Consider the following 114882-nt stretch of genomic DNA (forward strand, 5'->3'; position numbering starts at 1 on the left):
CGCCGCGCTCGACCTCACGCTCACCGAGGACGAGATCGCCGCACTGGAAGCCCCCTACACCCCACGCCTGCCCACCTACTTCTGATCGGCCGACCACCACCACCACGGCGGCGGCCGCCGCCGCCGCTGAGAGCCGACGCTGAAAATGAGAGTTGACAAGGCTTCTGACCTGCGCACTATCAGTTCGAGAAACATCGTACTAGCGCGATTCTGGGACATTGGAAATGAGAGTGGCGCTGACCTGCGCTTATCGAGAGACGCGGCAGTGATCTTTGTGTGGGGCCTCCGGCGGGCACCCGCCGTCGGTTCATCGCGTTCAGGGCGTCGCTGTCGGTGGGATACGTGAGACTGTCGGCGTGTTGATCGGCTTTCTCATCGTGGGTATCGAGCTGGTGGTCGGGGTCGCGATCGCTCTGCTCCTCATTCCTGGACCGGTTCAGCGCTGGTCGTCGCGGTCTGCGGAGCGCTTCGAGCGACTGCGCGCTGTCTCGGGGGTGCGTCGGGCTGCTCCGCTTCTGACGCAGATGCTGCTGCCGCCTCGAATACGAGATCGGGTCGACGGCCATGGATTGGCGCCTCTGTATGTCGTGCGGTGGTGGCGTGCTTTGCCCCTGGCCATGCCAATCAAGACACTCCGGTTTGTCCTGCTGCTACTTGTCTTGATGAACGTCCACGACATGGCCGACTGGCAGCATCTGCAGTTGAGCGCGGATCCGGGACCGCAGCCTGGCGTGGTGCAAGCACTACTCAGCAGCATCGTGGCTGTGCCGATGTCGGTGCGTCTCTGGGACTTTTCCGCGATCAGCAAAGTCCCGCCCTTCCTGTTCTGGGCCCTGATCTTGGTCGCCGAAGTGCGGCTCCTCAAGCGCACAAACCTGACCAGCTCCGGCAGCGGCGCGACGTATGCCGCCTACGACTTGGAGTCCCTCGCTGGGTACCCGGACAAGGAGAGTGCGCGAATGGAGTACCGGCGCTGTTGGCCTGCCGTTGCACTGCTGACGGTCGCAGCCCAGTGCGCCACAGTCCTCCGTCGTTGGGAAGAAACCCAGCCGGACTGCCAGATCCCGCGAGTTTCCGTGCAACCGGTTGAGCAAGCCATCTGGAGGGCCCATCGCACCCGCCGCGCCAGAGCGAGACGGCACAGCGAGCGACAGTTCAAGGCGCATGCCGCACTGGTGGTGGGCGCGCTACGAAAGGCTGAAGCGCGGCAGGACTCCGAGCCGGGTCGCGCCCTTGAAGACCTCATCGTGATGCTGCTGACAATCGCCGAACGCTACGCCGAGGGCCGCATCGACGACCTTCTCGACGCAGATCAACTCGCCGGTGTAGATCCGGCCGCGCCGAGGGAGCGATTACGGATGGCCATGGTAGGGCTCATGATCGTGTTGGTCATGGCTTGTGCGGCAGTCCTCGGGTTGCCCGAGGCTGCGCTCGTCCCTTTGCTGCCGGTGGTGGTGCTGTTTGTCGCCGTTGTCTTCAACCGCGGTCGACTGCCAACTGCGGGGCAGCTCACCGATTTGATCATCCCTCGGTGAGGTTGAACAGCCCATGTTGAAGCCCCACCCGCCTCACCACGTAGGACACGGTCCTGGTCGGCGCGGCAGACGGTCACGTCACCTCCTGCTGCTTGAGCCGTCCGGAGAAGGACGGTCTACCCGAGGCATGAGGGTCATGCCATAGCCGGTGTGACGGGGTACGTGTCGATCCACGACAGGCCGCCGAGGTCGAGTTGGTGACGGGCGCGGGTGACGGCGACGTAGGCCAGGCGGGCGTCGGTGTCGTTGACCGGTTCCGGGATCGGGCGGCCCTGGGCGTCGTGTTGGTCGGTGTCCTTGGGCGGGGGAAAGTCGTCGGCGATTTTGACAGCGGACCATTCGCGGCCTTTGGCCTTATGGGCGGTGGAGACGGTGACGTCGGCGTGCTCTTCGTCGGTGAGTTCGTCGACCGCGGCGAGGATGGCGTCTGGCCCGTGTGTGTCGACGAGGTCGACGAAGGGCTGGAGGTCGCCGCCGGCGGGGTCGTAGGCCGCGTAGTCCTGCAGTTCGCCCCAGGAAGCGAAGAGGACCAGCTCAGGGTGGCTGGTGCGGCGGCCTTCCTTGAGGTGGCGGGCTGCGAGCGCCAGCGCCTGCAATGTGTGTCCTCCGCGGGTCAGAGCGACGCGGTGACCCTCGGCGAGCAGGTTCATGACCTCGGTCATGGCGCCGATGTTCGTGCGGCAGAGGACCGCGTCCGGGTGGGCGATGTCGCCGACCTTGGTGGGGATGCTCTGGCTGCCGGTCAGGCGGATGGGGGCATCCGCGAGTTCGAGCCAGCGGTTGGCCTGCTCGGCGAGGAGGGGGCCGAAGCGGAACGACTGGGTCAGCGTGAGGTGCGTGGCGTCGAAACCGGTCATCACGTCGCGAGCGCCGCGCCAGCCGTAGATGGCCTGGGCGGAGTCGCCGACCATGACGAGCTGGGCATGGTCGCGCTGCGCGGCGAAGACCTGCTCCAGGACCGGGTTCGTGTCCTGGGCTTCGTCGAGGAAGAGGAAGTCCGCGTCGATCCTCGGTTTCATCAGGGCCCACATCTTCAGATAGTGGTCGTGCTCGAAGCGGACGATGCCGTCATCGGGGTTGTGCAGGTCGGCCCAGGCCTTGACGGCGAACGGCAACACCTCCTCGGCGAGTTGGGCATGCTGGGCCGGTGTTCCCAGGCCGCGTAGCGGTGGTACGTGGTGTCGGGCCAGCGTGCGGTCGGCGGAGTGGCAGAAACGGGAGACCGTGCGAAGCGCCGTGTTGGACAGCGTCCTGTGCCCGACTTCGCGGTCGTCGATACGAATGGCCCGGGTGATGCCCAGGGCCTGGCCGATTTTCCAGCCGGGTTGGCGGGGGCTGTTCAGGCGGCGGACGTAGCGGTGGCCGACAGCGGCGTACGCCGTCGCGTGGGCGGTCTTGCACAGCACGGCACGCGGGAAGCGGGTAGAAGCGTCGGAGGCGATGTCCTTGTTGAAGGCGAGGTAGCGGCCCCGCCGCTTGGTTCCTTCGGCGAGCTGGACGAGGGTCGTGGTCTTGCCGGTGCCGGCGCCGGCTTGCAGGACGAGATGGTGCCCTGCGTGGAAAACGTCGGCGGCCTCGGCCTGTTCATCAGTTGGAGTGGGCAACAAGGGCTCCGCAGAAGGGTTGATGAGTGGCTTGGCATTCGCGGTGGCTCCGCGAGGGAGCCTCTGCGGAGGGCTATCGCTTCGGCGGTACGCGGTGGTGGCGGCGGCCGAGCAGGGCGTCGGCCGCGCACGTCAACACATCTTCAGGGGAGTGGTGGGCGAGTAGTCCTTCGAGTTGGGCCGTCAGGCGTCGACGGCGTTGTTGTTCGTGTCGCGCGACGGCCGCGGTCACGCTGTGGCTGAGGAAGTCCTGGGGGCGTTGGCCTCGGGTGGCTGCGGCCCGGCGGATGGCGGTGCGGGTCGTGTTGCTGAGGGTGAGGTTCAGCAGGACCTGACCGTACTGGTCCGGGTAGTGGCTGGTCAGGACGTCGATGGGCAACAGCGCGTCAAGCCGGCGGCGAAGCGCCCGCAGTGCACGGCCTGGACTCTTGGCCCGTTGCAGTGCCAGCAGCCGGGTGCGGTCGGCGTTGGCGGCCAGCCGCGCGGCGCTGTGGGCACGGCGGAGTTCGTCCACGGTGGCAGGTCGGGTCAGGACGATCTCGATCGCGTGGTGCGCTGTCATCTCCAGGCCTCTTTGCGGGATCGAGCGGTGGGACCCGGGCGCCGGACGTGTGTCGGCAGTCGGGTGTGGATGTGTTCGTGGTGAACGAGCGGGTCGAAGGGTTCCCAGTCGGCGATCGCCATGTCTGCAGCCGAAGGCGCGGCAGCGTGCTGCGGGCAGCGCTGGGCCCGCCAGCGCAACTGCTCCGCGTACGGCAGGCCGGAAAGGTCGTACACGGCCATGACCTCGGTGGGCAGGGCGAGTTGGCCGTGCGCCCGAGTGGCGGGCACAAGGGTCCAGGTGCCGCTGGGGGCATCGGGAGTGAGCAGCGGATTGCTGCAGCGATGGCGTCGTCGGGCCTGAGCGACGCACTGGATCTCGTCGACGGGATGGGCGGCGAGGTAGCGGATGTAGAGGAGCTGCACGATGGGGCGGGCAGGGCGGCAGACGGTCGAAGTCGCTGCCTCGGCACCGGAGGGCGCACCGGGCGGGGTGAAGGCGCCGCTGTCGAGCAGACGGCGGGTGTTGAGGGCCAGGGCGCGGCGGAGCGCGACCAGCTCGGGCATTGCTGGTGAGGCGTCGCGGGCAGGGCACACCGCCGCGTGCGGCAGGCGGCACCAGCGTGTTCCGTCGCCTGCCGGATAGGCGACGCCGGAGCTGACGTGCCAGCGACAGGCGGCGGGCACGCGCGCGGTCGGCAGCTCGTGGGGGTGAAGGCGGACGGGCTGACGGTTGGTCCGGTGATACCACTCGATCCGGTTGCCGCAGTCGCGGCATCGTCCGGTCTGGCCGCAGCGCAGCAGCCAGCTGACGCCATCAGGGGCGACGCGCAGGGAGCGCCGTGGACGGACGGCGGTGAGGCTACCGTCCCAGCGGCGTCCGGGGGGTGGGGGTGTGGAGCGCATGTGGGCGAACCTGCCAGCCAACACGCCGTGCCCGGTGCGTCGGCGCCGTGATGTCCCTCGGTCGGCCGCATCGAGGGCGACTGGCGTACGGGCAGGCGCTCACGCGTTCGCATCGCCGTCCCCATTTCGGGTGGTCAACGAAGAGCGTTCCGGCGGGAGGTCAGTCGCCGGTCTGCCCGGGCGGCTCATGTCCACGGCACAGGTTGGCGAAGAGCACGTCGAGTGGGGTCTCCAGCGCATGGGCGAGAGCGTGCCAGGTCTTCAGGGTGCCGACCGTGCGGCCCTGCTCGATCTCGATGAGCGTGCGTCTCGCCAGGCCGGTGCGGGCGGCGAGCTCGTCGTACGTCCAACCCCGTGCTGCCCGCAGGCGCGCGAGCTCCAGGCGCAGCGCGTCGAGGTCCGGGTCGGGCGGCAAGATCGTCACCCCACCATCCGACGGTGCAGACCCCTGCCCTGTCAGTGCAGACCTCTGCCCTATTTCTGCAGGTGGAGGTGGGAGCGGAAGGGCAGACGTCTGCACTACCGTGTGCCGTCGCCCCACCCTTTGGCGGGTGTCGGCGCGAAAACACGCGATGGCGCGATGGGAGGAGTACGGGCCCGATGAGGCTGCGCACAAGGTGTCCCGCGGTGCGGCGCACCTGGATCGTGGAACTGCGTCCGCAGGCCGGCGGGCCGGTACTCGTATGCCGGCACTGCCCCCAGAACGGCAGCCCCCTTGCCGCTGCGTCCGCACGCTCGGCGGCCTTGGCTCACCTTGCCCGGCACGCTCGCTGCGATGTGCTCCCGGTGCACATGCGTACCTGCCAGTGCCACGAACGCGGCTGCTGCTGGCATCCGAGGCATCGGGGCTGTGCCGGTCCCATCCGGCTGCTCCTGGCCCGTGAACGAGGGGGACGGGTCTGGCGGCTCGCCGATTCCTGCACCGCCTGCGCCGCGGCCACGGATCAGTCCGCCGTTGTACCCGACACGATCCTGTCCGCGGCTGCGCCGTGGCCATCCGCAGCTTCGCGCCGTAGGCGCGGACGGCAGCCTCGTGGGCCGGGCGAACAGCCCCGGGTGCGGGAGATGCTCAGCTATCTCGCCGCTGCCTTGCCGGCGGACACGGGAGCCGCCGCCCGGCTCCTCGCGTTGCAGTGCGCATTGCGGATGGACGCCGTAGCGAACGTTCAACTCCCGACAGGGATCCTGCGCGGACTTCGTCTGGGCCACTGCTCAGGTCCGTGGCAGGAACTGGAGCGGGCGCGGTGGCTGAGCAGAATCCCGGCAACGCCGGAGGCCGACACAGCGACAGTGGCTGCCCGGCTGTTCGATGCCGCGCTGCTCACACAGTCCCCGGCCCGCCCCGACCGCAGGCGGGCCGCCGACTGGGCGCTGCGCGCGGCTCGACCGGCCCGCGTCGGCGCAGGCGGACCGCTCCCGCAATTGGCCGCCGTATACCTCGCGGCGTACACACCCCCCGAGGCCGGCAAAGGACTGACCGAGGTGGACCGGATGGCTCGCGACTGCGGTCTGGATTCGTTTGCTCTGCCGGATGTACTCGACCAGCTGGCGACGGCAGGCCTCCTCGCGTCCTGGAACGTGTGTCTGGACTCCGGGGATTTGCGATGGACCCAGGCAGTACAGTGCGTTGGCGGCATTTAGCGGTGCTCGGTGACCAGAACGTGTATCCCTATACGGAGGCCCTGGCGGCCCGGAGTTCGGGGAATGCCTCCTCCCAGACCTCCCTGACAGGACGCCCGATGAGGGGGTACATGGTCGGCCACAGGACTAGGAGCACATCGCGGTTGAGGAAGCGGCACAGGTCGTCGCGCATGCCTTCGGCAAGTACGGTCCGGTACAGGCTCATGCGCTGACGGGGCCGGTCCAGGTCCAGGATGCGTAGCCCTGACCAGGCCACATGTAGGGGCAGCTCGACCAGACCGTGTTCGGGCCCGGTCAGTTCGCTGAGACTGGCGGGCAACCGGCGGGCGAATCTCGCCCGGTACACCGCAGCCGTGTCGGAGCCGGGGCCGATCTCGAACATGGCAACCATCATGCCCGATGACCGTAGGACCGGAGAGCCGGAGCGGATCTGCGAGCTGTTTGACCACCCAGTGGCGGGGCGGACCGAGGGAGTTTCTTCAACCTGCCGGGAGCAGGTGACCATCTTGGTGCCGGGTGGACTGCCGGCGGCGACCGTTGCCGTGGCGCACTGGTGACCTCCCGGCGCCTTGAAGCGGGATGCTCGTCTCCTGCGCCGCCGTCACGGTCCGTCAGGTCACTAGCCGGAGGATTTCGGTCAGGCCGCGGTCACCGGTGCGGTGTTCGGCCGGGAGGATGTAGGTGGGCAGGCCGCAGGCGGTGGCGCCGCCGTCGCGAACGGGGTTGTCGCCGACCATGAGCGTGGCGCGGGGGTTGGCGCCGAGGTCCGCGCAGGCCTTGAGGAACAGGTGGGGGTCGGGTTTCTCCCGGCCCACCTCGCATGAGATGACGCATGCGTCGAACAGGTCATCCAGGCCTTGGCGGGCGAGGTGGATGCGCAGGTCCCAGGCGAAGTCGCTCACGATCCCGATGCGCAGGCCGCGGGCGCGCAGCGCGCGCAGTACGGGTTCGGTGTCGGGGTACGGGAGCCAGGCGTCCGGCGCTGTGAGTTCCCGGTAGGCCGTCTCCTCCACGCCTTGCAGAAAAGCCAACGTGCCCCCACCATGCCCGCATGGCGAGGCGGTGCCGCTCGCAGGAGGGGTCATGGCCCTGTTGAAGGGCGACGACGTCGGGTCCGGGTGACCACCTGTTCGCGAGGCCCGTGAGGCCGAGGACGCAGCCTGCTGGAACTGGAGGACTGTTCCTGGTATCTGGGTCGGTGGATCCGGACGCTGCGGTGGTTGCCGGGTCTGCGCCATGCGAAGTTGGCCCCACCGGCCAACAGCCTCCAAGGTAGGAGGGATGCCCGGGGTGTGGGTGGTCATGGCGTGCCCAGGTTCATCAGGACCTGGCCCGTCTGTTTCGTTCCGGCGTAGACAGGAGCCATGACTTCTACTTCTGCCAACCACACCTCCTCTGCCCGCCTGGCGGGACGCACCGCCGTTGTCACCGGCTCGACCAGCGGGATCGGTGCCGCGATCGCCCGTACGTTCGCCGCCGAGGGCGCCCATGTCGTCGTCAGCGGCCGGGACGCCGCGCGCGGCAAGACCGTCGTCGAGGAGATCCGTGCGGCCGGCGGCAGCGCAGACTTCGTCGAGGCGGACCTGGCAGGCAGCTACGACCAGCTGCGCTCCTTCGCCGCCGAGACGTCCTCCGTCCTCGGCGGACGCGTCGACATCCTGGTCAACAACGCGGGCCTGTACCCGGCCACCTCGACGGCGGACCTGGCCGACGCAGACCTCGACGCCATGCTCGCCGTCAACATCCGGGCCCCGCACGTCCTGGTCGCCGCCCTGGCGCCCGCCATGGCCGAGCGCGGCAGTGGAGCGATCGTCAACCTGGGTTCCTGGACGGCCGGCGTCGGCACTCCCTACGCGGCGATGTACACCGCGACCAAGGCCGCCGACGAGCAGCTCACCCGTGCCTGGGCCGCCGAGTTCGGGCCGCGCGGTGTGCGCGTGAACTCCGTGTCGCCCGGCGTGACGGTCACCCCCGGCACGGAGGCAGGCCTTGAGCAGCTCAAGGCGATCGCCGCCACGACTCCCGCCGGTGTGGCCGTCCAGCCCGAGGACGTCGCTCAGGCAGTCCTCTTCCTCGCCTCCGACGCCGCCACCAAGATCCATGGCGTCACGCTCCTCGTCGACGGAGGACTCGCCACCACCCGCCTCGGCTAGATGTGCCGATCGCGCGGTGTCCGACTTCTTCGTCCCACAGGTCGTGGAAGAAGTACCGCTCGGGCCCGGTGAGGCCGTGTCCATCGGGCTCACCGGACTCGGCCGCTTGATCCTGGGCGACACGGGCGTCATTCTGTGGGCGTGTCCCTGGTCCGGTCGGCAGGTCTTCAGAAGTTCCGCCAGTGTGTCGAGGGGCTCGGCGGGGACGCTGACGCGTACGCGCGGCGGGCGGGGCTGCCCTTGGAGGCGCTGGACGCCGACGAGCTGCTGGTGGAGGACGCTGCCTTGGCCGCGGTGATGGAGATCGCCGCGGCCGGTCTGGGCTGCCCGGATCTGGGGCTGCGGGTCGGTGAGACGCAGGACTTCGCCATGCTGGGCCCGCTGTCGGTGGCGATCCAGCACTCTCCGTCGGTCGCGGACGCGCTCGAGTGCACGTCCCGTTACATGTTCGTGCACGCCCGGGACTTCGGTGTCTCCCTGGTGGACGACCCCGACGGGGAGCACGGTGTGGTCGGGCTGCGGTACTCCTTCGGCGCTGGCGTACGACCGCTGCCGCAGGCCACCGACATGACGATGCTGTTCTTCCACCGCGCGGTGACGTTCCTCCTGGGCGGCCGCTACGGCCTGCGGTCGGTCGATCTGCCCCATCAGCCGGTGGCACCGCGGTCGCGGTACGAGGACGCCTTCGGCGCCCGGGTCCGCTTCAGCCGCGGAAGCGCACTGCTGCGGGTGCCCTCCAGCCTGCTGGCCCGCCCCCTCGACGGCGTCGACGAGACGGTGCGCCGGATCGCGCTGGCCTTCCTGTCCCAGCAGTCGCGCGAGGCCGGGCCGGTGGCGACGGCGAAGGTGCGCGCGGTCCTCGACCAGTCCCTCGGGACCGGTTCCACCGAACTGACCGACGTCGCCCGGATCCTCGCCGTGCACCCGCGGACACTGCAGCGGCAGCTCGCCGCCGAGGGCGAGTCGTACGCCTCGGTCCTCGACGGGGTCCGACGTACCCGGGCCCGTACCTACCTGATGACGACGGACATGCCGTTGGCCCAGGTCAGCGACCTCCTCGGCTTCGCCGAGCAGGCGGTCCTGTCCCGCTGCGCGAAGCGGTGGTGGGGCCGGACGCCGACCGAGCTGCGCCGTGAGGCGGGGGCTAGGCGTTGAGCCCGTCCGGTTGGGCGAGCACGACGACGTCGTCCTCGTGCAGGCTGCCGGCGACCACCGTGCCCTTGTGCTCGGTGACGCTGGTGACGAAGCCGTACGAGACGTCGCCCGCGCGCAGGTCGTGGACGGTACGTCCGTCGAGGTCGAAGGCCATGACCCAGGCAACGGGTGTGGCCTTGGGCCGCACGGCCTCGGGCAGGTTCCACAGGAGGACGCGCGGGAGTCCCGGCAGGGGTAGCAGCTTGTCCAGCAGCGCGTTGCGGGGCGCTGCGATCGACGCCCAGACCAGCCCGTCGCTGCCGAGGCTCATGTTGTCGGGCAGGCCGGCGAGGTTCTCCACGAACGGCTCGTCCGTCCCGGCTTTCGGGCCGGTGAGCCAGTGGCGGCTGATCCGGTATCCGGCGGTCTCGGCCACGAGCAGGTGGGAGGCGTCCGGGGCGAGAACGAGGCCGTTCGCGAACTTGAGCCCGTCGCGCAGCACGGTGACGGTGCCGTCGGGGTCACGGCGGACGAGCAGGCCGGTGCAGGAGTGCTCGACGATGTCGCCGAGGTAGTGCTCCAGGTCCCAGCGGCGGGTGGACACGGTGAACCAGATGGTCCCGTCCGGGCCTTCGACGACGTTGCTGGCGAAGGTGAGCGGCCTGCCCGCGACGGTGTCGACGAGCACCTCGACCGATCCGCCGGCGGACATGCGCAGCAGTCCCCGGTGGTGGTCGCAGATCAGGATGCCGCCGTCGGCGGCCGGCTGGAGCCCGAGCGGACGTCCGCCGGTGCTGCCCACCACCGCGCGGGCTCCGGTGGCCGGGTCGATGCGCACGATGCTGCCGTCGCCGAGACCGGTGAGCAGGCCGCCCTGCCCGTCGAAGATCACGTCCTCGGGACCGTGACCGCCGGTGGCGAGGCGCCGGGCGACGGCGAAGCGGCTCGTGGCGGGTGTGCGTCCCTCGTCGGCGGGGGCGGGGGGCGGGGTCCAGCGGCGGGGCGAGATGAGGCGGCGGGTCAGGGGCACGGCGTTGGGCTCCCTTTTCAAGGGCATGACTATCTCCCTACCTGGGCGTCGGCGATCTCGGGCGCCGTTCGACCGGCGGCGCGGATGATGCTGCGGCACCGCAGCTCCAGCAGGACGACCGCGATGCCGAAGAAGCGGAACTGCTTGTTCGTCGTCTGCTTGGCCAGGTACCGCTGGTACACCTGCTGGGCGATGACGGCGACGCGGAACAGCCCGAAGACCTGGTACCAGGCCCATTCCCGGTTGGTCACGCGAGTGCCGGTGCGCGCGCAGTAGTACGCCACGACCTCCTCGCGCGTCATCATCCCGGGCAGGTGGGTGGGCTGGCGGCGGAAGGCCTGCATGTGCCTGCCGTCGTCGCCCTGGATCCAGTACCCGAGGCCGTTCGCGAGGTCCATGAGAGGGTCGCCCACGGTGGCGAGCTCCCAGTCGAGCAGGCCGACGGGCCGCGTGGGGTCCTCGGGGTCGAGTACGACGTTGTCGAAGCGGAAGTCGTTGTGCACCAGGGTGTGCGTGCGGTCGGCCGGCTGGTTGTCGGCCAGCCATCGCATGACCCGCTCGAAGGAGCCGACGTTCCAGGTACGCGCCCTGCGGTAGCGCTCCGACCAGCCCTCGACCTGCCGGCGTACGTACCCGTCGCCCTTGCCGAGGTCCCCGAGCCCCGTGGTCGCGAGGTCGACCGCGTGCAGGTCCACGAGCAGGTCGACGACGTTGCGGCACAGGGCGAAGGTCTGCTCGCGGTCGAGCACCAACCCGCGCGGCAGGTCCTTGCGCGGGATCGGACCGACGAGCCGCTGCATCACGTAGAACGGCGTGCCGATGACCGTCGGGTCCTCGCACAGGGCGACCGTACGCGGCACGTACGGCAGGAACTGCCCGAGCTGGGTCTGGATGCGGTATTCGCGCCCCATGTCGTGGGCGCCCTTGCGGTGGGTGCCCTTCGGGGGCCGGCGCAGGATGAGGTCGCCGCCCGGGTAGCGCAGCAGGTAGGTCAGGTTCGACACGCCGCCGGAGAACTGCCGCACCTCCGGGACGGCGGACAGCTCGGCCTCGGTGCTGCCCGGCGTGGCGTTCTCGGCGAGCCAGGCGGCCATGGCCTCGGCGTCGAAAGCGTCCTCGTCGCGGACCGGGCGCGATCCGGTGACGTCGGTACTTCCCTTGTTGGTACGAGCGTTCATGTGAGCCTCCGGACGATCCGCAGCGGCAGTACCTTCATGGCGATCCCGATGGGCACCCACGGCCACGTCGGCACGTAGGCCTTCGGACGACGCTTCTCGATGGCCGCGACCATCGCACGCACTCCGGTCTTGGTATCGACCATGAACCGGGTCTTCTCCTCGACATGGGCGTTCATCTCCGAGCGGATGTACCCCGGGTGGATGACCGAGACATCGAGGCCCCTGATGTTCTCCGAGCGCAGACCTTCAGCGAGCGAGGCCAGCCCGGCCTTGGTCGCCGCATAGGTGGTCATGGACCTGCGCATGCCGCGCAGGGCGGACATGGACGAGACGAGCACGAGGTGACCGCGGCCCTGTCGGCGGAAGATCTCCAGAGCGGCCTCGGTCTGAGCGAGAGCTCCGACGAAATTCGTCATCGCCGTGGCCAGGTTGGCATCGGACCGCCCCGTTCCGAGGGAAGCGCCCTTGCCGATGCCGGCATTGACGACGACCCGGTCGATCGTCCCGTATTTGTTCGCGAACTCGTGAAACACCGGGGCGACCGCGTCGCTGTCGGTGACATCGAGGGCGGCGGTCTCGACCCGTCGGCCCGTGGAGACGCGGATCTCGTCGGCGAGGGCGTCGAGCCGGTCGGTGCGCCGGGCGCACAGGGCGAGGTCGTAACCAAGAGCGGCGAACTGTCGGGCCATTTCCTCACCCAGGCCCGAGCTGGCCCCGGTGATGAGGACGACGCTGTGGTCCGTCTGGCTGCTCATACCGGCTCCTCGCTCACCGTGGGTGTCTTCTCACTCAGTTCGGCCCGGCGGATCTTGGCTCCAGCGGCGAACATCTGGCGGTCGTAGAGGGGACGGACCAGACGCTTCGTCCAGTACGCGACCCGTGCGGACCGATCAGGGAGGACCAGGAAGCGGCGCGCGTCGACACCCCGGAGCACCCGAGCGGCGATCTCCTCGGCCCCCAACGGCGCCCGCGAGATCAGCTTGGCGGCCACCTGGTCCATCAGCGGATCCTCCCCTCCCAGGGAAGCGGCCAGGTTGGTCCGGAAGAACGACGGGCACACCACCGTGACGTCGACGCCCCAGGGGCCGAGCTCATGGCGCAGGCTCTCCGAGAGGGCGACCACGGCCGCTTTGCTCGCGTCGTAGGAACTCATCGCCGCCGGGTGGACCAGCCCCGCGAGTGACGCCACATTGACCACGTGGCCGTGCCCCTGGGCCTTCAGCAGCGGGGCGAAGGCACGGCAGCCGTTCACCGCGCCCAGCACGTTGACCTCCAGTACCCGCCGCCAGTGCGTGTCGTCGATGCGGTCCACGCGACCGCCCGCGGCGATGCCGGCGTTGTTGACCAGCACGTCGAGCCCGCCGAGATCGACGCGGACGCGCTCCAGGGCAGCCGTCCAGTCCGACGGTGAGGTGATGTCCAGGCGCTGGTAGCGCGCGCCCGCTGGTACTTCGGCTTCGGCGGCGAGGTCGGTGACGAGCACGCGGTCCCCGCGCTCGGCGTAGCGGGAGGCGAGTGCCGCACCCAGACCGGAGGCGCCCCCGGTGATGAGCACAGCTCGGCTCTTTCCGGTGCCGGTGGCGCGGCTCATCGGGTGGCTCCGTGCTTGCCGAGTTCCATGCGGGCGACGACGCTCTTGTGCACCTCGTCGGGTCCGTCGGCCAGGCGAACGGCCCGCGCCGCGGTCCAGGCAGCTGCCAATGGGAAGTCGCCGGACAGCCCGCCACCACCGTGGATCTGCATGGCGAAGTCGATGACCTGCTGGGCGACATTGGGCGCCGCGATCTTGATGGCGCTGACCTCGCTCTGCGCGCCCCTGGCCCCGACGGTGTCGAGTTTCCACGCCGCGTCCAGGATGAGCAGCCGGGCGGAGTCGATCGCGATCCGTGCCTCGGCGATGCGCTCGCGGTTGCCGCCGAGGTCGGCCAGCGGCTTGCCGAACGCCGTGCGCGCCAGGCCGCGCTCGCAGGCCAGGTGCAGGGCGCGCTCCGCAAGACCGATCATGCGGATCGCGTGGTGCACCCGGCCGGGACCGAGACGACCTTGAGCGATCTCGAACGCTCGCCCCGGGCCGGCGATGATGTTCGACACCGGGACCCGGACCTCGGCGAAGGAGACCTCGCCGTGGCCGAAGGGTTCGTCGAAGAAGCCCATCGTCTCCAGCATCCGCTCGATCTTCACCCCGGGGGTGTCCCGCGGGACCAGGACCATCGAGTGCTGGGCGTATTTGTGCGCGCCCGGATCGGTGAGCCCCATGACGATGAGGACCTCGCAGTCCGGGTGTCCGATGCCTGTGGTCCACCACTTGCGGCCGTTCAGGACGACCTCGTCGCCCTCGACCTCGGCCGTGAGCTGCATGTTCGTGGCGTCCGAGGAGGCCACGCCCGGCTCGGTCATGGCGAACGCCGAGCGGATCCGTCCGTCCAGCAGAGGATCGAGCCAGCGGTCCTTCTGCTCCTGGGACCCGTAGCGCAGCAGTACTTCGGCGTTGCCGGAGTCCGGCGCGTTGCAGTTGAACACGTACGGGGCCAGGAACGACCACCCGGTCGCCTCGGCGATCGGCGCGTAGTCCACGTTCGTCAGGCCCGTACCGCCGCGGGTCCCGTATCGCTCGGCGTACGGCCCCTCGTGTCCGGCGGGCAGGAACAGGTTCCACAGCCCCTGTGCCCGTGCCTTGTGCTGCAGCTCGCGCAGTTCCTCCGGCACCTGCCACAGGTCCGCCCCACCGCCGGTGCGGCGCACCTCGCCCTGCCGACGGTGCAACTCGTGCTCGACGGGGGCGATCTCGTCCTGGATGAACGACCGCACGGCCTTGGTGAGTTCGGCGGCGCGCGGAGAAGGGCTGAAGTCCATGGCCACCACGTTAGGGAGGACCCAGCGCCCTTTCTTGATCCAGCACGACACATCTTTGATCAGAAGCGACACAGCGGGACGGCATTGCCGTCGCTTACCGCAGCCGACTCGCCAACCAAAGCATGGCGATGCGGACATATCATCGGTTTGTCGGAGTGTGCGAGTCCGGGGCGTCACACGCCGGGGAGTGGCGAAGTCCTCCCCGAGAGAGATGAGCAACCATGGAGGGACGCATGGCCACCGACAAGGTGCCGAGGTCGTCCGAGCACATCTTCGACGAGGCGCTCAGCGCGAACGTCACCATCGACGAGCACGGCATCGTGACCCGGTGGAACGCGGGGGCCGAGAAACTGCTGGGTTACGCGCCCGCGCACATCGTGGGACAGCCCGCGGCCGGACTGCTGGCGGAGGGGATCGACGAACAGGAGCAGCGGTCCCTCGTACAGCTGACCAGGTGGAACGGGGCGGTCGCCCTGCGGCACCGCGAGGGCCACCGCTTGGAGGCCAAGGTCCTGGCGTACAAGGGGGCGCCGGAGGGCGGGCGGCTCGAATGGTTCGTGGTCTCCGCGCTGACGGGGCTGTGGCCCGAGCCCGGCGACGAGACTCTCGTGAGCCGGAACCACGAGCAGGTCGCGGGCTGCCAGCTGGCGGTGTACGACACCGGGCTGCGCCTGCGCCGGGCCAACGAGACCCAGCTTCGTGTCCTCGGCCTCGCCGAGGACGACATGCGCGGGTTGCGGCCCTCGGAGTTCATGCACACTCCGCAGATGGCCAGGGCGGAGCGGGCCATGCAGCAGGCGCTGGAGACCGGTGAGCCTCAGTTCATGGAGGCCTACGGGAAGGCGGCCGACGAGCGCCGCGAGCACGCCTGGTCGCTCGTCGTTACCCCGCTGAAGGACGAAGACGGCCGTGTCCAGGGCATAGGCGTGGCCAGTCATGACATAACCGACCAGTACTGGGCCCGGAAGCGGCTCATGCTGCTCGCGGATGCCAGTACGCGGATCGGCAGCACCCTGGACGTCACGCGTACGGCTCAGGAATTGGCGGACGTGGCCGTCCCGGAATTCGCCGACTTCGTCAGCGTCGACCTGCTCCCCGCCCTCGACGGCGCACACGAACCACCCCCGGGAACGGGCTTGCCGCTCGGCTCCGTCTCCCTGCGGCGCGTCGCCCACCGGTCCGTGAACCCGGGAACCCCCGAGGCGGTCGTCGTTCCGGGCGAGGTGGACAGCTATCCGGAGGGCTCACCGCCGGTGGAGAGCCTCAGGTCGGGACAGGCCAGACTGCACCTGGCGAGCGACCCCGCGATCACCGAATGGACGGCCGGCGATCGGGGCCGGGCCGCCCGGGTCCGCTACTTCGGCATGCACTCGGCGATCACGGTGCCCCTGACTGCCCGCGGCGCCACTCTGGGCGTCGTGGTCTTCGTCCGTCACCGGCATCCCGAGCTGTTCCGCGAGGACGACCTGGTGCTGGCCGAGGAGTTGGCCGCCAGAGCGGCCGTCTGCATCGACAACGCCCGGCGCTACACCCGTGAACGCGCCACCGCGGTCACCCTGCAGCGCAGCCTGCTGCCCCAGGCACTGCCGACGCAGGGCGCGGTGGAGGTCGCCTCCCGCTATCTGCCGGCCGGCGCCCAGACCGGGGTGGGAGGGGACTGGTTCGACGTCATCCCGCTGTCCGGCGCCAGAGTCGCACTGGTCGTCGGCGATGTCGTAGGACACGGCATCCACGCCTCCGCCACCATGGGACGGCTGCGCACCGCCGTGCTCACCCTCGCCGACATCGACCTGCCCCCGGACGAACTGCTCACCCACCTCGACGACCTCGTCGCCCGCCTGTCCACAGAAGGAAAAGACGTCCCGCAGCCGGACCCAGGGGCGGAGACCACCGGTGATGTCGGCGCGACCTGCCTTTACGCCGTGTACGACCCGGTCTCCCGCCACTGCACGATCGCCCTGGCCGGACACCCGGCACCCGTCCTGGTCACCCCCGACGGCACCGCGAAACTACTCGACCTCCCCGTCGGCCCCCCACTCGGACTGGGCGGACTCCCCTTCGAGGCGACCGACATCGAACTGCCCGAGGGCAGCCTCCTGACCCTCTACACCGACGGGCTGATCGAATCCCGCGAGCGGGACATCGACGCCGGAGTGTCCCGGCTCTGCCAGACCCTCGCCCAACCGGCCGCCTCCCTGGACGCCCTGTGCGACGCGGTGCTGGCCGCCCTGCCACCCGGCCGGCCCTCCGACGACATCGCCCTGCTCATCGCCCGCACCAAAGCACTGGACACCGACTCCGTCGCCACCTGGGACGTACCCGCGGACCCGGTCGCCGTCGCCCAGGCCCGGAAGGAGGCCGGCGCCCAACTGGAGGCCTGGGGACTGGGCGACGCCGACTTCGTCACCGAACTGGTCGTCAGCGAACTCGTCACCAACGCCATCCGATACGGCGAACCACCCATACATCTGCGCCTGATCCACGACCGGAACCTGATCTGCGAAGTCTCCGACACCAGCGGCACCGCCCCCCACCTGCGCCGCGCCCGCACCTACGACGAGGGCGGCCGAGGCCTGCTCCTCGTCGCCCAGCTCACAGCAGCCTGGGGCACCCGCCAAACCACCCAGGGCAAAACCATCTGGGCGGAACAGGCCCTCCCCGTCGACCCAGCGGGCAACCTCGACATGTATGGCACCGAATGACTGATGTCGTACATGGTGATCCCGGTCCGGATGCCTGGCATGCAAGTAGGGGATCCGGATGGCTCCGGATCCCCTGTCCGCTGTTCAGTTGCACGTCGCGTACTAGAACACTACGAGTGGTGCGTTCGGTCCGGGGTCATAGTCGAATTTGAAGTTGATGCGGGTCTCACCGCCGCTGCAACTGTCGGTGGTGACGATTTGGCTTCCGTATCCAAAGCTGGGGTCGTCTCCGACACACGTGTTCCGGTCCTTCGGTTTGATCTGGAGTTGGCCGGTGTCCTGCCAGTAGTTCAGATCGAAGAGTTGGTTGCTGTCGCTGTTGCAGTCCCACTGGATGATCATGCCCTGGCTGTCCCTCCAGCACTTTCCGGAAGCGGTGTTGGCGATCCTGTAGAGACCGCTGCCCCGGGGTTGGAAGTTCCAGTGGCCGTACGTTCCGGCAGTCTGATTGCCGACGATCATGAACGTACCGCCGACCGCGGTGGTGAACTGCATGGCACGATTGCCGTCGTGGGCGTTGAGCAGGCTGACGCCTGTATACGCGGACAGACGGCGGAACCCCACGGCCAGATGGTCGGAGCCGAAGCCGCGGGCAATGCCGCCGTATCCGGCGATGCGTTCGTTGGACACCATGTAGTCCAGTTCCCGGTTGGTTCCCGTCCCGCCGATGTGGGTGGGACCGCCGGACGTGTACTTGAATCGGCCGCGTTGAAGTGCGAGGTCGCCCGGTTGGCGGTTCCAGTCGCCCATCGCGGCCCAGATGCGGGTTCCCGCCAGTGCGGAGATGTTCTGCACCAACTGCCGGCCATCGGTGCCGCCGTTCGCCAACGCGTGCACGCTGAAGAACAGCGTGTTCCCGAGTCGGACGCCGAGGGAGGGCCGGGAGGTCGGAAGCCCGTTGTTGCCCCAGAAGGCGGGCCGGGCGATCATCACCGAGTTCGCCAAGAAGGGGGTCAGAATGGCGAGATTCACCCGGTTGCCACCGAAGTCGGTACGCACCCAGTAGATGTACCAGGGAATGTTGAGCCGGTTCGGCCACGGGTCCCACGTGTACCGCTGTATGCGCCAACCCGCCCACTGCTGGTTACCTCCCATGTAGCCGGAGGTCCAGGTCGGGTTTCCTGCGCTTATCGGTGGCCGGGGGCCCGCCTCCTGCAGTGCGATCACGTTGTAGCCGGCGTTTATCAGCTGTGTGATGTCGGTCGTCCACTTGCTGCCGCCGGCACCGCCGCCGCCCTGCATGTTGTACGTCGCGGGCCGGTAGTCGCCCACCGCCGCCGAGGCGCGCTGGGGCGTCGTGAGGGAGACGAGCAGACCCGCCAGCATGGCTACCGCGAGCAACGGCACAAGAAGTCTCATCCGCGTCCGACCGCCATGGCGGTGTCTGTTTCCGCGGAATGCCCCGGGGTGGGGAATTCTCATTGCTTGTCCTTTCTGGCTCACGCCGACGACGGCGCGAAGGGTGATGTGACGGTCGTCGGTTATTCGGCGAGTGCCTCGGAGCCGGCGGTGTCGGCAGGAGTGGGTTCGGGGGCCGTTTCGATCTTGACCTTGTACGGGTAGGCAGCCAGCAACGGATCGGTGACCGATGCCGGGGCGTCGGTTGTCACCACCACCTGGTCGAGCATCGCGTCGTAGTGGATGGACACGCTGTAGGCGGTGGTGTCGCCGTCCGCCGATACCTGGCGGATGGCCGCCTCCTGGACCTCGGCGATCTGGGCGAGCGTGAACTGCTGGCTCAACCCGGCCCTGGGGGTGGGCCAGTCGGCCGGGACTTCCCCGTACTCCGAAGTCCACCCCGGCGGCTTCTGCAGGTCGTAGACGTCGCCGGTGTAGTCCGAGGGGAAGATGATCACCGGTCCGACTTCGGGATCGTCGAACGCCGCGAGCGCGCAGTTGTAGTCGGCGAGGGCCTGGACCTGCTGCCACTGCAGTTTCGTCGCGGCATCCTCGACGCCTGCCGCCGGGCCCGCGGCCTCCGACAGCACCTTGCCCGCGGTCCGCTCCTCCGGAGTGCACTTGCCGGGTGGCGTGTAGTCGAGGGTGTACCCCTCGATGCGGAGCTTGCCGGGATAGTCGGCCAGCAGCGGATCGGTGACCGACGCCGGGGCGTTGGTCTGTGCCATCACCTGGTCGATCATCCCGTCGTAGTAGACGTTCAGTTGGTAGGTGGTGCTGTCGCCGTCGGGCTGTATCTGTGCGGTGACCGCGTCCTGGATGTCGGTGATCTGATCGAGCGTGAACAGCTGGCTGTACCCGGGGGTGACGGCGGGCCAGTCGGCGGGGGTCTGCCCGAACTCGTTGACCCAGTCGGGCGGGTTCTCCAGGTCGTGGATGTCGCCGGTGTAGTCCGAGGGGAAGATGATCACCGGTCCGACTTCGGGATCGTCGAACGCCGCGAGCGCGCCGTTGTAGGAGGCCAGGGCCTGGAGCTGCTCCCACTCCTGTTCCGTCCCGGTGGCGACGGCCTGCACCTCGGAGGAGGAAAGGGCCCGGTTGTAGACGCGGAAGTCCCGCATCCGGCCGTCGAAGTACAGGTCGTAGGCATACAGCGACCGGCCGATGTAGTTCGCGGTGGTCGTTCCGCCGCCGATCGCGCCGGGGGCGATCGTCACGTTGGTCTTGCGGGCCTTCTCCACGCCGTTCTCGTACAGGATGCCGGTGTTGCCGGTCTGCGTGTACGTGACGTGCTTCCACATGCCGCGGTCGAGCTGGTACGGGTCGCCCGAGGGCTGGATGTCCTGTTTGGCGGTGTAGTCGGTCATCGAGATCGACGTCCGGAGGGTGTTCCCGGTGGTGAACAGATAGCCGTTGCCGTTGGTGCCGCTGGTGTTGCCGAGCCCGTAGAAGAAGTACGGCTTGCCCAGACCGGGGTCGATCCAGACGTCGAACGCGACGGTGATCGAGCTGAGCCCGGCCATGATGTTGTTGGGCATCTTGATGTAGGTGTTGGAGCCGTTGAAGGCCAGCCCCTCCTCCCCGTCCCAGGAGGCGGTGCCGTTGACCGTGCCGTGACGGCCGTTGCCTGACGAGTCGTGCGCGACCGTGCCGGACGTCTCGTCCAGCTTGTACCGCAACAGCAGACCGTCGGTGATCTCGGCCTGCGCCGGAGCGGCGGACGTCAGCACCCCCGCGGCCAGTGCGAGGGACAGGACGGTGACGAAAGCGGCGGAGGCCCTCCGGCGCAGAGCGGCGCCCGCACCCGCCATTCGGAAGGCGGCCAGAGCGGCTGGGAGCCGGCTAGGCAGGGCCATGACGCGGGCAGCCGCAAGGCCTGCCCTGGGCACGTTCGTTCTTCGCATGGTCTTCCTTTCAAAGTGGTACGCGGAAACGTCCGATGCCATGGCCGCTGCCAACGGCCGGGCGGTGGGGAAGGAATGGCCGAACCGGGCGCGTGTGAGGTGCCGGGGCCTGGGAGACGGACCGCGGCGCACGCAATGGAGGGACGCCGCCTCTCGGGGCAGGCGGAGACGCAGGCTGGCATCGTCGCGGAGTCACGGCGATGATCGGCTCGGGGCCGGGCCCTGGACCATAGGTATTTTTACGGGGTTCTTTAGGTAGTTCTTATGCCGGATCCTGGGGCGTCCGCCGAACCGTCCAGGGCAAGACCATCCGGGCGGCGATGCCGCGTTTCCGCGGCCAGGCCAGGGTGCTGGCGCCCTGGGAGTAACGCGTCCGAAACTTCCAGGCAGGGCTTGGGAAACACCAATGCCTTTCCATTTGGAAATAGATCGCCCGCTGGACAGCTCAGATGTCCCTCGGGTCCTCCGGACAGCCCGCGCCACGCCATGTCAAAAGCGTCGTGGCGGCACCCCGTCCAGGAACGCCACCGCGTCGCCCTGGACCTCGGACCCATGCCTGAGGCGAACCTCGAATTCGTCCAACTCCGTGGCGGCCTCCCATCTGTGCCCTACGAACCGCTGAGCCTGCTCGCCCTGGGCGGCAGAGCCATAACACCGTTGAACCAAGGAGGCGCCGAACATGGCGGAAGCAACAAGTGAGCTGACGACGGATCAGATATCCGAGCCGACGTCCACGCTGGGCGTGGAGAAGCGGTCCATCGACTGGATCCCCGACGCCGAACGGCACGGCAAGATCTGGCACCAGGGGCCGCTGTGGTTCCTGGGCAACTTCCAGTACTTCACCATCGCGCTCGGCTTCGTCGGCCCGTCCATGGGCCTGCCGCTCGGGCCGACGGTACTGGCCTTGGTGCTGGGTCTCGCGGTGGGCACCCTGTTCATGGCCTTCCACGCTTCGCAGGGGCCGGTGCTCGGCCTGCCGCAGATGATCCAGTCACGGGCCCAGTTCGGCTTCCGGGGCGTGGTGGTCGTCCTGTTCGGCACCCTGCTCACCTACCTCGGTTTCAACATCGCCGACCAGGTGCTGCTCGCCCAGGGGCTCAACGGTGTCTTCGGCTGGAACGCCGACCTGGTGGCCGCGGGCACGGCGGTACTCGCGGTGCTGCTCGCGATCTACGGGCACGACTGGCTGCACCGGGTCTTTCGCTGGCTGCTGTACGTCTCACTGCCGGTGATGCTGGTCGTCACCGGAGGCGTGCTGACCGGTCACGCGGGCGGGCACGACACGGGGCAGCACCTCGCCTTCAGCTGGGTCGCGTTCTTCGCGCAGTTCTCCGCGGCCGCCGCGTACAACATCGCCTACGCGCCGTACGTCTCCGACTACTCGCGCTACCTGCCACGCACCACGTCCGCCCGCTCCCTGATCGCCTCCGTCTTCCTCGGCGCGTCCGGCTCCGCGGTGTGGCTCATGGCTCTCGGCGCCTGGCTCGCGGTCCGGCTCGGCGCGAGCGACGGCCTGGTCGGCCTGCGGGATGCGGGCGACCACGTGCTTCCCGGGCTGGGTGCCGCCGCGGCCGTGCTCTCCGCGCTCAGTCTGATCGCCACCATGGGCATGAACGCGTATGGCGGCGCGCTGACCGTGCTGACCGGCGTCGACTCCTTCCGACGGATCACGCCGACTCGCAAGGCGCGGATCGTCACCATCCTCGGCCTCGCCCTGCTCTGGTACACGGTCGCGTCACTGATCTCGTCGAACGCGGTGGCCACCGTCTTCACGACGATCACCCTGATGCTGTACCTGCTGGTGCCGTGGACCGCGACCAACCTGATCGACTTCTTCGTGGTCCGCCGCGGCCACTACTCCGTGCCCGACCTCTTCACCCCGGACGGCATCTACGGCGCGTGGTCCTGGCGAGGGCTCACCGCGTACGCGGTCGGCTTCGCTGCGGAGATCCCGTTCATGGTCCTCGCCGACCTGGGCGGCTGGCAGTACACCGGCCCGGGAGCCCGCCAGCTGTCCGGCATCGACATCGCCTGGGTCGTCGGCCTGGTCGTCACGTCGCTGACGTACCTCGTCGTCACACGTTCGCTGAGACCGAGTGCGGTGACGGGCAGAACGGAATGGGCCGAGGAGGACCAGCAGGAGGCGACGGGCATCGTCATGCAGACGAAGTAGGAAGGTGACGGCGGGACTTCCCGCCCCTCCCGCTCGACGCCGAGGGCGGCGTCGGGCGGGGCCGGCCCGGGTCGGCCCCGCCTTCGGGTCACGCCGGCAGGTCGAGCCGGACCTTCACGGCGACCTCGAACAGCTGACCTGGAAGCGCCAGCTCGACAACGCCTGACATCGTGCTGGCGGGGCGGTGCGAGCCGAAGTACCCACGGTGCGCATCGAAGACCGCACTGACCTTGTCGCGGAGTCCGACGACCAGGACCGTCGTCTCCGCCACTTGGTTGCGGGTCGCGCCGAGTCCCTGCAGCACCTTGTCCAGGTTGGCGAACGTCGCCTTCGCCTGCGCTGCGAAGTCACCTTCACCGATCAGTCGGCCCTGCTCGTCGTGGGCGAGCTGGCCGGAGACGTAGATCTCGTTCCCGACGCGGAACGCCTGGGTGTAGCCGAGGCCATCCGCCTCCCATGCCAAGCCATGGTCGAACCTGTCTGTGGAAATGGTCATGTGCGTCTCCAAAAGTCGGCCGGAGAATCCGGTACGGCGACGGGTGGTGTGCCGGAGGGCCCCGTGAGTCGTCACGGCGCGGAAGTGGGGCTCGCGGGCGTGACATCACGGAACCGGACCGCCCACCGGAAAGTGGCGATGCCTCCGAGCGCGACCACGACGAGGAAGACGGGCACCGCTGTGCGGAGACCCCAGATGTTTCCGAGGACGCCGACGACGAGTGTTCCGGTGGCGGTGGCGGTGTACGTGACAGCGGCGTACACCGAGGACATCGATCCCTGGCCGGCGGGCGTGAGCCCGAGGGAGGCGTGAACAAGCGCGAGTCGGTAGGCCACGCCGGCGCCGAGGCCGACGAGGGCGAAGCCGACCAGCACCACGGTTTCCGAGCCGACAGCGCTACCCAGCAGTTGCAGTGCCACTCCCACGACGAGTGCTTCGCTTCCCCTGGCCCAGGGAAGTCGCGTACTCAGCCAGACACTGCCGAGCTGGCCTGCCGCACTGGCGGCGAAGAACACGATGGCGCTGACACTGCGCGCGAGACCGAGGCCTATGTCGCCCATGTATGAGGGGACGAGGACGGTCGAGCCGCCGACGGCAAGCCATGCGACGCAACCGACCGCGAACACGGGAACGCCGCGCCGTACCTCGGTCGGCGAGAGGCGCGCGCGGTCCGCCGGGCCGATGAGTTGCGAGCGGTTCTGAGACCGTCTCAGGGCAAGGACGGACACGAGCGCGACCGCGGCGACAAGACACGCGATCGCATGGAACTCGGGCACCCGAGTCATCGCGTCCCCGGCCATGAGTTCGACGCCGAGCTGAGAAAGAGCTGTCCCGATCACGGCGCCGACGAGATTGCCCGTCGCGGTGAGCGCGCGCCCCGCCGAACCGACGGCCGCTACGACGAGTGCCGCTGCCGCGCCGGTCCCGAACCCGCCCGCGACGCCTCCGACAGCGCGGCCGACCAGGATGGATGCCTCGGTTCCGTTGGCGAGCAAGAGGTCGGACACCGCGGCGACGACGAGGCCCCCGCACATGGTGACGGGAGCCCATCGAATGAGGCCGGGCCGGGAGAAGAGCAGCAACACCACGATGAGGACGGCGACATAGGAGACGAATGTCAGAGACAGCAGCAGGGGCCCGAAGCCCAGGTGCTCGCGGTAGAGAGGAAGGAGGGGGTTGACGGCGTTGCTGCCGGCGAGCAGAAGGCTGAAGGCCGCCGCGACGATCACCGCCTGGGCGCGCGCGAGACGGTGCCGAGGCTGTGCTCGACGCGTCAGCCCGCCGGTCTGCAGGGTGGGAGTGGGGAGCACGCGCGGGTGTTCCTTCGCTTGGATATCAGCAACTCGGCCACACCGGATGAATGCCAGGGGCCAGGCCGCAGGGGACCTGGACATCACCGGGTCGGCTGACTGAGCACGGGCTCAGCCGACGCTCACGCGTTCGCTCGCCGATGCTGGATCTGCGGGAAGCCGCACATGGTGCGGGCCCAACTCGCTCACCGAGCGGGCACCGAGCAACTGCAGGGTTCGGGTGAACTCGCTCTGGAAGATCTCCAGTGCCCGGCGTACACCGCTCTGGCCACCGGCCATCAGGCCGTACAGGTAGGCGCGGCCGATCCACACCGCGTTCGCGCCCTGCGCGACCGCCGCGGCGATGTCCAGTCCGCTCATCACCCCGCCGTCGACGAAGATCTCCCTGTCGGGACCCAGGGCGGCCCGGACCTCGGGCAGCAGCCGCAGCGGCGGCCGGGCACGGCCCAGCTGCCGACCGCCGTGATTCGACAGCAGGACGGCGTCCACGCCCGCCTCGACCGCCCGCTCGGCGTCCGCGACGGTCTGCACGCCCTTCAGCACCAGCTTTCCGGGCCACACCTCGCGGATCCATTCGATGTCCGCCCACGTGACGGAGGGGTCGAACATCTTGTTGATCATGTCCTTGATGTTCCCCTCCCAACTCGACAGAGAGGCGAACTCCAGTGGCGCGGTGGTGAGTACGTTGACCCACCAGTTGGGTCGCGTCGCCATGTTCACAAATGTCGAAGGGGTGAGCTTGGGCGGGATGGTCAGCCCGTTGTAGACGTCGCGCAGCCGGTTGCCGCCGACCGGCGTGTCCACGGTCACCACGAGCGCGGTGTACCCGGCGATCCGGGCACGGTCGAGGAGTTCCCTCGATGCCGCTCGATCTCGCCAGAGGTAGAGCTGGAACCAGTGCGGGCTGTCGCCGGCAGCATCCGCGACCGTCTCCAGCGGAGTGGTGCCCATCGTCGAGAGCGTGTAGGGCAGACCTGCCCGCCGCGCCTCGCGGACCACGGCGAGTTCGCCGCCGTGATGGATCATTCTGGTGAAGCCGGTCGGCCCGAGGACCAGCGGTAGCGCGGCCCTCTCCCCGAGCACGGTGGTCGAGGTGTCGACAGTGGCGACGTCGTGCAGGACGGTGCCGCTGAACTCGGCCGCGGCGAAGAGGTCCCGGCACCGTCGCAGTCCGGACTCGTCGTCAGCCGCGCCGTCGGTGAAGTCGAAGATGGACCGAGGTGACCTTCGCTTCGCCATGTCGCGCAGATCGGCGATCGTCGCGGCTCGCTCCACCCTTGCGCGCGTGCCGATCGACGGACGCTGAAAGCCCAGCAGCGGGCGGACCGCGGACCAGGTGGGGAACTGGCGCGACTCGCGCGGCGGGCGGTCGGCGGCGGACGTCATGAGCCGACCCGCCCTGTGGCGGCCCATTGCTTCAGGGCGACGGACACGGCCTGTCCCTGCTGAAAGCCCAGTTCCCGGGCCTTCGCGTTCATGAAGGAAATCCTCCCCGAATCCCAGTGATCCCGCGAATCACCTATTCGGGCCGACGTGTGCGCGATGGTGGCTGCCGCGACTCCGGCCCGCTCCAGCATGTCGAGCGCCGCCACGCCCGCGTCGTCCTTCCCGCAGCCGGCGTCGTTGAACATGACGACGGCTCCCGGGTGCTCCAGGGCGAACTCGCCCGAACTTGCGCCACCGTGTGAGGCGGACACGATGGCCTGCCCGGTGTTCTCGGCAGTGACCTTCGTGATCGAATCCATGATCACGACTGAACGTCCGGAGTCGCTCCAGACCTCGGCCTTCAACATACGGATACCTCCTTCGCCCAGTGATGCTCGGTGATGTCTTGGTGACGTGTCTCGTCAGCGATCGATGTGATCGAGGTGCAGCATCCGCTTGAGGACGCTGTCGAGTTCCGCGTCGTCGAAAATCGACTTCCAGTCGTCCCTGACGACCTTTTCGCGGCCGTACTCCATGGCGATGTGGCAGGCATCGGAGAACTGGTGCTCGCCCCGCAGACCGATGGCCAGCGCGACCTGGATGTGCCCCATGAGCATGGCTTTGGCGGCCGGCTCGGGAACTCCGCCCTTGTCGACGGTTTCCTGCAGGGCCTCCTTCAGGAGGTCCCCGACCATGCAGGCGACGACCTCGACGAGGGTCGGCTCAAGGTAGGCCAGCTGCTTGACCGTCACCCAGTGCACGTCCTGGACCGGCGCGTACATCAGCCGGATTACTTCCTCGGTGATCTTCAGCTGCCGCGCGTCGTCGGATTCGAGCGCGGCGACGACGTCCTGAGGCGCGGCGATGCCGCCGAAGGTGTCGTTCATCTCCGCCTCTGTCCTGCGGTGCAGGAAGACCGAGGGATGGCAGGGGTGAGCGACGGCGTAGGCCACGGTGTCGCGCTTGAAGAGCAGGTTGGCGTACGCCGCTGCCGGGTCCAGCGTCAGAAGAACCGCTCCCGGCTTCATTTCGGGCACGACCTCCGCCGACACCTTCCCGAGTGCGATGTCCGGTACGGCGAGAATGACCACGTCCGCATCGGTGACCGCCTCCGATGTCGGAGTGATCGACCGGCCGGCGTCCTCGGTGCGCTGCCGGCCGGCGGGCGAGACCTCGCTGTAGTACACGTGGTGCCTGCTGTGCTGCAGGTTGTTCGAGACCCGCATGCCCATCTTGCCGCCGGCGCCGATCACGGCAATGGCCAGCTGTTCCTCGACCGTGGTCATAACGGCTCGCTCCCTCAGTCATATGGGGTGTTGCGACGGTCTCGGATCCGGGTGAGCGACGCCGAAGTGCGGCAGCGACAGCTCTTCCCAGCGGGTGGGCCGCACGACTTCGGTGGGCCCTTCGATCAGATGACCCCACCTGCTGTCGACCTTGAACGACTGAATCGCTGGGAGGGACCGGAGACAGCGCCACGGTAAGCAGCCATCCCACCAGACGTCAACCGGTTGACCAATTTCTCGTGCGTTAGCCTGTGCCCATGCCTCCTCGACCGCGTCCATCGGAATCCACCCAGGAAGAACTCAGTGGGGCGTTGGGTGGGACCATCGGGGCAGCCAGCGCCGTCGCAGAGGTGACCCGCCGCTTGCTGGCCTACTTCTCCAGCGACGCCGTCCAGCCGGGTGACAGGCTCCCCCCGGAACGCCAGCTGGCCCTGACGCTCGGGGTGGGGCGTTCCGCCGTACGCGAGGCGTTGGCGGCACTGGAAATCCTGGGCGTGGTGAACGTCCGGCCAGGTTCCGGGACATATCTGCGTGGTCGCGCCTCGGAGCTGCTGCCGCAGACTCTCTCGTGGGGGCTGCTGATCAACACCCCGCAGACCGAGGAGCTGATCGGCGTCCGGCACGGCCTGGAGGTCCAGGCGGCACGACTGGCGGCGCAGTCGGCAACGCCGGAGCTCCTCGACGAGATGGAGCAGCAGCTGCTGACGATGGAAGGGTCCACCGGCGACTACGAGACCTTCGTCGCGGCCGACATGCGCTTTCACCAGGCGGTGGCGTTGGCTTCCCAGAACGCCCTGATCTCGGACCTTCTGCAGACCGTGCGATCGCTCATCCGGGTGTGGGTCGAGCGGTCGATGCACGACTCCGCCCATGCGCAGCTGGCGGTGAAGGACCATAGGGCACTGTTCGAGGCGATCTCCGCCGGAGACGCTGACCAGGCAGCCGCCGCCATGAACATCCACATGGAGAGCGCTTTGCAGCGCCTCTCCAAGTATCTGGACCGCGACTGAACAAGCCGGCGCACCTGGCGGCGAACCGTGCGTGAGTCCGCGGTGCGGCCGCGCCGCCGATGACGGAGGCGCGCATCGGCGCCCGTCCCGCAGGCAAAGAAAATCTGCTCGGGTGAGCGGCTGGAGCGTCGCGGACGGCCCATCGAACAGCCCGTCTCCTGGCCGTCCGGCTACCGCGCGCCCGGCCCCGTCATGAGCGCCACCACGGCAACCACCTGGCCTTTCTCCGTCTGACCGCGACCCCGCGCGGCCATGGACGGCTCCTCAAACCGACCATGCAGGACATGGCCCGAGCCGACACGGGACAGCATTGGTCAACCGGTTGACGGGTGTAGCCATGAGGGCTACGCTCCCCGGAAATTGGTCAACCGGTTGATGTTTTGGTACCGCTGGGCTCGTCGCCCGACTCGGACGCGATGCCTGTCGCGCCCGTCGTACGCCACGAGGGACGGAATCTTCCGCCACCCAAGCGGTTCGCGGGATTCCCCAGTTCCGCTGTTCGCACATCTCTCGCCCGCGAGCGTCGAGCCAGACCCTCCCCAATCGGCCGTCGGAGAAGACAGATGATCACAAATCAGAGTGCGCCGCCGAGGACCGGCACGGTGGCGAGAATCCTCAGCAGGGCCGGACTCCCACCGGCCCTCGCACTGGGCTACGTCGGCCTTCTCCTGTTCATGACGGGAGACGGAGTCGAATCCGCGTTCATCGCGCCGTTCCTCGCGGACAACGGCGCCGGCAGTGAGATCCGTGCTTCCTACGTCATCACTGCCTACGGTTTGACCGTGATGGTGGCATCGTGGCTGGCTGGTGCGTTGTCCCAGTTGTGGGGGCCGAAGCGGGTCATGACGGTCGGCCTCTCGGTCTGGGTCCTCTTCGAGATCCTCTTCCTCGCCGTCGCGGTGCCCAGCGGCGACTACGTCCTCATGCTCGTCTTCTACGGCCTCCGCGGCTTCGGATACCCGCTGTTCGCGTTCTCCTTCCTGGTCTGGGTCACCACGGTTGCCCCGAAGGCACGACTTGGGGCCGCGGTCGGCTGGTTCTACTTCGCCTTCACGGGCGGCTTTCCGTCGCTGGGCTCGCTCGTGGCAAGCTTCGGCACTTCCCGGCTAGGCCATCTCGGCACGCTCTGGCTGTCATTGGGCCTGCTGACCCTGGGCGGACTCGTCACCCTGCTCGGAGTACGGGAGAGGTCCGGGAGCGAGCGGCTCGCGCCACCGGAAGTCCGTCCGATGCAGAGCCTCGTGCAGAGCATCTCGCTCGCCTGGCAGCGGCCTCGCGTCGGCCTGGGTGCTATCGCCCGCCTCATCAACAGCGTTCCGATCTTCGGCATGTTCGCCTTCTTCCCCACGATCTTCTCGGACGACATCGGCTTCGGCGAACAGCGCTGGCTTCTCCTGGTCTCCGTGATGTACGGAAGTTGCATCGTCTTCAACCTGCTGATCGGGAACCTCTCCGATCGCATCGGATGGCGGAACACGGTCTTCTGGATCGGCTGTATCGGCTGCTCCGTCACCATCGCCCTGCTCTACTTCGTGCCGGTCGCCTTCGGAGCCGACTACTACTGGCTGGCCCTCGTGGTCGGCGCTCTGTACGGCCTCACCCTCTCGGGTTGGGTGGCGGTGTCGGCCCTCGTGCCCTCGCTCGCTCCCGACAACAGGGGCGGGGCCATGGCACTGCTCAGCCTGGGTGCCGGCGCGTCGGCGTTCGTCGGTCCCGGGATCGTCAGCCTGCTGCTCGATCCCCTTGGCCCCGGAGGAGTGGTGATCGTGTTCTCGGCCCTCTACCTGGTCGCGGCCGTCCTGGTGTGGTTCTGCAAACTGCCGCCGGAACACGAAAGTGTTGTCGGGGAAGTGGCAACGGAGAACGTGGCCGCACACTCGACTCCGCACAGCACCGCGAAGGGAATCGCATGAGCCGCGATCCACGTCGGATCTCGTGTGTCTACCGCATCGAGTCCGCGGTCGAGTTGTCACGAGCCGCCGCCACCCTCGCCGGAGAACAGTCGAGCGGTACCTTCGTCGCCGTCCCCGGTGAGACCCCCGAACTGCACGAGCGGTTCGGCGCCGAAGTCGTCGAGGTACGCGAATCCCACCGATCCGCACCATCCCTGCCGTCACGAACCGCTCCGAACGAGGTGAGCGTCGGGGACGTGACCGTCGAGTTCCCGATGGAGAGCGTCGGCACCGACCTGGCCACGCTGCTCACCGCCGTCGCCGGCAACCTATTCGAGCTGGGCGAGCTGACCGGCTGCCGCTTGCAGTCCATCCGGCTCCCGGACGACCTGGTCGCCGCGCATCCCGGCCCGGCCCACGGCATCGCCGGCACACGGAAGCTGGTGGGCAACGACGACGAGGTTCTCATCGGCACGATCATCAAGCCGAACATCGGCCTGGGACCTGACGAGTACCGCCGTATCGTCGGCGAACTGGCCCGCGCCGGCATCGACCTCATCAAAGACGACGAACTCATGACCGACCCGTCGTACCTGCCGCTCAGCACGCGGGTACGCCTCGCCCAGGAAGAGATTCGTTCGGCCGCCGACGTCACGGGACGCCACACCATGTACGCCTTCAACATCACCGGCGACCTCGCCGGGCTGCGCCGTCGACACGACGAGGTTGTCGCGGCCGGAGGCAGCTGCGTGATGCTGTCGGTGCCCGTCATGGGTCTGCCGGCGCTCGCGTACCTCCGCAGCTTCGCGGAGGTACCCGTACATGCGCACAGAGCCGGACTGGCCGCCTCGATGCGACACCCCGCGCTCGGCATGGACTACACGGTGTGGCAGCAGCTCGCACGGCTCGCCGGAGCCGACCAGATCCACGTCAGCGGACTGGGCAGCAAGTTCTACGAGACCGACGAACAGGTCGCCGCCAACATCCGCAGTCTTCAGCGGCCCCTCGGCCGGACACTCGCCCCGTTGCCGGTGCTGTCGTCCGGCCAGAACGTCCATACGCCCGGCCTGACACACGCTTCCGTGGGGTCGAGTGACCTGCTGATGCTCGCCGGCGGAGGAATCGCGGCCCACCCCGACGGTCCTGCCGCAGGCGTTCGCAGCCTCCGCCAGTCGTGGCAGGCAGCGGTAGCCGGGGAGTCCGCCGAGGCCTACGCCGCAAGGCTTTCCACCGAGGGCGACAGTGCCCTTTCCCACGCGTTGACCGCGTTCAGGAGGACGTGACCGAGATGGTGATGGTGACCTTTCTGGCCGATGACCTGACCGGCGGCTCCGACGTACTGGCCCAGGCGCACGCCTTTGGGCTGGACGCGGCCATGGTGCTGGACCCGGCCCGGGCGAAGAGCACACAGGCCGACGTGGTCGGGATCGCGGGGCCCGCGCGCTCACTGGGCGGCAGCGCGTTCGACCGAGTGGTGCGCGAGGGACTTCGGGCCCTCGCCCCCTTGAACGCCCAGGTCCTGCTGTACAAGATCTGCTCCACGTTCGACTCGTCGCCGACCCGCGGGAGCATCGGACGAGGCATCGAACTGCTGCGCGAGGCGTTCCCGGACCACGGTCCCTTTCCGGTGGTTCCCGCTCAGCCATTCTTCGGGCGCTACACCGCGTTCGGCCACCACTTCGGCGCCTTCGACGGCGGTGTGTACCGTCTCGACCGCCACCCGGTGATGTCCCGCCACCCCAGCACGCCGATGCACGAGGCGGACCTGCGGCTCGTACTGGCGTCCCAGTTCGCCTCCGGACAACAGCCGGGCTCCATCGACCTGACCCACCATGAGTCGGGCGGGTTCGACCGCGCCTGGGAGCAGCAACTCACCGGCGACCACGAGGCGTTCGTCGTCGACGCGGTGACCGAGGACCACCTCGACCGCGCGGCGGAACAACTGTGGCGGCGGAGCCCGGCGGTGGTCGTCGGATCCGGCGGCATCATGGCGGCTCTGGCACGGACCCGCAGCCGCCGACTGAGACGTCTCACCACCACCGAGACCGCCTCCCGCGGTCCGGTGCTGGTGGTCAGCGCGTCGGCCTCGCGCACCACCGGGGACCAGATCCGTCACGCGGTCACGAACGGCTTCGACGAGGTCGCCATTCCGCCCGAATGTCTGTCAGCCGACCCCTTCGGCTCGGGCGGCTGGGCCGAGCAGGTACTCGAACTGCTCAAGCTGAGGCGGGATGTCGTCGCCCACACGGCGTGCGGGCCGGACGATCCCCGGCTGGGAGTACGTCCGGACCTCGATGCCTCGGTTGTGGGCAGCGCCATCGGCCTGGTCGCCGCAGAGGCGGCACGCCGTGGTCTGACCCGGGACGTCGTCGTCGCGGGGGGCGACACGTCCAGCCACGCGCTCGCCGCCGCGGGTGTCGGGCAGTTGCGGATCAGCGAGCAGTTCGTCACCGCCGGCCCGATCTGCACGACGGACGAGGAATCCGCTCTGGCAGGCTGCCGCCTGCTGCTCAAGGGCGGCCAGGTCGGCCCGGCCGACGTGTTCACCCGATTCGTGGGGCAGAGGAGGAGCCAGTGAGACGCTTCATGACTCAGGACGACTCGGCGTGTCCGGAGGGGGAACGGTGACGACCGCGCCGATCTCGGAAACGCACCTGCGTACAAGCCGTACCCCGACGACCTCGCGCACCGGTCTCCCGGACCTTCCGCTGCCCGCAGGCGTACGGTCCCGTTTCGTCGCGCCGGTCAACGGGCTGAGGATGCATGTTCTGGAGGCCGGGTCGCCCGGCGCCGACCGCCTCGTGCTCCTGCTGCACGGCTTCCCGGAACTGGCGTTCAGCTGGCGCCACGCACTGCCCGCCCTGGCCGACGCCGGCTACTACGTCGTCGCCCCGGACCTTCGCGGGTACGGGCGTACGACCGGCTTCCGCGCCGACGCGTACGCGGATCCGATCAACTGCAGCCTGCCGTGGCTCGTCAACGACCTCGGCGCCCTTGTTGCCGCACTCGGACGCAGCGAGGTGCACGCGGTGGTCGGTCACGACTTCGGGTCCTTCCTGGCGGCCTGGTGCGGACTGCTGCGGCCCGACGTCTTCCGAGCCGTCATGATGATGAGCGCGCCCTTCGCCGGCCCGCCAGCATGGCCGGCGCTTGCGGACGACGGCCCCTCCCGGCTCTCGGCCGCCGTGGCCGGTCTGCCCGCGCTGGGGCGCGAGCACTACCAGTGGTACTACAGCACTCCGCGCGCGGCCCGGGACATGGACAGCCCGCCACAAGGGATGCACGACTTCCTTCGCGCCTATTTCCACGTGAAGAGCGCGGACTGGCAGGCCAACCAGTCGAACCGGCCGCATGACATGGGAAGGACCGACGCGGAAACCCTCGCCAGGCTGCCCCACTACTACGTCCTGCCTCTGGGCGTCGGCATGCCCGCGGCCGTCGGGCCCGAGATGCCGACGCCGAAGGAGGTCGCATCCTGTGAGTGGCTCCCCGACGAAGAACTCGCCGTCTACACCGGCGAGTTCAGCCGTACCGGCTTCCAGGGCGGTCTGCAGTGGTACCGGTGCCTGACCGGAGAGCGGGAGATCGACACCCTCCGTCTCTTCGGCGGCCGGACCATCGACGTCCCGTCCGGCTTCATCGCGGGTGACAGCGACTGGGCCGTGCACCAGGTGTCCGGCGCCTTCGCAGCGATGCAGCAGCGGGCGTGCACCCAGATGCTGGCCTGCGATGTCGTGCCCGGCGCCGGGCACTGGGTGCAGCAGGAGCAGCCGCGTGTGGTCCTGGAGTTACTGCTTCGCTTCCTCGAACGACTCTGACCCGTCTTCAGCCGGCCGCTGACCCGCACTCAGTCAGCCGGGTATCGCTGTACCTCGACACCCTGTCGCCGAAGGAGAACTCGTATGTTCAAGGACGAAGAACTCGCCTACTTGGAGTTGACCGAGGTCGCGGAGCTCATCCGGTCCCGGCAGATCACGTCGGTGGAGACGACCGAGGCGAGCTTGCGCCGTATCCATGCCCTGGAGCCCGCCCTCAAGAGTTTCGTCACGGTGCTCGCCGACCGCGCGTTGGAGACCGCGCGTCAGGCCGATCTCGACATCGCACGCGGACGCTACAAAGGGCCGCTGCACGGAGTTCCGATCGCGGTGAAGGACCTGGCGTACACGACGGACGCCCCCACCGGGTCGGGCGGCACGATCAACGCCGGCTACGTGTCTTCCTACGACGCGACCGTGGTAGCCCGCCTCCGTGCGGCCGGCGCGGTCATCACGGGCAAGCTGGCCATGACCGAGGGCGCCTGGGCGGAGCATCACCCGGACCTTCCGGTCCCGGTGAACCCCTGGGACGCCGAGGTCTGGACCGGCGTGTCCTCCAGCGGATCCGGAGTCGCCACCGCGGCAGGGCTCTGTTACGCCTCACTGGGGTCCGACACCGGCGGCTCGATCAGGCTTCCGGCGAGCCTGAACGGCGTCACGGGGCTGAAGCCGACGTGGGGCCGTGTCAGCCGCTACGGGGTCACGGAACTGGCGGCCAGTCTCGACCACATCGGCCCGATGACCCGCAGCGCGCGAGACGCGGCCGCTGTACTTTCCGTGATCGCCGGAGCGGACAACAACGATCCGACGTCCTCGGTGCACCCGGTGCCGGACTACCTCGCCGGCATCCAGCTCACGCGGCGTCCCTGCGTGGGCGTCGACTGGCAGCTCATGGAGCGCTTCGACGAGCCGACTCGCGAAACGATGCGGAACGTCGTACGGGTTCTCGAAGCCCTGGACTGGGCCGTGGTCGAGGTGAACGCCCCGGATCTCGCCTCAGCAGCCGCGGACTTCGAACCCCTCTGCTCGGTCGAGACCGCGACCGCACACGCGGACACCTACCCGGCCCGGGCGAGCGAATACGGTCCGGGCCTCGCGCACCACATCGAGCAGGGCAGGGCGATGACCGCCATGCAGTACCAGCGCCTCATGCAGAGACGACGCGATTTCACGGGCCGGATGCACCGGCTGCTGCGCGGCATCGATCTCTTCCTTCTGCCAGGGATCGGCCTGTCCGCACCCACCCTCGAAACCGTCCGCACCTTGGGCGACAGCCCCGACCTGCTCGCCACGATGCTCATCCCCACGGCACCCATCAACCTCTGCGAGCTGCCGACGATCACCCTCCCGGGAGGCTTCTCGGAGCGCGGAACGCCGCTTGCCTTCCAGTTCGTCGGCCGGCCCTTCGACGAGCAGTTGCTCCTCCAGGCCGCTCACGCCTATCAGACGGCGACCTCGTTCCATCGGGTGCATCCCGAGGTTTCTGTCTGAGCGGCACGCCCCGGACGAACTCGGCGGGAATTGGCTGCGTCTTCACCATGTTCGCATCTGCGTACTGCGCCCGCAGTAGTCGAAGTGTCTACAGACGTACGACGACGGTACGGGCCCCGCCCCGAGAGGATGCAGGCGACCACCTCGAAGATCGTTTCGAGTTCTCGCGCAAGACGTAAGCGGAGGTAGGGATATGCGACGTTCGGGATTGGCGAAGCGTCAGGTCGCGGCGGTGCTGGTTGCGGGCGGCCTGTCCGTGGGAGCGCTGCTGGGCACGGCCGGAGCCGCCAGTGCGGCGAACTCCAGGTTTCAAGTGACAGGTGACGGACCGACGGCGCAAGCGGCGAAGAACGTAGCGGCGAGCAACGCGCACGACGCGTGTGTCAAGACCAACGGCAGCGGTGCCTACACCGACTACAACCAGACCACCGTCGTGGGGAACTCCGACGGATCATGGTGGGTCGCCACGCTGACTGTCGCGTGCAACTGACCGCTGTAGTACCGACGTTGAGAATTGTGCGTCGAACGGGAGCCTCGATCGGGTGACTCCGCGGTAGTCGGCGCACAACGGCAGGGCCTCTTGGCAGCCCGGGTATCGAACCGATCCGAGCGCAAGGAGGTCCTGTTGTCGTAGTTGTGCGTACTGGTGCGCCGCGGAGTCCAACTTGACTTCTCCCGCGTCTGATTGGCCCGCGTTCGGGAAGGCTCGGGTGTCCCTCTTGTTCTTGGTGGTGCGTGACTGAACATCAAAAACGCGGAGTAGGCCTCCGGGCATGGGAGCACAACGGGCATGTTGCCCTGCGCTCGGTGCCCCAGGTGGCGCTGCCGTTCGACCGCCGGCTGGTGGACGGCGAGCGCGGCAGCAGGGCGCTTGCGAGAGTGGGGGCGATCCTCAAGAACCTCAAGCGGGAACGACTGCTCCGTTAGCGTTCCGAAATCGTCAATCTAGGAGGATCGGTGAACTCTGTGAAAGCCGATGTGCTTGGCGACATCGCCGCGCAAATCGCCGACGAGCGGATCCTGCGTGATCCCGATGTCGTCTCGGGGTTGAGCCATGACGAAGCCGAGTGGGCCCCGGTCGGCGTACCGCTCGCCGTCGTCCGGGCGGAGTCGAGTGCCGATGTCCAGGAGGTCGTGCGTGCCTGCCACCGGCACCGAGTGCCCGTCGTTGCGCGGGGTGCCGGCACCGGGCTCTCCGGCGGGGCCAACGCGGTCGACGGCTGTGTCGTGGTCGCGCTGGACCGGATGGACCGGATCGTCGAGATCGATCCGCTGGAGCGGCTGGCCGTTGTCCAGCCGGGGGTGGTCAACGACGACCTCCGCGCCGCTGTCGCCGAGCACGGTCTGTGGTATCCGCCGGATCCGGCGAGTTCTCCGTGGTCGACGATCGGCGGCAATGTCGCCACCAACGCCGGCGGCCTGTGCTGCGTGAAGTACGGAGTCACTCGCGACTACGTGCTGGCCCTGGAGATGGTGACCGGAACCGGTGAACTCGTCCGGCTCGGGAGGCGAACGGCCAAGGGCGTCGCGGGCTACGACCTGGTCGGCCTGGTGGTGGGGTCGGAAGGCACCCTGGGCGTCGTCACGGAGGTCACCGTCCGGCTGCGTCCGCTACCGCCGCCCGCGATCACCGTGGCCGGGTACTTCTCGTCGATCGTCGACGCCGGCCGGGCGGTGCTCGCCACCGCGGCCGCGGGACTCACCCCGGCCGCGCTCGAACTCGTCGACCGGCACTGCCTGCGCGCCGTGGACGCCTGGAAGAACATGGGTCTGTCCGTCGACGCCGACGTGATCCTGCTGGCCCGGCTCGACGAGCCCGGCGCCGCCGGGCAGACCGCGGCCGACCGGACGCTCGCCTGTTTCGAGGGAGCCGGTGCCACCTGGGCCGCGTGCTCCGCCGACGAGACCGAGGCGGAGGCGCTGTTCGCGGCACGACGGCTCGCCTATCCGGCGCTCGAACGGCTGGGCCCGGTCCTGACCGAGGACGTCTGCGTGCCGAAGGCCCAGGTCCCAACAATGCTGGAGCGCATCGAGCGAACCGCCGAGCGGCACCGCATCACCATCGCCAACATCGCCCACGCCGGCGACGGCAACCTCCATCCACTGCTCATCGCCGAGCCGGGCGACGAGGCGGCGCGCACCCGCGCCCAGGCGGCGTTCGACGACATCATCGCCGACGCCCTCGCACTCGGCGGCACGGTGACCGGCGAGCACGGCGTCGGGCTGCTCAAACGGCCCGGTCTCGCCGCCGAGCTTTCCCCCGCCGTACTCGCCCTGCACCGCGCGGTGAAGAACGCGCTCGACCCGGCCGGGATCCTGAACCCCGGCAAGATCTTCTGACTCGACCGGGGTCGTGCCGCATCGCATGGCGACCTGGTCGTTCGGGCCTCTTCTGCCGGCCTGTGTTGTGGAGGGTCCGAGCGGGCCCTCCACAACCTGACCTGACCTCACGGTTTTGGCGTCGTGTTCAGTCCGCCTGCCGAACCGGGAGGATCACTGCGGAGGGCCGGTCGGGGTCATGGAAGACCTGCTGGTCGGCAGTGCGGAGGGTGGCGGCGGTGGCGCGGGGTTCACCGGTGCCTGCGTTGCGGTTGTAGCGGGGGAAAGCGCCGCTGGAGACCTGGACGCGGATCCGGTGGCCGCGCTTGAAGCGGTACGCCGTGGGCCACAGCCGTACGGTCGCGCAGGTCGTCTCGTCCGCGCCGGTGAGGCTGGTCAGGCCGTCGCACACATTGACTGAGCGACCCTTCTCGTCGACGTTGCACAGCCGGACGAAGACATCGGCGTACGGCAGGCTGGACCGGAAGAAGATCTCGGCGCTGACGTCGCCGATCACTTCGACGTCCTTGTCCAGCAGGGGAGTTGTGTAGGTGAGGACGTCGGGTCGGGCTTCCAGCGCGGCGTTGTCGACGGGGCCGGCCTTCACGCCCGGTGCCAGGCGGACGCCGCCGAGGGCGGGGGTGGGGTCGGCAGGGTCGTAGCGGTAACCGTCGGGGGCCGACGCGGCGGGCACCTCGGCACCGAGGGCTCCATCCGACTGGAGGTGGAAGCGCTGAGGCTCGTATCCCGGCGGTGGCCAGGAGGGGAAGTCGCGCCACTTGTCCTCGCCCATCACCAACAGGCGTACCGGCGCGCGTTCTGCGGGCTGTTCGCCCTGGGTGAGGGCCAGGCCGAAGTCGAGAGCCTCGCGGGTCGTCAGCCCGCCGATCTCGAGGAAGGACGCGTGGGGCCAGGGACCGACGGTGAGGCGTACGGTGCGTCCGGCGTCCTGCAGCACGCGGTAGTCGCGGAGCTGGCCGGGCAGGAAGACGTCGTACCAGCCGCCGATGAGACTCGCCGGCACGGCGACGTCGGCGACCCGGTGGCGGTGGTCGGCCGCCGTCCAGAACGGGTCGTCGGTGTCGTGGGCGAGCATGTTCTGGATGTAGTCGGAGCGGTGGCCCATGGCTATGGTGTCCGCCTGGTTCAACGGCAGTGTGTGCATGGCGCGTCGGACCTTCTTCACCTCCAGCAACTGGCGCGGCATGGCGAACCGGCGTTCCTGGCCGGCGACCTGGACGCCCCAGCCGAACGGGGTCTCCAACGAGAAGCCGTCACTGCGGAGGAACTCCAGACTGAGGGCCGAATCGGTCACCGCCGGAATCATGGCCTTGACCTGAGGCGGTACGGCGTCGGCGACCGCCCACTGGACGACCCCGAGGTAGCTCATCCCTATGAGGATCATCGACTCGCCGAACCAGGGCTGCTTGATCACCCAGTCGAGGGTGTCGAGGCCGTCCTCGCGTTCGTACCGGAAGGGTTCGAAGGGACCGTCGGAGCCGAAGGTGCCGCGCGTGCTCTGGACGAGAACCTGGTAGCCGCGCTCGGCCAGTGGTCTGGCCGTCTGCGAGGCGACGATGCCGGTCCGGCCGTAGGGCACGCGAACCAGGGCGGTGGGCAGGCTGTCACCTGCGGACTTCGGAGCCCATCGGTCGGCCAGCAGGACGGCCCCGTCGCGCATCGGCACCCTCAGATCACGGTCGATGACCACATCCCTGGTGAGTGGAGGGGGAAGGTGCTGCATGCGCTGCGTGAGGTGACTTCTGAGGTTCATCGGATACGGCCTCCGTCAGCTGACAGTGAGGGGTGGAGGGCTGCTCGAGCGGTGGGCACGCGCAGGAGGAGGTCGGCGGGCACGCAACAGTAGTAAATTTAATTCACCTGAGTGATTTAAAATATAGATAGGGAGGGACAGGTGTTCAAGCGGAGACGTCTGAATCAGGAGGGAACACGATGAGACGGGCCGAACAGGTCAGCGCGACGCGCGAGGCACTCCTGACCGCGGCGGAGCGCCTGTTCGCCGAACGCGGGGTGCAGGCGGTGGCCCACCGGCAGATCAGCGTGGCCGCCGGGCAGCGGAACCAGGCTGCGGTCAACTACCACTTCGGCTCACCGCGTTCGAGGTGACCCTGACCCCGGCACAGATCGCAGTCCTCGACGAGGTGTCGGCCCCCGCCCTGATCTACCCTGCCGAGGTGGTCGGGGAGTACGCCCCGATGCTGAAATACGCCGGCACCACCGTCAACGGCCAGCGGACGGCTGTCTACCCGCCCCTGTTGGCGGACCCCACGCGTGACTGAGCCCCACTCACGCGCCTACCGTCCACTTCACTGACGTAGAACCGTCACCAGTCGGTGGGCTTGTACGTGGCGGGGTAGCGACCACGCGCGGAGCCGTGGGGCAGGATTTCGACGATGCGCTGGAGATCGGCCGGAGTGAGGTTCACGTCGGCGGCGTCGGCGTGCTCCACGACCCGGGACGTGCTGCGGGAGACTGTTGAGTCAGCTTCTCACTGGTGGACGATCCGCGCGTACGGCCCATCGTGCCTGGTGGGCAGGTACAGGTTCCACAGCTCCAGCACCCGCGTTTTCTCCCCTTCCTGCCACAGATCCGCCCCGCCGCCGGTCCAGCTCGTTTCGACAGAGGCGATCCAACCCGAGGGGCCGGCGTTCCGCTCAGGTCCGTCCGTCCTCGCCGAGATGGCGGAGTACCTCTGCGTGGGCGGTCGGCACGGGGACGGTGAGGGCGAGCTGCAGTTGCCCGCCCTGGCGGACGACGATGACGACCTCGGGGAGGGCTTCGAGTGCCTTCTCGTCCGCCAGGGTGTCGTCGTGGAGGACGAACCTCAGCCTGGCCATGCAGTGGGTCAGTGCGGCGACGTTGCCCGCGCCGCCGACCAGGCGCAGGACCTGCGGGGCGAAGTCGGGGCCGGGACTGTTCATGACGGACGGGTCCTCGCGGTGAGGCGGCTGATGTGGAGTGCCAGGTAGAGCACCTCGTCCCGGCCGAGGGTCCAGCCGAAGCGCTCTTCGAGGATGCTTGCGACGTGCTTGGCGCAGGCTACCTCGCGCGCGTGGCTGGCCCGGAGGCTGTCGTGGAGGGACGCGAACGTGTCGGAGGCCGCCCCGCCCTTGGCCTGGCGGCTCGCCAGGTAGCGAAGGTGGGTGATGAAGCGGGACGCTTCCAGGGAGTCCGCGTCCACGGCGAGCCCGAGGAAGGCGCTGGTCTCGGCGAGGACCACGGTGAACGTCTCGGTCAGTTTCACCACCTTCGACAGGTCAGGCCCCTCGAACTGGGCGTTCACGAAGTGCAGGGCCAGCGGGATGGCCTCGATGTCGGGCAGGCGTACGCCGAGCCGGTCCGCCACCAGCTGGATGGCACGGCGGCCGACGGCCACCTCGTCCGGGTACAGGTGGAGCACCTCGCCGCGCAGCGGATAGGCGATCTCCAGGCCGTCCTGCGCCCGGCGCAGGGCGAAGGACAGGTGGTCGGCCAGCGGAATGACCACATGTCCCCCGATGTGTTCGCCCAGCTCGGCCCGTCCCATGCGGACGATGTCCTCGGCGACGGCGAGGTGGTCGGGCGGGATCTCGTCCAGGAAGAGCGCGATCCGCTCCGGCGGCTGGGTCGCGGTCGGGACGAAGGTGCGCTCCGCACGCGCGGCATCGACCTCCTGGCCGGGCCTGGTGCTGAAGCCGATTCCGCGTCCCATGAGGACGACGATGTCGTCGGCGCCGCCCTTGGTCGCCAGGACGACGTTGTTGTTGAAAACCTTGACCACTCTCACGCGGGGCTCCTCGATGGCGCGACGGCGCACCTGCGGGCAGGGGTGCCCGTTACGGCAACGGAACTCCGTTGCGGGCGATGACTTCCTGGTACCAGAAGAAGCTGTCCTTCCGTACCCGGCGCAGCTCCTTGAGGTCGAACTCGTCCCGGTCGACATACACGAAGCCGTAGCGTTTGGCGGCGCCCTGGTGGGTCGAGACCAGGTCGATGGCCGACCAGGGGCAGTAGCCGAGGATGTCGACGCCGTCCCCCGCCGCCAGTTGCATCTGCCGGATGTGTTCGGCGAGGTATTCGACGCGGTAGTCGTCGCGCACGACGTCGCCGTCCTCAAGGGTGTCGAAGGCGCCGAGCCCGTTCTCCGTCACGAGCAGCGGAAGCCTGTAGCGATCGTAGATCTCGCGGAACGTGGCGCGGAAGCCCACCGGGTCGACCTCCCAGCCGAAGGCGTTGGTCTTGAGGTGGGGGTTGCGCACGGCGCGGAAGACTCCGACCTCGCCGATGCTGATGCCCGCGTCACCGGTGTGGCCCACGTCCGCACTGCTGCCAGTGGGAGCCGCGACGGTGTGGGTGAAGTAGTAGTTGAAGGCGATGAAGTCGGGGCGGGCGGCGGCCAGGGCTGTCTGGTCGCCCTCGGCGAAGACCGGTGCGATCCCTCGCTTGACCAGGTACGACCAGGCCGTGGGGTTGTACCGGCCGTGCACGGCGACATCGAGGTAGAGCCAGTTGCGGATCGCGGAGAAGTCGGCGGCGGCCAGGACGTCCTCCGGGGCGCTGGACGCCGGGTAGACGCTGACGATGTTCGGTGCGGGGCCGATCTTCGCCTGGGGCAGCAGTTCGTGGCACAGGGCCATCGCCCGTGCCTGCGCCACGAGCATGTGGTGGTTCTGCTGGTACAGGTCCCGCTGGGTGTCCCCGGAGCCTTCTCCCGAGACGCCGATCGTGGCCCCGTGCAGGATCATCATGTTCTGCTCGTTGATGGTCAGCCAGTGGCGGACCTTGCCGCCGTACTCGCGGAAGAGGATGCCGGCGTACCGCACGAACGCGTCGATGGTGGCGCGTGATCCCCACCCGCCCTTGTCCTGCAACGCCTGTGGCAGGTCGAAGTGGTACATGGTGACGATGGGCTCGATGCCGTGGGCGAGCAGTTCGTCGATGAGCCGGTGGTAGAAGGCGATGCCGGCCGCGTTCTCCGGGCCGTCGCCGTCGGGGACGATCCGGGTCCAGGCGATCGAGAAGCGGTACGCCTTCAGGCCGAGTTCCGCGAGGAGTGCGACGTCCTCCGCGTAGCGGTGGAAGTGGTCGCTGGCGACCTTGAAGTCGGTGGTTCCCTCGGGATGGTCGGTCCGCGCGTCCTGGACCGACGGGCCCTTGCCGTCGGCGTCCCACCCGCCTTCCACCTGGTAAGCCGAGGTAGAGGCACCCCAGAGGAAGCCGGGCCGCAGCCGGGGGAGGTCGATGTCGTTCACGTTGTTCGCTCCAAGGGAGGCGGGATGGTTACGGCTGGAGGGTCAGGAGCACGTCGGCCGTGTTCACGTCGCCGGATGTGACGTCCACGTCGGCGTAGCCGGCCAGGGCGGTCACCACGACCACGGTCACCGGGTCGTAGCCGGCGGTGCGGACGGCCTCGGGGTCGAACTCGACCAGCAGGTCGCCGGCCCCGACCCTGGAGCCCCCGGTGACCGCCGGGTGGAAGTGCCGCCCGTTGAGCTTGACCGTGTCGATGCCCACGTGGACCAGGATCTCGACCCCGTCGTCCGTCCGGAGTCCGAAGGCATGGGGCATGACCGTGACGACCGTCGCCTCGACGGGCGACCGTACGGCTCCCGCGGCGGGGACGACGCCCGCGCCCGGCCCGACGGCGCCGGACGCGAACACCTTGTCCGGTACGTCCGCGAGGGCGACCGCGGTGCCACTGACCGGTGAGAGCAGCTCGAGTGACTTCGTGCGGACGGCCGTTGCCGTACCGCCGCCGCCCACACCAGCTCCGGTCGGCGTGTCCACCGGCTCGCCCACTGTGCTCGGGCCCTCCGGGGCGGCCACGGGCCGGTCCTTGAAGGTCACGAAGGTGAGGACGAACGCCAGACCGACGGCCACCGCCACACCGATCAGGAGAAGAGCGTAGTTCCCGACGCCCACGGGTGCGCTCAGGGTGAGACCACCGGGGAGGACGAACGAGGTGGGGGCCGACTTGCTGGCTCCGGCGATGCCGCCGCCGATCGCGCCGGCGATGCACGCGTAGATGAAGGGCGTCTTGTAGCGCAGGGTCACGCCGTAGATCGCGGGCTCGGTGATGCCGGCCAGGAAGGCCGAGACCGTGGCGGGACCGGCAACGGCCTTGACCTGCGGGTCCCTTGTGCGCAGGAAGACCGCGAGGGCGGCGCCTGCCTGGGCCAGGACCGGCGGGAAGAGCGACCCGAGAAGGTAGGAGACACCGTTCGTGGAGAGTTCCTGGAACATGATCGGGACGAAGCTCCAGTGAACACCGAAGATCACGAAAACCTGCCAGAAGGCGCCCATGACGGCACCGCCCGCGATCGGGGACAGCTCCCACAGGTTGTTCACGCCTTCCGACACCCAGTCGCCGACATGGCTGGTCACGGGGCCGATGGCGAGGAAGGTGAGGGGAACGAGGACGGCGATCGTGATCAGGGGCGTGCAGAAGTTGCGCAGCGCCTCGGGCAGGACGCGCTTGAGGAGACGCTCCAGATGCGACTGGGCGTACACGGCGAAGATGATCGGGATCACCGACGACAGGTAGGCGACCACGACGACGGGCATGCCCAGGAACGTCACGTCCCCGCCGCCGTCGTAGAGCGCCTTGAGGGTCAGGCTGGCGCCCTTGGGCCCGGCGACCACACCGATGGTGGCCGAGTAGACCAGGGCTCCCGCGATGGCCAGAGAGGTGAACTGGTCGGCCTTGAAGCGGCGGGAGGCGGTCACCGCGAGGAGGATCGGCAGGAACTGGAAGACCGCGTCACCAGCTGCGAAGAGGATGGCGTACGTGGTCGTCGCGCCGAACGACGAGTCGATCTTGACGCCGACCGCCAGAAGCGCCTTCAGCAGACCCGCGCCGGCGAGCACCCACAGAATCGGTGTGAAGATGCTGGTGACGAGATCGATCACACGGGGGACGAGACCGGCCGGAGTGGCCTTGTCGCCGTCCCTGTCCGGGGCCCGCCGTGTGAGAGAGCCGAGTTGGGCGTACACGTCGCCCACCCGGTTTCCGATGACCACCTGGAAGGTGCCGCCGCCTTCCACCACGGTGATCACTCCGGGTACGGATTCCACCGCGGTCTTGTCCGCCTTGGAGCGGTCGATCAATGTGAAGCGCAGTCTGGTGGCGCAGTGCTCCACTGATTGCACGTTCGCCTCGCCACCGACGCCCCGCAGGACGCCGTCGGCCGTTTCCTGATGTCTCATCGCCGACTCCTCGTCGAATCACCGCGCTGACGGAATTGCCGGTTCCTGACAGCAAAAAACCCGGACTCCCACCTGAACGCCCGAGAATGGACGGACAGGTCGAAGTCCGGGTTTTGCCTGCAAGAGTAACAATCCCGAATTCAAGGACGCGCTGGTCCTTGGGAGCGCAATATAGCCCCGGCAGCAGGACGTGTCCATACCCCGCGTAAAACCGAATGCGGGATGCAGGTGTACGGACTCGCCAACCCGTTTCCCGGCCGCGTGTGACCGTCGCCATAGCCAGTTGGGGGCGCCCGCACGCCTGGCGCTGGGCTACGGTTGGTCTGCGGGATTGTCACTGACCTGATCAGGCAAGACCCGGAACCCCACCTGCCAGCGGGTGGAGGCTCCGGGTCTTTTTTGTTGGCGTGTCGCCACCCGCTCGACACATCGAGGGAAGGACCAGGTATGCCGGAACGCCGAGTCACCATCGGATCCGCGTCGGGACTGCACGCCCGGCCGGCCGTGCTCTTCACCCAGGCGGCAGCGGCCTGCGCGGCAGACGTCAAGCTCACCAAGGGTGATCGCACCGTGAACGCCGCCAGCGTGCTCGGCGTGATGAGCCTGGCGGTCGGACGGGGGGACGAGGTACTGCTGTCGGCCGAGGGGCCGGACGCCGACCGGGCTCTCGACGAGCTGGTCGGGCTGCTGGCGAGCGATCTGGACGCCGCGCCCCAGGGCTGAAAACCCGGGCAGTCGGTGCGCCACGGCCCGGGTGCGGTGTCACCGACAGGCCCGACGGTATGACTCGCCGGGCCTGTCGTTCGGTGTCCCGGACCGACCTGTCCGCCATCCTCAACGCGGTGGCCGCATGTCGTCCAGAGCATCCACGTGGTGCCGTCGCCCTTGCCCAAGCCCACACACACCCCCGAACCAAGCGGGATTCAGGAAGTGGTGCTGTCGGCTCCGGGGTCGACGGACGGGACGGCATCGGCGTCGTCGACGTCCCAGCTGGCCAGGATGGGCAGGAGCCGGGCGGTGGGCGAGTGGGGCTCGGCGGTGTAGACGATGAGCATCTGGTCCGGGTCGTGCGGTGAGACGACGATCTCGATGTCGAAGGAGAGGGCTCCGGCGGTGGGGTGCTGGATGCGCTTGGCGACGGAGGTGTAGTCGCGGACGGTGTGGTCGTCCCACCAGCGGGCGACATCGTCGTCGGTGGTGCGCAGTTCGTCCACGAGGGCCAGCAGGGCGCGGTCGTGCGGTCGGCGTCCGCTTTCCCGGCGCAGCGTGGCGACGGCGGCGGCAGCGACTTCGGGCCAGTTCATGATCCGTTCCCGGGCGACCGGGTCCTGGAACAGGTAGCGCATGAAGGAGGTGCCCGGCTCCAGGGAACGTCCGAGCACGGCGCGCAGCAGCACATTGCTGGCCAGGACGTCTCCACGGTGGCCGAGCAGCAGTGCCGGGACGTGGTCGAGCGTGCGAATCAGGCGCAGCATGCCGGGATCGGGGCGCTGGGCCGCCGGTGCCTGCGCGTGGCGGCGGGGTGCGGGGGCGGCGAGGTCGTGCAGGTGAGCGCGTTCCACGTCGTCCAGGCGCAACGCCCGGGCGAGTGCGTCGAGGACTTCGTTGGAGATGTTCGCCTGGCGGCCCTGTTCCAGCCTGCTGTAGTAGTCCGTGCTCAGGCCGGCCAGGAACGCGAGTTCCTCCCGCCGCAGGCCCGGAACACGCCGGTCGCCGGGGAACGCCTGGATTCCCGCCTGGCCGGGGGTGAGACGGTCACGGCGGGAGCGCAGAAACGCTGCGAGCGCAGCACGGTCACGGGACATGTGTCCAGGTTAGGAGCGATGGCCGGGATGTGGGTGGTCCTGCCGTGCCCAGGTTCATCCTGACCTGGCCCCTCGGCGTCACTCGGCCGTAGACATGGAGGCATGACTTCCACCTCTGTGAACCCCGGCACCCCCCTCGCCCCTGCCGCCCGGCTGGCGGGACGCACCGCCGTTGTCACCGGCGCGACCAGCGGGCTCGGCGCCGCGATCGCCCGGACGCTGGCCGGCGAGGGCGCCCATGTCGTCGTCGGCGGCCGGGACGCCGCGCGCGGCAAGGCCGTCGTCGAGGAGATCCGTGCGGCCGGCGGCAGCGCCGACTTCGTCGAGGCGGACCTGGCAGGTAGCTACGAACAGCTCCGTGCCTTCGCCGCCGACGCCACCTCCGCCCTCGGCGGGCGCGTCGACATCCTGGTCAACAACGCGGGCCTCTACCCGACCACCGCCACCGCCGACCTGCCCGACGCGGACCTCGACGCCGTTCTCGCGGTCAACGTCCGTGCCCCCCACGTCCTGGTCGGCGCCCTGGCGCCCGCCATGGCCGAGCGCGGCAGCGGAGCGATCATCAACCTGGGTTCCTGGATGGCCCAGGTCGGCAACCCCTTCGGGGCGATGTACACCGCGTCCAAGGCCGCCGGCGAGCAGCTCACACGCGCCTGGGCCGCCGAGTTCGGGCCGCGCGGCGTACGCGTGAACGCCGTGGCGCCGGGCGTGACGCTCACCGAGGGTAACGAGGCGCAGCGCGAGCTTATGGACGCGATGACCGCCCCGACCCCTGCCGGTGAGGTCCTTCAGCCGGACGACATCGCCCAGGGAGTCCTGTACCTCGTCTCCGATGCCGCCGCGAGGGTCCACGGCATCACGCTCTACATCGACGGCGGAATCTCCCACACCCGCCTGAATTAGAGCTACCGAAAAGCATCAGAAACCCACGACAGACAAACCTCAGGAGTCCCCATGACAACCGCGACCGCAACACTGTCTCCCCTCGTCAAGAGACTGAGCCTCATATCGGCCGCCATGCTGTTCGGCGCCGGTCTGGGCTGGATCGCGCTGCCGTCCACGCTCGTCGATCTGTTCGGCGTTCCGCTCGCAGACGAGTCGCATGCGTACGCCGCCCTCAAGGGCATGGAGGATATCCTGCCCGCATTGCTGGTCGGGCTGTTCGTCTTCCAGCAGAACCGCCAAGCGCTGCGCACGACCTTGTACGTCATGCTGCTCGTGCCCATTATGGACAGCACGCTTGTCATCATCGAAAAGGGTCTGACGCCCGCCCTTCTGATGCAACTTCCTTATGTACTCGTTCCGCTCGCGGCTGCCTATCTCCTCGGTGATTCCGTTCGCGCCACTTCTATTGCGGCGAAGTCGGCCCAGGCAGCCTGAGAACGTACGGACAAGAATGTTCCAGGTGGAGGGGCGCCCCGACAGGATCGAGGCGCCCCTTGACCGCCGTGGCTCAGGCGGTCCGCGCCGGGGAGACCGCGACCGGCTCCCGGTGCGCCTCATGGTGGTTGGCGTTCTTCGGTGTGGCCAGTACCGTCCTCGTCCGCTCGTCGAGGGCGTCCTCGGACAGTGCCCCCTTGCTCGCGAGGACGGTTTCCAGCGCGGTGAGCCAGTGTTCGTAGTAGCTCCACGAATCGCCGTCCGCCCCGCTTTCCCAGCGTTCGATCGAGGTGATCAGCGACTGCTGGAACTCGTTCCACTCGTAGTGGCCTTCGTGGTACGCGGCCACCGCCATGGCGAAGGCGCGCAGCTCCCACGGCTCGTCGAAGGCCTTGTCTCCGGCCCCCGGCAGGTCGCAGAGGAGGGCTTCGACCCGGCGGCGGGCGTTGTCGAGTTCGGCGGCGTCCGGCCGCATGTCCGTGCTCATGACGCCGGGGCGGCGGCCGGGCCGACCCCGATCATCGAGTCGCGGGTGACGAGCGCCGCCAGCTCTTCCTCGCCGAGTCCTTCGGTGCCCTCGGGACGCGTCGGCAACACCCAGTACCGCAGTTCCGAGCTGGAGTCCCAGACGCGGATCTCCACCGTGTCCGGGATCGTGTAGCCGAAGTCCTCGGCCAGGACCTTGCGCGGCTCACGGACGATCCGGGCCCGGTAGGCGGGCGCCTTGTACCAGTTGGGCGGCAGGCCGAGTACCGGCCACGGGTAACACGAGCACAGCGTGCACACGATCGCGTTGTGCACGGTCTCGGTGTCCTCCACGACGATCATGTCCTCGCCCTGGAGGCCGCTGATCCCCAGCTCGCGGCAGGCGGCGGTCGCGTCGGCGAGGAGCCGTGCCTTGAACTCGGGGTCGGTCCACGCGCGGGCCACGACCTTGGCACCGAGCTGCGGGCCGACCTCGTTCTCGTAGATCTCCGCCAGCCGGTCGACGGCGGCGGTCGTCATGACGCCCTTCTCGATCAGGAGCGCTTCCAGCGCCTTGACCCGGGCGGTGATCTCCTCCTGCGTGTGCAGGGGGGTGTCGGTGGCTGCCATGGTCAGGCCGCTCCTTCGGTCGTGACGAGTGTCATGTAGGGCTCCCAGGTGTCGATGTAGACGGCACCGTTGGGATCGCCGGTGTCCTTGCCCCAGAGTTCTTCGGCGGTGAAGCGGACGGTGTAGACGTGCTCGGGCGCGTCGCCTCCGCCGTTGCCGGCGCTGTCGGGATAGATGTACGTGCCGTGCGCACCGGTGATCACGCCGGTCCGCCCACGGATGTAGCCGGCCCGGCGGGTGTGACCGGTCGGGCTGTCGTGCGCGATCCGCACCACGTCGCCGACCTTGAACGCGGCGACCTTGTCGGACTCCCGCGCGGCCGACGCCCCTTCCCAGACCGCGGTGTTGATGAAGTCGAGGAATTCCTGGTCGTCCCGCTGCGGCAGCGGAGCGTCCGGGTTCTCCAGGTAGTGCTTGGTTCGCTCGGCCAGTTCCGCCGGGTCGATCACCCCGGCCTTCTCGGCGAAGTGTTCGGCGGCGTGCATCCAGTGCTCGTAGTAGTTGGACATCAGGTACTCGGCCGGGTCCATCTGCTCCATGGCGTGCCGGAACTGGTCCACGTTGAACATTCCGGCCCGGAAGCAGGAGATGAACAGGGCGAACGCCGGTTTCTCCCACTCCGCGCGGTAGACCGGCTCGTTCTCCTGCGTCACGACGGGTCCCATCCCGTCGGTGCCGCCGAGGTCGAAGACTCCGTTCATGTGCTGCTCCCTGTGCTGACGGCGACCGGGGGTGCGGGGAACCCGCCGACCGCCTGTTCGTAGGTGTGTGCGACGCGCAGCACGGTGGCGTCGTCGAAACGCCTGCCGGTGATCATCAGGCCGGCGGGCAGGCCGTCGACCTGTTCGGTCGGCACGCTGCACGACGGGTGGCCGGTCACGTCGAAGGGTGCGGTGTTGCCGATCATCGACAGCGCGGTGTGCAGATAGTCCGCCAGCGAGACGTCGGCCGGCGGAATCTCCTTGGCCGTGTACGGCACTGTGGGCATGACCAGCACGTCGTACTGGTTCAGAGCTTCATCGTAGGCCGCGCGGATCTCGGGGACGAGGCGGCGGGCCATGCCGTAGTACTTCCCGCCCCCGGTCTCGAAGGTGTATCGGCCGGAGAGTCCCACGAGCTTCACGGTCTTGGAGAGAGTCGAGCCGTACTCGATCCGTCCGCGGGCGTAGTGGGCGATCAGCTCCGGGTCGTAGAAGTCGTCGGCGTTCAGGCCATAGGCGTTGCCGTCGATCATCTGGTAGGCCGCGCCCTCGGTACCGATCACGTTCCACACGTGCAGGGCGTCCGTGTGCCAGGGGATGGACACCTTCTCCACGGTGAGTCCGGCCGAGCCCAGCACGTCGATGGCGGCGCGGACGGCATCGTCGACGCCCGGATCGGAGAACGGTGTGCCGAACCCCTCGGTGACGACACCGACGCGGAGCCCTGACGCGGGCGCGGCGAGCACCGCCAGGTAGTCGACCGGCGGGATCACGTCCGGCTGGCGCGGGTCGAATCCGTCGGTTCCGGCCAGCACACCCAGCATGGCGGCCGCGTCGGCGACGGTGCGGGTCATCGGGCCGACATGGTCGATGGTCCGCTCGATGGGGAACGCGCCGGTGTAGGGGACCAGGCCGTGGGTGGGTTTGTGCCCCACGATCCCGCAGAACGCGGCCGGCATGCGGATCGAGCCGCCCTGGTCACCGCCGAGGGCGAGATCGACCTCTCCGGCCGCCACGAGCGCGGCACTGCCACTGGACGAACCGCCCGTGGTCCGGCTCTCGTCCCACGGGTTGCGCACCGGCCCCGGCTTCGAGGTGAAGCTGGCGCCCGAGAAACACAGGTCCTCGCACACCGCCTTGCCCGCGATCGTCGCGCCGGCGTCGAGCAGCCGGCGTACGGCAACGGCGTCGACGCGCGGGACGAAGCCCTCGACGGTACGCGAGCCGTTCATCATCGGTACGCCCGCGACCGCGACGTTGTCCTTCACCGCGACCGTACGGCCGGCCAGCGGGCCCTCGGACGACTCGTTGACCGAGGTCTTCACGTACCAGGCGCCCAGCCGGTTCTCCTCCGGGGAGGGCGACGTCCAGGAACGGTCCGGGACAGGAGGAGCCGTCCGCTCGTAGAGCTGCTCGACCGCCGCCGAGGAGGCAAGGGTGCCCGCCACCGCGGGCACGAACTCCTCCAGCTCCTCTGCGGACAGCCCGAACTGAAAATACTTGTCGATTGCCGCGAGACGAGCGGCATCAGGGGTGGGGAGCGATGACAATGGACGACTCCTCTTTCGTATGCCTCGGGTCGGGGGATTCGAGGTCTTGTGTCGTGGGACAGGTCATTCGGATGTGTCACGGACGAGCACGCAGTCCCCGCAGACGGGGCCGCGCTCGCCCGGCGTGACCTGGTGGAGCAGACAGCAACTGAGCCGCTGGAACCGTCCGGCCTCGTCGACCGTGCCGGCATCGCCGAGCGGTGGCCGACGCATCAGCGCCGCCGCGATGTGCCGGGTCTTCGCGCTCTCCTCAGGGCGGATCTCGGTGAGGAGAGACGCCGCGCTGTTGACGACCGAGGCCACGTTGCCCCACAGCACCCGGGGCGACACGCCCAACTCCTCGACCGCCGCGGTCAGTTCCCGCACCGGTCCGTCGATCACTCGCTCGGACATCAGCGCCGCGACGCGGTCATTGCCCGGCTGGGCAGGAGGCGGCGCGGACGGGACGGGAATCGAGAGGGGAACGGGTCCCCCGAGTACGGGCTGCCACCAGGTCGAGGCGAGGTTCAGGTCCAGTACCTGGCCGGTTCGTACGGCCAGGGCCAGCGCCGGTGCGATCAGACGGGCGACAAGGCCGAGATGAGCGAGCGAAGCGGCCGCCTTCGGGTCGACCGAACGCCCGGGTATCCCGCCCAGCGCCGCCAGTTCCCGGCCGACCTGAAGCACCCAGTGCCTCAACGCCGCCCGGTTACCGGCCAGTTCACCAAGCTGATGCCATGGTGGCGCGGCGATCGCGTCGGGTGCGTGGACGTCCGTTCCGAAAAGGGGGCCGAGGCCGCTGAGCGCGTCGGTCACCGTCTTCTCGGCGTACGTCACACACCTACCGGTGTCCGGTCCACCGTGGCGATACGGCCAGGGGTGAGCAGCCGCTCGGCCAGCGGTCCGAACAGCAGCCCGATGGCCGCCCAGAGCAGGATCTGCGCGCCCACCGTGTACATCCGGAACGCGGACAGCACGTCGGCCGGGAACCCGTCGTAGACGATGGTGCCGTCGGTGTCGCGCAGGGCGAACGGGGTTTCCGTCGCGTGCCCGCCGTGTCCGAAGGACGGCAGGATCGCCATGACGACGCCGATCACCAGGATGAACGTGCCCCCCGCGACCAGGCTGGCATTCCAGTTCCCCAGCCGCGGCGCCAGCTGCCGGCCCAGCCGGACGGCGACCAGCAGGATGGCCACTGAGCCAGCGACCATGATCAGGTACATGCTGCCGCGGTTCACGATCGTGTCGTGGTCCCCGACCGCCGGCGGGTTGGCCGGATACTTCAGGAAGGGCACCAGGTAGATGCCCAGCAGCCCGGCCCCCGCCAGAAGCAGCGCGAGCGTACGAGGCCGGAGCTTGCCCACCCGGCCCACTGACACCGTGAAGACCACGGCGAACAGCGCGCCCATCGCCACCCCGAACAGGATCATCCCGACGCCCATGCCCAGGTCGGCCTGGATCGTACGGCTGAACAGTTCGGCTTCATGCTCGTGCGTCGACAGGCCGGCCGCAGCGTCCAGAGCGGACTGTGCGGCGTCGCGGCCGCTCTCGTAGTTGATCGCCGCCTCGACCTGCGGCTCCACGAAGATCCGGGTGAACACGGCAGCCAGCAGTCCGGCCAGGGCACCGATCAGCATGCCGCGCAGGATCAGTCGTCTCTCCATGCTCCCCCTCCTTCCTTTCGATTCCGCTCGCGCGGTCAGTGACAGGGGAAGCCGAGGGAGTGGCGGGCGTCGTGCACGAACTCGTGAATGTGCATGTCGTTTCCGAACACGGAGACCATGCCCTGGTCGACACCGATGAAGTAGTAGAGCGCCAGCGCCATGAACATCGTGCCGGTGAGCAGCAGGGCCGACTTGGAGGCCGACAGCACGGACGGGGACGCGGCCGATGGCGCGTGGTCAGCAGGAAGGGCAGTCACCAGAGGCCTCCTCGCGGGGATCGTGATCCCGGCTGGAACGTGTGGACAGGCCTCAACCTAGGCTCGCTTGAGCCAATAGGTCAATATGTGTTGACGTAACGCCTAAGTTAAAGGGTGCCTGCGTGAGCGGGACCCTCGCCTCACACGGTCAGGCGGACCGGATGCCCGGTTCGGTGGTTCCCGCCTCTGCCTCGGTCCCGGCCGCGCGCCCGGCGTCGGCGAGGGCTCCCTGGAACAGCGCGTGCAGCGTGGCGAGGACGTCGCGTGCGGGGCCGGAGGAGTCGATCGAGTAGTGGCGGAAGCGGCCGGCCTTGCGTTCGGTGACCAGGCCGGCGGCTCGCAGGACACGTAGGTGGCTGGACACGCCGGTGCGGCCGATGCTGTTGATCTGCTCGGCCAGCTCACCCACGGTGCACTCCTCGCGTTCGGCCAGCACGCCGAGGATCTGGCGGCGTACCGGATCGGCGAGTGCGTCGAAGGCCAGGTCTGCAGGCACCTGTCATCGCCCTTTCCATTGGTCAGTGACGGTTGACATGTGTAAGCGTAGCCCACGGTGCGCGACCAGGAGGAGGTGCTCCTCCGCGAACGCACACTGGGTCACAGCACTTCGAAGGTCATACCGACCGCGACCGCCAGATGGGATTCGTACTGAGGCCGCAGCCTGATCGCCTCCGCGGGGGTGGGGTTGTCGGGCCGGGAGTCCAGGCTCGTGGTGGACAGAAGGCCGCTTCGTTCGAGGCCGGCCAGGAGGTGCACACCGTCGTAGCAGTGTTCCGCCCACGAGTTGAGGACAGGGGACTCGTCACCGAAGGTGAAGCGGTACTTGTCGTTGAGTTCCTGGTGACGCGGTGATTCGAGGGACTCGAACGAGTGCGAGGTCGAGTAGAGATTGGCCGACCGGTCGCCACCCAGTGCGTACAGGACGTTCTCCTCAAGGCTGCCGGAGAAGCGGACCAGGGCCTTGTCGAGGCCCCGGGCTCTGATGGCGAGGAGCGTGGTGCTGAGGTCACGCCCCGGCATGTTCACGATGACGCCCCGGGCGCGGCTGCGGACCAGCTCGTCCATGAAACGCGGCATCTCCCGGCGCACCGTGGCGAGGGGCAGCAGTCGGTCGAGGACGACCCTTCCCCCGGCGGCCTCTATGACCGCGCGCGCCGAGTCGCGCATGGCGCGCGGCCACACGTAGTCCGTACCGACGATCGCCCATTCGTTGACCTGCCGTTCGGCGATCACTCGTGCGAGCCCGGCCGCCATCACCTGAGGCGGCTCACCGGAGCAGTAGAAGCCGGACAGCCGGCGAGCGTCCTCGTGTCCCGGCGTGAACACGTAGGGCACAGGATGGTGCGCGAGAGCGCACTCGATCTCCTCCAGGACGTCGCTGGTGTGCAGGCCGACAAAAGCGTCCACCGCGTGACTGTGGGCAAGGTCCGCCACGCGCTCGGCCACGCGTCGGGGCGGTCCACCCGAGTCGACGAGTACGAACTCCAGCCCCCGGTCGAAGGACGTCGCCGAATTCTGCAGCTCTCGGCCGGCCAGCGTGACAACTTCCAGGGCAGAGGGCCCCGCCAGCCCGATGACACCGGACATGGGCAGCACCAGCCCCAGCCGGAGTCGACGGGGGTCGGCGCCTTCTATCATGGCTTCCAGGCCGTCGAGTAGCCTGACGCCATACGACATAACCGGCATGCTACCGCTCGGTGAGTGCGAGGAAAGGGGCATGTCTGTGGACCAGTCGGACCTCGCGGTGGGCACGGACGAGGTCGAGGCGCTCGAACAACTGCTGAACGCGGCTCGCCTGCTGACTCGCGGCCTCAACGAGATCCTGGCCGAGGACGGCCTCACCGTCGACCTGTGGCGCATCATGCACGTCCTGGCGAAGCGACCGGGCCTGCTGATGGGCGAGGTCGCGAAGAGTCTGACGATCCCCAACGCCACGACGACGCGACTCGTCAACCAGCTGGTGGATTCGGGACTGGCCTACCGCAAGCCCCACGTGGACGACAGCCGCAAAGCGGTCGTGTACCTGTCGCGCACCGGTCGGGAGCGACTGGCGCGAGCCACGTCGCTCGTCGGGGCGAGGAGGTCGACGCTGCCGGCCTTCGCACATCTGCTGGACGCTTCCGACATGGCGGCTACGACGCGGTCAACTGCAGCCCCGTAGCGGTCGCCTCGGTGACGTACATGTGCTGCGTGACCTGGTCGCTCTCGTCGAGAGTGACGGTGCCACGGGGGAGTTCGAAGCGCCCCGGACGTATGGTCTCGGCGATCAGCTTCGGTGCGTCCGCGCCGACCTGCCGTGCGGCGGACCACCAGATGTGTACCGCCCCGAACACCGACTCACTGAACGTCGACACCGGCGGGGCCCAAGGACCGAAAGTGTCCCGGTATCGGCGCAGGAGGCCGGCGTTGCCCGCCGTCGCTATCTGCTCGACATAGCCGGAGACCGTGTAGAGGCCGGGCGCGGCGTCGGCTCCCACGTGCGCCAGGATGGACTCGTCCAGGGCGGGGGCCAGGGTGACGCACTGGTCCCGCAGCCCCATCGCGTGGCACTGCCGCTCGAAGGCCACGGCGTCCGCGCCCACGAACGTGGACAGCACGATGTCCGCGCCCGAGGCGGTCACCGCGTCGATGAGCGGGGTGAAGTCACGCGTACCCAGCGCGGCGAACCGCTCACCGGCCACCTGAGCACCGGAGCCGGCCAGGACCCGCCGCGCCGCCGCGTGCATGCTGCGAGGCCAGCAGTAGTCGTTGCCGGCCAGGAACCAGCGTCTTCCGCCGGCCGCCCGCATAAGCGGCTTCGCGGCGGCGGCAAGCTGGTCGTCCGGCCGCTCACCGAGCTGAACGCGCAGCGGACCGGTGCCGCCGCCCTCGTTCATCACGGTGTGCATCACGAGCACCTCGGTCTTGGCGAGCGCCTCGGAGACCGCGAAAAAGGTGGCCGAGGTCGTACAGACCAGGATCGTGCGACAGCCGGCCCTCACCAGCCGCCAGGCCTCGGCGACGCCGACAGCGGGGTCCGTGGCGTCGTCCCCGACCATCAGCTCCACCGGGCGGCCCTGTACACCGCCCTCCGCGTTGATCTCCTCCACGGCGAGCGTCGCCATGTGGTCTGCCGCGGCGGCGAACAGGCTCCCCAGGCCGGACTTGCTGGTCAGCAGGCCGAGTCTCGGATTCGGGGAGGTGGCGCGACCGGTCGGGAACCCGCGGCGGCGCATCAACCACTCAAGGCCGGACTCGTCGAGCTCGGCGAACAGCCGCACTCTCGTCCCGCCGCGCTCGGGGTCGAAGCGCAATTTGATACGTCCCCGCCAGGGCTGGTCGTGCAGAATCTCGATGCGGCCGCCGTCACCGCCGGTGCGGCGGATCTGGCCGCGTCCCGGCGAGGGCGGGCGCACCTTCGTGATCCGGCCGATGATCTCCGCCACGTCGGCGACCGGACCGCCGAGCGGGGCACGCATACTCACCGCCGCGCCCACGGCGACGCGGTCGCACACGGCGTCGAACACCCAGCCTGCACCCGTGCCCGCTCCGAAGAGGCCGAACGTCGCGAGCGGCGGGGCGGCGGTCCATTCCTCGGCGGGCAGCACCAGTGCAGCCATCACGTCACCTCATCACCCGGAGCGGATGTCGGAGCGCTCGGCGTTGGCGAGGGCGCTCCCTTTCAGCCAACCGCCACCATAGCGACACCCCACATCGGTATTTCCGTATGGAAATGTATGAGGGGGTTATTTCCGACGTGTGTCCCGCCCGTCACGTCCTAGTCTCCCACGCATCCTCGCTGTTGGATCGAGGTGTTGGAGCGGATCGGGCGAGGACAGCTGATGGAAACCGGAAGCGCACCGGCGGCCAAGGGTGGCCGCATGCTCAGCGAGCACCCCGTCGCAGCGGAGTTCCACCCCACACTCAACGAGTCACTGACGCCGGACACCGTTCCCTACAGCGGGAGGGAGAAGGTCTGGTGGCAGTGCGGGAAGAATCCCGAGCACGCCTGGGACGCGACGCCGAACAACAGGACAAAGCCGACAAGGCCCTCAGGCTGCCGTTACTGCCGAGGGAAACGCCTCGGTGATGAGGTCCCCTTCGAGAGGAGCCTGGAGGGCCGCTTCCCGGAGACAGCCGCAGAGCTCGACGTGGAGCGATCCGGCTTCACCGCCAGTGAAGTCCTCTACGGAGCGAAGACCGAGGCATGGTGGAGGTGCCCGAGGCCGTTCGGGCACCCGGACTATCCCATGCTGGTAAACAGTCGGACGAACCCGGGCCAGAAACAAGGCTGTCCGTACTGTGCGGGGAAACGTCTGTCGCCCGAGCGATCGCTTGCCTCCGTTGCACCCTTGGTCGCCGGGGAGTTCCTGAGCCCGGTCAACGGCACGACTCCCGAGGAGATCTTCTCCCAGGACAACCGGCGATACGTCTGGAAGTGCTCGACGATCCCCTCCCACCGTTGGGCAGCGAGCCCGAACAATCGGGTCGGGAAGAACTCCGGGTGTCCCTACTGCAGCGGTGCCCGAGTCTGGGAAGCCAATCGGCTCGGTGACCTCCGTCCGGACCTGGTGGAACAGTGGGACGGCGACCGCAACGGTTCGCTGACTCCCTGGACGGTCTCCGTCGGCTCCAGTCGCAAGGTCCACTGGAAGTGCCCCGGAGGAGAAGATCATCGCTGGCGGGCGCGTGTCCACAAGCGCGTCGCGGGTCAAGGCTGCCGGTTCTGCGCTGGTCACGAGGCTTCGGAAACCACCAGCCTGCTTGCCCTGCGGCCGGACCTGGCGGCTCAACTGGATGCCGAAAAGTCCGGCATCAGCGCTGCCGAGTTGACCCTGGCCAGCAATAGGGAGGTGCACTGGATCTGTCCGGTCAGTCCTGACGAGCACACCTGGCCGGCGAAGGTTCTCAACCGGACTCTCAACGGCACTGGCTGCCCGGACTGCAACCTGCCCGGCACATCCGCCCAGGAAATCAGGATCGCCGCTGAACTCGGCACAGTGCTCGACGTGGACTTCGGCCGCCACATCATCCGGACGGGAGAGCGCGTCGAGCGGGTGGACATCTACATCCCCTCGCTGTCACTGGTCCTCGAGTTCGACGGTTCCTACTGGCACGAGAGCACAGAAGAGACCGACGCGGAGAAGTCGCGTCGGCTTCGGACTGTCGTCAGGCACGTGGTCCGCATCCGGGAGCATCCCCTTGAGCGCCTTGATCCTGTTCACGATGTTGTCGTGCCCTTCCAGGCCGCCCCGGAGACGGCAGCCCGCATCGTGCTGGAACACCTTGTCGGTCTCGCGGTCATCCCCCACTCCGCAGTCGAGGACTATCGCCGGCTACCGGGTCCGCGGGCAGCTGACCGCGCAGAGCAGATCCTGGCGGACCTTCGTATTCGTGCCCGCGACCGGAAGAGCATCAAGGGCCAGGTGAGGCATCCGGACCGCGCCCAGTGACGACCGTGGCGATCGCCGTCTCTCCGGCCGCGGGCGATCGGCCTCGCCCGGCGCCGGGCCGATGTCCTCTGCGCCACACATCCACTACCCGGCGGCCCCGGTCAGTGTGCACTTGGCCAGGCGGCCTTCCTGCATGACCAGCACCACGTTCGCCGGGTCGCCGAGTACGTCGACGTCGGCGACCGGATCGCCGTCGCACACGACGAGGTCGGCGGTCTTGCCGGGTTCGATGGTGCCGAGGGTCTCGTCCAGCCCCATCAGCTGAGCGGCGTTCAGCGTTCCGGCGCGGATGACGTCCAGCGGCGACATGCCCAGTTTCACCATGTGGCCGAGTTCTTGGAGGTTTTGGGCGTGCGGGACGGCGCCCGCGTCGGTGCCGAGGGCCACCTTCACTCCGCGCCGGACCGCCTCGCTCAGCCGCTCGATGGCGGCGTCGGCCATGCGCATCTTCTTCTCGTACGCCTCGGCTGTGTAGCGTTCCCGCCCCATGTGGAAGGTCGACAGAGTCGGTACGACGAACGCGCCCTTCTCCAGCATGAGATCGATGCCCTCGTCGTCGATGAGATAGCCGTGTTCGATGCTGGACACGCCTCCGCGCAGGGCGTTCTTGATGCCCTGCGTGCCCTGCGCGTGTGCGGCGACGGGCCGGCCGCGATGGCGTCGGGTCTCGTCCACGACCGCCGCTATCTCCTCCACGGTCAGGCCCTCGTCCTCGGGCTGGTCGCTCGGGCTGTTCACGCCACCCGTCGCGCAGATCTTGAGGACGTCGGCACCGTCGTGGAGCAACCTCCTCGTCGCCAGCCGGACCTGGACCGGGTCGTCCGCCAGTTCGCTGAAGGGCTCGGGGAGGGCCGCCGACGGGTCGAAGCCGCTCGGCAGACTGAAGTCGGCGTGTCCGCCGGTGTGACTCATCAGCCGCACCGCGACGTGCAGTCGAGGCCCCTCGATCAGGCCCTGCGCGACCGCGTCCCGATAGCCGGCATCGATGCCGCCGAGGTCCCGTGCCGTCGTGATGCCGGCATGCAGCGTCTCGCGCATGCGCCGCGCCCGCTCGAAGACGGTGACCGTCGGCCGGTTGGTCAGCAGCCGTCCTCTGAAATCGGCGTTGCTGTCCATGAGGAAGTGCACATGGCAGTCGAAGAAACCCGGCAGCAGCGTACGTCCAGCGAGATCGATGACCGTCGCGGAGTCGGTCTCCGGCTTCGAGGCCTGCGGACCGACATAGGTGAACCTGCCGTCCTCCACCACGACGGCCACCGACTCGACGGGGGCGGCGCCGGTCCCGTCGATCAGGCGGGCGTTGGTGAACACAGTGGGGCCTGGTGATCGATGGTCGCGGTTCTCGGTCATGTCCTACTCCTGTCCCGCGAGAGGCGCGGTGTCATAGATTCCGGTCCGTTCCCCGACTCGTTCGCCGACCTGTCTGCGAACACCGGCGGTCGCAGCGCGGCCCAGGGGCGCTCCACCTCCAGCTGCGCCGCGACGGAGACCAGCAGGTCCTCCCGCCCATAGGCCGCCGCGAGCTGGATTCCGATGGGCTCGCCGGACTCGGTCAGCGTCGCGGGCACCGCGATCGCGGGTTGCCCGGTCGTGTTGAACGGCGCGGTGAAGGTGAGTACGTCGACCGACTTCTGTAGGCCGTCGACTTCCTGCCACGGCCAGCCCACCGGCTTCGGTGGCGTGGCGAACACCGGGCTCAGCAGCAGGTCGAACTCCTGCCACCAGTCCGCCATGGAAGCGCGCAGCCGCTCCTGCCAGACGAAGGCGTCGGCGAGCTCCAGTCCCGTGATCTCCCGCCCACGCCGCAGCCAGAACCGGGTGACGGAGTCGAGGTCGTCCGGGCCGGGTCGCTCACCGAGTTCCGCGCTCAGCGTCTCGACGGTCTGGACCGCGGTGACGCTGAGCGCGTCGAAGAGCGCCTTCAGGCACATCGGATCCAGCATCGGTTCGGGATGGGCCTCCTCGACCTCGTGTCCGAGCCTTTCGAGTATCCGGGCGGTGTCCAGCACAGCGTCCCGTACGGGCTTCACGACCTGCGGGGCGTGGTCGGGCGTCCGGGCGAGGACACCGATCCGGAGCCGCCCAGGGTCACGGCCGACCATCGCCGCCAGGCCGCCCGGCGGAAGAGGGGCGGGGCCGCCCCGGTCGCCCGGCGCACCGCCGCTCACCGCGTCGAGCACCGCCGCGGTGTCCCGTACGGTCCGGGTGACCACCGCCGGAACGCTGTGTCCCCACCGGTCGGGCCTGCCCGGGCCCGCGCTGATCCGCCCGAGGCTCGGCTTCAGGCCGACCAGATGGCAGAACGCGGCCGGCATCCGGATCGAACCGCCGCCGTCGCCTCCCTGCGCCACGGGCACCATGCCCGCGGCAACCGAGGCCGACGCGCCGCCCGAGGAGCCACCGGACGTCAGATCCGTACGCCAGGGATTCCGCGTGACGCCGTGGACGCTGCTCTCGCTGACCGAGAGCAGGCCGAATTCCGGGGTCGAGGTCTGGCCGACGACCACGAAGCCGGCTGCCCTGAGCCGTCGGTTGATGACGGCGTCCTCCCTGGCGACGCGGCGGTGCCGGGCCACCCACGCGGACCCGTAGTTCGCCGGGTCGCCCTTGCTGTCGTTGAGCGCCTTCACCAGCGTGGGCACACCCGCGAACGGGGCGTCCTCGCGGATGCGGTCCGCCTCGGCGAGCGCCTGCTCGTACCGTCGGTGAGTGATGGCGTTGATCTGCGGATCGGTCGCTTCGACGCGCTCGATGGCGGCCTCGACCAGCTCTCTCGGTGACGCCTCACCCCGCCGGACCAGGTCCGCCTGGGCCACGGCGTCCATGGTGGCCGGGACCTTCATGCACGTACCTCCTCGTCCGCGGTTTGGGCGTCTGCGGGGAAGTGACAGGCCGCGGCGTGCCCCGCCCGAACCGTGGACAGCTCCGGAACCTCCGCCCAGCAACGGGATGCGGCCTTGGAACACCTGGGGGCGAACGCGCACCCTTCGGTTTCCGCCCGCTTCTCGTGCGGTGCCTCGTCCGCCGGGCTCGTCGCGCCGGACTCGGGCCGGTCGCGCGGGTCGGCGGACGGGACGGCGTCCAGCAGCGCCCTGGTGTACCAGTGCGCCGGCGAGGCGAAGAGCGCTTGCGCCTCCGCGATCTCCACGACCCGGCCCGCGTACATCACCAGCACCCGGTCCGAGACGGCCTGGACCACCGCGAGGTCGTGGGAGATGAAGACGTAGGTCAGGTCCTCCGCCCGCTGGATCCTGAGCAGCAGATCCAGCACCTGTGCCTGCACGGAGACGTCCAGCGCCGAGGTCGGCTCGTCGAGGACCACGACCTCCGGGCGGGCGGCGACCGCGCGTGCGATGGCGATGCGCTGCTTCTGACCGCCGGAGAACTCGTGCGGCAGCCGGCCCGCGGCCTCCGGCGGCAGGCCGACCTCGGCCAGCACTTCGTCGATCCGCCGACGTGCCTCTGCGCCCGTCACGCCGCTCGTGGCCAGTGGCTCGCGCACTGAAGTGGCCACCCGCAGCTTCGGGTTGAGCGAACCCGACGGGTGCTGGAACACCATCTGCACGGCACGCCGGAAAGCCCTCAGCCGCTTGCCCCGGAGCCCGCTGTAGTCGGTACCGTCCTTCTCCAGCCGTCCCGAGGTCGGTTGGTCCAGCCGGACCAGCATCTTGGCGAGGGTGCTCTTGCCCGAGCCGGATTCACCGACGACGCCCAGTACTTCGCCCCTGCCGACGCTCAGCGAGACGTCCCTGAGCGCATGCACGGTATGGCCGTTCGAGCGGAAACCGCGGCTCAACCCGTCCGCCACGAAGAGTGCGGAGCCGTCCGTATCGGCCGTCCCCTGGGGAGTTGCGCTCCCGTCCGGCCCGTTCACGGACTCGGGCCGGACCCGTTTGCCCAGAGTGGGCACCGAGCCGAGCAGCATCTTCGTGTACTCCGAAGCCGGACGCAGCAGTACGTCCTCCGCGCTGCCGGTCTCGACGATCTCGCCGTCCCTCATGACCGCAACCCGGTCCGCGGTCTGTGCGATCACGCCGATGTCGTGCGAGATCAGCAGGATCGCGACCCCGAACTCGTCGCGGATCGTCCGCAGCAGCCCCAGGATCTCGGCCTGCACCGTGACGTCCAGCGCTGTCGTCGGTTCGTCGGCCAGGAGCAGCCGTGGTTCGCCGGCCAGTGCGAGCGCCATGGCCACGCGCTGTCGCAGTCCGCCGGAGAGCTGGTGCGGATACTGGCGTGCCCTGCGCTCCGGTTCCGGCACACGCACCCGGCGCAGCAGCTCGACCACCGCCTGCCGCCGTGCGTCTCCCTTCAGGCCACGGTGCCGCGTCAGCACCTCACCGATCTGCCGGCCGACCCGCATGCTCGGGTCCAGCGCTCCCATGGCGTCCTGGAAGACCATCGCGACCTCGCCGCCGCGCAGCCGCATGAGCGCCTTGTCGTCCGCGGCCGACAGGTCGGTGCCGCACACCTCGAACAGTTCGGCGGTCACCTGTGCCTGCTTCGGCAGCAGTCCGAGGCAGGCCATCGCCACGGAGGTCTTGCCGCTCCCACTCTCGCCGATCAGGCCGACGATCTCTCCGGCCCGCACCGTCAGGTCGACCCCGCGGACGCTGGCCGGCGCCGTACCGTACCGGACTCCGAAGTCACGGAATCGCAGTACGGCTTCCGCGCGGGACTCGTCGTCGTTCTCCGTCTTCCCCGTGCCGTCCACCACCGTGGCGTTCATCGTCGCTCCGTCATGCGATCCACGCGTTCTTGAAGAACATGCGCGTACTGGATGCCTCGGTCTCGAAGCCCGCCAGCTTGCTGGACCAGACGTCGTACACCGTGGGTGCGGCGTACGGGACGAGCATGTACGCCCGCTCCGCCACGTACTGGTTCAGTTCCTCGTACATCTTGCTGCGGTCCTGGTCGCTGTCGGCCTTGTGGATGGCGTCCGACATCCGCTGCCAGAGTTCCGGGTCGTCGACCTTCGTCGTCTTGCCGTTCTTCTCGAACCACAGGCTCAGGTATTGACTGGCGTCGGCGTTGAGGGAGGACGTCAGCTGCATCATGTCGGCGTCCCAGTCGCCCGACAGCAGGTTGCTGATCAGCTGCTCGAAGGGGACCTGGGCGATGTCCACCGTCACGCCGATCTTCGACAGCTGTTCCTTGATGAGCTGCGCGGTGGCGAGCTTGTCCGGCCGGTTCGACCGGATCGCCAGTTTGAGCTTCACGCTGCCCGCCCCCGATTCGGCGAGGAGCTGCTTCGCCTTGGCCGGGTCGTACTGGGTGTTGGGCAGGTCGGCCTTCTCGCCGGACAGGACCGGGTCCCCGGCCGGGACGACCCCGGAGACGACGCCGGCTCCCTGCGCCCCGATGCTGATCAGCTGGTCCCGGTCGATGCCGAGACTGATCGCCTGCCGCACCTTCTCGTCGGCCAGCGGGCCGTCCAGGGTGTTCAGGCCGAGCCAGTAGGCGCCGACGTTGTATCCGTCGCCCACGCTGAACCTGCGCTGCTTGAGCGAGGCCGCGTTCTTCGGCAGGCTGACCTGGGTCGTGTCCACGGTGCCCGACTGCAGGGCCTGCACCCTGGTGGCCTCGTCGGGTATGACCCGGTACTCGATCTGGTCGATGTACGGCTTCGGCTTGTCCCAGTAACCGTCGAACCGGACGGTCTTGATGAGGGAGCCTTCCCGGAACTCCGCGAGCTTGTACGGACCCGTCCCGTTCTCCTGCGTCTTGAGGTCGTCGGCCGAATGGGACTTGACCCACTGTTCGCTGACGATGCCGGCACTCCACGGCTGGGCGAGCAGGTGCAGCAGGGACGACTGCGGCTGGGCCAGCGTCACCACGACCTTGTCCGCGCTCGGCGCGGTCACGTCCTTGATGTTGTAGAGCGCCGCGTACGGCGAGTGCACCGTGGGATCGGCGATCCGCTTGAGGCTGAATGCGACGTCACTCGCCTTGAGCGCCTGACCGTCGTGAAAGGTGACGTTGCTGCGCAGCGTGAACTCGTAGCTGGTCGGCGTCGACTGCTTCCACGAGGTCGCCAATGCCGGCTTGAGGGTGCTGCCGTCGGGTCCCAGTGAGAGGAGGCCTTCGTAGAACTGTGCGGCCATGCGTTTCGCGTCGAACGCCTGGGCAAGGATGGGGTCCAGCCCGCTCAGCGGCTGGCTCTCGTCAGCGACGACGAGGGTGCCGCCACGGTGCGGCTTGCCGCTTCCCGTACCGGACTGCGTCTGCCCACCGCCTCCGCAGCCCGAGAGGGCCATGGAAGCGGCGGTGATCGCCGCCAGGGTGAGCGCCAGTCTCCTGACCGGCTTGAGTGATGTCATGGTGAGGCCTCTTTCTTTCCGGGCCTGGGGGAAGGAACGGTCGATCTCTGTCTGCGCGCGGGTGCGGCGAGGGTCAGACGACGGAGCGGCGTGAGACCGCGAAGCCCTCGCCGATGAGTCCCCAGCCGACGGAGGACAGCAGCAGGGCCCCTCCGGCGCCGAGGACCAGCCATGGGGAGTCCGTGAGGTAGTTCTGCGCCTCGGCGATCATCCGGCCCCAGCTCGGGGTCGGCGGTTGGACTCCGAGGCCGAGGTAGCTGAGCGCCGACTCCAGCAGGATGACGATGGCCGCCGAGTTGGCGAGTTGGACCATCATCAGAGGAAGGACGTTGGGGAGGAGATGCTTCAGGACGATCGTGGAGGACCGCACTCCGGAGATCCGCGCGGAGAGCACGAACTCCAGCTCGCGGACTTCGAGGCAGCGCGCCCGGACGATCCGGGTGAAGTGCGGTAGCGACACGAACGACAGCACCGCGATCAGGGTCGTCGTCGAGGGCGAGAAGACGGTCACCGCGGCAAGCCCGAGCAGGAGCGAAGGGAACGACAGCATCAGGTCGACCCCGCCCATCAGTACGGTGTCCAGCCAGCGACCGCCGACGCCCGCCGCGAACCCGACGGCCGAACCGGCCACCAGCGCCAGCACCGAACCCGCCAGGGCGATCGACAGCGAGGTGCGCCCGGCGACGCACAGCCGGACGAAATAGTCCCGGCCCAGGTCGTCGGTGCCCAGCCAGTGGGTCCCGTCGGGAGCCGCGAAGGGCGCTCCGGCCACCTCGTTCGCGGAGAACGGCCGGATCAGGGGCGCCACGTACGCCATGGCGAACAGCACGACCAGGATGCCGAGACCGGCAGTGACCCCGACGCCCGGCCGGAACCTCCGCCACCGGAGGCGAACAGCGGATCCCTCGACCGTGTCCACGGCGTCGACTGCTTCCGCTGCGGATTCCTTCCGGTCCGCGGACGCGTCGGACAGCACCGGCAACTCACTCATCGGGATTCACCCACCTTGGGATCGATCAGACGGTGGATCAGGTCCACCACGAGGTTCATCACGATGTAGGTCAGGCCAAGCAGCAGGATGCAGGCCTGGGTGACCGCATAGTCCTTCTGCAGCAGCGAGTTGACGGTGAGCTGGCCGATGCCCGGGATCGCGAAGACGTTCTCGATCAGGATGGAGTTGCCCACCAGGCCGGCCAGTTGCAGTCCGGCCACCGTGACCACCGGCCCCGACGCGTTCCGCAGGCCGTGCCTGAGCGTCGCCTCCCAGCGCGTCGCCCCGGTCGCCAGAGCGGTGCGCATGTAGTCCTGCTCATAGACCTCGATCATCGAGGCGCGCATGAACCGGCACAGCGTCGAGCCGAGCGGAAGTCCCAGGGCGAGCGCGGGGAGGACAACGCTCTGCAGGTTCCGCACCGGGTCGTCCGAGAAGGGCACGAACCCGACGGCCGGCCAGGTCGGTACGACGTACGAGGCCGCGAGTATCAGGCAGAGGCCGAAGACGAACACCGGCGTCGCCAGCCCGAGGAAGGCCGATCCACGGGCCAGCCGGTCGATGAGACGGCCCTGGCGAAGGGCCGCCAGCACTCCTGCGGGGACGCCCCACAGAACCGACACCACCGTGGCGGCCAGGGCGAGTTGCAGGGTGTTCGGCAGTCGTTCCTTGATGAGGTCGAGGACCGGCAGGCCGTTGTAGACCGACAGTCCGAAGTCCCCGTGGAACAGCCTGCCGAGCCACAACAGGTACTGCTCGGTCACCGAACGGTTGAGCCCGAGATCCTCAGCCAGCCGTGCCCGGGTCGCCGCGTCGGAGTACGGCCCGGCCAGGACGTCCGCCGGGTTTCCCGGAAGCAGCCGGACAAGTCCGAACGCGACGATCGACAGCACGAGCAGGACGGCGAGCCCTCGAAGGACCCTTCGGGCGATGAACGGAATCAGTGGTGGCAGGCTCACCGCCCGCTTCGCCAACCTCGCAGTCAGGAGGGGGCGGTTGGGTGGGCCGAGTCCGGTTACGTGTTGCACCCCAAGGCCTCCCGGTCGGGATCCGTACCGGAGTTCGTATTTAGTACGCACTAATGGCGAACTAAAAACGAACTAAGTACGCTGGACAGTGAGCGGTACCTTGGCCCATTCCAGAACGAGGGGTGAAGCAACGCGTCCCGCTCAGCGGACCGGGGTCCGCGTCGCCGGATCCGCGCTACCGCAGGGAACGTGCGATGGCGTCGGCGAAGCCCTGCGGGTTCTCGTGCATCATGTCGTGCCCGGCGTCGGGAACGCCGATGACGGGAATCCCGGCGGCGCGCATCACTTCTTCGTCTTCGTAGGGGCGACTGCGAGCCCCCACGACGAGTACGCGGTGGTTCGGGAGAGCGAGGAAACGCTCGGCCATGTCCGGTTCCGTCGCCTGGACGAGCCCGACGGCGCTGCGGTGCAGGGCACGTGGATCGGTCACCCTCACCCGGGCCGCGTAGGCCGGATCGTAGCCCTTGAGCAGGAAGTCGAACCCGTGCTCCAGGAACTCGGATTCGGTGTACTCGGCCATGGACTTGCTGAACAGCCCGCCTCCGGCGTGCCAGTTGGGCTCGGCCGCGATGACGTGGGAGAAGAGGTCCCCTCTCTCCGAGGCCAGGACGATTGCGATGGCGCCGCCCATGGAATGGCCGACGAGGACGGCCTGCTGGATGCCGAGGTGGTCGAGTACGTCGGCGACGGTCCGCGCGTGGTCGTGCAGGGTGTACGGGAAATCGGCCGGACGGTCGCTGTATCCATGACCGAGCAGGTCCACGATGACGGCTCGGTGTCCGACGAGGGAAGGCTGCGTCGCGATGTGAATGAAGTCGGCGGAGCCCGCGCATCCCAGGCCGTGTACGTAGACATGCGGCGGCCCCGTCGTGCTGCCGGGGATGTCGATCCAGCGGATGTGGCCGCCGACGGCCGGGAGGAAGAGCGAGCGCACCGACAGGCTCCCTTCGGGTCGTGGGGCGGCATGCCGTCCAGGGCCAGGCCGCGGAAGCCGCGCCATCGTATGCCTTCGCCGATCAGGGCACGTGGGTCCGGTCCGCCCAGGGCACGGAACGTTGCCTCGGGTGGCCGTTGCCGCCACGTTCGTTCTTGCACGCGTCATGGTTTACCGGTGCGTACGCCCGCTGCCCGGAGGCATCCGTTCACGGCAGAAGGAGCGTGGCAGCGGCGATCGCTCCGGGCAGGGCGAGGGCGGCGAAGACGAGCCGCGTCCGCCGCCGTCGAAGAGGTCGGCGGGGGTGCCTCCGGTCAGACGGCTGAGCAGGATGCCGGCCGCCATCTCGACGGCCACCGTGGCGACGCCGGTGTCGCGGCGCGCGCTGTCGGCGCCTGCGGAGTTCCGCCCTCGCCCGTGCCCGGAACGGTCAGAGTGTCACGACCGACTTGATGAGGTCGTCCGGCTTGTTGTGTGCGAGCGTGAGGCACTCCTCGACACGCTCCCAGCCCTTGAACCGGTGGGTGATCAGGGGACTTACGTCGAGGCGGCCCGACGAGAGCAGCGCGCCGAGCTTCTCCAGGCGCAGACGGCCACCCAGCATCGCGCCGCCCACGATCTGCTTGTTGGCCATGCCGAATCCCCAGTCGGCGCTCGGGATGGTGATGGTGTCGTTCATGTTCATCGCGATGACGCTGCCGATCTTCCCGCCGGGTTTGATCGACCGGACGGCCGCGGTGAAGGTGTCACCGTCGCCGCCGCAGATGCAGACCCGGTCGACGCCCCGGCCGTTCGTCAGCTCCATCACCTGTTCCTCGATGGAGCCCACCTTGTAGTCGATGACGTCGCTGGCGCCGTAGTTCTTCGCCGCCGCCAGCGTGGCCGGGCGGGAGCCGACGGCGATGACACGCGCGGCGCCGCGCAGCATGCTCGCGGCCACCGCCATCAGCCCGACGGGGCCGACGCCGATGACGAGCACCGTGTCTCCGAACTGCACGTCGGCGAGTTCGACGCAGGAGAATCCGGGCGGGACCATGTCGGAGAGCATGATCGTCTCCTCCAGGGAGACCCCGTCGGGGACCCGGGCGAGGTTGCCGTCGGCGTCGTTGCAGGCGAAGTACTCGGAGAAGACGCCGTCCTCGGTGTTGGAGTACTTCCATCCGTTGAGCGTCCCGCCCGAATGGGAGGACAGGCCCGCCTGCGCCTCGGGCGAACTCCAGTCCGGGGTCACGGCAGGGACGACGACCTTGTCGCCGACCTTGAAGTCCCTTACCAGGGCGCCGACTTCGACGACCTCGGCGCAGCACTCGTGCCCGAGCACCATGTTGTGCCGTTCTCCCAGTGCGCCGTCCCACACCGTGTGGACGTCGGTGGTACAGGGAGCGAGGACGAGGGGCTTGAGGATCGCGTCCCGGGGGCCGCACTCCGGGACCGGCTTCTCCACCCATCCGGTCGCGCCGATGTGGAGCATCGCATAGCCACGCATGGTCTTTGACATGTCAGCAGAATTCTTTCCGTGTGGTCCTGTGTACGGTCGTCCGTTGGACAGGGCGCCGCGTTGAGACGGGCAGGCGCCCGCGTTCAGCCGAGGATCGGGAAGCCGGACAGCGCCTTCTTGAGGTGGACCATGTCCCAGGGCAGGTGCTCGCAGACGCCCAGGCCGACGACCTCGGTGCGCTGCGCGACGTCGGCAAGGAGCCGGGAGACCTGCGCGAAGGTCATCTTCCCGGCCGGGTACATCTGCAGCCAGTCGATCTCGGGCTCCGGCTCGGCGAACAGGACCGAACGGAACAGACCGGGGTCGAGGACGTCGAGGTCGAGGTGGATCGCCAGATGCTCGATGCCGGTCTCCTCGATCCACTCCAGGACCGGCGCGCTGTCCTGCGCGAGGGCCTCCGGGCCGGCGACCCGCAGGCCGAGGCGCTCGATCACCTCGCTCTCCTGCTCGGTCAGCCCGACCTCGCGCAGGCCGCCGTACATCACCCTCTCGGGAGCCAGGGGCCGGCTCACCTCGCGGGCGAACTCCGGGTCGCCCTCGCCCAGCAGGTTCCCGAGCACCATCGTGTGCGCGTTGCTCCACTCGGCCGGGACCTTGATGTCGGGGTGGGCGTCGATCCACAGGACTCCGAGCCTGCCGTCGTATCGCTCGTTGAGATAGGAGAGGGGAGCTTGCTCGACCAGGCAGTCCCCGCCGAAGACCACGATCTTGTCCGGCTGCGCGTCGTCGATGAGTCCGCGGGCCTCCTTCAGCTGCCGCAGCAGGGCGGCGCGATGGGAGACACCGTCCTGCGGCGTGTCGTCACCGTGGTAGTCCTCGACCTCCACCCGGACCTCGGGCTGGTCGCCCTGGGGCGCCAGAAAGGCCAACAGCTCCGCTCCGAGGGGGTAGTTGGCGTTGTTTCCGCCCTGCCACTGGGGCATCACCAGGCGCAGGACGCTGGAGTTCACCGCGTTCATTCACTCTCCCAGGTCATCGATTGTGTGTGCCGCAACGGGCGAGAGGGTTTGGACCTGACCGCTCGCCGCGGAATATGCGGAACATGAAGGGGCCCGATCCGGACGGACTGAGCAGTCACCAGGCGCAGGCCGCATCGGCTCGGCCGGTCACGAGAGGTGCCGGTCACCGGAGATCACGCCTCCGTGGGCTCCGGTTCACGCCGGCGCGGCAGTCCGTAGGACTCCAGGCAGAAGACGTAGAACAACGTCCACAGCAGCATCCAGTCCATCCACCCGAGGGCGTCGCCGTGCATCCCGCCGGCGACAAGGGGTTCGTGGAGCACGGAGCCCGCGATGAAGAAGTAGTAGGCCAGGAAGGTCGCGATACCCAGGCCCAGAGTGATGCCGACGCGGACGAGGTGGTTACGCGCCGGGCTCGGCCCGTTCGGCCAGTTGCCGAACGCGTTCGCCCAGAAGATCATCCAGAACAGCCAGCACACGCCCAGCTCGGCGGCGAAGATCGTGATCCCCGGGCCGATGGCGTCCGCGTTGGACGAACCCATCAGCACCTTGCTCAGCGACAGCAGTACGTAGTACAGGCCGGTGCCGACGACCGCGTTGCCCACGACCGACGCCAGCGCGACGCGACCGGGTGAACCGGCCAGCCGCCAGGGCCAGTTGTCGGTGAGCAGCCCGGTGACGTGGGACGAGACAATGATCGAGTAGAACCACCCGATCAGTGTGGGTGTGGTGAACCAGGCCTTGGCCGGATCCGCCCAGGTCGCCAGGCCGGGAAGGGCGAACACCGCGTAGAGGATGAAGGTGGGGACGGTCAGCAGGGTGATCTGGCCGAGGCCGACCCAGGGCTGCCGTGTCGTCAGCTTCGACCACGGCCAGCGGCCCCAGTTGATCACCCCTGTCACGTACATGAAGAAGCCGAAGAGGGTGAAGAGGGCGCCGGTCAGGTATCCCGCTCCGCCGGCGCGGTCGGCCGCGAAGGTGGCGTCGAAGTGCCCCCATCCGTAGGCCAGGGCGAAGGTGATGCCGACGCCGACAGTGGTGACGAACAGGATCAGGGCGATGCCCCGCACCGGCTGCGGCAGGCGGTCGAATCCGTGGAAATCCAGGTTGAAGCCCAGCCACACGAAGGTGGTGACCGTCCAGAAGATGAAGGCGATCAGAGGCTGCGGATAGATGTCCAGGCCGCTCCACTTGGGGTCGACCAACAAGTACCAGGAGGCGAGGGCCAAGGCGGTCACGACGGCGAGGTTCGCCAGCCCCTGGGCGAACCAGGGCAACGACCGTTGGGCGACGGGAGCGCGGACGCTGCCCTCCGTGGCAAGGGGTGTGGTCATGTACGTGTGCTCCTAGCGATCACCGGAGGGCTCCTCGCCGGGACGGCGATGCCCGGCTCGAACACGTGGATGGGCACAACGTAGGACCAGTATGTCAATGAGTCAATATGTGTTGACGTAACGTCGGAGTTAAGTAGGTCCCGGCGGACCCCTGCGTGGCGTCAGGTCGCCACCGTCGCGGGGTCGGTCGTGCGAGGGAAGGGAAGTCGGGGGTGGCCCGGTAACCGCCGGTCGCTCGTGGAGTCGATCAGGGGGCTGCTGATGGATCTTCGCGGCGTCGCGACGCCCGGCATGCCAGGATCACCCCGCCGGACAGCGGAAACCCTTGGTGGATGCCCCCATCCTGACGGCCGATGCTGTACGACGTGCCTGCGTCCGCGCTGGTTCCGGGCGGCTGGAACAAGGCCCGGCATGGTGGGGCCCGCGAGTGTGGCAGGGGCTGCCGGGCGTCACAGCGGGAGGTTCCTTCGCGTATGTCTCCCTACGGGGAGACGGTCTCCATGGCTTGACGGAGGAGTTCGAGGAGGTCCTGCTTGCCGCCGGAGCCGGTCCAGGTGTCGAAGGCCACTTCCAGGCAGGCGAAGGCGGCGGCGATCAGGGCGTTGGTGCGTGTGTCGCTGACCTCGTCGCCGACGAGGGTGAGCCGACGTGCTACTTCGGGGGCGAACAAGGGGCGCCACTCGCGCTGCTTCTCCAGGTTGCGGGCGTGGATCTGCGGGTTACCGCACACGATGGCAACAACCGGCAGGCCGTCCCGGGGTGTGCCGGCAGCGGTCAGGGCATCCTCGAAGGCGCGCGTGAGTGCCTTCCAGGCTTGTTCGGCGTCGGGGCGTGCGCGCAGGCAGGCGAGGACTTGCGGGCCGAACTGTTCGTTAGGGAACAGCGCGACGTCTTCCTTGGTCGGGAAGTGGCGGAAGAACGTCGTCCGTGACAGGCCGGCCTCGGCGGCGATCTGTTCGACCCTCACCTGATCGAAGCCCTGCTCCAGAAAAAGGCGCATCGCCACCGCGCTGATCTCCTCTCGGACCAGCTGCCGTTTGCGGTCGGCGATGGTCGGCTGGGCGGCCGGGGTCCGGGGCGGCGTGGTCGTCGACTGGTCGCGCATGTGACGCATCGTACTCCATGCCTATTTTGGTACTCAGTACCACGCGCGTGCTAGCGTCCCTTGTGTGGGACTGCGACAAGCTTCCCTGCGGGCGTATGCCCGGCGAGATCACGAGACGAGAGCACGGCATGAGCAAAATCTGGTTCATCACCGGTTCCTCGCGGGGCCTCGGCCGCGCGTTCACGACCGCTGCTCTTGAGCGCGGCGACAAGGTGGCCGCCACCGCCCGCGACACCGGGACCCTCGGAGACCTGCGGGACACGTACGGCGACGCGGTCCTCCCGCTGGCCCTGGACGTCACCGACAGGGCATCGGTGGACGTCGCCGTCAAGCACGCCTACGAGCACTTCGGGCACCTGGACGTGGTGGTGAACAACGCAGGCGCCGCGTTGTTCGGCGTTGCGGTCGAGGAACTGGCCGAGGAAGACCTGCGTGCCGTGATGGAGACCAACCTGTACGGGCCGCTGCGTGTGACCCAGGCGGTCCTGCCCTACCTCCGAGCCCAGGGAAGCGGCCACATCGTCCAGATCTCCAGCGCGTCCGGCCTGGTTGCGCACCCCACGCTGGGCGGTTACAACGCGACCAAGTGGGCGCTGGAAGGCATGAGCGAGGCCCTGGCCTACGGGGTGAAGGTCACGATCGTGGAGCCGGCGCAGTACCGCACGGACATCGCCACCACGCCGCCCGCGCACTTCGTCCCGAACCCGGCCTACGACGGGTTGCGCGCGGCGTTCGCGGGCGCAGCCGCTCACGCGGCGGTCCCTGTCCCGCTGCCCGAGGCCGCAGCCCCCGCGATGCTCAAGCTGGTCGACGCCGAACACCCGCCGCTGCGCGTGGTGTTCCGGTCCCAGGCGCTGCCGATGATCCGCCAGGCGTACGCCGAGCGGCTCGCCACCTGGGCCGACTGGGAGCACCTGTCGCAGGAGGCCGAGGGCGTATCCGCTTGAGCCGGGCGGTAACGTGACCTGCCGCCCCACACTTCTTTCATCTGAAGCATCGGTTGGTCTGTCGCTGAGTGTGCGTGCATCGGGAACGGGCGTGGTGAGCGCGCCACGTCGGAGGCGAGCAGTGGGCGGCGGTGGCTGTCGGCGAAGACGCAGGAGCCTGCATGGTGCGCCGGCGCGCAACTGCTCCGCGTCGAGCCGACAGTTGACGGGTACGAAGGACACGCCGATCTGGTCGGGAGTGCCCACCAGCGTGCGATCGCCGAACCCGTCGGCCGCCACGTCCAGGAGCATCGTGAGGTCCACCGGTGTCAGTCCGATGCCGGGAGGGGCTTGGGACTCTTCACGGCCAGCGGGACACCTCCGACGGCGAGGGAGCCCTTTCCGGGCTTGGTGCACAACAGTTCGATGCTCCCGTTCGCGGTGACGTAGCGCTTGCCGAGCAGCGTCCCGGAAGCCTGGCCCGGGTCGAGGGTCTCCGGCGGTGCGGTGTCGTGTTGCGTCTGGTCGACCATCGGCGAGCCCCCGCACGTCACTTCCTGCTCATCGGCTGCCCAGCGGACGACCACGACGGTGGTGTTGTCGACCGTGCTCGCGAGCATCATTCCGATCCGCGGCTTCATTCTGACTCCTTCCTTCCGGTGGTTTCGTGTGTCGGGCAACCTGGTCGGAGGCCTACCAGGCCGGTGCCCGGCCGATGACCCCGTCGGCCTCCAACGTGGCGATCTCCCGCTCGGTCAGCCCGAGTTCGGCCAATACCTCGTGGTTGTGCTGCCCGAGCAAGGGGGCGTGGCGCGTATGGCGGCGGTCGGGTCCCCGGGAGAGCTTGATCGGCAACGTGCTGTGCCGGGCCGGGCCGTTCACGGGATGATCGACCTCTTCGAAGAAGCCGCGGAACCGCAGTTGTGGCAGCTCGGCCTGGCGGTGCGGCTGCATCACCTTGCCCACCGGGACACCGGCGTCCCAGAGGCGTTCGACGATCTCGTCCGCACCGTGCCGTCGGCACCAGACGGCGAGATGCTCGTCGATGTGGTCGTGGTGCGTCCGCCGCCCGTCGGCCGTGGCCAGCTCCGGGCTCATCGTCCAGGCGGGCCGGCCCAGCGCGTTCCCCAGCGCGGTCCACTGTTCGTCGGTGGCCACGGCGATCGCGATCCAGGAGTCCTCTTTGCCGAACTCGTCGGTGTCGGCGGTCAGATACAGATTCTGGGGCGCCGCGACCGGCCCCCGGTTCCCGGCCCTCTGGAGCAGCGCTCCGTAGGCGGAGTACTCGATGACCTGTTCGGCGGCCACGTTGAGTGCGGCGTCGACCATGGCCGCCTCCACCAGTACTCCTTCGCCGGTACGACGCCTGTGCTCCAATGCCAGCAGGAGGCCGTTCAGCGCGTGGACGCCCGCGTTCGGGTCACCGATCGAGTAGGGCTCAAGCGGATTCTGGTCGGGGTGGCCGGTGAGCCAGGTGAGGCCTGCCGCGTCCTCGATAACGTAGGCGAAGGCCGCGTTGTCGCGCCACGGGCCGTCGAGTCCGAAGCCGGGCATCCGGATCATGATCGCGTCGGGCCGGATCGCCCGGACCGCCTCGTAGTCCAGCCCGATCTGGTCCAGCACGCGCGGGGTGTAGTTCTCGACGATCACGTCGCAGCTCTCGACCAGCCGGCGCAGCAGCTCCAGTCCGCGCTCCGTCTGGAAGTTGAGCGTCAGGCTCTTCTTGTTGGTGTTCAGGCCCGAGAAGATGGGCGACTTCTCCCACCATTGGTCCTCGGTCACCGGCACGCCCGCGATCAGCCGGGTTCCGTCGGGCCGGGAGGTGGACTCCAGGTGGATCACCTCGGCCCCGAGCATGGCCAGGACGTGCGTGCAGGACGGCCCGGCCCAGAAGGCCGTCATGTCCAGAACCCGCAGGCCGCTGAACGGCAGACGGTCCGGCGCGGCGTCCGGCACAGCCGTCTGTCGTGAAGTCCGGTGTGCGGCACGGATGTTGTCGGTGTGTTCGCCGAGGCGCGGCGCCGGCCGGGGAGAGCGGAGCCGGGCAGGATCCAGGCGATAGGGGGGACCGGGCTGGAGGAATCCGCCCCGAGGGTTGGGCCGGAAGGAGTTGCGCGCCTCGAAGTGCTCCATGGCCGGGGCGTTGGCGCCATTGGCCACCAGGGCGTTGGGGATCCGGAACGCCGTCGCGAGCTCGCGGACCTCGGCGACCGTACGGCTGCCGATCCACTCCTGGATCACCGGGGACACCTCGGTGGCCCGTTCGGTGATCGAGAACGGCGATTCCTTGTCGATCCACTCGGGATGGCCGACCATCGCGGAGAAGTCGGACCACTGCTGGGCGGTCGCACACCCGAGGGCTATCAGGCCGTCCTTGGCGACGGCCACGCCCGGCATGTTCAACGACCGAACCGACCGCCACGGCCGGCCCAGGACGTCGAAGCAGGTGACCGGGTAGTAGGTGAGGCACAGGACGTGTGCCTCAAGCATCGAGAGGTCGACGAGTTCGCCGTGGCCGCTGCCGAGGCCGCGCAGCCGCGAGGCCATCGTCCCGGCGGCGGCGTAGGCCCCCGAGGCCCAGGCACCCACCTGCCCGCCGACGAAGACCGGTGCCCGGTCCGGTGCGCCACGTCCCAGCCCGATGATCCCGCCGGACCACGCCTGCAGGGTGAACTCGGTGGCCGGACGGTCCCGCCAGGGCCCGTCCAGTCCGAACGGAGTGATCGACGTGACGGTCAGGTGGGGGTGCGTACGGTGGATCTCCTTGGGCGACAGCGCCGGATGCCCGGCGACTGCCGAGCCCTCGGACCAGACCACCGCGTCCGCCGACTCCAGCAGCCCGAGCACGAGGCCGATGTCGTCCGGACTGCCCGGGTCGACCACGACGCTCTTCTTGGAGCAGGACAGATAGCTGAACAGGGCTCCGTCATCGCCGGGAGCGACAGTGGCGCCGGAGGCCGACCAGCTGCGCAGCGGATCGCCCTCCGGCGGCTCGACCTTGATGATCTCGGCACCACCGTCGGCCAGCAGTTTCGTGCAGTAGGCACCTGCGATTCCGGTGGACAGGTCGACGACGACGAAGTCGCTGAGCGGCGGTTCAACGGGGGACGGACTCATGGATGCAACCTCCGCACATGTGCCAGTGTCATATCGTTTCCGGTGCTGTCGTTCTGGCAGGTGTTGCCGATGATCTGTCTGCCAAGTGGTCGAGTCCGGTGGGCTACTCGGCTTTTCTGCGGCCCGACCTGCTCAGCCGGAAGTCGGGCGGGAACTGGCTGTCGTTGTCCCTGACCGCATCGGGGATTCCCGAGTCGACCACGTCCTCGTCGAGCATCAGGTCGTCGGCGTCGGGGCGGGCCATGTTCCCGATCGACTCGAAGAGGCCGGTCAGCATGGAGCCCATGTACTCGCCTTGGTGCTGCTTGTACATCTCGAAGAAGACCTTCTGCATGTACACCGTGTCGGTAGGCCGGGTGCGTGAGCAGGCCAGCGCGTACTTCGCCACCTCCGCCTCAAGCCCGTCCCTGGGCACGACGCGGTTGAGGAAGTTGCACTCGTACATCTCCTGGGCGGTGAAGGGCCTGCCGGTGAAGACCATCTCCTGGAACTTCCTCAGTCCCATCGTCTGGGCCCAGGTCCACATACGGGGGCCCCAGCCGATGTACCGGAAGGCGGGATGTCCGAAGAGCGCGTCGTCGGAGGAGATCACCAGGTCGGCGTCGGCCGCCTGGTAGAAGTGCCAGCCGTAGCAGTACCCCTTGACCTCCAGGATGCTGATCTTCTTGAAGTCCTGGAGACTCCGGCAGCCGCCCTGTGGATTGGCGTACCACTGGGCGAGGGTCCCGCCGTACCGGTAGGAGCCCTTGGGAGGGTGCCGGACGTCGTCCTCCTCGTCGATCCTGAGTTCGCCCAGGCGCGGGCCGGCCGTGGGTGCGTCATGCATCTCCATGGCTTCCGCGATGTCGGCGCCGCTGCCCAGATGGTCACCGACGCCCCGGATGACCAGGACCTTCACCTCGTCGTCGACGTTGGCACGATGCAGCAGGTCGGCGTAGCGGAGTCGCGCTGCCGCAGTAGGTGCGTTGAGGTGGTCGGGTCTGTTGAGCGTGATGGTGGCGATCTTCGTCTTGGGGTCCTTCTCGTAGAGGATGATCTCCTCCGCCGAGGGACGGTCGCTGTCGGGCATGTGCGGGTTCCTTCCCGTCCGGATGGAAGTGGGTCAGGGCCGGGTGGACGGCTCCGACCTTCGGTCGGCTGACGAAGTCACGGCCTCCAGAAGGGACTTGACGTGAGCAGCTCGGATCCGTCGGGGGTGATCAGAACCGCCTCCCGGCCCAGGACCGCGCCCACGCCCTCTTCCCAGACGTAACCGGTCACAGCCAGCACCATGCCGGGTTCGAGCCGTTCCTCGGCCGCGGTGGCCGGCAGGCCCGAGGCGACGACGGGGGTGTCGAAGCCCAGTCCGAGGCCGCGCGCCACGGGCATCGGGGGCAGCGGTTCGCCGGCCGTGTCGTAGGCGGCGAGCAGGTCACTGGCCTGGGCGCCCGGCCGGCAGGCGTCGGACAGCAGGGCCCACAGCTCGTCCCACCGCTGGTACAGGGCGCGGGTGGCGCCGGCGTTCCCGCCGCCGTCAACGGGCCAGGTACGTCCGACTTCGCCGATGTATCCGCCGGCGACGACTCCCGCAGTGAAGGCCACGAGATCCCCCGGGCTCACCCGCCCGTCGCCGTCCACCCGCCGCCACCGGTGATCCCGGGAGGTCCTCCAGACCACCTCCTGGGCGGACGGCGTGGTCACGCCTCCGGCCGCCGCCGCTTCCAGGAGTACTCCGGACAGCTCGCCCTCGGTGACTCCCGGCCGCAGTTCGGCCACCGCCTTGGCCAGGCCGGTCTCGGCCACCCCGATGGCCTCGCGAAGCGCCACCACCTCCTCGGCCGTCTTGACCCGGCGGGCCGCACGCATGGCCGGCTCGCCGTCGACCAGCTCGGCGGCGGGGAAGGCGTAGGGCAGGAGTTGGGCGAAGGTCGGCGAGATGGTGTCGGTGCCCACCCGCCGGGCCGTGGCCGCCCCCTCGATGCCCTGGAGCGCCGTCACCCAGTTCATGGGGTTCCAGGTCAGGCCGTACAACTGCTCGTGGGGGATGTCGTCGGGGATCCCCTCGTCCCACGTGCTGAGCATGTGGATGGTCCCGGTGGCGCGGACCACCACGCAGGCGGGGGCGAAAGGATGGGTTCCCGCGGTCCACAGTCCCCGGGCTCCGGTGACGTAGCGGACGTTGGCGCTTCGCCCGAGGACGAGGACGTCGAGGTCGTGGGCTTCCATGTGTGCCAGCGCGCGCTCCCGCCGCCCACTGCGGAGAGCGCGGTCGTCCGGCAGGACCTCAGTCGCCATAGGGGGCGTAGGGGTAGTCGGTCAGGGCTGTCCAGCCCTCTTCCTCGATCACCAGGACCTCCTCGCTGCGGTAGCCGCCGGTGCCGTCCTCCCAGACCACGGGTTCGAGGACGAGCACCATGCCGGCTTCGAGCACCAGCTGTTCGTCGAACTCCTCGCCCAGGTCGGTGCCGACGAAGGGCATCTCGGCGGGGTCGGTGCCCATGCCGTGGCCCAGGTAGAAGTGGGGGAGCCAGGGCTTCGTACCGCCGTTGGCGGTGATGGCGGCCCTGGTCAGGTCGGCGGCTGTGGCGCCGGCCCGCAGCACGTCCTTGACCGCGGTCTGGATCTCCCGCCACTTCCTGAACTGCGCCTGCTGGCGCGGGGTCGGATCCTGCCCGACGATCCAGGTTCTGCCGAAGTCCGAGCAGTACCCGGCGTAGCTGATGCTCACGTCGGTCCACAGCACGTCGCCCTTGGCCAGCTCCCGCTCGGTCGTCAGCAGCGGGAGGGCGAGGTCACCGTGGGTGGTCCACACGCCGGCCTCCCTGGACTCCGGCATCACCTGCCAGATGGGGTCGAGTACGTTGGCCAGGGCTCCGTGCTCGTAGGCCTTGCGCACGAACCGGGCCGACAGGTCGATCTGGCGCATCCCCGGAGCCAGTGTCTCTGTGACCTCGGCCATGGCCCGCTCGGTGATCCGCAGAGCGGTACGGATGCAGGACAACTCGTCGGGAGTCTTGATCAGCTTCGCCGCGCCCAGAACCGGTGCGGCGTCGCGGGGAGTTCCGGCCGGGAACAGCGACTTCTGTCCCCTCCGCATCGCCCCCGTCAGCTCGTCGACGGCCACGACTGCTCCCTCCGGCACCAGGTCCGCGACCGTGCCGGCGAAGTTCTTCACTCCTTCGTCGAACTCCAGGTAGACCGGCCCGTGGAAGTGGTCGGAGGGCAGTAACGACTCGGAGGGTGCGCCCTCCCGGAACGGCATGAACAGATGGGGCGACTCGTCGTCCGCGACCACCACCGCGACCGGGCGGTCGACATGGGCCAGACCGGAGTCACCCAGCGGCCAGCTCACCCCGGTCGCATAGGTCACCGCGTTGTTGCCGAGCAGGACCAGGACGTCGACACCCTGGTCCGCCATGGCTGCCCGCAGACGCGCGCCGCGTTCTCGATGCATTCGGACGAGGTCGGGTGCGGCCGGGATGTCGATGACGGTCATTCCCGCCTCCCAAGCGATGTCATGGAGTTCGCCGTCGCTTTCTCTGGTTCCGGCCCGGCCTAGACGCCGAGGTATTCCTTCACGTTTCCGCTGACGACGCGAGCGGCCTTTTCCGGGCCGACGGCATCCACGACCATGGCGATCGACTTCTCCGAATAGCCGAACGTGCTCTCGTTGTGCGGGTAGTCGGCCGACCACATGACCCGGTCCACACCAATTCGGTCGATCAGCTCAAGCCCGAGCGGATCGACCATGAAGGATGCGTACATATGGTTGTCCCAGTAGTACTGGACGTCGTGCTCCACCGGCCGATTGAGCATGTGGTGGTAGGAGGCATGGATGTGTTCGGCGTCCTGAAGGGCGGAGGGAACCCAGTTCGCTCCTCCTTCGAACCATCCGATGCGCAGCCCCGGGTGACGGTCGAGGATGCCGCCGAACAGGTACTTCCCGAATGTTTCCCGGAACGGCGCCACGTTGGCCACCATGCCGACGGCGATGGCGTTGACCTCGCAGGGAGCTGACAGACCGGTCTCGCCGATGTGGTGGGATGCGGGGAGCCCCGCCTCCTCGATCGCGTCCCAGACGGGAATCATGGCGGTGCTCGACGAGTCGAGTGGGGTGCCGTCGTCGTCCTTCCCCAGCGACAGCGGCATGAGGAAGGTCTTGACACCCAGACTCTTCATTTCCGCGAGAGTCTTCCGGGTCCCCTTCGCGTCCCACCAGTTGATGAGCCCGACGCCGTAGAAACGCCCCTGGGAACGCTCCTGCAACTCCGCGATGTACTCGTTGTAGATGCGGAAGCAGAGCTCGCGAATCTCCTTGTCGGGGTAGTGGAGCAGCGCCAGGAGTGCGTTGGGGAACGCCAGTTCCTTCTCGATTCCGTCCGAACCCAGTTCCTCGATACGCCCTTCGAGGTTGGCGCTGCCCGCGCCGGTCAGCGGGTCGTACTGCATGAGGACCTGGCTGAACTCACCCGGCAGGAACGACTTTCCTCCCACGCCCAGTTCAAAGGCCCCGTCCTCGTACCACACGCGCGGTGCCTGGTTCTTGAGACGCTCGGGGAACCGCTCGTAGAAAATGTCGTCCGCCAACGAGATGTGGTTGTCGGCGGAGAACACCTCGGTGCCCGGCGGAAGACCCAGTGAATCGCCGGTGTGGCCACGCCGGTCCTTCGGCGGGCGCAACCCCTCGGGCGGGTAGATATTTCCTGCTTGGCTGGACATCGCTGTCCTCCGATCGAATCTGCGGAGTTTCGGGGAAACGCGCTGTGCGGGACCAGCACGTGAAAACCGCTGTGTCAGCTGTCGGTCCGGGATGGAAGCAGGTGGCACCCGGCCGACTCGAAGTCGTGGCGGGGAATTCGGGTGCCGAAGTCAGGTGAAGCGTGAAGGGGTTTCGTGAATGCTTCTTTCGGGAGGGCGATCCCCTCGGACCCTCCTCGCACGATGTCGACGCGGACCTGAGGTCAGGAGACAGCCGTGTCGGCGAGGGCCGCCTCGGCAGGCTCGGGCCGGATGCGCTTCAGTCCCGCTGTGGTCCCGCCGTCGACCGTCAACAGCGTTCCGGTGATGTGCAGAGACCGGTCGCCGCCCAGGTAGACGACGGCTTCCGCGAAGTCGCCGGGTGTGCCTCGCCGCTTCAGCGGCTGGATGGCCGCCATCTGGGCGCGGATCCTCTTGGTGATCTCAGCGGTCGCGGTGGCGGAGGACAGCAGCTGCGTGGGTATGCCGCCCGGTGCGATGCAGTTGACTCGGATGTCGTGTTCCGCCAGGTCGATGGCGACGCACTTGGTGAAGTGGACGACCGCTGCCTTCGACGCGCGATACAGCGGCACGCCGGGCCCACCCTGAACACCGCCGATGGAGCTGATGTTGACGATGGATCCGCCACCGTTCGCCGCCATGTGCCGGGCGGCCTCCTGGGTACCGGCCATGACGCCCAGCAGGTTGACCGACATGATGCGCTGGAAGTCGACGAACTCCTCTTCGAGGAAGCTGTCCCACAGGGCACCCGCGATGCCGGCGTTGTTCACCATGATGTGCAGTCCGCCGAACGTCTCCACCGCGAAGGAGACAAGCCCCTGGACCTGCTCCGGAACCGCGACGTCGGTCTGCCGGAACCGGGCGTTCGGACCGAGGTCGGCGGCCAGGGACTCACCGAGTTCCCTGTTGACATCCGCGATGACGACTTGCGCACCCTCCTTCAGCAACCTCTCGACGGTCGCGCGGCCCAGACCCGCGGCACCACCGGTGACAATGGCAACTCTTTCGGACAGTTCTTCAGTCATCGCGCTCGATGTCCCCTCGTCCTCTTCTGATGAATGTCAGGAGTCAGCCGTTCGACAGGCCGCGCCGCGGCCGTCGAGAGGTGGGTCATCTTTCTTGGCGGGGTGGTGAAGGAGGGGGATCGGTCCGGCAGGCTCGACCGTGACGGCACGGGACCAGCTCCACGAGGGTGGTCATCTCCCGATCCCACGCCAGGGCCTGCTCGAACTCGATCCGGATCCGGCTCAGCGGCCCTTTGCCCGACCCATGGAACACACCTTGGTGACCGCTACCAGGTGACCGGCAGCGCGTGGACACCGTAGGCGAGGTGGTCCTGCTTGAACTCGATCTCGTCGACTGTCGTGGCCAGAGCCAAGCTGGGAATACGGCGGAAGAGCGTGCCGTAGACCACCTGGAGTTCCACCCGGGCGAGCTGCTGCCCCACGCACTGGTGGATACCGAAGCCGAACGCGTTGTGGTGACGGGCATTCGCCCGGTGGAGGTCCAACCGGTCGGGCTCGGGGAAGAAGTTCGCGTCCCTGTTGGCGCTCAGCAGCTCCACGACGATGCCCTCGCCGGCGCGGATCACCTCACCGCCGATCTCGATGTCCTCCGTGGCGATCCGACGCTGCCCGCCGTGGATGATGCCCAGGTAGCGCAGCAGTTCCTCGACCGCGCCCGCGACGACCTTCGGGTCGTCGGTGTCGCGGAGGAGCGCCAACTGGTCGGGGTGCTCCAGCAGTGCGACGACGGCGAGGGCGATCATGTTGGCGCTGGTCTCGTGGCCTGCGGCATGCAGTCCCAGGCCCATCATGGCGGCCTCGGCCACGGTGATGTCGCCGGCATTGACGCGCTGCGCGATGTCGGACAGGGCGTCGTCCCCCGGATCGGCGGCCTTCGCCTCGACCAGCCGGACCAGGTAACCGTTCAGCTCTGTGAACACCGCCGCGGTCTGTTCAGCCGTCGCGTAACGGTCGATCCCGATGGACGCCTTCTGCTGGAAGAACTCGTGGTCCTCGTACGGCACGCCCAGAAGTTCGCTGATCATCAGCGTCGGCAACGGCAGCGCCAGCGCCTGGACGAGGTCGGCCGGCTTCGGTCCGGCCAGCATCGCGTCGATGAGATCGTCAGTGATCTTCTGGATGGTGGGGCGCAGCGCCTCCACCCGCTTGAACGTGAACGGACTGGTCATGATCCGGCGGTACCGGGTGTGCTCGGGAGCATCCGAGTTGAAGACCGAACGCGGACGGTACGCGACCGCGGAGGCCGCGCCTTCGTGCCAGTGCGGGAAGCCGGGCAGCCGCTCGTCGACGCTGACGCGGGGATCATTGAGCAGGGTTCGCTGCTCGGCGTGGCCGGTGACGATCCAGGGGGTGCTGCCGTCCCAGATCCGTACCTTCGCGAGTCCCTTCCCGGCGGTGAGCGGCCGGAGGGCCGGGGGCGGATCGAACGGGCAGCCGTCCGCCCTGGGCATCGGCCACTCAGGGATCTCCGCCGCCTGGTCGGTTGCGGCACCTGCTACTGCGTTGGACATGTCCATCCTTCGGTCTTGGCCGGGTTGTCATTCCTCGATGTGGATGGCCAGGGCGGGGCAGACGGCGGCCGCGTACCGGACGTCCTCTGCCAGTTCGGCGGGTGGGCCGGCGTCGAGCAGCACGACGACACCGTCCTCATCACGCTGGTCGAACACGTCCGAGGCGTGGGCCACACACTGTCCGGCCGCAACGCACTTGTCCTGCTCGATGGTTACCTTCACTGGATGCTCCTCATGGCGACGAGCCGCAGGCCGACACCCCATCGAGGAGTGCTGAGGGTCAGGCAGGCTGGCTGCTGGTCGGTCGCGCGGTCGTCATCGCCCGTGTCGCCGAGACGATCTTCCGAGTACGGGCGCGATCCATCGAGAACCTTCCTCTCAGCCGGTCCTCGCTGACCGCGCTTCAGAGTGAACTCTCCCACCGAACGTCTGTCAATCGATTGATTGAAAATATCCCGAGGGTCCTCGGGAGGTGTGGTGAACGTGCTGGTCCGACACGCGCCTCGGGGGCTCCGAGGGCTACGAGGGACAGCCCGGGCGGGCCCGTGCGGTGCCGAGATCGGAATCCCCGGTCGGCATTGAGGATGTGCGGTGCCCGAGCGTGGCCGGGGCCTCCGTGTTATTCCACTCAGCGGGAGAGTGCGGGCGGCATCGGATCTCTGAAAAGTACGGTCGAAATCAATCTGTCGGAACTCTCGACAGGACTGCCACGCATGAGTAGCGGAGGGCATGGTCAATGACCGATTGGGACTACTCGACCGATTTCCTGGTTGTCGGAAGCGGCGCCGGCATCGTGGGGGCATTACGCGCACGCGCGCTCGGCAAAGACGTTCTCGTCGTTGAGAAATCGGACCAGTTCGGCGGATCGACCTGTATGTCGGGCGGCGTGATGTGGCTTCCCAATAACCCGCTTATGCAACGCGAGGGAGTCTCCGACTCGATCGAGGACGCCCTCCGGTACTTCGACACCGTGGTCGGCGACGCGGGGCCGGCATCGTCGCCGGCTCGCAGACTGGCCTTCGTCAACGCCGGCATCGAGATGGTCACCTTCCTCGAGTCCGAAGGCCTGCCGTTCCAGCGTTGCGAGGGCTACAGCGACTACTACTCCGGCGTCCGGGGCTGCGAAGGGGGATCTGCCCGGGGCCGGTCGATCGAGGCAAAGGTCTTCGACAAGAAGCGACTTGGCCCGTGGCAGAGCCGGGTCCGCCTCGGCTTCTCCGACGGAATCACCATCTACACCGGAGAGGCCGCACCGCTGTCCCTGATGAGGACGCGGATCGGACTGACCACCGTGGCCAGGGTGGGGCTGCGCACCGCGCTCGGCCGTATCCGCGGGCAGAGCCTCGTGGCCAACGGGGCGGCACTGATCGCTCGGCTGCTCGACGTACTGCTGCGGCGAGACGTTCCGGTCTGGCTCGAGTCCGCGCTTGCGGACCTTGTTGTCGAGGACGGCCAGGTCGTTGGCGCTGTGATCCACAAGGGTGGTCGTGACGTACGTGTTCGAGCGCGTGACGGCGTCCTGCTCGCTGCCGGTGGCTTCGCCCGCGACAAGGAGATGCGCGAACAGTATTCGGGAGGGCGGCCCACCAGCGCGCGGTGGACCTCGGCCAACCCGGGGGACACGGGAGAGACGATCCGGATCGCCATGGCTCACGGAGCCGCGACCGACATGCTGGACGAGGCGTGGTGGATGCCGTCGTGGATCAGGCCCGACGGGACCCCTGTGATGTGCCTTTCCGAGCGCAGCAAGCCGGGCTCGATCATCGTCGACACCGCGGGGCATCGGTACTTCAACGAGGCGGTCGCCTACCAGGAGGCCGGTCAGCAGATGTACGCACGGGAGCGGGAGTCCGGGGGTGCGGTTCCCTCGTGGCTCATTGTCGACTCCCGGCACCGAAGGCACTACCCGTTCGATACGGCCCCTCCTGGACGGACACCGAAGGAGTGGATCACCAGCGGTGCGATGAAGCGCGGCGACAGTCTGGAGGATCTCGCCGACCAGTGCGGGATCCCCGTCGCCGGACTCGTCAAGACGATCGATCGCTTCAACCGACTCGCCGTAGTGGGCGTCGACGAGGACTTCCACCGAGGAGAGGGAGACCACGAGAGGTTCTACGGAGACATCACCCACAAGCCGAACCCCTGCCTGGGCCCCGTCTCCAAGGCGCCGTTCTATGCGGTCGCCCTGTACCCGGGAGACATCGGCACGAGCGGGGGAGTCCTCTGCGACGAGTCCGGACGGGTACTGAACGCCGAGGGAGAGCCCATCATTGGGCTGTACGCCACAGGCAACTGCACCGCGTCCGTGATGGGCCGCAGGTACCTGGGCGCGGGGGCGAGTATCGCCGCGTCGGCGGTGTTCGGATATGTGGCGGCGAATCACGCCTCCTTGGCTCCGGGGGTGTCCTGAGCTTGCAGCTTCTGTGCGGCATGCACCGGCCAGCGGTGACCCTCGCCGGTGACACTGATTCACCCTGTGCGACCTGTGTCCGTATGCAGGCCGTGGACGGTCACCGCTCACACGTGACCGGCGCCTGCCACAGCGCGACGATCGCGTCGATGAGGCCGGTGCCGGTGTCGTGCCAGGTCGCGCGGGAGGCAGGGGCGCCGTCGGCGAGGGCCCGTTCCCGTTCTGCGCACATCTGGGTGATCAGGTGACGTGTCATGGCGGCGCGTTCGCCGTGCACTTCGGCGGGCAGGTCGGGCAGGCACCGGTTCAGACCGTCCTGCGCCTGTCGCAGCGAGGGGGCGGCGGCGAAGAATTCCGCAGCAGCGATCGCGTGGAGTACGGGGTCGGCCGTGAGCTGGGCGATGAACCGGGCGTACCAGCTCGGGGTACCCAGGGCTTCCAGGTGGCCGGTGACCGGGCGGACCGAGCAGGTCACCCAGTCCCGCAGGTCGGAGGAGGCGTGGATCTCCGCCAGCATGCGTGTGCGGATCCCCTCCATCCGCTCGGCATGCTTGCGGATGATCGCGCGGACCAGTTCGATCTTGGTGCCGAAGTGGTAGCCGACCGCGGCGTTGTTGCCCTGGCCCGCGGCCTCGCTGATCTGGCGGTGGGAGACCGCATGCACCCCCCGTTCGGCGAACAACCGCTCCGCCGCGACCAGGAGCGCCTCGCGCGTCGCGCTGACCTGCTCGCCCCGCGTCCTGCCGGCCATCACCACCGCCGCTTGGGGGCGCCCAGTTGTTCCGCGACGGCTGTTCCCACAGACCACGGTGGCCCCTTGGTCGAGTCGCCGATATCAGCTGAATGCGCACAGAAGCCCCCATGAGGGCCGACGCTACGGCCGGACATCGTTCCCGCCTTCCGGCGGGAGCAGTTCGACCCTCGCTGGGCGGCAGGCCGCACCGCCCGGCACCAGCGGAAACACGGAACCGTCCACTACTCCTCCACGTTTTGGCCCAGTGATCTCCACTTGAACACATGCCCCCCTCCGGTTACGTTTTAACTCAATCGCTTGAGTTAATTGTGGCGGGGTCACTCGTACCCGCTGCCCGCTCGACGGAGAACAGCCATGCCCGACGCGCTCGCCCAACCCGCCGACACCATGGGATCCGCCCCGCCAAAGGCGAACGTCGTCGTGGCAGTGCTGGCCTTTGCCGGAATCGTGGTCTCGCTGATGCAGACCCTGGTCATCCCGCTTGTCCCGGAACTCCCGAAGCTGCTGAACGCCGCACCGGACGACACCGCCTGGGCCGTGACCGCCACCCTGCTCGCCGCCTCCGTCGCCACCCCCATCGCCGGGCGCCTGGGGGACATGTACGGCAAGCGCCGCATGCTCCTGCTCAGCGTGTGCATGCTGGTGATCGGTTCGGTCGCCGTCGCGCTCAGCGACTCCCTGACCCCGGTGATCGTCGGACGCGTCCTGCAGGGCCTGTCGGCCGGCGTCGTTCCGCTCGGCATCAGCATCATGCGCGACGAGCTTCCCGCCGAAAAGCTCGGATCCGCCACTGCCCTGATGAGCGCGTCTCTCGGTATCGGCGCCGCACTGGGCCTGCCCATCGCCGCCTTCGTCGCCGACAACTTCGACTGGCACATCCTGTTCTGGGCCTCGGCGGCCATGGGCGCCGCCGCCCTCGTGCTCGTACCCGAGTCCAAGGTGCGCACCGGTGGCCGCTTCGACCTGCCAGGTGCCCTCGGTATGGCGGCCGGCCTGGTCTGTCTGCTGCTCGCGATCTCCAAGGGCGCCAGCTGGGGCTGGGGCAGCGGCACCACCCTCGGCCTGTTCGCCGCGGCCGTCGTGATCCTGGTCGGCTGGGGCTTCCTCCAACTGCGTACCGCCCAGCCGCTGGTCGACCTGCGCACCACCGTCCGCCCCCAGGTGCTGTTCACCAACCTCGCCGCCCTGGCGTTCGGCTTCTCCCTGTTCGCGATCCAGCTGATCATCCCGCAGATCCTGCAGCTGCCTGAGCAGACCGGCTACGGCCTGGGCCAGAACCTGCTGACGGTGGGCCTGGTCCTGGCGCCCCAAGGCCTGGTCGTCATGATCACGGCGCCCTTGTCCGCGAACATCTCCAAGGCCAGAGGACCCAAGTTCACCCTGATGGTCGGCGCCGTCATCGTCGCCGCCGGATATGCGCTGAACATCGTGCTGATGAGTGAGATCTGGGAGCTGATCCTGGTCTCGTGCATCATCGGCGCCGGTATCGGCTTCGCCTACGGCGCACTGCCCCTGCTCATCATGGGCGGGGTACCGGTGTCCGAGACGGCCGCCGCCAACAGCCTCAACACCCTGCTGCGGGCTATCGGCACGTCATTCGCCAGCGCCGCCTCCGGCGTCATCCTCGCCCAGATGACCACCGACTTCGGCGGCATCGCCCTGCCCTCCGAGAACGCGTTCAAGGTGGTCATGGCCATCGGCTGCGGCGCCTCCCTCCTCGCCCTCACGCTTGCCTCCCTCCTTCCCCGCCGTCCGGTGGCCGCCACGGCCGACGGGGGCCCTGCCCAGACGCCCACCCCTGAGGCCGCCTCCCAGCACAAGGTGTAAGCGCCCCCCTACGCCCCCACGCCCCGCCAGTTCCGTTCTCCGGCGCGGCCGTTCCTCCGCCCGTACACAGGGCCCCCACCGGAAGAACCGGTACAAGCGAGCAAGGAGTACGAGCATGGCCACATACGTCCTCTTACACGGCGGCGCGCACGGCGGCTGGTGTTACCAGTCGGTCGCACGGATCCTGCGACAGGCCGGACACGACGTCTACACCCCGACCCTGACCGGCGTCGGCGAGCGGTCCCACCTGCTCAGCCCCGACATCGACCTCGACTTCCACATCAACGACGTCATCCAGGTCCTCACGTACGAGGATCTGCGTGACGTCATCCTGGTGGGCCACAGCTACGGCGGCATGGTCATCACCGGCGTCGCGGACCGCGCCACCGACCGCGTCGGTCACCTCGTCTACCTAGATGCCGCCACACCCGTCAACGGCCAGTCCCTCGCCGATGTCGCGGCGCGGTCGATGAACGCCGCGCGCAGCGAGGGCCGGGTGGTCGACGGGATCGAACTCGTCCTCTTCCCCGGCACCGGACCGATGCCGCACTACGGGGTGACCGACCCCGACGACATCGCCTGGATGGAGCCGAAGCTGACACCCCACCCGTACAAGTGCTTCGACCAGCCACTGCGGCTGACCAACGAGGCCGAACTGTGGGAGATCCCGCAGACCCACATCGTCTGCACCGTGACCCGGCCCCATCGCGACCCGGCACGGTGGGAACGGGCCCTCGCGGCCGGCCGGGTCTGGGACATCGACACCGGCCACGACCTGATGATCACCGAACCCAAGGCCGTCGCCGACTACCTCCTGCGCGTACTGACCGCCTGACCCACCGGGAATGTGGCAGTTCTCGCCGTGCTCCGGACAAGTGAAAGAAAGCTGATCATGGCCCCACCCACGTCCAGCATCATCACCTTGAACATCAACGGCGAGAAGCACACTCTCCCCGTCGACCATCGCACCACCCTGCTCGACGCCCTGCGCGAGCGCCTCGACCTGACCGGCACAAAGAAGGGGTGCGACCAGGGGCAGTGCGGCGCCTGCACCGTCCTGCTCGACGGCCGCCGGGCCGTGTCCTGCCTGCAATTCGCGGTGGCGGCCGAGGGCCGCGAGGTCACCACCATCGAGGGGGTGGCCGAAGGCGGGCAACTGCACCCGGTGCAGCAGGCGTTCCTCGACCTGGACGGTTACCAGTGCGGCTACTGCACACCGGGGCAGATCTGTTCGGCCCTCGCGGTGATCGAGGAACACGCGGCGGGCTGGCCCAGCGCCGTCACCGACGACGTCCGTCCCGAAGCGGGACCGCCATCGCTGACCGCCGACGAGATCCGGGAACGGATGAGCGGCAACCTGTGCCGCTGCGGCGCGTACGTGTCGATCGTCCAGGCGGTCGCCCGGGCGGCCGAGGCACAGGTGGCCAAGGCCGAGGTGGCAGCCGCATGAGGGAGTTCGGGTACCAGCGCGCGCTCGACGTCTCCGGAGCGGTCGCGCTCCTCGACGCCGATCCGGACGCCCGCTTCCTCGGCGGGGGCACCAACCTCGTCGACCTGATGAAGACCGGCGTCGAGCGGCCCACGCGGCTCGTCGACGTACGCGAACTTCCCCTGGACCGGATCGAGCCGACGGACGCCGGCGGACTGCGCATCGGCGCGACCGTCACCAACAGCGACCTCGCCGCCCACCCCGAAGTACGCCGCCGCTACCCGGCGTTGACGCAGGCGGTGCTGGCCGCAGCCTCCGGGCAGCTGCGCAACATGGCCACCGTCGGCGGGAACCTGCTCCAGCGCACCCGCTGCGGCTACTTCGCCGACGTGACCCAACCCTGCAACAAGCGTGCCCCCGGCAGTGGTTGCCCCGCCATCGAGGGCGAACACCACAACCACGCGGTCCTGGGCGCCTCCGAGCACTGCGTGGCCACCCACCCCTCCGACATGGCGGTGGCGCTCACCGCGTTCGACGCGGTCGTCTCCTACGAAACGGCTGACGGACCACGGGAGTTGCCGCTCGCCGAGCTCTACCTCCCCGTGGGCGACACCCCGCACCGGGAGACCGCGCTGCCGCCGGGTTCACTGATCACCGGCGTCACTCTGCCCCCGACGCCCACGGCCGCCAACTCCCGCTACCGCAAGGTGCGCGAGCGGGCCTCGTACGCCTTCGCGATCGGCTCGATCGCCGCCGCTCTCGACGTCCAGGACGGCCTCGTACGGGATGTGCGGCTGGCCTTCGGGGCGGTGGCGTCCAGGCCGTGGCGGGCCCGGGAGGCCGAGCGGGTACTGACCGGGGCGCCGGCCGACGCCGAGGCCTTCGCGGCCGCCGCGGTCGCGGAACTGGCTGCCGCCGAGCCGCTGCTCCACAACGGATACAAGGTGATCCTGATGCGCAACCTTGTGGTGGCCGTCCTGACCGAACTCGCCGAGGAGGCCGCCCGATGACCACGACCACAGCGGCGCGCAAGGGCTCCGTCGGCAGCGCGCACACCCGCGTGGAAGGCCGGGACAAGGTCACCGGAGCGGCCCGCTACTCGGGAGAGATCCCCTTCGCCGGACTCGCCCACGGCTGGTTCGTACTGTCCACCGTCGCCCGCGGGCGCATCCGTTCGGTTCAGGACGCTCCCGTCCTCCAGATGCCGGGGGTGCTCACCGTCCTGCACCACCGCAACGCCCCGCGTGTCGACAACAACTACATCGGCCTGCTGGGAATGGTGCCGGACCCCGGCGTCGCCCTGTTCCAGGACGACCGGGTGCCGCACGTGGGCTGGCCGGTGGCGCTGGTCGTCGCCGAGACGCCTGAGCAGGCCCGGGAGGCCGCCGAAGCGCTCGCGGTGCACTACGAGACGGAGCCGCACGACGTCGCGTTCTCGGCCGGACACCCGGGCGTGTACGTGCCGGACGGCCGCATGCCGTCGGTGACCGCGAAGGGGGACCTGGAGGCGGAACTCGCCGCGTCCGCCGCCGTCGTGGACGCGGAGTACAGCACGCCCGAAGAGCACCACAACCCGATGGAGCCGCATGCGGCGACCGCCCGCTGGGACGGCGGGCGGCTCGAAGTCGTCGACTCCAACCAGAGCGCCACGTGGATCGCGGACGACCTCGCGAAGCTGTTCTCGCTCGACCGAGCCTCGGTACGGGTGCGCTCCGAACACGTCGGCGGCGCCTTCGGGGCCAAGGTGCTCCGCGCCCACCAGGTGGCCGCCGTGATGGCCACGACCGCCCTGCGGCGCCCGGTCCGGGTCGTCCTGACCCGCCGTCAGATGTTCTCCCTCGTCGGCTACCGCAGCCCCACGATCCAGCGCGTCCGGCTCGGCGCCGCCGCCGACGGGCGACTGCGCGCGCTGCAGCACGACGGCCTGTGCCTCACCTCGACCGTGTACGAATGGGTCGAGGCGTGCACCGTGGGATCACGGGTGTTGTACGACGCCGAGGCCCATCACACGTCCAACCGGATGGTGCGGCTCGACGTGCCGTCGACGACGTGGGTGCGTGCGCCGGGTGAGGCGCCGGGGTCGTTCGCCCTGGAGTCGGCGATCGACGAACTCGCCGAGAAATGCGAGATCGACCCGATCGAGCTGCGCGCCCGCAACGAGCCCGAGCGGGGCCCGGTGTCCGGGCTGCCGTTCGCCGGCCACCGGCTGCCCGACTGCTTCCGGGAAGGCGCCCGCAGGTTCGGGTGGGCGGAGCGGGATCCACGTCCCGGTCTGCAGCGCGACGGGCGCTGGCTGCTCGGCACCGGCACGGCAGCCGCCTCCTTCATCGTGTTGGCCATGCCGTCCACGGCGGCCGTGACGGCGGAGGCGGACGGCACCTTCACCGTGCGGATCGCCGCGGCGGACGTCGGAACCGGGGCACGGACCGCGCTCACCCTGATCGCCGCCGACGCGCTGGAGGTGGCACCGGACCGCGTCCAAGTACGGATCGGGGACAGCGACTTCGGACCGGCGATGGCCTCCGGCGGCTCGATGGGCACCCGCTCCTGGGGCTGGGCGATCATGGCCGCGGCCGGCGAGCTGCGCGAGCGGCTCGCCCTGAGCCCCGGCATTCCGCCGGAGGGGGTCACAGTGCGGTCGGACACCACCGAGGCCGTCCGTAACTTTCCGTACAAGGAACGGCACTCCTACGGAGCGCAGTTCGCCGAGGTCGCCGTCGACGTCACCACCGGCGAGGTGCGCGTGCGCCGCATGCTCGGCATCTTCGCGGCGGGCCGGATCGTCAACCCGCTCACCGCCCGCAACCAGTTCATCGGCGGCATGACCTGGGGCATTTCCATGGCCCTGCACGAGGAGGCGGTACGGGACCAGGCGACAGGCGGCCTCTGCAACGCCGACCTGGCCGGCTATCACATCGCCGCGCACGCCGACGTACCACTCATCGAGGCGGACTGGGTCGACGACCCACCGGAGCCGGACGACCCGGTCGGGATCAAGGGCATCGGCGAGATCAGCACCGTCGGCACCGCGGCGGCCATCGCCAACGCGGTCTGGCACGCGACCGGCGTACGCCACCGGAACCTGCCCATCCGGCCCGATCGCGTTCTCACGGAAGGCGGACATGTTTGACATCGCCGCCGAGCTGAGCCGCTGGGCCGAGGAGGGCCGGGAGTTCGCCGTCGCCACCGTCGTGGCCGTCGACGGCAGCGCGCCACGCGCTCCAGGCGCCGCCCTCGCCGTCGACAGCGAAGGCACGGCCATCGGCTCGGTCTCCGGCGGCTGCGTGGAAGGAGCGGTGTACGACCTGTGCGTCCAAGCGTTCAAGGACGGCGAGACGGTTCTCGAACGGTTCGGCTACAGCGACGAGGACGCCTTCGCGGTCGGGCTGACCTGCGGCGGGGTCATCGACGTCATGGTCACGCCGGTCGGTCCGGAGGCACCGGCGTCGGCCGTGCTCCGGTCGGCGCTGTCGGCCGCCGCCCGGGGCGAGCCGACGGCCCTCGCCCGGGTGGTCCGGGGCCCGGTCGAACTCCTCGGCAGGGCCCTGCTCGTGCGCCCCGACGGCTCGTACGAAGGTTGCCTCGGCGGGCATCCCGACTTGGAGCGGACGGCCGTCGCCGAGGCCCGGGCGCTGCTGGACGCCGGTCGTACCGGCACGGTCGAACTCTCGGAGGACGGCTCGCACTGCCCCGGCGGCCTCATGCTGCTCGTCGAGTCGAGCGTGCCGCCGCCCCGCATGATCGTCTTCGGCGCGATCGACTTCGCCGCGGCGCTCGTACGGGCGGGCAAGTTCCTCGGCTACCACGTGACCGTGTGCGACGCCCGCCCCGTATTCGCCACCCGGGGCCGCTTCCCCGAGGCCGACGACATCGTGGTCGACTGGCCGCACCGCTATCTGCGGCGGACCGAGACCGACGGGCGCACGGTCCTTTGCGTACTCACCCACGACGCCAAGTTCGACGTACCCCTGCTGAAGGCGGCCCTTCGGCTACCGGTCGCGTACGTCGGCGCGATGGGCTCGCGCCGCACCCACGCCGACCGCGAACGCCGGCTGCGGGAAACCGGCGTGAGCGAGCGGGAGTTGACCCGGCTCAGGTCGCCGATCGGCCTTGACCTCGGCGCCCGTTCGCCCGAGGAGACCGCCATGTCCATCGTGGCGGAGATCATCGCGGTCCGCCGGGGCGGAACGGGCGTTCCGCTGACCGGCTTGGAGACGCCGATCCACCGTGACGGGAGAGAGCGGGGCACCGCGGCAGCCGCCTGAAGGGCCGTACACGTCCTGGCGGGTGAGGGAGCAACCAAGATGGGGTTGCTCCCTCACCCGCCAGGCTTCTTCGCGTTCCTGCCGCACGCTGTCGGACGAGGGTCCCGGCGGCCCCACGAGACGTGCGGCGGTTCCGCGACGGCCAACCCCTCGCAGCGCAGAAGGCATGCACAAGTGCACCGGACCGCGGGGAGGCCTCAGCGGGGCTCGTCGGGCTTGTCCAGGCTGGTACGCAGGACGACCGGCTTCAGCAGGAGCGCCGCGACGATGCTGAGGACGGCGACAGCGGCGCAGATGAGGAAGACCAGTCCGGTCGCGTCGCCGTAGGCAGTGCGGACGATCTCCTGCACGGCCGGGGACTGCCCGCCGACGTTCACTCCGGTGCCTCCCTCCGCGACGCTCGAAGCGGGAAGACCCGCCGAGTCGAGATCCTGCGCGATCTGCTCGGTGACGTGACGAGCCAGGACGGCCCCGAGGACGGTGACGCCGATCGTGCCGCCCAGGGAGCGGAAGAAGGAGACCGTCGAACTGGCCGTGCCGATGTCCTTCAGCGGGACGGAATTCTGGACGACGAGGATGAAGTTCTGCATGGTCATGCCGACCCCGAGCCCGACGCACAGCATCGCCACCCCCATGAAGGCCAGTGGCGTCCTGTGGTCGACGAGGCCGAGGCCGGCGAACCCGGCCGTGAGGAGGACAGCGCCGCCGACGATGACCGGCTTGACCTTTCCGGTCTTGCTGATCAACCGCCCGGCAAGGATGGAGGAGATCAGGATTCCGCCCATCATCGGGATCGTCAGGAGGCCCGCTTCGGTGGCCGTATAACCGCGGCTGGCCTGGAAGTACTGGCTGAGATACACCGCGGCCGCGAACATGGCCGTTCCGACGGCGAGACTTCCGAGGATCGCCAGGAGGGTGGTGCGCTGTTTGATGACGTCGAGCGGCACGACGGGCTCGGCGGCACGCACTTCCACCCACCCAGCGACGCACAGCAGGACCAGTGCCGCTCCGACCATCGCCGCGGTCTGCCAGGACGCCCAGGCGAACGAACTGTCGACGAACGAGATCCAGATGAGCAACACGCTGACGCCCGCGGCGATCAGGGTTGCGCCCAGGTAGTCGATCTTTACGCTGTCACGCCGGACGACGGGAAGGCGCAGCGTTCTCTGGAGCAGTACCAGCGCCACGGCGGCGACCGGGATGCCGATGAAGAAGCACCACCGCCAGCCCAGCCAGGAAGTGTCGACGATGAGGCCGCCGAGCAGCGGACCGCCAATGGTCGACGTAGCCGTGACGCCGCTGAGGTAACCGCTGTACCGGCCGCGTTCCCGCGGCGGGATCATCGCCGCGATCGCGATCTGGACGAGGGCCTGCACGCCGCCGACGCCTATGCCCTGTACGGCGCGTGCGCCGATGAGCTGCCCGGCGGTCTGACTCAGTCCTGCCGCCACCGAGCCGAGGACGAAGACAGTGACGGCTGCCTGCACGAGGTTCTTCTTGCTGAACAGGTCGGCCAGCTTGCCCCAGATCGGGACAGTGGCGGTCGTGGTGAGCAAAGCCGCGGTGACGACCCAGGTGTACTGCGTCTGCGAACCGTGCAACGAGCCGATCATCTTGGGCAACGCGGTCGAGACCACAGTGCTGCTGAGCGTCGCGACGAAGAGCGCGATGAGCAAGCCGCTGAGTGCGATCAGGACCTGTCGGCGAGAGGTGGGCTGTGCTGCGTCCGCCGCGGAGTCGTTCACTGCGGTTCTGCTCGTCACACGGGCTCCAAGGGGTACTGGGTAAGGGCTGGGCGAGCGCATCCACCAACGCGCGACGCGGGAGGAGGAGGCAGCCGCTCTGCCCGGCCCAGCCGCTTCAGAGCCGCCCGGTGGGAGCGGCAGTCGGCACCAGCGACCGCTGCGAGCCGCTGGGTTTCGGTTCCCTCGGTGAACGACCGCCGGTCTCCGTCTACATGATCAAGGCGCGAACCCCTGCCAGGTTGGCGCCGAACAGCCGCCGAGGTCGCGAGGAGCACCAGCCTCCGTCACCACGTCGACCCCTTGATCAGGACGAGTCCCAGCGTGCCGCGGCATCATGACGGGCCCGCTACCGATGCCGACGTCGCCGTCGGCGGTGGCGCCGAGACGATCGCCCGAATACCGGTGCGATCCATCGAGATCCTCCTCCGAGACGGGCCTTGGTGACCGCGCCTCTGAGTGAACCCCTCCGCCGAGTCTAAGTCAATCGCCTGATTGAATAGTTGGGTAGACCTGAACTGGAGCAGGCCTGGAAAACGGCCTGCTCCAGTTCCTCCTTGCCGTATGCGCGAGTCGCGGCTTGCCACCGAGTGCGGTCAGTCGACCACCAGAACGCCGCGTGTGTGCGGAGCCGTTGAGCCACGGTGGATGGAGCGGCGATAGCTACGTCGGGTTTCAGCGCGACGCTGTCACGGACCCTGTGTAACGGGCGCCCGCCACAGCCCTACGATCGCGTCCACCAGGCCGGTCGCGGCGTCGTGCCAGCTGGACCTGGGCGTGGAAGTGCCGACGGCGAGTGCACGCTCGCGCTCGGCGCACGTGTGCACGATCATCTGCCGAGCCATCGCGGTGCGCTCGGCACGCACCTCATCCGGCAGATCGGGAAAGAGCCGGTGCAGACCATCGAGAACGCTCCGTTGAGCCGGAGAACTGAGGGTCTCGGCGACCACGATTTCATGAAGCGCGGGATCGACCGTCACCTGGGCGCAAAATCGTGCATACCACGTGGGGCTGCCCAGCTCTGCCAGATACTCGGGCATCGGACGCACCAGGCACGCCACCCAGTCCCGCAAGTCGACCGAGTCGCCACCCATCTCGTCCAGCAACCGCGCCCGCACCTGCTCGATCCGCTCGCAGTGCTTGTGCGCGATCGCCCGCACCAAGTCCGCCTTGGTGCCGAAGTGGTAGCCCACCACAGCGGTATTGCCCTGCCCCGCAGCCTCACTGATCTGACGGTTGGACGCGGAATAGACCCCACGCTCGGCAAACAGCCGCTCCGCCGTACCCAGAATGAGCTCCCGTGTCGCCCTTACCTGCTCGGCCCGCACGGTCCCACCCGCCACAATCACCACTCCCCAGAAAGTTCGGACAACTCACCGACCACCGACCGTCGGTCCCTCATGCCGCCTCAGGTCTTCCATCGCGGCGGCGGAGTTCGGCAACCGAGTCCATCGCGTCCCCCTTCGATCCGGCCATCACAGCGTGATCAGGCAACCTGGTGCGCTAACTTAATGCAACCGATTGATTTTCGCTGTCGGAGTGTACCCAAACCGGCATAAGTAAGTACGTAAAGCCCGTGCAAGACCGGGCTCGGCGCAGAGGCGCCCGCGTGCCGCCCGGAAAGGACACCATGACCCGAACCGCGGTCATCACCGGAGCCTCCTCGGGCATCGGTGCTGCCCTGACCCGCGCATTCGCCCGGGCGGGATGGAACGTCGCCGCGACGATGCGCACCCCGTCCAGGGCCCCGGCCGACTTTCTGGACCTCGCCGCCGTCGACATCGTCCGGCTCGATGTGACGGAACCCGAATCGATCACGACCGCTCTCGACGCGATCGTCTCCCGCTTCGGCCCCGTCGACGTCCTCGCCAACGTCGCCGGATACGGCCAGCGAGGCTCCCTGGAGGAGATGACGATCGAGCAGATCCGCGCACAGTTCGACACCAACCTGTTCGGAGCGCTGGAGCTCATCAAGGCGGTACTGCCGGGCATGCGCGAGCGCAGCTCCGGCCACATCCTCAACGTCTCCTCCGTCGCCGGCACGGTTGGTACACCGACGATGGCGGCGTACAGCGGATCGAAGTTCGCCCTCGAAGGCTTCAGCGAGTCCCTGGCCCAGGACCTCCGGCACCTCGGTATCAAGGTCACGATCGTCCAGCCGGCGTCGTACGAAACCGGCTTCGGAGCGGGAGGCAGCGGACCGGCGAACCCGATGCCCGAGCAGTACGGCCCCGCCCGGACACTCCTGTACGGCCTGGACGACTACAAGTGCGGCGACCTCGCGGCTTCGGCCGACGCGATCGTCTCCATCGCCGGCACCGACCACCCGCCACTGCGCCTCGCCCTCGGCCACGGACTGCACCTTCTGCGCGGCAAACTCACCGCCCAGCTGGAGGAGTACGACCACTGGGAGGAACTGACCGCGACCACCCTTTGACCTGCGGGACAGACGCCTGCCGATGAATGGCCGGGTGTCCCTGCCCGGTGAATCGGAATTCCGGCCGCGGTTGCGATACAGCAAGGACCCCACCGCCGCTTCTGCGCCTTTCCGGCGTAAAGTGCCACGTTATGGTGATGCTGCGCGTCGCTATATGGCGGCTTGGCGCAGATCATCCCCCTTGTTTCCGGTCTCGCTCCGCTTCGGTACCGAGCACAGTGACGTCAGGCGGCGGACGCTGCCGTGCTCGTCAAGGACGTGTCTGCGGGGGCCGTTTCTGAGCGGTGGCGGCTGGCGCGGGTCTGTACCGGCAGCTGCGGATGGACGTCGGTCGGCAGGATGCCGTGCGTGATCCAGCGCGGTTCCGAGGTGATGGGAGGTGAGGGACGTGACCGTCGTGGCTTCGCAGGCAGGGAACCTGCCCGCGTCCTTCACCACCTTCGTGGGCCGGCGGCGCGAGGTCGCCGAGGTCTGCCGGCGCCTGGGGACGACGCGGTTGCTGACGCTCACCGGGGTGGGCGGGATCGGCAAGACGCGGCTGGCGATGGAGGCGGCGACCGCAGCGGCGACGGCCTTCCCGGACGGGGTGTGGCTGGTGGATCTGGCACCCGTACGGCGCCCGTCGGCGGTGGCGAGCACAGCGGCCACGGCGCTCGGCGTGCCGGACCTGGGCTCCAGACCCGTCCTTGAGCAGCTCGGGAAACATCTGGCCGGGCGCCGGGCGCTGCTCGTGCTGGACAACTGTGAGCACCTGGTCGATGCCTGCGCCGAACTGGCGAAGGCGCTGCTCCAGGCCGCGGCCGGGGTACGCGTTCTGGCAACGAGCCGGCAGATGCTGGGCATCGTCGGCGAGCACGTCTACACCGTTCCCCCTCTACTGCCGGAGGACGCGGTCGAGCTGCTGCGGGACCGCACCACCGCAGTCCGGCCGGAGTTCCGGATCACCGACGCGAACACCACCGAGGTCTCCCGGCTCTGCGCCGACCTGGACGGGCTGCCGCTGGCGATCGAGCTGGCCGCGTCCCGGCTGCGCACCCTCACTGTCGAGCAGGTGACGGACCGGCTGGCGGACCGGTTCGCGCTGCTCTCGGGAGGATGCCGGACCGCCCTGCCGCGGCAGCGCACGCTGCGCGCGGCGATCGAATGGAGCCACGACCTGTGCACCCCCGCCGAACGGCTGCTGTGGAACCGGCTTTCGGTCTTCGACGGCAGCTTCGGCCTGGACGCGGCCGAGGACATCTGCTCGGGCGAGGGCATCGCCCGGCGCGACATCCTGGACCTCCTCGACCGGCTGGTCGCCCAGTCCGTCGTTCTGCCCGTCGAAGCGGATGGCCTTCTCCGTTACCACCTGCTGGAGACCATCCGCCAGTACGGGCGAGAACGGCTTGCCGTGTCCGGCGAGGAGGACCGCCTGCGGGCACGGCACCGCGACTGCTTCCTCGCCCTCGCCGAGCACCTCGCCGACAGCTGGTGCGGCCCCGGCCAGGCGGAGGGCCTGGCCCGGCTGCGCGCCGAACACACCAACCTTCGCAAAGCCCTGGACTACGGCGCCGACCCGCAGGCCACGCTCGCGCTGACGGCGGCGCTGCGCTTCCACTGGTGCGTCGGCGGATTCCTCGGAGAGGGACGGCGACAGCTCGAACGGGCGCTCGCTGCGGCGCCCGCCCCCACCCCGCCCCGTGCCCGGGCGCTATGGGTCGCCGCCTGGGCCGCGATACTGCAAGGCGATCTGGAGGTGGCCGAGCGGTGGCTGGACGAGGCCGCGGAACTGGGGCGGCAGTTGGACGACCCTGTGGTGAGCGCCTACGTCCTGGGCTTGCGTGGCATGTTGGCGGGCTTCCGGGGACAACTGGAGGAAGCCGTGTCCCTGCACGAGGCTGCGGCGACCGCTCATACGGTTCTGGGAGAGGCCCCCGGGGCTATCGCCGCTCTGTTCCAACTGACCTTCGTCCAGAGCCGACCTGGGGACTCACGCGCGTCGGAGAGCGGCAGGCAGGCGGTCGCCCTCGCGGAGACGCACGGTGAGCGGTGGGGGCGCGCGTACGCGTTGTGGGCACTGGGCCGTGACGCCTGGGTGCACGACGACCGAGAGGCGAGCGCGGCTCTGACCCGGGCCGCACTCGATGCGCAACAAGGCTTCAACGACTACGTCGCGACCGCGCTGATGCTGGAAGTACTCGCCTGGACCACCGCTGCGGGCGGCGACCACGAGCGGGCGGGACGACTACTGGGCGCCGTACGTTCCCTGTTGAAGAACATAGGCAGCACCATCCCCGCGTTCGGCCCGCACTTGGCCCAGGACCATGCACTGTGCCAGGAGGCGGTCGAAGGAGCCCTGGGGCCCGCGGCGTACGAGAAAGCACTCGCGGGCGGCGGCAAGCACGACACCCCGGCCCGGGCCATCGCCTACGCACTGGGCGCCGAACCGGCTGCCGCCGCCCCCGGCCCGCTGACCCGCCGCGAGTCGGAGGTAGCCGCTCTCGTGGCCCAGGGCAGGAGCAACCGGCAGATCGCCTCCACACTCGGACGATCACCGCGCACGGTCGACATGCACGTCCAGAACATCCTGGCCAAACTCGGCTTCGGCTCCCGTGCCCAGATCGCGGCCTGGTGGACAGCGAACCAGGCCCTCGCACACTGAGATACGCGACTCTCGATTGCTCGAAGTCGCCAGTCCAGGGGCCGTTCCAGCCGCAGGATCCGATCATCTCCGCAACCACGGACGGGACTGTAAGTCCACTTGGTAGACCCCCACTTGTGCGGGGCTTTCACTCACCGCGACCGGGGAGACCGCCTTCGGTCCCGGTCGTTGAGCCGGCTGGTTGAGTGGCCGTCATGGGCCGGCGGTCACTGGGGTGTTCTGCTTCCCACAGCGGGTGGTGGCGTTCGGCCCAGGCGCGGGAGACGAAACCCGTGCGCAGGCCCTGGCGCGCCTCGGGGTCCCGGGCCGCCATCCAGATGTGGCCGACGACCAGGGCGCCGATGAACAGAGCCAGCCAGTCATGGACGAAGGTCGCCCCCGTACGAAGGAACAGCGGCGTGAGACGCGGAAACCACATGATGAGACCGGTTCCGATCATCACCAGCGCAGTGCCGGCGATCACGGCCGCGTACAGCTTCTGGCCCGCGTTGAACTTCCCGGCAGGGGGATGGCGGCGGCGCAACGTCGCGCGTATCCAGCCGCGGTCGTGCGGGCCGAAGCGGTTCAGCCGTACGAGGTCGGCGCGGAAGGCGCGGGAGACCAGCCCGGCCAGCAGAGGCACGGGCATGGCGATGCCCGCCCATTCGTGCACGGTGACCAACAGGGCGCGTCTGCCCACCAGTTCGGCCAGTGCGGGCAGATAGAGGAAGGCCGCGGTGACCAGGGCGGTGCCCATCAGCGCGGCCGTGGTGCGGTGGATCCAGCGTTCGGCGGCGGTGAAGCGCCGTATCAGCTCGGAGAGTTCAGCCGGATCACTCGGGTCGGTCGGCTCAGCTGGTTGAGTCATCGTCGCGTCCGTTCGACTTGCCGACCCACGCGTCGATGTCGTAGCCGCGAGGCTCCCAATAACCGGGCTCGACGCGTTCGGTGACCGTGATCTCGGAGAGCCACTTCGCCGACTTGTAGAAGTACATCGGCGCGGCATACAGCCGCACGGGACCGCCGTGCGCGGCGGTGACCGGCTTGTCCTGCATCTCGTACGCGACGAGCATGTCGGGGCGCCGAGCCTGGTCCAGGGTGAGGCTCTCCGAGTAGACGCCGTCGAAGCACGTGAAGTGCAGTGCCGTGGCGGCCGGTTGAACTCCGGCCGTCTCCAGCAGGTGGGAGAGCCGTACCCCGGCGAAGGGTGTCTGTGGCACCCGCCAGCCGGTGACGCACTGGACGTCCCGGACCAGACGGGTACGCGGCATGGCCTTCAGCTGCGCCAGCGTGTACGTCGCCGGGCGGTCGACCAGGCCGTTCACGGTGAGCCGGTAGTCGGCCGGGGAACGGCGCGGAATGCTGTCGGCGACGGAGTAGAAGCGGAAGCCGCCGCCGCCCGGCAGCAGCGCGGTCAGACCCGTGGGGTCCTTGCTGGCCACGGTGGCGAGCAGACCGTCCGTCACGTTCTGCAGGCGTGCGCCGGTGGGCACCGCGACGGCGCCGAGTCCGAGGATGCCGAGGACGACCCGCCGCCCGACGGGCCTGCCCTCGCGTTCCTCTCCCGCGCTCAACTCCGTGTCCTGGCCCGCATTTTCTTGACCCCGCCGACGATCACGACCACGCCCGCAACGGCCATGAGCAGCCCGAGCCCCAGGAACTGGCCCTTCCCTGACATACCGCTTCCGCCGATCACGCCGGAGCCCTGCAGGCTCCACAGCGCGCCGAGTAAGAGCAAAACGACCCCGCCGGCAATCCGTATCCGGATCTTCATTCCGTGCTCCTCGTCCGCGGGGCGACGGTACTGACCGTCCGCTCCGTCTTCGGTCACGCGACTGCCCCGGTGCGGGCCGACACAGCGAAGGGGTTCAACCGCCCGATCCTGGTCCCCGCTCGCGGAACAACATCCTCCGGGCACAGTAGGGCCGCCCACACAGCAAACGCAAGGAAACTTGCGTTAACGTGGGTTCGTGGATGAGGAGCAGGTGTCGCGGCGACCGGGTGGCCGGTCGGCACGGGTTCGGCGAGCGGTGTTGGATGCGACCTTGGCCGTGGTGGCCGACCAGGGTCTCGACAAGTTTCGTGTCGGCGACGTCGCCGCCCGGGCCGGCGTGCACGAGACGTCGGTCTACCGCCGATGGGGTACCCGGCAACGTCTCCTCGTGGATGCGCTGTTCCACCATAGTGAAGCCCAGATGCAGATCCCCGACACGGGCTCGTTGCGGGCGGATCTGGTTGCCTTCACCCACTCGCTGATCGGCTACCTGAGCAGTCCGCTCGGGGCGGCGTTCATGCGGGTGATGGCCGTCGTGAACGACGACGCGATGCCGGACAGTCGCGCCGAACTGTGGCGTTCACGGGTCGATCTCGCCCGCACGATGATCGATCGCGCCGCCGCGCGCGGCGAGGTACGCGAAGGCACGGACGCGCGTCTGGTCCTTGAACAGCTCATCGCGCCGCTGCACTTCCGTGTCCTCCTCCTGCGCGAACCACTCGACGAAGACCTCGCGGAACAACTGGTCGACAGCCTCCTGAGAGGAATCGCGCGATGACGGACTGATGCAAGGGATGCCGACGTGGGCCGTCCGAGTCGTCATTGGTGTCCTGGGACCGTCGGCATTCCCACGGTGGTGAAGGTGGGTCACACGGTCAGCAGTTCCGTGATCCGGCCCGCGGTGCGCCGCAGCAGTGAGGTGAGCCGGGGCAGGTCGAGGTCGTCCTTGCGGAATCGGGGAATGGTCAGGTTCACCGATCCGGCGACCTCGTCGCCCGCGAAGAACGGTGCGGCGAGTCCGAAGGCGTCCGGGATGCGTTCTCCGTCGGCCTGGGCCCAGCCCCGCTCGCGGATGAGATGCAGATCGCGTTCGAGCTGGTCACGTGTTGTCGGGGTACGCGGCGTCAGTGCTTCAAGGCTTTGCTTCTCCACCACCTCGGGCGGGCAGTGGGCGAGGATGACCTTCCCCGCCGCGCCGGCGTGGAGCGGGACGGGTGCGCCGGCCGTGAGTTCGTAGCGGACGGGATCCGCCGCAGCAGCAGCGGACCGGCGGCGATCCGGCCGTCCGCGGTCGGGCGCGTAATTCCTGTGGTCTCTGTGGTCGTCCTGAGCTTGGTGGTCGTGGCCGGGCTGGCCCCGATCCGGGCAGGAGTTCCCTGTTCGCCCGGCCCGTCCAACAAGTCGGGCGGTATTCCTTCGACGAGGAGCAGCCCGGGATTCAGTCCTTGCGGAGGAACTGCGCAGCGGCCAGGGCGTAGGTGCGGACGATGTGCAGGACGTCCTCGATGGCTACCGACTCGTCGGCCGCGCTGCACTCCCCGCCCTCGGGTCCGTACCAGTAGGCGGGTGTTCCCCGGTAGCGCCAGAAGCGGCAGTCCGAGATCGCGATCTCGGGGGCCATCTCGGGCTTGGCCCGCCCCAGGCCCTCCACCGTCTCCTGCAGGATGACCGCCATCTCGCTGTCCGGGTCGGAGATGTCTGCCGCGTCAGCCCCTTCCAGCTCGAACTCTGCCTCGGGATACCGCTCGACGATCTCCCTGGCCTGTGCGGAGATCGCATGCGGATCGGTTCCGACGGGCACGACGACCGTCACCGAGAATTCGCAGTCTGGGGCGATGACGCTGGGTGAACTGCCTCCCTCGATCGTTCCCACATTGACCGTGATCAAGGAAAGGAGTTCGGCCGTCCCCTTCCCCATCAGGGCATCGTGCCTCTCGCGCCGCTGAGGGTCGGCGAGTATGGCAGTGATTGACGACGGGAGATTCACCTCGATATTTTCCAGTGCGCCAAGGTCGCGAATGATATCGGTGGCGATGTGAATAGAGTTCTTGCTGGCGTTCGGATATCCGGAGATGGCGCCCCTCGTCGCCACTCGCACGGTGAACTGGATATAGCCCTTCGAGGCGAAACAGACCGCACCCGTTCCGGAAGGCTCCGCGCTGAGCACGCAGTCGGCTTCCATCTCGCTCTCGATCTGCTCGAACAGGTAGCCGGTGCCCAAGCCGTTGCCGGTCTCCTCGTCAGAGACGAGGGTGAGCGACAACCTGCCCGACAGGTCTTCACTCAGTCGGGACAGGTAGGTGTAGGCGAAGAGCATCGCCGTCACGCCCGCCTTCATGTCGGAGGTCCCGCGGCCCCAGACGCGGCCATCGGCGACCTTCCCGCTCCAGGGGTCGTCGCTCCACCCGGGTTCCTGGCCGGCGGGCAACACGTCGAGGTGGCCGTTGAACATCAGATGCCGGCCCTCGCGGGGCATCCGCACCGACGAGATCAGGTTCGGCATGCTCTCCTCGGCGGTGACCTCCTTGAACGGAAGACCTTCGGCTTCGAGGTAGCTCTTCACCAGCGCCATCGCCTCGCGGGTGTCGCCCGGAGGGCTCGGGGTCTCGCACTGGACGAGACGGGAGAAGAGTTCGACTATTTTCTCCTCGTCCCGGGTGACCCAATCCATGACCTGCTCACGAATCTGCTTCAAAATAAACTCTTCCTGGATTTTCATTGGCGTGCGCGATCGCCGACAAAGCGCTTCGCGCCCCTGGCCGGGAAATTTCCGCGCCAGCAACGCCAAGCTACCATTTAGTTATTTTAATTGCTTTATGGAGTTTGTCGGAAAATAAATATCCGCCCGTCGTGAGGCGGCTGGTCGTTCGTTCATCGTCCTGCCGTGCCGGTCTCACCGGTGCCGTGCGGTGGGGTCATCGACCCCGCCGTCCGCCGGGAGATGGCCGTGCTGCTGATACGGCATGTCATCGGGGTGCCCTTCGAGCCGGGCACGCCGCCACGCCGTGTCGAAGGAGAGGTTGCCTTTGCTGGTCCGTGCCAGCCGCCATGCACGCCAGCTCGTCCATGGCGAGAGCAGCCATCGCAGCATGGACGTGCTCACAGGACCACCGTGCCCTCGAGCGGCGGACGGATGTCTGCTGCTCTCCTCACAGCTCACCCACCGGCTCCGCCGCGGTGTGCCCGTTGAGCAGGGCCTGCGCCTTCGCGGCATGGTGCGGTCGCTGAGCGCTGTCCATTCCGGCGGCCAGGAGGGTGTACAGCATGCGTTTTTGGGTGGGGTCCGGGAAGCTGGCGAGAAACTCGCGCAGCACTTCGACGGCCTCGTATTCGACGGTCCGCTCGTCTTCGGGGCGGTGTCGCGCGAACACCGCCGTGACCTTGCCCAGGTCCTCGGGGATGGAGGAGAGCTTGGACCAGTCGGCGTCGTCCCGCTCGATCCATCGCACCAACAGGGCGGCGGGATCGGCGAGTTCCGTCGCAAGAGCATCAGTCTTCTGCCTGCGCAGGAGGTCGGTCACGGCCTGCCGGCGCTGAGCGGTCAGCAGCGTGGCCACGGCAGCCCGGTCGTCCGGCAATAAATCGAGTGTCAGCTGGGCCGTGAATTCGACGGGAGGCTCGGTCGGTAGCCGTCGCGGCCGCCCGAGATGCTGGCCGCAGACGTCCCGCGCCGAGGCGAGGTCGGCTGGGTCGCACGTTTTGGAGACCTCGCCCGCTGCCTCCCTGAGCGTGGTGCGCACAGCCCCTGCGATTTCGTCGACCGGGCCTGGGTAGGGCGGTTCGGTGAGGACCGTGGCTGTGATCCGGGCGGTGAAGCCGATCCCGGGGCAGGCGCTACGCAGCCGGACCTCGAAACGGGTCAGGTCGCGCTGCACTGCTCTGCGCGTACGGTGGCGCGACCATCGTGTGGAGGCCATGGATCAGGACTCCGCCGAAGCGCGCTCGTGGGCGAACCGCACGGACGACAACGCGGCGGGCAGCCGGAGGTCCCTGCGCAGTTCGATGACGGCCTCGTCGTTGGCGACGCCGGGTTCGCCGAAGATGAGGGCGGAGATCGGAGTGGAGTACAGATGCTCCACGACGACCTGGTTCAGGATCTCCGTCACGAGTTCCGTCGGCACGTCCTTCGTCTTCCGCACCTCGGCCCACGCGGTCAGCAGGCGTCGGCAGTCGGCTTCGACCCGGGTATCGGCCAGTGCTGCGTTCCAGCCCTCTACGAGTGCTTCCCTGACGTCCTGCTTCTGCTCGGCCGCCGCCAGCATGACCTTCAGGACGTACGGGTCGACGTGCGGATCCAGCAGCGACAGGAACGCCCGGTGCCCCGCCAGGTGCTTCTTCTGGGTGGCCCATTTGATGACCGTGCTCCACACCCGCGGCAACTGGCCTTCGCGGGCAGCGATGTTCCGCAGCGCCTCCTGTGCCGTCCGCACCGCCTCGTCCGGCTCGGCCCGGTCGAGGATGTGCCGCAGGCGGACGAGAGCCTGGCGCGGATAGTGCTCGGCGAAGTCACCCTGGCAGACCAGGGCGACGACGGTCGCGACGGCTTCCGATGTCTCCTGCGCCGAGTCCAGCAGCAGGGCACGGACCTCGGCGCCCAGGGTGTCCGCCTCGGCGGCGACGGTCAGGACACGCGCGATCAGCTCGCGGTGCCCGGGACTGTTGTCGCCGTTGTCGATCCAGGCGTGGACCTGCTTGACGACGCGGATGTCGTTCTCCGCGACGGCGAGTTCGACCAGGAGGTCGCCGATGACGGCCAGCCGGTCGGCGCCCGGTCCCTTGGGCGAGGTGATGGTGTCCAGCCAGCGCAGCAGGTGCGGGTGGATGTCGGCACGCTGCTGCCAGAGGTGGAGCAGGATGGCACGGGCGTATCCGGACTTGTGGTCGAGGGAGACGGTCCGTCCTTTGACCTCGGCGCCCATCGTCGTCAGCCGGGTGGTCAGATCGGGACCGGTCAGGATCGTGCGGACGTTTGTCTCCGGGGACTCGCCCAACAGCGTCCGGGCGCCGTCCTGGACGGTCAGCGCGTCTTTGCCGTCGAGGAACAGGGCGGAGACGAGCAGGGCACGGTCATCCGGATTGGCCTCGGTTTTCGCGAAGACGTCCTGCACGTCCGAGAGCCACTCCTGGAAGGCGCTCAGAGCTCGCTTCAGGCCCTCCGGGGAGTCTTCCGCGGAGGCAAGTGTGGTAGCCAACCGGGCGGCGTCCTCGGGGCGGCTGCTGTCGGCCAGCAGATGCGCGGCCTCGCCGACCAGGCCCGCTTCCGACGGCGCGGTGTCGAGCCAGTGGATCCGGTCCGGCCGGCGGTGCACGTACTCCAGGTGCGACTTGGCCACGCGGCGCGCGGATGGCCTGGCGGTAGCACGGGCGACGACGTTGGCGACCGTCCCGGAAGCGGCCTCGGGCCATCCGTGTTCGTCGGCGATCACGACCAGGAAGGAGCCCGAGAACCTCAGTCCCTCCGCATGACTCACCAACTGTTCGGCGACGTAGCCGGGGTTCTGCCAGGAGCCGATCTCCGCGGCCACGTCCAGCAGATAGCCCGTGCCCGGCTCGTCGGGCAGTACGGAGATGTCCGGGAAACCAGGCCTCTCCCAGTCGGGCACGATCACCTGGAGCTTCAGCGCCCGGCCTTGGGAGTTCTCCTCGGCCCGCGAGACCTCCCACAAGGCCTTGATCCCAGCAGTGCGCTTGCCGTATCCCGGAGGACCGGCGACGACGGCCAGCCGAGACCCGCCTCCGGTGAGACGCTCGATGACCTTGGCCGCCGTCCGCACTCTCTCGTCCCGCACGCTCAGGTCCACCCACGCCAGCCGTACGGCGTCGAACTCGGCCTGCGGGATGTCGGTCACCGGCAGCTGCGGTTTGCTCGTCATCGTGACGGATCCCGCGGCCACGATGATCTTCGAGTTCTGGTTGTTGCCCACATCCACCCGGAACTCGGTCGCCGACGGGACGACAGGGGGAGGTGGCGACGGTGGTGGCGGCACGGCCCCGGGAACGGTCCCCTCGCTCACCGGCTCTGCTCCGGCGCGCGATAGTGGAAGCCGCCCGAAGCGTTGATGTCACCGGCGGAGATGACGACCTGGCTGTTGGTGTTGTGGTGCACGCTCGTCCGCGCTCCGTCGCCCTCGTCCGCGCCCTTGACCTGGTCGGCCAGGTCCTGCAACTCCTGCGCTGCGTCCGGGTGTTTCTGTAGGAACGCTGCCAACTGGATCATCAGTTCGCTTTGCAGTCGGTCCGCCACCGACCCGCGATCACTCTCCGTGCTGTCGGCGAGCCGCTGCCGCGCCGCGTCGATCAACCGCAACTCCTGCTCGGCGCTCTCCTCCCCACCCCGCCGGAAGAGCCGGGCCACCCCGGCCCGCATGGACTCCCACGTGCTCTTGGCCATCTCGGTGACCAGAGCGCCGGCCCCCACGCCCGCGACCTGCATGATGTCCAACGCGTCCCCCATGGTCGGTTCCCCCGCTCGGCAGAGCGCGCAGAGGTTGGCTGCATATTCGACACATCAGGGTGGATGTCGGCGCGGAGGTCGGCAATCGAAAGTATTTGCCACATATCGGAATGAGTAATCATCAAGCGGACTGATCAGGCCGGTTCGGATCTGGACTGTGGAGCCTTGCGCCGCTTGAGGCCTCGTAAACCGCAGGATGGAGGACGGCTGAGGTTTCAGCTACGGCACAACTTGGCCAAAGGCCCACTTTGGGTAATTGTCTGGAAGTAGGAGGAGTGTGCTGGTGTGGGCACCGGGAATCCTGTAGACGCACGGTGGCAGAGTGGCAAACGGCGAGACTCCGGCGATCCTCGGTGGCCGGGCCGGACGAGCCGGCGCTTCTGGCTGATCCCGACTCCGTTCGACTTCCGGTCCGTGGCGGCCACTTCGGTCGTGCACGGTGGTGGAAGGAAGCACCGCGTCCATTGGCGATCTGGCCCATGCGCTGCTTCCCCGCTCAGCTGTTGATGTCTAACCGATCAGCGTGGCCAAGGTGCTGGCGACGCTGGAGGCCACGGTCAAGCTCGTGGTGAAGGCGCAAGCGGCCCAGGCGAGAGACTCGGGATAGGTGGCGTGGCCGTGGCGGCGGGCAAGGTAGCCGGCAGTCGCCGCGACAAGGATGGCGAGCACGATGGCCAGGGCGCAGGCGAGCAGGATCACGGCGGTACTGCTGGACATGATGTGGCTCTCCCTATGGTGAGGCAGACGGTACTGGTCGCGCCAAATCTCCTGAAAGAGGTGCTCGCCGGGGTGCGCGCGGGCGAAGATGAACAACGGCGAACAGCGGCACGACACGGGCGGGGGCGTGAAGGGGGACGATCCTGTGGATTCGGCACCCGCCCTCGCCGAGCTGCGTGCGCGGCTGGAGGCCGCCCGGATCGTGAGCGGATTGAACAAGACCGAGTTGGCCCGCCGTGCCGGATTGGGTCGCACCGTCATCAGCCAGGCGTTCAGCGCCTCAGCGATGGCGCCTTCTGCGCAGACGGTTGGTGCGCTGGCACGTGCTCTCGGCCTGAGGGAGGAGCTCCGCTCCCTGTTGGATCTGCTGACCAAGGCTTCCGGCTCTCTCGAAAGCCGTGGCGACAGCGTGCCGGGGCAGCCGATCGCGGACTGGGACCCCCACGACCTCGAAGTCCACCCGGCCGTGGCCATTTCGACCGTCGAGGGAAATGGCGCGCGTGCCAGTGGGCCAGGACGCGATGGACCGGCAGCGAAGCTGCCCAGCTACATCAGCCGATCACACGATGCGCAACTGGCCGTCCTCGTCGCCGCTGCAGCAAGCGGGAGCAGCCAGATGGCGGTGTTGGTGGGTTCCTCCTCGACGGGTAAGACCCGTGCCTGCTGGGAAGCGGTGCAGCCACTGGCGGCCCAAGGATGGCGGTTGTGGCACCCCATCAGCCCCACCTATGCCGACGCCGTGCTGGCGGACCTCAAATCTGTCGCGCCACACACGGTGGTATGGCTGAACGAGGCCCAGAACTATCTGGGGGCCGGTACGGGAGTCGGGGAACGCATCGCCGCAGCCCTGCGCTCCCTTCTCACCGACCCCACCCGGGCTCCGGTTCTGATCCTGGGCACGTTGTGGCCGCACTTCGCCAGCGAGTACGCAGCTCGCCCGCAACCCCAGCAGGACGATCTGTACCCCCAGGTGCGTGAACTGCTCGCCGGGCGGCGGATCACACTGCCCGACAGTTTCGATGACGCCGCCACCGACGCCGCCGAAGCCTTGGCCACGGCAGGCGACCTGCAACTCGCGAACGCTTTGAAGCAGGTGCGCGACGGGCGGCTGACTCAGTACTTGGCCGGAGCGCCAGAACTGCTGCACCGCTATGAGTCTGCTTCCCCGCCTGCTCGGGCTCTGCTCCATGCGGCCATGGACGCACGCCGCCTGGGCGGCGGCCTCCATCTGCCGCTGGCCTTCCTCGAACATGCAGCGACGGACTATCTGACCGATGACGAATACGACACCCTCACCGACGATTGGCTCGAACAGGCCCTCGCCGAGACCACTGAGGCCGTTCACGGCAACCTCGCCCCCCTACGCCCCGTCCGACCGCGTCCCACCCGTCGTTCGCAAGCAACACCGGCCCAGGCGCGGCCTGTCTACCGGCTGGCCGACTACCTGGAACAGCACGGACGCCAGCAGCGCCAGCGGCTGTGTCCTCCCGCCTCCTTCTGGGAGGCGTCCCACAGCCAACTCACTCATGCCTATGCCTTGGAAGCCCTCGCCAGAGCCGCCGAATCCCGCCACCGGACCTACTGGGCCCATCACCTGTACCTGCGGGCCCTCCGTGCTGGTGATCCTGTTGCTCTCCATCGGCTCGTCCGGCTACGCCGGGCTGCCGGGGACTGGGAGGGAGTCGAGGACCTCTACCGACAAGCCAGCAATGCCGGCAACAGGGACGCACTCGTCCAACTTGCCCAACTGAGGCACGCCGCCGGGGACTTCGACGAAGCAGAGGAGCTGTACCGACAGGCCGCCGAGGCCGGCAAGACTGAAGGCTTGGTGCAACTGGCGTATCTGCGGGAGGAGGCCGGGGACAGGGAGGACGCGGAGCACCTCGCCCAACAGGCCGCCGACTCCGGCGACTGCAGCGCCCTGGTACGGCTTACGAGGCTGCGGAAGAAGGCCGGAGCGAGCGAGGACGCCGAGCGCCTCGCCCGGCTGGCCGCCGACGTCGGCAACCTCGAAGGTCTCGTGTTGCTCATCCTGCTGCGGGAGGAGGCCGGTGACCGGAAAGAGGCCGAGCGCCTCGCCCGACAGGCCGCAGACACCAGCAACCGTGCACCTCTCACGTTGCTTGCCCGCTCGCGGGAGGAAGCAGAGGACTGGGAAGAAGCTGAGCGCTTTGCCCAACTGGCTGCATTCGCCGGCGACCCGAGCGCCCTGGTGCAGCTCGCGTATCGACGAGAAGAGACCGGGGACCAGGAGGACGCCGAGCGCCTCGCCCAACTGGCCGCAGAAGGCGGCGACCCGAGCGTCCTGGTGCGGCTCGCGCATCGGCGGGAGGATTCCGGGGACTGGGAAGAGGCCGGGGAGCTTGCCCAACTGGCCGCATCCGCCGGTGAAATTGGAGGTCTTCAGATTCTCGTCCGCCTGCGGGAGGACGCTGGGGACCGGGAAGACGCCGAGCGTCTTGCCCGGCAGGCTGCGGACGCTGGCGACAGTCGTGGCCTGGTATGGCTTGTCCGTCTGCGGGAGGAGTCCGGGGACAGGGCGGACGCCGAGCGCCTTGCCCAGCAGGCCGCGGACAATGGCAACCTCGAAGGCCTGGTGCAGCTCGCCTATCGGCGCGAGGACATCGGGGACCGGGAAGACGCCGAACGCCTTGCCCAGCAGGCCGCGGACGCCGGCGACAGCCGTGGCCTGACATGGCTCGCGTATCGACGGGAGGAGTCCGGAGACTGGGACGAAGCCGAGCGCCTTGCCCGGCTGGCCGACGACACCGCTGGTCTGGCGCTGCGGGCGTACCGGCGGGAGGAGGCTGGGGACCGGGAAGAGGCTGAGCGTCTTGCCCGGCAGGCTGCGGACGCTGGCGACAGTCGTGGCCTGGTATGGCTTGTCCGTCTGCGGGAGGAGTCCGGGGACAGGGCGGACGCCGAGCGCCTTGCTCAGCAGGCCGCGGACAACGGCAACCTCGAAGGCTTGGTACAGCTCACGTACAGGTGCGAGGAGTCCGAGGATCGGGAGGACGCCGAGCGCCTTGCTCAGCAGGCCGCGGATGCCGGTGACAGTCGTGGCCTGGAGTGGCTCGTCTGCCGGCGGGAGGAAGCCGGAGAATGTCAGGAGGCCGAGCGACTCGCCCGGCAAGCCGCGGACACCGGCAACACCGATGGCCTGCGGAGTCTCGCCCGGCAACGATGGAGCGCCGAGGACACGAAAGGGGCCACCTCCCTACAACGCCAGGCTGACGATGCGGGCCGCTACAAATTCGTACGACTCGTCCTACGGCGGGAGGACGCCGGAGACGGGAAGGACGCCGAGCGCCTTGCCCAGCAGGCCGCGGACGCCGGCAACCCTGAAGGTCTGCTACTGCTCGCCCAGCGGCGGGAGGAAGCAGGAAAGCGGGAGGAGGCCGCAGACCTGTGCCGCCGGGCCGCGAAGGACGCGGACTACAACACCCTGGCGGAACTCGGCCACCTGCGTCAGTCTGCCGGTGACCCGGACGGAGCCCTTGACCTCTATCGTCAGTCGGCTGACAGCGGCGGCGCCGGAAGGAACGACCTGCAACACATGATGAGAAGTCTGTGGCCGTACGGACTGGACCCCGATGGCACGCCATCCACGCCCTGGAGCAACCGATCCAACAGCTTCCCGTCACCTCCTTCTTGACTTCCGCACAGGGTTCCGAGCAAGCCGCAGTCAGGAGCCCGGAGGCTTCGGCTCCTGCCACGTATGAGCGGGAAGGGTCTCCGCGAGCGTGCTGAAGTACCGCTGCTCGCGCCAGACTTCGCGGTTGCCGATGACGAACAGGCGGCGTTTGGCGCGGCTGGCGGCCACGTTGAGGAGATTCGGGCGTTGCGCGGCCCACGCGCGGGCCCCCGGTGCCTGTGGGTCGGTGCCGAGGATCAGGATGACGACGTCGGCCTCCTTGCCCTGGGTGGTGTGGATGGTCCCGACCCGGCGGGAGGAGAGCAGGCCCCGGGCGGCGACTCGCGCACCGTCGACGACCTTGCGGAACGGGCTGATGACGTACACGTCCTGCTCCAGGTCGACTCCGCCTTCCGCGCGGAGCCGTTCGAGGATGCGGCGCATGGCGCGGCCCTCTTCCAGGACCCAGT

Annotated in this window: 102 protein-coding genes and 1 pseudogene (1 of these 103 only partly in view); 33 read left to right on the top strand and 70 right to left on the bottom strand. The window is 68.7% G+C overall.

All coding sequences use genetic code 11. The features are described from left to right. Positions 1–356 precede the first annotated feature (356 nt). A complete protein-coding gene (locus ACWCRB_RS04555; RefSeq protein ID WP_450994600.1) occupies positions 357–1535 on the top strand; it encodes a hypothetical protein in 1179 nt (392 codons plus the stop codon). Between the two features lie 134 nt (positions 1536–1669). Here ACWCRB_RS04555 and ACWCRB_RS04560 read toward each other — a convergent pair whose 3' ends face one another. From ACWCRB_RS04560 to ACWCRB_RS04575, 4 genes are all read right to left on the bottom strand, one after another. Continuing rightward, positions 1670–3139, bottom strand: a complete 1470-nt coding sequence (locus ACWCRB_RS04560) for a UvrD-helicase domain-containing protein (protein ID WP_450994601.1) — start codon at positions 3137–3139, stop codon at positions 1670–1672. A gap of 73 nt (positions 3140–3212) precedes the next feature. Continuing rightward, positions 3213–3701 (bottom strand): hypothetical protein, encoded by a 489-nt coding sequence (locus tag ACWCRB_RS04565; protein ID WP_450994602.1) that lies wholly within the window; start codon positions 3699–3701, stop codon positions 3213–3215. Then, positions 3698–4585: a DUF6083 domain-containing protein gene (locus ACWCRB_RS04570; RefSeq protein WP_450994603.1), complete on the bottom strand. Its 888-nt coding sequence runs from the start codon at positions 4583–4585 to the stop codon at positions 3698–3700. Before ACWCRB_RS04570 ends, ACWCRB_RS04565 begins: the two co-directional genes overlap by 4 nt. A gap of 160 nt (positions 4586–4745) precedes the next feature. After that, entirely contained in the window at positions 4746–5009 is a 264-nt protein-coding gene (locus ACWCRB_RS04575; protein ID WP_450994604.1) for a helix-turn-helix transcriptional regulator, read from the bottom strand. A 641-nt stretch (positions 5010–5650) separates the two neighbouring features. On the opposite strand from ACWCRB_RS04575, the gene ACWCRB_RS04580 reads away from it, so the two are divergent. Further along, entirely contained in the window at positions 5651–6226 is a 576-nt protein-coding gene (locus ACWCRB_RS04580; RefSeq protein WP_450994605.1) for a hypothetical protein, read from the top strand. A gap of 28 nt (positions 6227–6254) precedes the next feature. Here ACWCRB_RS04580 and ACWCRB_RS04585 read toward each other — a convergent pair whose 3' ends face one another. Together ACWCRB_RS04585 and ACWCRB_RS04590 are read right to left on the bottom strand one after the other, a co-directional pair. Beyond that, positions 6255–6620: a hypothetical protein gene (locus tag ACWCRB_RS04585; protein WP_450994606.1), complete on the bottom strand. Its 366-nt coding sequence runs from the start codon at positions 6618–6620 to the stop codon at positions 6255–6257. Between the two features lie 217 nt (positions 6621–6837). Then, a complete protein-coding gene (locus tag ACWCRB_RS04590; protein WP_450994607.1) occupies positions 6838–7257 on the bottom strand; it encodes an HAD family hydrolase in 420 nt (139 codons plus the stop codon). Positions 7258–7590: 333 nt separating this feature from the next. On the opposite strand from ACWCRB_RS04590, the gene ACWCRB_RS04595 reads away from it, so the two are divergent. Beyond that, positions 7591–8379 carry an SDR family NAD(P)-dependent oxidoreductase gene (locus ACWCRB_RS04595; RefSeq protein WP_450994608.1) on the top strand — a complete coding sequence of 263 codons (789 nt, stop codon included), beginning with the start codon at positions 7591–7593 and terminating at the stop codon, positions 8377–8379. A gap of 141 nt (positions 8380–8520) precedes the next feature. After that, the gene (locus ACWCRB_RS04600; RefSeq protein WP_450994609.1) at positions 8521–9534 is read left to right on the top strand and encodes an AraC family transcriptional regulator; all 1014 of its coding nucleotides are present in this window, start codon (positions 8521–8523) and stop codon (positions 9532–9534) included. Here the strand turns inward: ACWCRB_RS04600 and ACWCRB_RS04605 are convergent. The 5 genes from ACWCRB_RS04605 to ACWCRB_RS04625 are packed head-to-tail and all read right to left on the bottom strand — an operon-like array spanning position 9524 to position 14574. Then, the gene (locus tag ACWCRB_RS04605; protein ID WP_450994610.1) at positions 9524–10570 is read right to left on the bottom strand and encodes an SMP-30/gluconolactonase/LRE family protein; all 1047 of its coding nucleotides are present in this window, start codon (positions 10568–10570) and stop codon (positions 9524–9526) included. The two genes, ACWCRB_RS04600 and ACWCRB_RS04605, sit on opposite strands and share 11 nt — an antisense overlap. Before the next feature lie 2 nt (positions 10571–10572). Then, a complete protein-coding gene (locus tag ACWCRB_RS04610; RefSeq protein WP_450994611.1) occupies positions 10573–11721 on the bottom strand; it encodes a phosphotransferase family protein in 1149 nt (382 codons plus the stop codon). After that, the gene (locus ACWCRB_RS04615; protein WP_450994612.1) at positions 11718–12476 is read right to left on the bottom strand and encodes an SDR family oxidoreductase; all 759 of its coding nucleotides are present in this window, start codon (positions 12474–12476) and stop codon (positions 11718–11720) included. Before ACWCRB_RS04615 ends, ACWCRB_RS04610 begins: the two co-directional genes overlap by 4 nt. Continuing rightward, positions 12473–13312: an SDR family NAD(P)-dependent oxidoreductase gene (locus ACWCRB_RS04620; protein WP_450994613.1), complete on the bottom strand. Its 840-nt coding sequence runs from the start codon at positions 13310–13312 to the stop codon at positions 12473–12475. The genes ACWCRB_RS04615 and ACWCRB_RS04620 overlap by 4 nt, the downstream gene beginning before the upstream one ends. Further along, positions 13309–14574 carry an acyl-CoA dehydrogenase family protein gene (locus ACWCRB_RS04625; protein WP_450994614.1) on the bottom strand — a complete coding sequence of 422 codons (1266 nt, stop codon included), beginning with the start codon at positions 14572–14574 and terminating at the stop codon, positions 13309–13311. The genes ACWCRB_RS04620 and ACWCRB_RS04625 overlap by 4 nt, the downstream gene beginning before the upstream one ends. A gap of 233 nt (positions 14575–14807) precedes the next feature. On the opposite strand from ACWCRB_RS04625, the gene ACWCRB_RS04630 reads away from it, so the two are divergent. Continuing rightward, positions 14808–17276, top strand: coding sequence for a SpoIIE family protein phosphatase (locus ACWCRB_RS04630; protein WP_450994615.1), 2469 nt, complete (start codon positions 14808–14810; stop codon positions 17274–17276). A gap of 102 nt (positions 17277–17378) precedes the next feature. On the opposite strand, the gene ACWCRB_RS04635 is transcribed toward ACWCRB_RS04630, so the two are convergent. Both ACWCRB_RS04635 and ACWCRB_RS04640 read right to left on the bottom strand, forming a co-directional pair. Then, a complete protein-coding gene (locus tag ACWCRB_RS04635) occupies positions 17379–18719 on the bottom strand; it encodes an RICIN domain-containing protein (protein WP_450994616.1) in 1341 nt (446 codons plus the stop codon). A gap of 38 nt (positions 18720–18757) precedes the next feature. Next, the gene (locus ACWCRB_RS04640) at positions 18758–20578 is read right to left on the bottom strand and encodes a LamG domain-containing protein (RefSeq protein WP_450994617.1); all 1821 of its coding nucleotides are present in this window, start codon (positions 20576–20578) and stop codon (positions 18758–18760) included. 679 nt (positions 20579–21257) lie between these two features. Between ACWCRB_RS04640 and ACWCRB_RS04645 the strand changes: the two genes are divergently transcribed. Beyond that, positions 21258–22751: a purine-cytosine permease family protein gene (locus tag ACWCRB_RS04645; protein ID WP_450994618.1), complete on the top strand. Its 1494-nt coding sequence runs from the start codon at positions 21258–21260 to the stop codon at positions 22749–22751. 88 nt (positions 22752–22839) lie between these two features. Here ACWCRB_RS04645 and ACWCRB_RS04650 read toward each other — a convergent pair whose 3' ends face one another. The 5 genes from ACWCRB_RS04650 to ACWCRB_RS04670 form a co-directional block, all read right to left on the bottom strand. Beyond that, entirely contained in the window at positions 22840–23247 is a 408-nt protein-coding gene (locus tag ACWCRB_RS04650; RefSeq protein WP_450994619.1) for a RidA family protein, read from the bottom strand. 71 nt (positions 23248–23318) lie between these two features. Further along, a complete protein-coding gene (locus ACWCRB_RS04655; RefSeq protein ID WP_450994620.1) occupies positions 23319–24557 on the bottom strand; it encodes an MFS transporter in 1239 nt (412 codons plus the stop codon). A 111-nt stretch (positions 24558–24668) separates the two neighbouring features. Next, positions 24669–25943: an alpha-hydroxy acid oxidase gene (locus tag ACWCRB_RS04660; RefSeq protein ID WP_450994621.1), complete on the bottom strand. Its 1275-nt coding sequence runs from the start codon at positions 25941–25943 to the stop codon at positions 24669–24671. Beyond that, positions 25940–26350: a hypothetical protein gene (locus tag ACWCRB_RS04665; protein ID WP_450994622.1), complete on the bottom strand. Its 411-nt coding sequence runs from the start codon at positions 26348–26350 to the stop codon at positions 25940–25942. Before ACWCRB_RS04665 ends, ACWCRB_RS04660 begins: the two co-directional genes overlap by 4 nt. A 54-nt stretch (positions 26351–26404) precedes the next feature. After that, complete coding sequence (locus ACWCRB_RS04670) at positions 26405–27268, bottom strand: phosphogluconate dehydrogenase C-terminal domain-containing protein (protein WP_450994623.1); 864 nt, start codon at positions 27266–27268, stop codon at positions 26405–26407. Positions 27269–27618: 350 nt separating this feature from the next. Between ACWCRB_RS04670 and ACWCRB_RS04675 the strand changes: the two genes are divergently transcribed. The 8 genes from ACWCRB_RS04675 (at position 27619) to ACWCRB_RS04710 (ending at position 37816) form a co-directional block, all read left to right on the top strand. After that, on the top strand, positions 27619–28278 hold the full coding sequence (locus ACWCRB_RS04675) for a FadR/GntR family transcriptional regulator (RefSeq protein ID WP_450994624.1): 660 nt from the start codon (positions 27619–27621) through the stop codon (positions 28276–28278). 602 nt (positions 28279–28880) lie between these two features. After that, positions 28881–30191 carry an MFS transporter gene (locus ACWCRB_RS04680; RefSeq protein ID WP_450994625.1) on the top strand — a complete coding sequence of 437 codons (1311 nt, stop codon included), beginning with the start codon at positions 28881–28883 and terminating at the stop codon, positions 30189–30191. Next, positions 30188–31453 carry a RuBisCO large subunit C-terminal-like domain-containing protein gene (locus ACWCRB_RS04685; RefSeq protein ID WP_450994626.1) on the top strand — a complete coding sequence of 422 codons (1266 nt, stop codon included), beginning with the start codon at positions 30188–30190 and terminating at the stop codon, positions 31451–31453. Before ACWCRB_RS04680 ends, ACWCRB_RS04685 begins: the two co-directional genes overlap by 4 nt. Before the next feature lie 5 nt (positions 31454–31458). Then, positions 31459–32748: a four-carbon acid sugar kinase family protein gene (locus ACWCRB_RS04690; protein ID WP_450994722.1), complete on the top strand. Its 1290-nt coding sequence runs from the start codon at positions 31459–31461 to the stop codon at positions 32746–32748. 46 nt (positions 32749–32794) lie between these two features. Beyond that, entirely contained in the window at positions 32795–33988 is a 1194-nt protein-coding gene (locus tag ACWCRB_RS04695; RefSeq protein ID WP_450994627.1) for an alpha/beta fold hydrolase, read from the top strand. 84 nt (positions 33989–34072) lie between these two features. After that, the gene (locus ACWCRB_RS04700) at positions 34073–35476 is read left to right on the top strand and encodes an amidase (protein WP_450994628.1); all 1404 of its coding nucleotides are present in this window, start codon (positions 34073–34075) and stop codon (positions 35474–35476) included. 193 nt (positions 35477–35669) lie between these two features. Next, positions 35670–35966 (top strand): hypothetical protein, encoded by a 297-nt coding sequence (locus ACWCRB_RS04705; protein WP_450994629.1) that lies wholly within the window; start codon positions 35670–35672, stop codon positions 35964–35966. 500 nt (positions 35967–36466) lie between these two features. Beyond that, positions 36467–37816 (top strand): FAD-binding oxidoreductase, encoded by a 1350-nt coding sequence (locus ACWCRB_RS04710; RefSeq protein ID WP_450994723.1) that lies wholly within the window; start codon positions 36467–36469, stop codon positions 37814–37816. Between the two features lie 127 nt (positions 37817–37943). On the opposite strand, the gene ACWCRB_RS04715 is transcribed toward ACWCRB_RS04710, so the two are convergent. Then, positions 37944–39569, bottom strand: a complete 1626-nt coding sequence (locus ACWCRB_RS04715; protein ID WP_450994630.1) for a CocE/NonD family hydrolase — start codon at positions 39567–39569, stop codon at positions 37944–37946. A gap of 179 nt (positions 39570–39748) precedes the next feature. Between ACWCRB_RS04715 and ACWCRB_RS04720 the strand changes: the two are divergent. Both ACWCRB_RS04720 and ACWCRB_RS04725 read left to right on the top strand, forming a co-directional pair. Continuing rightward, positions 39749–39907: pseudogene (locus ACWCRB_RS04720) on the top strand (TetR family transcriptional regulator); the annotation flags it as partial. Between the two features lie 11 nt (positions 39908–39918). Next, on the top strand, positions 39919–40095 hold the full coding sequence (locus ACWCRB_RS04725; protein WP_450994631.1) for a hypothetical protein: 177 nt from the start codon (positions 39919–39921) through the stop codon (positions 40093–40095). Between the two features lie 44 nt (positions 40096–40139). Here the strand turns inward: ACWCRB_RS04725 and ACWCRB_RS04730 are convergent, their stop codons facing one another. The 5 genes from ACWCRB_RS04730 to ACWCRB_RS04750 all read right to left on the bottom strand — a co-directional run bounded on the left by ACWCRB_RS04730 (position 40140) and on the right by ACWCRB_RS04750 (position 45001). Beyond that, positions 40140–40265: a hypothetical protein gene (locus tag ACWCRB_RS04730; protein WP_450994632.1), complete on the bottom strand. Its 126-nt coding sequence runs from the start codon at positions 40263–40265 to the stop codon at positions 40140–40142. A gap of 205 nt (positions 40266–40470) precedes the next feature. Then, positions 40471–40737 carry a PTS glucose/sucrose transporter subunit IIB gene (locus ACWCRB_RS04735; RefSeq protein ID WP_450994633.1) on the bottom strand — a complete coding sequence of 89 codons (267 nt, stop codon included), beginning with the start codon at positions 40735–40737 and terminating at the stop codon, positions 40471–40473. Next, on the bottom strand, positions 40734–41582 hold the full coding sequence (locus tag ACWCRB_RS04740) for a PRD domain-containing protein (protein ID WP_450994634.1): 849 nt from the start codon (positions 41580–41582) through the stop codon (positions 40734–40736). The genes ACWCRB_RS04735 and ACWCRB_RS04740 overlap by 4 nt, the downstream gene beginning before the upstream one ends. Before the next feature lie 49 nt (positions 41583–41631). Beyond that, positions 41632–43047: a glycoside hydrolase family 1 protein gene (locus ACWCRB_RS04745; RefSeq protein ID WP_450994635.1), complete on the bottom strand. Its 1416-nt coding sequence runs from the start codon at positions 43045–43047 to the stop codon at positions 41632–41634. 28 nt (positions 43048–43075) lie between these two features. Beyond that, positions 43076–45001 carry a beta-glucoside-specific PTS transporter subunit IIABC gene (locus tag ACWCRB_RS04750; protein WP_450994636.1) on the bottom strand — a complete coding sequence of 642 codons (1926 nt, stop codon included), beginning with the start codon at positions 44999–45001 and terminating at the stop codon, positions 43076–43078. Between the two features lie 447 nt (positions 45002–45448). On the opposite strand from ACWCRB_RS04750, the gene ACWCRB_RS04755 reads away from it, so the two are divergent. Beyond that, positions 45449–45724, top strand: a complete 276-nt coding sequence (locus ACWCRB_RS04755) for an HPr family phosphocarrier protein (RefSeq protein WP_450994637.1) — start codon at positions 45449–45451, stop codon at positions 45722–45724. Positions 45725–45924: 200 nt separating this feature from the next. Here the strand turns inward: ACWCRB_RS04755 and ACWCRB_RS04760 are convergent, their stop codons facing one another. After that, on the bottom strand, positions 45925–46806 hold the full coding sequence (locus tag ACWCRB_RS04760; protein WP_450994638.1) for a helix-turn-helix transcriptional regulator: 882 nt from the start codon (positions 46804–46806) through the stop codon (positions 45925–45927). Between the two features lie 102 nt (positions 46807–46908). Here ACWCRB_RS04760 and ACWCRB_RS04765 point away from each other — a divergent pair, with 102 nt between their 5' ends. After that, positions 46909–47709 (top strand): SDR family NAD(P)-dependent oxidoreductase, encoded by an 801-nt coding sequence (locus tag ACWCRB_RS04765; protein ID WP_450994639.1) that lies wholly within the window; start codon positions 46909–46911, stop codon positions 47707–47709. Positions 47710–47760: 51 nt separating this feature from the next. Further along, positions 47761–48186 carry a DUF4267 domain-containing protein gene (locus ACWCRB_RS04770; protein ID WP_450994640.1) on the top strand — a complete coding sequence of 142 codons (426 nt, stop codon included), beginning with the start codon at positions 47761–47763 and terminating at the stop codon, positions 48184–48186. 73 nt (positions 48187–48259) lie between these two features. On the opposite strand, the gene ACWCRB_RS04775 is transcribed toward ACWCRB_RS04770, so the two are convergent. The 9 genes from ACWCRB_RS04775 to ACWCRB_RS04815 all read right to left on the bottom strand — a co-directional run bounded on the left by ACWCRB_RS04775 (position 48260) and on the right by ACWCRB_RS04815 (position 55109). Next, positions 48260–48673, bottom strand: a complete 414-nt coding sequence (locus ACWCRB_RS04775; protein WP_450994641.1) for a nitrile hydratase accessory protein — start codon at positions 48671–48673, stop codon at positions 48260–48262. After that, positions 48670–49281: a nitrile hydratase subunit alpha gene (nthA, locus tag ACWCRB_RS04780; RefSeq protein WP_450994642.1), complete on the bottom strand. Its 612-nt coding sequence runs from the start codon at positions 49279–49281 to the stop codon at positions 48670–48672. Before nthA ends, ACWCRB_RS04775 begins: the two co-directional genes overlap by 4 nt. Before the next feature lie 2 nt (positions 49282–49283). Beyond that, the gene (nthB, locus tag ACWCRB_RS04785) at positions 49284–49982 is read right to left on the bottom strand and encodes a nitrile hydratase subunit beta (RefSeq protein WP_450994643.1); all 699 of its coding nucleotides are present in this window, start codon (positions 49980–49982) and stop codon (positions 49284–49286) included. Next, entirely contained in the window at positions 49979–51532 is a 1554-nt protein-coding gene (locus ACWCRB_RS04790; protein ID WP_450994644.1) for an amidase, read from the bottom strand. Before ACWCRB_RS04790 ends, nthB begins: the two co-directional genes overlap by 4 nt. Positions 51533–51595: 63 nt before the next feature. Continuing rightward, the gene (locus ACWCRB_RS04795) at positions 51596–52348 is read right to left on the bottom strand and encodes a (2Fe-2S)-binding protein (protein ID WP_450994645.1); all 753 of its coding nucleotides are present in this window, start codon (positions 52346–52348) and stop codon (positions 51596–51598) included. After that, on the bottom strand, positions 52345–53175 hold the full coding sequence (locus ACWCRB_RS04800) for a CbtA family protein (protein WP_450994646.1): 831 nt from the start codon (positions 53173–53175) through the stop codon (positions 52345–52347). The genes ACWCRB_RS04795 and ACWCRB_RS04800 overlap by 4 nt, the downstream gene beginning before the upstream one ends. A gap of 35 nt (positions 53176–53210) precedes the next feature. Then, a complete protein-coding gene (locus ACWCRB_RS04805; RefSeq protein WP_450994647.1) occupies positions 53211–53432 on the bottom strand; it encodes a CbtB domain-containing protein in 222 nt (73 codons plus the stop codon). Positions 53433–53580: 148 nt separating this feature from the next. Further along, positions 53581–53928 (bottom strand): ArsR/SmtB family transcription factor, encoded by a 348-nt coding sequence (locus ACWCRB_RS04810; protein WP_450994648.1) that lies wholly within the window; start codon positions 53926–53928, stop codon positions 53581–53583. A 101-nt stretch (positions 53929–54029) separates the two neighbouring features. Beyond that, positions 54030–55109, bottom strand: a complete 1080-nt coding sequence (locus ACWCRB_RS04815; RefSeq protein WP_450994649.1) for an ABC transporter substrate-binding protein — start codon at positions 55107–55109, stop codon at positions 54030–54032. 40 nt (positions 55110–55149) lie between these two features. On the opposite strand from ACWCRB_RS04815, the gene ACWCRB_RS04820 reads away from it, so the two are divergent. Further along, the gene (locus tag ACWCRB_RS04820; RefSeq protein WP_450994650.1) at positions 55150–55593 is read left to right on the top strand and encodes a MarR family winged helix-turn-helix transcriptional regulator; all 444 of its coding nucleotides are present in this window, start codon (positions 55150–55152) and stop codon (positions 55591–55593) included. Here the strand turns inward: ACWCRB_RS04820 and ACWCRB_RS04825 are convergent. After that, positions 55565–57031, bottom strand: coding sequence for a substrate-binding protein (locus ACWCRB_RS04825; protein ID WP_450994651.1), 1467 nt, complete (start codon positions 57029–57031; stop codon positions 55565–55567). The genes ACWCRB_RS04820 and ACWCRB_RS04825 overlap by 29 nt on opposite strands. A gap of 261 nt (positions 57032–57292) precedes the next feature. Here ACWCRB_RS04825 and ACWCRB_RS04830 point away from each other — a divergent pair, with 261 nt between their 5' ends. Continuing rightward, positions 57293–58864, top strand: coding sequence for a zinc-ribbon domain-containing protein (locus ACWCRB_RS04830; protein WP_450994652.1), 1572 nt, complete (start codon positions 57293–57295; stop codon positions 58862–58864). A gap of 84 nt (positions 58865–58948) precedes the next feature. Here ACWCRB_RS04830 and ACWCRB_RS04835 read toward each other — a convergent pair whose 3' ends face one another. The 12 genes from ACWCRB_RS04835 to ACWCRB_RS04890 form a co-directional block, all read right to left on the bottom strand. After that, a complete protein-coding gene (locus tag ACWCRB_RS04835) occupies positions 58949–60214 on the bottom strand; it encodes an amidohydrolase family protein (RefSeq protein WP_450994653.1) in 1266 nt (421 codons plus the stop codon). Then, positions 60211–61707: an amidase gene (locus tag ACWCRB_RS04840; RefSeq protein WP_450994654.1), complete on the bottom strand. Its 1497-nt coding sequence runs from the start codon at positions 61705–61707 to the stop codon at positions 60211–60213. The genes ACWCRB_RS04835 and ACWCRB_RS04840 overlap by 4 nt, the downstream gene beginning before the upstream one ends. Further along, the gene (locus tag ACWCRB_RS04845) at positions 61704–63593 is read right to left on the bottom strand and encodes a dipeptide ABC transporter ATP-binding protein (RefSeq protein ID WP_450994655.1); all 1890 of its coding nucleotides are present in this window, start codon (positions 63591–63593) and stop codon (positions 61704–61706) included. Before ACWCRB_RS04845 ends, ACWCRB_RS04840 begins: the two co-directional genes overlap by 4 nt. A gap of 10 nt (positions 63594–63603) precedes the next feature. Further along, entirely contained in the window at positions 63604–65184 is a 1581-nt protein-coding gene (locus ACWCRB_RS04850; RefSeq protein WP_450994656.1) for an ABC transporter substrate-binding protein, read from the bottom strand. Positions 65185–65257: 73 nt separating this feature from the next. Next, the gene (locus tag ACWCRB_RS04855) at positions 65258–66175 is read right to left on the bottom strand and encodes an ABC transporter permease (RefSeq protein ID WP_450994657.1); all 918 of its coding nucleotides are present in this window, start codon (positions 66173–66175) and stop codon (positions 65258–65260) included. Next, on the bottom strand, positions 66172–67134 hold the full coding sequence (locus tag ACWCRB_RS04860) for an ABC transporter permease (protein ID WP_450994658.1): 963 nt from the start codon (positions 67132–67134) through the stop codon (positions 66172–66174). The genes ACWCRB_RS04855 and ACWCRB_RS04860 overlap by 4 nt, the downstream gene beginning before the upstream one ends. A gap of 244 nt (positions 67135–67378) precedes the next feature. Then, positions 67379–68137, bottom strand: coding sequence for an alpha/beta fold hydrolase (locus tag ACWCRB_RS04865; RefSeq protein ID WP_450994659.1), 759 nt, complete (start codon positions 68135–68137; stop codon positions 67379–67381). A 171-nt stretch (positions 68138–68308) separates the two neighbouring features. Then, positions 68309–68482: a hypothetical protein gene (locus ACWCRB_RS04870; protein WP_450994660.1), complete on the bottom strand. Its 174-nt coding sequence runs from the start codon at positions 68480–68482 to the stop codon at positions 68309–68311. Positions 68483–68567: 85 nt separating this feature from the next. Next, positions 68568–69635 (bottom strand): NAD(P)-dependent alcohol dehydrogenase, encoded by a 1068-nt coding sequence (locus tag ACWCRB_RS04875; protein ID WP_450994661.1) that lies wholly within the window; start codon positions 69633–69635, stop codon positions 68568–68570. A gap of 83 nt (positions 69636–69718) precedes the next feature. Further along, the gene (locus tag ACWCRB_RS04880; protein WP_450994662.1) at positions 69719–70594 is read right to left on the bottom strand and encodes an arginase family protein; all 876 of its coding nucleotides are present in this window, start codon (positions 70592–70594) and stop codon (positions 69719–69721) included. A 173-nt stretch (positions 70595–70767) separates the two neighbouring features. After that, the gene (locus ACWCRB_RS04885) at positions 70768–71928 is read right to left on the bottom strand and encodes a hypothetical protein (RefSeq protein WP_450994663.1); all 1161 of its coding nucleotides are present in this window, start codon (positions 71926–71928) and stop codon (positions 70768–70770) included. A 481-nt stretch (positions 71929–72409) separates the two neighbouring features. Beyond that, positions 72410–73033, bottom strand: a complete 624-nt coding sequence (locus tag ACWCRB_RS04890; RefSeq protein ID WP_450994664.1) for a TetR family transcriptional regulator — start codon at positions 73031–73033, stop codon at positions 72410–72412. A gap of 128 nt (positions 73034–73161) precedes the next feature. Here ACWCRB_RS04890 and ACWCRB_RS04895 point away from each other — a divergent pair, with 128 nt between their 5' ends. Further along, positions 73162–73980: an SDR family NAD(P)-dependent oxidoreductase gene (locus tag ACWCRB_RS04895; RefSeq protein ID WP_450994665.1), complete on the top strand. Its 819-nt coding sequence runs from the start codon at positions 73162–73164 to the stop codon at positions 73978–73980. A gap of 308 nt (positions 73981–74288) precedes the next feature. Here ACWCRB_RS04895 and ACWCRB_RS04900 read toward each other — a convergent pair whose 3' ends face one another. From ACWCRB_RS04900 to ACWCRB_RS04940, 9 genes are all read right to left on the bottom strand, one after another. Then, positions 74289–74600 carry a hypothetical protein gene (locus tag ACWCRB_RS04900; RefSeq protein ID WP_450994666.1) on the bottom strand — a complete coding sequence of 104 codons (312 nt, stop codon included), beginning with the start codon at positions 74598–74600 and terminating at the stop codon, positions 74289–74291. A gap of 52 nt (positions 74601–74652) precedes the next feature. After that, the gene (locus ACWCRB_RS04905) at positions 74653–77076 is read right to left on the bottom strand and encodes a CaiB/BaiF CoA transferase family protein (RefSeq protein ID WP_450994667.1); all 2424 of its coding nucleotides are present in this window, start codon (positions 77074–77076) and stop codon (positions 74653–74655) included. Positions 77077–77179: 103 nt separating this feature from the next. Beyond that, positions 77180–78145, bottom strand: coding sequence for an enoyl-CoA hydratase/isomerase family protein (locus ACWCRB_RS04910; RefSeq protein ID WP_450994668.1), 966 nt, complete (start codon positions 78143–78145; stop codon positions 77180–77182). Between the two features lie 77 nt (positions 78146–78222). Continuing rightward, positions 78223–79350: a M24 family metallopeptidase gene (locus tag ACWCRB_RS04915; RefSeq protein ID WP_450994669.1), complete on the bottom strand. Its 1128-nt coding sequence runs from the start codon at positions 79348–79350 to the stop codon at positions 78223–78225. After that, the gene (locus ACWCRB_RS04920) at positions 79340–80551 is read right to left on the bottom strand and encodes a M24 family metallopeptidase (protein WP_450994670.1); all 1212 of its coding nucleotides are present in this window, start codon (positions 80549–80551) and stop codon (positions 79340–79342) included. The genes ACWCRB_RS04915 and ACWCRB_RS04920 overlap by 11 nt, the downstream gene beginning before the upstream one ends. Before the next feature lie 59 nt (positions 80552–80610). Further along, positions 80611–81774 (bottom strand): amidohydrolase family protein, encoded by a 1164-nt coding sequence (locus ACWCRB_RS04925; RefSeq protein WP_450994671.1) that lies wholly within the window; start codon positions 81772–81774, stop codon positions 80611–80613. Positions 81775–82016: 242 nt separating this feature from the next. Continuing rightward, a complete protein-coding gene (locus ACWCRB_RS04930; protein ID WP_450994672.1) occupies positions 82017–82838 on the bottom strand; it encodes an SDR family NAD(P)-dependent oxidoreductase in 822 nt (273 codons plus the stop codon). Positions 82839–83104: 266 nt separating this feature from the next. Next, entirely contained in the window at positions 83105–84349 is a 1245-nt protein-coding gene (locus ACWCRB_RS04935) for a cytochrome P450 (RefSeq protein ID WP_450994673.1), read from the bottom strand. Between the two features lie 27 nt (positions 84350–84376). Next, complete coding sequence (locus ACWCRB_RS04940; RefSeq protein ID WP_450994674.1) at positions 84377–84571, bottom strand: ferredoxin; 195 nt, start codon at positions 84569–84571, stop codon at positions 84377–84379. A gap of 514 nt (positions 84572–85085) precedes the next feature. Here ACWCRB_RS04940 and ACWCRB_RS04945 point away from each other — a divergent pair. Next, positions 85086–86759, top strand: a complete 1674-nt coding sequence (locus ACWCRB_RS04945; protein WP_450994675.1) for an FAD-binding protein — start codon at positions 85086–85088, stop codon at positions 86757–86759. Positions 86760–86859: 100 nt separating this feature from the next. On the opposite strand, the gene ACWCRB_RS04950 is transcribed toward ACWCRB_RS04945, so the two are convergent. Beyond that, positions 86860–87510 (bottom strand): TetR/AcrR family transcriptional regulator, encoded by a 651-nt coding sequence (locus ACWCRB_RS04950; RefSeq protein ID WP_450994676.1) that lies wholly within the window; start codon positions 87508–87510, stop codon positions 86860–86862. A 357-nt stretch (positions 87511–87867) separates the two neighbouring features. On the opposite strand from ACWCRB_RS04950, the gene ACWCRB_RS04955 reads away from it, so the two are divergent. From ACWCRB_RS04955 to ACWCRB_RS04980, 6 genes are all read left to right on the top strand, one after another. Then, entirely contained in the window at positions 87868–89340 is a 1473-nt protein-coding gene (locus ACWCRB_RS04955) for an MFS transporter (RefSeq protein ID WP_450994677.1), read from the top strand. Positions 89341–89455: 115 nt separating this feature from the next. Continuing rightward, positions 89456–90175 carry an alpha/beta fold hydrolase gene (locus ACWCRB_RS04960; protein ID WP_450994678.1) on the top strand — a complete coding sequence of 240 codons (720 nt, stop codon included), beginning with the start codon at positions 89456–89458 and terminating at the stop codon, positions 90173–90175. Positions 90176–90232: 57 nt separating this feature from the next. Next, a complete protein-coding gene (locus tag ACWCRB_RS04965; protein WP_450994679.1) occupies positions 90233–90790 on the top strand; it encodes a (2Fe-2S)-binding protein in 558 nt (185 codons plus the stop codon). Then, positions 90787–91779, top strand: coding sequence for an FAD binding domain-containing protein (locus tag ACWCRB_RS04970; RefSeq protein WP_450994680.1), 993 nt, complete (start codon positions 90787–90789; stop codon positions 91777–91779). The genes ACWCRB_RS04965 and ACWCRB_RS04970 overlap by 4 nt, the downstream gene beginning before the upstream one ends. Beyond that, a complete protein-coding gene (locus ACWCRB_RS04975; protein WP_450994681.1) occupies positions 91776–93899 on the top strand; it encodes a xanthine dehydrogenase family protein molybdopterin-binding subunit in 2124 nt (707 codons plus the stop codon). Before ACWCRB_RS04970 ends, ACWCRB_RS04975 begins: the two co-directional genes overlap by 4 nt. Continuing rightward, positions 93892–95034 (top strand): XdhC family protein, encoded by a 1143-nt coding sequence (locus ACWCRB_RS04980; protein WP_450994682.1) that lies wholly within the window; start codon positions 93892–93894, stop codon positions 95032–95034. Before ACWCRB_RS04975 ends, ACWCRB_RS04980 begins: the two co-directional genes overlap by 8 nt. 197 nt (positions 95035–95231) lie before the next feature. Here the strand turns inward: ACWCRB_RS04980 and ACWCRB_RS04985 are convergent, their stop codons facing one another. Together ACWCRB_RS04985 and ACWCRB_RS04990 are read right to left on the bottom strand one after the other, a co-directional pair. Then, positions 95232–96797 (bottom strand): MDR family MFS transporter, encoded by a 1566-nt coding sequence (locus tag ACWCRB_RS04985; RefSeq protein WP_450994683.1) that lies wholly within the window; start codon positions 96795–96797, stop codon positions 95232–95234. Between the two features lie 668 nt (positions 96798–97465). Further along, on the bottom strand, positions 97466–98128 hold the full coding sequence (locus tag ACWCRB_RS04990) for a TetR/AcrR family transcriptional regulator (RefSeq protein ID WP_450994684.1): 663 nt from the start codon (positions 98126–98128) through the stop codon (positions 97466–97468). A gap of 278 nt (positions 98129–98406) precedes the next feature. On the opposite strand from ACWCRB_RS04990, the gene ACWCRB_RS04995 reads away from it, so the two are divergent. Together ACWCRB_RS04995 and ACWCRB_RS05000 are read left to right on the top strand one after the other, a co-directional pair. Next, the gene (locus ACWCRB_RS04995; RefSeq protein ID WP_450994685.1) at positions 98407–99213 is read left to right on the top strand and encodes an SDR family oxidoreductase; all 807 of its coding nucleotides are present in this window, start codon (positions 98407–98409) and stop codon (positions 99211–99213) included. A 388-nt stretch (positions 99214–99601) separates the two neighbouring features. Next, positions 99602–101854, top strand: coding sequence for an ATP-binding protein (locus tag ACWCRB_RS05000; RefSeq protein WP_450994686.1), 2253 nt, complete (start codon positions 99602–99604; stop codon positions 101852–101854). Positions 101855–101981: 127 nt separating this feature from the next. On the opposite strand, the gene ACWCRB_RS05005 is transcribed toward ACWCRB_RS05000, so the two are convergent. Genes ACWCRB_RS05005 through ACWCRB_RS05015 form a run of 3 tightly spaced genes read right to left on the bottom strand, consistent with a single transcriptional unit; the run spans position 101982 to position 103607 of the window. Further along, positions 101982–102701 carry a formate dehydrogenase subunit gamma gene (locus ACWCRB_RS05005; RefSeq protein WP_450994687.1) on the bottom strand — a complete coding sequence of 240 codons (720 nt, stop codon included), beginning with the start codon at positions 102699–102701 and terminating at the stop codon, positions 101982–101984. Then, positions 102685–103407, bottom strand: coding sequence for a molybdopterin-dependent oxidoreductase (locus tag ACWCRB_RS05010; protein WP_450994688.1), 723 nt, complete (start codon positions 103405–103407; stop codon positions 102685–102687). Before ACWCRB_RS05010 ends, ACWCRB_RS05005 begins: the two co-directional genes overlap by 17 nt. Further along, positions 103404–103607, bottom strand: coding sequence for a hypothetical protein (locus tag ACWCRB_RS05015; RefSeq protein WP_450994689.1), 204 nt, complete (start codon positions 103605–103607; stop codon positions 103404–103406). Before ACWCRB_RS05015 ends, ACWCRB_RS05010 begins: the two co-directional genes overlap by 4 nt. Before the next feature lie 196 nt (positions 103608–103803). On the opposite strand from ACWCRB_RS05015, the gene ACWCRB_RS05020 reads away from it, so the two are divergent. Next, positions 103804–104385, top strand: a complete 582-nt coding sequence (locus ACWCRB_RS05020) for a TetR/AcrR family transcriptional regulator (RefSeq protein WP_450994690.1) — start codon at positions 103804–103806, stop codon at positions 104383–104385. Positions 104386–104474: 89 nt separating this feature from the next. Here ACWCRB_RS05020 and ACWCRB_RS05025 read toward each other — a convergent pair whose 3' ends face one another. From ACWCRB_RS05025 to ACWCRB_RS05055, 7 genes are all read right to left on the bottom strand, one after another. Continuing rightward, positions 104475–105071, bottom strand: coding sequence for an IclR family transcriptional regulator (locus ACWCRB_RS05025; RefSeq protein ID WP_450994724.1), 597 nt, complete (start codon positions 105069–105071; stop codon positions 104475–104477). Further along, positions 105046–106395, bottom strand: coding sequence for a M20 family metallopeptidase (locus ACWCRB_RS05030; protein ID WP_450994691.1), 1350 nt, complete (start codon positions 106393–106395; stop codon positions 105046–105048). Before ACWCRB_RS05030 ends, ACWCRB_RS05025 begins: the two co-directional genes overlap by 26 nt. 105 nt (positions 106396–106500) lie before the next feature. Continuing rightward, on the bottom strand, positions 106501–106710 hold the full coding sequence (locus ACWCRB_RS05035; RefSeq protein ID WP_450994692.1) for a hypothetical protein: 210 nt from the start codon (positions 106708–106710) through the stop codon (positions 106501–106503). A gap of 46 nt (positions 106711–106756) precedes the next feature. Beyond that, positions 106757–107524 (bottom strand): hypothetical protein, encoded by a 768-nt coding sequence (locus ACWCRB_RS05040; RefSeq protein ID WP_450994693.1) that lies wholly within the window; start codon positions 107522–107524, stop codon positions 106757–106759. Between the two features lie 3 nt (positions 107525–107527). Next, positions 107528–109621, bottom strand: coding sequence for a hypothetical protein (locus tag ACWCRB_RS05045; protein WP_450994694.1), 2094 nt, complete (start codon positions 109619–109621; stop codon positions 107528–107530). Continuing rightward, positions 109618–110061, bottom strand: coding sequence for a hypothetical protein (locus ACWCRB_RS05050; protein ID WP_450994695.1), 444 nt, complete (start codon positions 110059–110061; stop codon positions 109618–109620). Before ACWCRB_RS05050 ends, ACWCRB_RS05045 begins: the two co-directional genes overlap by 4 nt. Before the next feature lie 510 nt (positions 110062–110571). Further along, positions 110572–110778, bottom strand: coding sequence for a hypothetical protein (locus ACWCRB_RS05055; protein WP_450994696.1), 207 nt, complete (start codon positions 110776–110778; stop codon positions 110572–110574). A gap of 88 nt (positions 110779–110866) precedes the next feature. Here ACWCRB_RS05055 and ACWCRB_RS05060 point away from each other — a divergent pair, with 88 nt between their 5' ends. After that, positions 110867–114433, top strand: coding sequence for a helix-turn-helix domain-containing protein (locus ACWCRB_RS05060; RefSeq protein WP_450994697.1), 3567 nt, complete (start codon positions 110867–110869; stop codon positions 114431–114433). Between the two features lie 30 nt (positions 114434–114463). On the opposite strand, the gene ACWCRB_RS05065 is transcribed toward ACWCRB_RS05060, so the two are convergent. Then, on the bottom strand, positions 114464–114882 hold the end of the coding sequence (locus ACWCRB_RS05065; protein WP_450994698.1) for a DEAD/DEAH box helicase. It continues 2845 nt past the right edge of the window; only the last 419 of its 3264 coding nucleotides appear in the window; the start codon falls outside the window, past its right edge — the gene reads right to left on this strand; its stop codon occupies positions 114464–114466.

This window comes from Streptomyces sp. NPDC002156 (genome assembly GCF_053593675.1).

Coding starts and splice junctions, on each gene's coding strand:
- ACWCRB_RS04750 (WP_450994636.1), bottom strand. CDS start 45,001: ATGAGACATCAGGAAACGGCCGACGGCGTCCTGCGGGGCGTCGGTGGC.
- ACWCRB_RS04955 (WP_450994677.1), top strand. CDS start 87,868: ATGCCCGACGCGCTCGCCCAACCCGCCGACACCATGGGATCCGCCCCG.
- ACWCRB_RS04825 (WP_450994651.1), bottom strand. CDS start 57,031: ATGGCTGCACTGGTGCTGCCCGCCGAGGAATGGACCGCCGCCCCGCCG.
- ACWCRB_RS04970 (WP_450994680.1), top strand. CDS start 90,787: ATGAGGGAGTTCGGGTACCAGCGCGCGCTCGACGTCTCCGGAGCGGTC.
- ACWCRB_RS04910 (WP_450994668.1), bottom strand. CDS start 78,145: ATGCCCGACAGCGACCGTCCCTCGGCGGAGGAGATCATCCTCTACGAG.
- ACWCRB_RS04670 (WP_450994623.1), bottom strand. CDS start 27,268: ATGACCACGGTCGAGGAACAGCTGGCCATTGCCGTGATCGGCGCCGGC.
- ACWCRB_RS04845 (WP_450994655.1), bottom strand. CDS start 63,593: ATGAACGCCACGGTGGTGGACGGCACGGGGAAGACGGAGAACGACGAC.
- ACWCRB_RS04840 (WP_450994654.1), bottom strand. CDS start 61,707: ATGAAGGTCCCGGCCACCATGGACGCCGTGGCCCAGGCGGACCTGGTC.
- ACWCRB_RS04660 (WP_450994621.1), bottom strand. CDS start 25,943: ATGACGTCCGCCGCCGACCGCCCGCCGCGCGAGTCGCGCCAGTTCCCC.
- ACWCRB_RS04895 (WP_450994665.1), top strand. CDS start 73,162: ATGAGCAAAATCTGGTTCATCACCGGTTCCTCGCGGGGCCTCGGCCGC.
- ACWCRB_RS04605 (WP_450994610.1), bottom strand. CDS start 10,570: ATGCCCTTGAAAAGGGAGCCCAACGCCGTGCCCCTGACCCGCCGCCTC.
- nthA (WP_450994642.1), bottom strand. CDS start 49,281: ATGGCAGCCACCGACACCCCCCTGCACACGCAGGAGGAGATCACCGCC.
- ACWCRB_RS04580 (WP_450994605.1), top strand. CDS start 5,651: ATGCTCAGCTATCTCGCCGCTGCCTTGCCGGCGGACACGGGAGCCGCC.
- ACWCRB_RS04930 (WP_450994672.1), bottom strand. CDS start 82,838: ATGACTGAAGAACTGTCCGAAAGAGTTGCCATTGTCACCGGTGGTGCC.
- ACWCRB_RS04640 (WP_450994617.1), bottom strand. CDS start 20,578: ATGCGAAGAACGAACGTGCCCAGGGCAGGCCTTGCGGCTGCCCGCGTC.
- ACWCRB_RS04595 (WP_450994608.1), top strand. CDS start 7,591: ATGACTTCTACTTCTGCCAACCACACCTCCTCTGCCCGCCTGGCGGGA.
- ACWCRB_RS04755 (WP_450994637.1), top strand. CDS start 45,449: ATGCCGGAACGCCGAGTCACCATCGGATCCGCGTCGGGACTGCACGCC.
- ACWCRB_RS04950 (WP_450994676.1), bottom strand. CDS start 87,510: ATGGCCGGCAGGACGCGGGGCGAGCAGGTCAGCGCGACGCGCGAGGCG.
- ACWCRB_RS04820 (WP_450994650.1), top strand. CDS start 55,150: ATGTCTGTGGACCAGTCGGACCTCGCGGTGGGCACGGACGAGGTCGAG.
- ACWCRB_RS04900 (WP_450994666.1), bottom strand. CDS start 74,600: ATGAAGCCGCGGATCGGAATGATGCTCGCGAGCACGGTCGACAACACC.
- ACWCRB_RS04890 (WP_450994664.1), bottom strand. CDS start 73,033: ATGCGCGACCAGTCGACGACCACGCCGCCCCGGACCCCGGCCGCCCAG.
- ACWCRB_RS04765 (WP_450994639.1), top strand. CDS start 46,909: ATGACTTCCACCTCTGTGAACCCCGGCACCCCCCTCGCCCCTGCCGCC.
- ACWCRB_RS05040 (WP_450994693.1), bottom strand. CDS start 107,524: ATGGCCTCCACACGATGGTCGCGCCACCGTACGCGCAGAGCAGTGCAG.
- ACWCRB_RS04875 (WP_450994661.1), bottom strand. CDS start 69,635: ATGTCAAAGACCATGCGTGGCTATGCGATGCTCCACATCGGCGCGACC.
- ACWCRB_RS04975 (WP_450994681.1), top strand. CDS start 91,776: ATGACCACGACCACAGCGGCGCGCAAGGGCTCCGTCGGCAGCGCGCAC.
- ACWCRB_RS04945 (WP_450994675.1), top strand. CDS start 85,086: ATGACCGATTGGGACTACTCGACCGATTTCCTGGTTGTCGGAAGCGGC.
- ACWCRB_RS04770 (WP_450994640.1), top strand. CDS start 47,761: ATGACAACCGCGACCGCAACACTGTCTCCCCTCGTCAAGAGACTGAGC.
- ACWCRB_RS05050 (WP_450994695.1), bottom strand. CDS start 110,061: ATGGGGGACGCGTTGGACATCATGCAGGTCGCGGGCGTGGGGGCCGGC.
- ACWCRB_RS04815 (WP_450994649.1), bottom strand. CDS start 55,109: ATGTCGTATGGCGTCAGGCTACTCGACGGCCTGGAAGCCATGATAGAA.
- ACWCRB_RS04775 (WP_450994641.1), bottom strand. CDS start 48,673: ATGAGCACGGACATGCGGCCGGACGCCGCCGAACTCGACAACGCCCGC.
- ACWCRB_RS04620 (WP_450994613.1), bottom strand. CDS start 13,312: ATGAGCCGCGCCACCGGCACCGGAAAGAGCCGAGCTGTGCTCATCACC.
- ACWCRB_RS05015 (WP_450994689.1), bottom strand. CDS start 103,607: ATGAAGATCCGGATACGGATTGCCGGCGGGGTCGTTTTGCTCTTACTC.
- ACWCRB_RS04735 (WP_450994633.1), bottom strand. CDS start 40,737: ATGAACAGTCCCGGCCCCGACTTCGCCCCGCAGGTCCTGCGCCTGGTC.
- ACWCRB_RS04995 (WP_450994685.1), top strand. CDS start 98,407: ATGACCCGAACCGCGGTCATCACCGGAGCCTCCTCGGGCATCGGTGCT.
- ACWCRB_RS04935 (WP_450994673.1), bottom strand. CDS start 84,349: ATGTCCAACGCAGTAGCAGGTGCCGCAACCGACCAGGCGGCGGAGATC.
- ACWCRB_RS05055 (WP_450994696.1), bottom strand. CDS start 110,778: ATGTCCAGCAGTACCGCCGTGATCCTGCTCGCCTGCGCCCTGGCCATC.
- ACWCRB_RS04690 (WP_450994722.1), top strand. CDS start 31,459: ATGGTGATGGTGACCTTTCTGGCCGATGACCTGACCGGCGGCTCCGAC.
- ACWCRB_RS04800 (WP_450994646.1), bottom strand. CDS start 53,175: ATGGAGAGACGACTGATCCTGCGCGGCATGCTGATCGGTGCCCTGGCC.
- ACWCRB_RS04715 (WP_450994630.1), bottom strand. CDS start 39,569: ATGAACCTCAGAAGTCACCTCACGCAGCGCATGCAGCACCTTCCCCCT.
- ACWCRB_RS04685 (WP_450994626.1), top strand. CDS start 30,188: ATGAGCCGCGATCCACGTCGGATCTCGTGTGTCTACCGCATCGAGTCC.
- ACWCRB_RS04565 (WP_450994602.1), bottom strand. CDS start 3,701: ATGACAGCGCACCACGCGATCGAGATCGTCCTGACCCGACCTGCCACC.
- ACWCRB_RS04615 (WP_450994612.1), bottom strand. CDS start 12,476: ATGAGCAGCCAGACGGACCACAGCGTCGTCCTCATCACCGGGGCCAGC.
- ACWCRB_RS04885 (WP_450994663.1), bottom strand. CDS start 71,928: ATGACCACACCCCTTGCCACGGAGGGCAGCGTCCGCGCTCCCGTCGCC.
- ACWCRB_RS04905 (WP_450994667.1), bottom strand. CDS start 77,076: ATGAGTCCGTCCCCCGTTGAACCGCCGCTCAGCGACTTCGTCGTCGTC.
- ACWCRB_RS04870 (WP_450994660.1), bottom strand. CDS start 68,482: ATGGCGGCCGGCATCCTGCTCAGCCGTCTGACCGGAGGCACCCCCGCC.
- nthB (WP_450994643.1), bottom strand. CDS start 49,982: ATGAACGGAGTCTTCGACCTCGGCGGCACCGACGGGATGGGACCCGTC.
- ACWCRB_RS04880 (WP_450994662.1), bottom strand. CDS start 70,594: ATGAACGCGGTGAACTCCAGCGTCCTGCGCCTGGTGATGCCCCAGTGG.
- ACWCRB_RS04645 (WP_450994618.1), top strand. CDS start 21,258: ATGGCGGAAGCAACAAGTGAGCTGACGACGGATCAGATATCCGAGCCG.
- ACWCRB_RS05060 (WP_450994697.1), top strand. CDS start 110,867: ATGAACAACGGCGAACAGCGGCACGACACGGGCGGGGGCGTGAAGGGG.
- ACWCRB_RS04920 (WP_450994670.1), bottom strand. CDS start 80,551: ATGACCGTCATCGACATCCCGGCCGCACCCGACCTCGTCCGAATGCAT.
- ACWCRB_RS04915 (WP_450994669.1), bottom strand. CDS start 79,350: ATGGCGACTGAGGTCCTGCCGGACGACCGCGCTCTCCGCAGTGGGCGG.
- ACWCRB_RS04830 (WP_450994652.1), top strand. CDS start 57,293: ATGCTCAGCGAGCACCCCGTCGCAGCGGAGTTCCACCCCACACTCAAC.
- ACWCRB_RS04570 (WP_450994603.1), bottom strand. CDS start 4,585: ATGCGCTCCACACCCCCACCCCCCGGACGCCGCTGGGACGGTAGCCTC.
- ACWCRB_RS04625 (WP_450994614.1), bottom strand. CDS start 14,574: ATGGACTTCAGCCCTTCTCCGCGCGCCGCCGAACTCACCAAGGCCGTG.
- ACWCRB_RS04630 (WP_450994615.1), top strand. CDS start 14,808: ATGGCCACCGACAAGGTGCCGAGGTCGTCCGAGCACATCTTCGACGAG.
- ACWCRB_RS04610 (WP_450994611.1), bottom strand. CDS start 11,721: ATGAACGCTCGTACCAACAAGGGAAGTACCGACGTCACCGGATCGCGC.
- ACWCRB_RS04835 (WP_450994653.1), bottom strand. CDS start 60,214: ATGACCGAGAACCGCGACCATCGATCACCAGGCCCCACTGTGTTCACC.
- ACWCRB_RS04980 (WP_450994682.1), top strand. CDS start 93,892: ATGTTTGACATCGCCGCCGAGCTGAGCCGCTGGGCCGAGGAGGGCCGG.
- ACWCRB_RS04700 (WP_450994628.1), top strand. CDS start 34,073: ATGTTCAAGGACGAAGAACTCGCCTACTTGGAGTTGACCGAGGTCGCG.
- ACWCRB_RS04705 (WP_450994629.1), top strand. CDS start 35,670: ATGCGACGTTCGGGATTGGCGAAGCGTCAGGTCGCGGCGGTGCTGGTT.
- ACWCRB_RS04855 (WP_450994657.1), bottom strand. CDS start 66,175: ATGAGTGAGTTGCCGGTGCTGTCCGACGCGTCCGCGGACCGGAAGGAA.
- ACWCRB_RS04665 (WP_450994622.1), bottom strand. CDS start 26,350: ATGTTGAAGGCCGAGGTCTGGAGCGACTCCGGACGTTCAGTCGTGATC.
- ACWCRB_RS04965 (WP_450994679.1), top strand. CDS start 90,233: ATGGCCCCACCCACGTCCAGCATCATCACCTTGAACATCAACGGCGAG.
- ACWCRB_RS04585 (WP_450994606.1), bottom strand. CDS start 6,620: ATGATGGTTGCCATGTTCGAGATCGGCCCCGGCTCCGACACGGCTGCG.
- ACWCRB_RS04650 (WP_450994619.1), bottom strand. CDS start 23,247: ATGACCATTTCCACAGACAGGTTCGACCATGGCTTGGCATGGGAGGCG.
- ACWCRB_RS04850 (WP_450994656.1), bottom strand. CDS start 65,184: ATGACATCACTCAAGCCGGTCAGGAGACTGGCGCTCACCCTGGCGGCG.
- ACWCRB_RS04925 (WP_450994671.1), bottom strand. CDS start 81,774: ATGTCCAGCCAAGCAGGAAATATCTACCCGCCCGAGGGGTTGCGCCCG.
- ACWCRB_RS05005 (WP_450994687.1), bottom strand. CDS start 102,701: ATGACTCAACCAGCTGAGCCGACCGACCCGAGTGATCCGGCTGAACTC.
- ACWCRB_RS04960 (WP_450994678.1), top strand. CDS start 89,456: ATGGCCACATACGTCCTCTTACACGGCGGCGCGCACGGCGGCTGGTGT.
- ACWCRB_RS04760 (WP_450994638.1), bottom strand. CDS start 46,806: ATGTCCCGTGACCGTGCTGCGCTCGCAGCGTTTCTGCGCTCCCGCCGT.